This is a genomic window from Nitrosospira sp. Nsp11 (genome assembly GCF_900142705.1).
In the GTDB taxonomy this organism is placed as follows: domain Bacteria; phylum Pseudomonadota; class Gammaproteobacteria; order Burkholderiales; family Nitrosomonadaceae; genus Nitrosospira.
Genome location: NZ_FRBV01000002.1, coordinates 229,966 through 345,308, shown reverse-complemented (window position 1 = coordinate 345,308; position 115,343 = coordinate 229,966). Strand labels below are relative to the sequence as shown.

At 53.2% G+C, this 115,343-nt stretch carries 98 protein-coding genes, 3 tRNA genes and 3 pseudogenes (2 of these 104 only partly in view); 64 read left to right on the top strand and 40 right to left on the bottom strand.

What is annotated here, in order from left to right:
- From BUA28_RS04635 to BUA28_RS04535, 21 genes are all read left to right on the top strand, one after another.
- A protein-coding gene (locus BUA28_RS04635) for a hypothetical protein (protein ID WP_072766937.1) crosses the window boundary here: on the top strand, nucleotides 1–1,022 show its 3' portion. Its footprint begins 25 nt before the window's first position; 1,022 of the gene's 1,047 nt are visible here — the last part of the coding sequence; its start codon lies off the left edge, out of view; the stop codon is at nucleotides 1,020–1,022.
- 1 nt (nucleotide 1,023) lies between these two features.
- Nucleotides 1,024–2,640, top strand: coding sequence for a YqaJ viral recombinase family protein (locus BUA28_RS04630; protein ID WP_072766936.1), 1,617 nt, complete (start codon nucleotides 1,024–1,026; stop codon nucleotides 2,638–2,640).
- Nucleotides 2,640–3,515 (top strand): Gabija anti-defense Gad2 family protein, encoded by an 876-nt coding sequence (locus BUA28_RS04625; RefSeq protein WP_072766935.1) that lies wholly within the window; start codon nucleotides 2,640–2,642, stop codon nucleotides 3,513–3,515. Before BUA28_RS04630 ends, BUA28_RS04625 begins: the two co-directional genes overlap by 1 nt.
- A 20-nt stretch (nucleotides 3,516–3,535) precedes the next feature.
- A complete protein-coding gene (ssb, locus tag BUA28_RS04620; protein WP_072766934.1) occupies nucleotides 3,536–3,970 on the top strand; it encodes a single-stranded DNA-binding protein in 435 nt (144 codons plus the stop codon).
- A gap of 11 nt (nucleotides 3,971–3,981) precedes the next feature.
- Nucleotides 3,982–4,227 carry a hypothetical protein gene (locus tag BUA28_RS04615; RefSeq protein WP_143148435.1) on the top strand — a complete coding sequence of 82 codons (246 nt, stop codon included), beginning with the start codon at nucleotides 3,982–3,984 and terminating at the stop codon, nucleotides 4,225–4,227.
- Complete coding sequence (locus tag BUA28_RS04610; protein WP_072766933.1) at nucleotides 4,224–4,433, top strand: hypothetical protein; 210 nt, start codon at nucleotides 4,224–4,226, stop codon at nucleotides 4,431–4,433. The genes BUA28_RS04615 and BUA28_RS04610 overlap by 4 nt, the downstream gene beginning before the upstream one ends.
- The gene (locus tag BUA28_RS04605; RefSeq protein ID WP_072766932.1) at nucleotides 4,430–4,903 is read left to right on the top strand and encodes a hypothetical protein; all 474 of its coding nucleotides are present in this window, start codon (nucleotides 4,430–4,432) and stop codon (nucleotides 4,901–4,903) included. Before BUA28_RS04610 ends, BUA28_RS04605 begins: the two co-directional genes overlap by 4 nt.
- Nucleotides 4,893–5,231 carry a hypothetical protein gene (locus BUA28_RS04600; RefSeq protein WP_072766931.1) on the top strand — a complete coding sequence of 113 codons (339 nt, stop codon included), beginning with the start codon at nucleotides 4,893–4,895 and terminating at the stop codon, nucleotides 5,229–5,231. Before BUA28_RS04605 ends, BUA28_RS04600 begins: the two co-directional genes overlap by 11 nt.
- On the top strand, nucleotides 5,228–6,193 hold the full coding sequence (locus tag BUA28_RS16055; protein ID WP_218587227.1) for a hypothetical protein: 966 nt from the start codon (nucleotides 5,228–5,230) through the stop codon (nucleotides 6,191–6,193). Before BUA28_RS04600 ends, BUA28_RS16055 begins: the two co-directional genes overlap by 4 nt.
- A complete protein-coding gene (dut, locus tag BUA28_RS04590) occupies nucleotides 6,187–6,606 on the top strand; it encodes a dUTP diphosphatase (protein ID WP_072766930.1) in 420 nt (139 codons plus the stop codon). The genes BUA28_RS16055 and dut overlap by 7 nt, the downstream gene beginning before the upstream one ends.
- Nucleotides 6,587–7,132: a phage protein NinX family protein gene (locus tag BUA28_RS04585; protein WP_178297890.1), complete on the top strand. Its 546-nt coding sequence runs from the start codon at nucleotides 6,587–6,589 to the stop codon at nucleotides 7,130–7,132. Before dut ends, BUA28_RS04585 begins: the two co-directional genes overlap by 20 nt.
- Entirely contained in the window at nucleotides 7,125–7,856 is a 732-nt protein-coding gene (thyX, locus tag BUA28_RS04580; RefSeq protein ID WP_072766928.1) for an FAD-dependent thymidylate synthase, read from the top strand. The genes BUA28_RS04585 and thyX overlap by 8 nt, the downstream gene beginning before the upstream one ends.
- Entirely contained in the window at nucleotides 7,853–8,131 is a 279-nt protein-coding gene (locus BUA28_RS04575) for a hypothetical protein (protein WP_072766927.1), read from the top strand. The genes thyX and BUA28_RS04575 overlap by 4 nt, the downstream gene beginning before the upstream one ends.
- Nucleotides 8,128–8,787 (top strand): hypothetical protein, encoded by a 660-nt coding sequence (locus tag BUA28_RS04570; protein WP_072766926.1) that lies wholly within the window; start codon nucleotides 8,128–8,130, stop codon nucleotides 8,785–8,787. Before BUA28_RS04575 ends, BUA28_RS04570 begins: the two co-directional genes overlap by 4 nt.
- A complete protein-coding gene (locus tag BUA28_RS04565; protein WP_072766925.1) occupies nucleotides 8,784–8,987 on the top strand; it encodes a hypothetical protein in 204 nt (67 codons plus the stop codon). The genes BUA28_RS04570 and BUA28_RS04565 overlap by 4 nt, the downstream gene beginning before the upstream one ends.
- Complete coding sequence (locus BUA28_RS04560) at nucleotides 8,984–9,289, top strand: hypothetical protein (RefSeq protein WP_072766924.1); 306 nt, start codon at nucleotides 8,984–8,986, stop codon at nucleotides 9,287–9,289. The genes BUA28_RS04565 and BUA28_RS04560 overlap by 4 nt, the downstream gene beginning before the upstream one ends.
- 1 nt (nucleotide 9,290) lies before the next feature.
- The gene (locus BUA28_RS16380) at nucleotides 9,291–9,584 is read left to right on the top strand and encodes a helix-turn-helix domain-containing protein (RefSeq protein WP_072766923.1); all 294 of its coding nucleotides are present in this window, start codon (nucleotides 9,291–9,293) and stop codon (nucleotides 9,582–9,584) included.
- On the top strand, nucleotides 9,476–10,432 hold the full coding sequence (locus tag BUA28_RS04550) for a tyrosine-type recombinase/integrase (RefSeq protein WP_083569871.1): 957 nt from the start codon (nucleotides 9,476–9,478) through the stop codon (nucleotides 10,430–10,432). The genes BUA28_RS16380 and BUA28_RS04550 overlap by 109 nt, the downstream gene beginning before the upstream one ends.
- A 101-nt stretch (nucleotides 10,433–10,533) precedes the next feature.
- Nucleotides 10,534–10,622, top strand: a tRNA-Leu gene (locus tag BUA28_RS04545).
- Between the two features lie 151 nt (nucleotides 10,623–10,773).
- Nucleotides 10,774–11,259: a tyrosine-type recombinase/integrase gene (locus tag BUA28_RS04540; protein ID WP_072766921.1), complete on the top strand. Its 486-nt coding sequence runs from the start codon at nucleotides 10,774–10,776 to the stop codon at nucleotides 11,257–11,259.
- A 252-nt stretch (nucleotides 11,260–11,511) separates the two neighbouring features.
- Nucleotides 11,512–11,793 (top strand): DUF768 domain-containing protein, encoded by a 282-nt coding sequence (locus BUA28_RS04535; protein WP_072766920.1) that lies wholly within the window; start codon nucleotides 11,512–11,514, stop codon nucleotides 11,791–11,793.
- Between the two features lie 363 nt (nucleotides 11,794–12,156).
- Here the strand turns inward: BUA28_RS04535 and BUA28_RS04530 are convergent, their stop codons facing one another.
- Nucleotides 12,157–12,402: a recombinase family protein gene (locus tag BUA28_RS04530; protein ID WP_143148433.1), complete on the bottom strand. Its 246-nt coding sequence runs from the start codon at nucleotides 12,400–12,402 to the stop codon at nucleotides 12,157–12,159.
- Between the two features lie 39 nt (nucleotides 12,403–12,441).
- Here BUA28_RS04530 and BUA28_RS04525 point away from each other — a divergent pair, with 39 nt between their 5' ends.
- Complete coding sequence (locus BUA28_RS04525; RefSeq protein ID WP_072766918.1) at nucleotides 12,442–13,248, top strand: GGDEF domain-containing protein; 807 nt, start codon at nucleotides 12,442–12,444, stop codon at nucleotides 13,246–13,248.
- On the opposite strand, the gene BUA28_RS15790 is transcribed toward BUA28_RS04525, so the two are convergent.
- Complete coding sequence (locus BUA28_RS15790; RefSeq protein WP_178297888.1) at nucleotides 13,245–13,712, bottom strand: hypothetical protein; 468 nt, start codon at nucleotides 13,710–13,712, stop codon at nucleotides 13,245–13,247. The two genes, BUA28_RS04525 and BUA28_RS15790, sit on opposite strands and share 4 nt — an antisense overlap.
- A gap of 474 nt (nucleotides 13,713–14,186) precedes the next feature.
- Between BUA28_RS15790 and BUA28_RS04515 the strand changes: the two genes are divergently transcribed.
- From BUA28_RS04515 to BUA28_RS04500, 4 genes are all read left to right on the top strand, one after another.
- Entirely contained in the window at nucleotides 14,187–14,429 is a 243-nt protein-coding gene (locus tag BUA28_RS04515; RefSeq protein ID WP_072766917.1) for a hypothetical protein, read from the top strand.
- 34 nt (nucleotides 14,430–14,463) lie between these two features.
- Nucleotides 14,464–15,606 (top strand): sulfate ABC transporter substrate-binding protein, encoded by a 1,143-nt coding sequence (locus BUA28_RS04510; protein ID WP_083569870.1) that lies wholly within the window; start codon nucleotides 14,464–14,466, stop codon nucleotides 15,604–15,606.
- A gap of 312 nt (nucleotides 15,607–15,918) precedes the next feature.
- The gene (locus BUA28_RS04505) at nucleotides 15,919–17,160 is read left to right on the top strand and encodes an MFS transporter (protein ID WP_083569869.1); all 1,242 of its coding nucleotides are present in this window, start codon (nucleotides 15,919–15,921) and stop codon (nucleotides 17,158–17,160) included.
- A 463-nt stretch (nucleotides 17,161–17,623) separates the two neighbouring features.
- Nucleotides 17,624–18,622 (top strand): PstS family phosphate ABC transporter substrate-binding protein, encoded by a 999-nt coding sequence (locus BUA28_RS04500; protein WP_072766916.1) that lies wholly within the window; start codon nucleotides 17,624–17,626, stop codon nucleotides 18,620–18,622.
- Nucleotides 18,623–18,913: 291 nt separating this feature from the next.
- Here BUA28_RS04500 and BUA28_RS15785 read toward each other — a convergent pair whose 3' ends face one another.
- Complete coding sequence (locus BUA28_RS15785; protein WP_178297886.1) at nucleotides 18,914–19,069, bottom strand: hypothetical protein; 156 nt, start codon at nucleotides 19,067–19,069, stop codon at nucleotides 18,914–18,916.
- Nucleotides 19,070–19,454: 385 nt separating this feature from the next.
- Between BUA28_RS15785 and BUA28_RS04495 the strand changes: the two genes are divergently transcribed.
- Nucleotides 19,455–20,957: an OprO/OprP family phosphate-selective porin gene (locus BUA28_RS04495; protein WP_072766915.1), complete on the top strand. Its 1,503-nt coding sequence runs from the start codon at nucleotides 19,455–19,457 to the stop codon at nucleotides 20,955–20,957.
- A 715-nt stretch (nucleotides 20,958–21,672) separates the two neighbouring features.
- Here BUA28_RS04495 and BUA28_RS04490 read toward each other — a convergent pair.
- Nucleotides 21,673–21,900, bottom strand: a complete 228-nt coding sequence (locus BUA28_RS04490; protein WP_072766914.1) for a hypothetical protein — start codon at nucleotides 21,898–21,900, stop codon at nucleotides 21,673–21,675.
- Between the two features lie 252 nt (nucleotides 21,901–22,152).
- On the opposite strand from BUA28_RS04490, the gene BUA28_RS04480 reads away from it, so the two are divergent.
- The gene (locus BUA28_RS04480; RefSeq protein WP_256598236.1) at nucleotides 22,153–23,661 is read left to right on the top strand and encodes an alkaline phosphatase PhoX; all 1,509 of its coding nucleotides are present in this window, start codon (nucleotides 22,153–22,155) and stop codon (nucleotides 23,659–23,661) included.
- 32 nt (nucleotides 23,662–23,693) lie between these two features.
- Here the strand turns inward: BUA28_RS04480 and BUA28_RS04475 are convergent.
- The 3 genes and pseudogenes from BUA28_RS04475 to BUA28_RS04465 form a co-directional block, all read right to left on the bottom strand.
- Nucleotides 23,694–23,965: pseudogene (locus BUA28_RS04475) on the bottom strand (DUF932 domain-containing protein); the annotation flags it as partial.
- Between the two features lie 111 nt (nucleotides 23,966–24,076).
- A complete protein-coding gene (locus BUA28_RS04470) occupies nucleotides 24,077–24,700 on the bottom strand; it encodes a MarC family protein (RefSeq protein ID WP_178297884.1) in 624 nt (207 codons plus the stop codon).
- A gap of 422 nt (nucleotides 24,701–25,122) precedes the next feature.
- Entirely contained in the window at nucleotides 25,123–25,713 is a 591-nt protein-coding gene (locus BUA28_RS04465; protein ID WP_072766911.1) for a CHRD domain-containing protein, read from the bottom strand.
- Nucleotides 25,714–26,135: 422 nt separating this feature from the next.
- Between BUA28_RS04465 and BUA28_RS04460 the strand changes: the two genes are divergently transcribed.
- The 6 genes from BUA28_RS04460 (at nucleotide 26,136) to BUA28_RS04435 (ending at nucleotide 32,490) form a co-directional block, all read left to right on the top strand.
- On the top strand, nucleotides 26,136–28,049 hold the full coding sequence (locus tag BUA28_RS04460; RefSeq protein WP_072766910.1) for a Tar ligand binding domain-containing protein: 1,914 nt from the start codon (nucleotides 26,136–26,138) through the stop codon (nucleotides 28,047–28,049).
- Complete coding sequence (locus BUA28_RS04455; protein ID WP_072766909.1) at nucleotides 28,046–28,459, top strand: response regulator; 414 nt, start codon at nucleotides 28,046–28,048, stop codon at nucleotides 28,457–28,459. The genes BUA28_RS04460 and BUA28_RS04455 overlap by 4 nt, the downstream gene beginning before the upstream one ends.
- A 51-nt stretch (nucleotides 28,460–28,510) precedes the next feature.
- Nucleotides 28,511–30,193: a hybrid sensor histidine kinase/response regulator gene (locus tag BUA28_RS04450; RefSeq protein ID WP_072766908.1), complete on the top strand. Its 1,683-nt coding sequence runs from the start codon at nucleotides 28,511–28,513 to the stop codon at nucleotides 30,191–30,193.
- A gap of 334 nt (nucleotides 30,194–30,527) precedes the next feature.
- Complete coding sequence (locus tag BUA28_RS04445; RefSeq protein WP_256598235.1) at nucleotides 30,528–31,133, top strand: UdgX family uracil-DNA binding protein; 606 nt, start codon at nucleotides 30,528–30,530, stop codon at nucleotides 31,131–31,133.
- 150 nt (nucleotides 31,134–31,283) lie between these two features.
- Nucleotides 31,284–31,622 (top strand): cupin domain-containing protein, encoded by a 339-nt coding sequence (locus BUA28_RS04440; protein WP_178297911.1) that lies wholly within the window; start codon nucleotides 31,284–31,286, stop codon nucleotides 31,620–31,622.
- Nucleotides 31,623–31,626: 4 nt separating this feature from the next.
- Nucleotides 31,627–32,490, top strand: coding sequence for a DUF72 domain-containing protein (locus BUA28_RS04435; protein ID WP_072766906.1), 864 nt, complete (start codon nucleotides 31,627–31,629; stop codon nucleotides 32,488–32,490).
- 296 nt (nucleotides 32,491–32,786) lie between these two features.
- Here the strand turns inward: BUA28_RS04435 and BUA28_RS04430 are convergent, their stop codons facing one another.
- From BUA28_RS04430 to BUA28_RS15780, 3 genes and pseudogenes are all read right to left on the bottom strand, one after another.
- On the bottom strand, nucleotides 32,787–33,260 hold the full coding sequence (locus BUA28_RS04430) for a KGG domain-containing protein (protein WP_256325426.1): 474 nt from the start codon (nucleotides 33,258–33,260) through the stop codon (nucleotides 32,787–32,789).
- A gap of 1,194 nt (nucleotides 33,261–34,454) precedes the next feature.
- Nucleotides 34,455–34,706: pseudogene (locus BUA28_RS04425) on the bottom strand (chromate transporter); the annotation flags it as partial.
- Nucleotides 34,707–34,728: 22 nt separating this feature from the next.
- On the bottom strand, nucleotides 34,729–34,878 hold the full coding sequence (locus tag BUA28_RS15780) for a hypothetical protein (RefSeq protein WP_178297882.1): 150 nt from the start codon (nucleotides 34,876–34,878) through the stop codon (nucleotides 34,729–34,731).
- Nucleotides 34,879–35,510: 632 nt separating this feature from the next.
- On the opposite strand from BUA28_RS15780, the gene BUA28_RS04415 reads away from it, so the two are divergent.
- A complete protein-coding gene (locus tag BUA28_RS04415) occupies nucleotides 35,511–36,620 on the top strand; it encodes an ADP-ribosylglycohydrolase family protein (protein ID WP_072766903.1) in 1,110 nt (369 codons plus the stop codon).
- 285 nt (nucleotides 36,621–36,905) lie between these two features.
- On the opposite strand, the gene BUA28_RS04410 is transcribed toward BUA28_RS04415, so the two are convergent.
- A complete protein-coding gene (locus BUA28_RS04410) occupies nucleotides 36,906–37,181 on the bottom strand; it encodes a hypothetical protein (protein WP_072766902.1) in 276 nt (91 codons plus the stop codon).
- A gap of 500 nt (nucleotides 37,182–37,681) precedes the next feature.
- Between BUA28_RS04410 and BUA28_RS04405 the strand changes: the two genes are divergently transcribed.
- Complete coding sequence (locus BUA28_RS04405; protein ID WP_072766901.1) at nucleotides 37,682–37,870, top strand: DUF4145 domain-containing protein; 189 nt, start codon at nucleotides 37,682–37,684, stop codon at nucleotides 37,868–37,870.
- 10 nt (nucleotides 37,871–37,880) lie between these two features.
- The gene (locus tag BUA28_RS04400) at nucleotides 37,881–38,093 is read left to right on the top strand and encodes a hypothetical protein (protein ID WP_072766900.1); all 213 of its coding nucleotides are present in this window, start codon (nucleotides 37,881–37,883) and stop codon (nucleotides 38,091–38,093) included.
- 168 nt (nucleotides 38,094–38,261) lie between these two features.
- Here BUA28_RS04400 and BUA28_RS04395 read toward each other — a convergent pair.
- The 6 genes from BUA28_RS04395 to BUA28_RS04370 all read right to left on the bottom strand — a co-directional run bounded on the left by BUA28_RS04395 (nucleotide 38,262) and on the right by BUA28_RS04370 (nucleotide 42,206).
- A tRNA-Cys gene (locus tag BUA28_RS04395) sits at nucleotides 38,262–38,335 on the bottom strand.
- A 137-nt stretch (nucleotides 38,336–38,472) separates the two neighbouring features.
- Nucleotides 38,473–38,547 (bottom strand) — tRNA-Gly (locus BUA28_RS04390).
- Nucleotides 38,548–38,624: 77 nt separating this feature from the next.
- Entirely contained in the window at nucleotides 38,625–39,197 is a 573-nt protein-coding gene (gene pgsA / locus BUA28_RS04385; RefSeq protein WP_025039798.1) for a CDP-diacylglycerol--glycerol-3-phosphate 3-phosphatidyltransferase, read from the bottom strand.
- Between the two features lie 246 nt (nucleotides 39,198–39,443).
- Nucleotides 39,444–41,270 (bottom strand): excinuclease ABC subunit UvrC, encoded by a 1,827-nt coding sequence (gene uvrC / locus BUA28_RS04380; protein WP_072766899.1) that lies wholly within the window; start codon nucleotides 41,268–41,270, stop codon nucleotides 39,444–39,446.
- A gap of 5 nt (nucleotides 41,271–41,275) precedes the next feature.
- Nucleotides 41,276–41,464, bottom strand: a complete 189-nt coding sequence (locus BUA28_RS04375) for a tautomerase family protein (protein WP_025039800.1) — start codon at nucleotides 41,462–41,464, stop codon at nucleotides 41,276–41,278.
- A 7-nt stretch (nucleotides 41,465–41,471) separates the two neighbouring features.
- Nucleotides 41,472–42,206, bottom strand: a complete 735-nt coding sequence (locus BUA28_RS04370) for a uracil-DNA glycosylase (protein ID WP_072766898.1) — start codon at nucleotides 42,204–42,206, stop codon at nucleotides 41,472–41,474.
- A gap of 59 nt (nucleotides 42,207–42,265) precedes the next feature.
- Here BUA28_RS04370 and efp point away from each other — a divergent pair, with 59 nt between their 5' ends.
- On the top strand, nucleotides 42,266–42,832 hold the full coding sequence (efp, locus tag BUA28_RS04365; RefSeq protein WP_072766897.1) for an elongation factor P: 567 nt from the start codon (nucleotides 42,266–42,268) through the stop codon (nucleotides 42,830–42,832).
- 31 nt (nucleotides 42,833–42,863) lie between these two features.
- On the opposite strand, the gene BUA28_RS04360 is transcribed toward efp, so the two are convergent.
- Nucleotides 42,864–44,114 (bottom strand): OprO/OprP family phosphate-selective porin, encoded by a 1,251-nt coding sequence (locus tag BUA28_RS04360; RefSeq protein ID WP_256598234.1) that lies wholly within the window; start codon nucleotides 44,112–44,114, stop codon nucleotides 42,864–42,866.
- 475 nt (nucleotides 44,115–44,589) lie between these two features.
- Between BUA28_RS04360 and BUA28_RS04355 the strand changes: the two genes are divergently transcribed.
- Nucleotides 44,590–44,991: a hypothetical protein gene (locus tag BUA28_RS04355; RefSeq protein ID WP_072766896.1), complete on the top strand. Its 402-nt coding sequence runs from the start codon at nucleotides 44,590–44,592 to the stop codon at nucleotides 44,989–44,991.
- 248 nt (nucleotides 44,992–45,239) lie between these two features.
- A complete protein-coding gene (locus BUA28_RS16050) occupies nucleotides 45,240–45,878 on the top strand; it encodes a Kazal-type serine protease inhibitor family protein (RefSeq protein ID WP_218587224.1) in 639 nt (212 codons plus the stop codon).
- A gap of 205 nt (nucleotides 45,879–46,083) precedes the next feature.
- On the opposite strand, the gene BUA28_RS04345 is transcribed toward BUA28_RS16050, so the two are convergent.
- A complete protein-coding gene (locus BUA28_RS04345) occupies nucleotides 46,084–46,977 on the bottom strand; it encodes a DMT family transporter (RefSeq protein WP_256598233.1) in 894 nt (297 codons plus the stop codon).
- A 241-nt stretch (nucleotides 46,978–47,218) separates the two neighbouring features.
- Here BUA28_RS04345 and BUA28_RS04340 point away from each other — a divergent pair, with 241 nt between their 5' ends.
- The 4 genes from BUA28_RS04340 (at nucleotide 47,219) to BUA28_RS04325 (ending at nucleotide 59,445) form a co-directional block, all read left to right on the top strand.
- Entirely contained in the window at nucleotides 47,219–48,103 is an 885-nt protein-coding gene (locus BUA28_RS04340) for a tetratricopeptide repeat protein (protein WP_072766895.1), read from the top strand.
- Between the two features lie 141 nt (nucleotides 48,104–48,244).
- Nucleotides 48,245–48,823, top strand: a complete 579-nt coding sequence (locus BUA28_RS04335) for a DNA-3-methyladenine glycosylase (RefSeq protein ID WP_072766894.1) — start codon at nucleotides 48,245–48,247, stop codon at nucleotides 48,821–48,823.
- 579 nt (nucleotides 48,824–49,402) lie between these two features.
- Nucleotides 49,403–53,485 (top strand): Tc toxin subunit A-related protein, encoded by a 4,083-nt coding sequence (locus BUA28_RS04330; protein ID WP_072766893.1) that lies wholly within the window; start codon nucleotides 49,403–49,405, stop codon nucleotides 53,483–53,485.
- A 17-nt stretch (nucleotides 53,486–53,502) separates the two neighbouring features.
- On the top strand, nucleotides 53,503–59,445 hold the full coding sequence (locus tag BUA28_RS04325; protein WP_072766892.1) for a toxin TcdB middle/N-terminal domain-containing protein: 5,943 nt from the start codon (nucleotides 53,503–53,505) through the stop codon (nucleotides 59,443–59,445).
- Nucleotides 59,446–59,663: 218 nt separating this feature from the next.
- Here BUA28_RS04325 and BUA28_RS04320 read toward each other — a convergent pair whose 3' ends face one another.
- Nucleotides 59,664–61,046, bottom strand: a complete 1,383-nt coding sequence (locus BUA28_RS04320; protein ID WP_072766891.1) for a sensor domain-containing protein — start codon at nucleotides 61,044–61,046, stop codon at nucleotides 59,664–59,666.
- A 398-nt stretch (nucleotides 61,047–61,444) separates the two neighbouring features.
- Here BUA28_RS04320 and BUA28_RS04315 point away from each other — a divergent pair, with 398 nt between their 5' ends.
- A complete protein-coding gene (locus BUA28_RS04315) occupies nucleotides 61,445–63,277 on the top strand; it encodes a chymotrypsin family serine protease (protein ID WP_072766890.1) in 1,833 nt (610 codons plus the stop codon).
- 17 nt (nucleotides 63,278–63,294) lie between these two features.
- Nucleotides 63,295–65,034: a hypothetical protein gene (locus BUA28_RS04310; protein ID WP_072766889.1), complete on the top strand. Its 1,740-nt coding sequence runs from the start codon at nucleotides 63,295–63,297 to the stop codon at nucleotides 65,032–65,034.
- A gap of 514 nt (nucleotides 65,035–65,548) precedes the next feature.
- Here BUA28_RS04310 and BUA28_RS04305 read toward each other — a convergent pair.
- Nucleotides 65,549–65,875, bottom strand: a complete 327-nt coding sequence (locus tag BUA28_RS04305; protein ID WP_072766888.1) for a hypothetical protein — start codon at nucleotides 65,873–65,875, stop codon at nucleotides 65,549–65,551.
- Nucleotides 65,876–66,541: 666 nt separating this feature from the next.
- Between BUA28_RS04305 and BUA28_RS04295 the strand changes: the two genes are divergently transcribed.
- The 3 genes from BUA28_RS04295 to BUA28_RS04285 all read left to right on the top strand — a co-directional run bounded on the left by BUA28_RS04295 (nucleotide 66,542) and on the right by BUA28_RS04285 (nucleotide 69,048).
- A complete protein-coding gene (locus tag BUA28_RS04295) occupies nucleotides 66,542–68,611 on the top strand; it encodes a carbon starvation CstA family protein (protein WP_072766886.1) in 2,070 nt (689 codons plus the stop codon).
- A 42-nt stretch (nucleotides 68,612–68,653) separates the two neighbouring features.
- Nucleotides 68,654–68,854 (top strand): YbdD/YjiX family protein, encoded by a 201-nt coding sequence (locus BUA28_RS04290; protein ID WP_072766885.1) that lies wholly within the window; start codon nucleotides 68,654–68,656, stop codon nucleotides 68,852–68,854.
- 101 nt (nucleotides 68,855–68,955) lie between these two features.
- Nucleotides 68,956–69,048, top strand: coding sequence for a PEPxxWA-CTERM sorting domain-containing protein (locus BUA28_RS04285; RefSeq protein WP_143148431.1), 93 nt, complete (start codon nucleotides 68,956–68,958; stop codon nucleotides 69,046–69,048).
- Nucleotides 69,049–69,260: 212 nt separating this feature from the next.
- Here BUA28_RS04285 and BUA28_RS04280 read toward each other — a convergent pair whose 3' ends face one another.
- The 12 genes from BUA28_RS04280 to sbnA all read right to left on the bottom strand — a co-directional run bounded on the left by BUA28_RS04280 (nucleotide 69,261) and on the right by sbnA (nucleotide 86,686).
- Nucleotides 69,261–71,816 carry a TonB-dependent siderophore receptor gene (locus tag BUA28_RS04280; RefSeq protein ID WP_256598232.1) on the bottom strand — a complete coding sequence of 852 codons (2,556 nt, stop codon included), beginning with the start codon at nucleotides 71,814–71,816 and terminating at the stop codon, nucleotides 69,261–69,263.
- A gap of 449 nt (nucleotides 71,817–72,265) precedes the next feature.
- Nucleotides 72,266–73,414, bottom strand: a complete 1,149-nt coding sequence (locus BUA28_RS04275) for a PepSY-associated TM helix domain-containing protein (protein WP_072766884.1) — start codon at nucleotides 73,412–73,414, stop codon at nucleotides 72,266–72,268.
- Nucleotides 73,415–73,508: 94 nt separating this feature from the next.
- Entirely contained in the window at nucleotides 73,509–75,614 is a 2,106-nt protein-coding gene (locus BUA28_RS04270; protein WP_072766883.1) for a TonB-dependent siderophore receptor, read from the bottom strand.
- The gene (locus BUA28_RS04265; protein ID WP_083569867.1) at nucleotides 75,604–76,152 is read right to left on the bottom strand and encodes a ParB N-terminal domain-containing protein; all 549 of its coding nucleotides are present in this window, start codon (nucleotides 76,150–76,152) and stop codon (nucleotides 75,604–75,606) included. Before BUA28_RS04265 ends, BUA28_RS04270 begins: the two co-directional genes overlap by 11 nt.
- A 12-nt stretch (nucleotides 76,153–76,164) precedes the next feature.
- Entirely contained in the window at nucleotides 76,165–77,385 is a 1,221-nt protein-coding gene (locus BUA28_RS04260) for a type III PLP-dependent enzyme (RefSeq protein WP_083569866.1), read from the bottom strand.
- Complete coding sequence (locus tag BUA28_RS04255) at nucleotides 77,382–78,143, bottom strand: HpcH/HpaI aldolase family protein (RefSeq protein WP_072766881.1); 762 nt, start codon at nucleotides 78,141–78,143, stop codon at nucleotides 77,382–77,384. The genes BUA28_RS04260 and BUA28_RS04255 overlap by 4 nt, the downstream gene beginning before the upstream one ends.
- Nucleotides 78,134–79,918: an IucA/IucC family protein gene (locus BUA28_RS04250; protein WP_072766880.1), complete on the bottom strand. Its 1,785-nt coding sequence runs from the start codon at nucleotides 79,916–79,918 to the stop codon at nucleotides 78,134–78,136. Before BUA28_RS04250 ends, BUA28_RS04255 begins: the two co-directional genes overlap by 10 nt.
- A complete protein-coding gene (locus BUA28_RS04245) occupies nucleotides 79,915–81,660 on the bottom strand; it encodes an IucA/IucC family protein (RefSeq protein WP_256598231.1) in 1,746 nt (581 codons plus the stop codon). Before BUA28_RS04245 ends, BUA28_RS04250 begins: the two co-directional genes overlap by 4 nt.
- On the bottom strand, nucleotides 81,657–82,841 hold the full coding sequence (locus BUA28_RS04240) for an MFS transporter (protein ID WP_256598230.1): 1,185 nt from the start codon (nucleotides 82,839–82,841) through the stop codon (nucleotides 81,657–81,659). Before BUA28_RS04240 ends, BUA28_RS04245 begins: the two co-directional genes overlap by 4 nt.
- A complete protein-coding gene (locus BUA28_RS04235; protein ID WP_072766878.1) occupies nucleotides 82,834–84,642 on the bottom strand; it encodes an IucA/IucC family protein in 1,809 nt (602 codons plus the stop codon). Before BUA28_RS04235 ends, BUA28_RS04240 begins: the two co-directional genes overlap by 8 nt.
- 5 nt (nucleotides 84,643–84,647) lie before the next feature.
- Complete coding sequence (gene sbnB / locus BUA28_RS04230) at nucleotides 84,648–85,673, bottom strand: 2,3-diaminopropionate biosynthesis protein SbnB (RefSeq protein WP_072766877.1); 1,026 nt, start codon at nucleotides 85,671–85,673, stop codon at nucleotides 84,648–84,650.
- A complete protein-coding gene (gene sbnA, locus BUA28_RS04225; RefSeq protein WP_072766876.1) occupies nucleotides 85,670–86,686 on the bottom strand; it encodes a 2,3-diaminopropionate biosynthesis protein SbnA in 1,017 nt (338 codons plus the stop codon). Before sbnA ends, sbnB begins: the two co-directional genes overlap by 4 nt.
- Before the next feature lie 734 nt (nucleotides 86,687–87,420).
- Between sbnA and BUA28_RS04220 the strand changes: the two genes are divergently transcribed.
- Nucleotides 87,421–89,313 carry a pyruvate kinase gene (locus tag BUA28_RS04220; RefSeq protein ID WP_083569865.1) on the top strand — a complete coding sequence of 631 codons (1,893 nt, stop codon included), beginning with the start codon at nucleotides 87,421–87,423 and terminating at the stop codon, nucleotides 89,311–89,313.
- Nucleotides 89,314–89,443: 130 nt separating this feature from the next.
- Here the strand turns inward: BUA28_RS04220 and BUA28_RS04215 are convergent, their stop codons facing one another.
- From BUA28_RS04215 to BUA28_RS04195, 5 genes are all read right to left on the bottom strand, one after another.
- Complete coding sequence (locus BUA28_RS04215) at nucleotides 89,444–91,093, bottom strand: alkaline phosphatase PhoX (protein ID WP_256598229.1); 1,650 nt, start codon at nucleotides 91,091–91,093, stop codon at nucleotides 89,444–89,446.
- A 485-nt stretch (nucleotides 91,094–91,578) separates the two neighbouring features.
- The gene (locus tag BUA28_RS04210) at nucleotides 91,579–92,376 is read right to left on the bottom strand and encodes a glutathione S-transferase family protein (RefSeq protein WP_176767834.1); all 798 of its coding nucleotides are present in this window, start codon (nucleotides 92,374–92,376) and stop codon (nucleotides 91,579–91,581) included.
- Nucleotides 92,377–92,503: 127 nt separating this feature from the next.
- Nucleotides 92,504–92,938 carry a winged helix-turn-helix transcriptional regulator gene (locus tag BUA28_RS04205; RefSeq protein WP_072766874.1) on the bottom strand — a complete coding sequence of 145 codons (435 nt, stop codon included), beginning with the start codon at nucleotides 92,936–92,938 and terminating at the stop codon, nucleotides 92,504–92,506.
- 136 nt (nucleotides 92,939–93,074) lie between these two features.
- Nucleotides 93,075–93,647, bottom strand: coding sequence for a hypothetical protein (locus BUA28_RS04200; RefSeq protein ID WP_072766873.1), 573 nt, complete (start codon nucleotides 93,645–93,647; stop codon nucleotides 93,075–93,077).
- Between the two features lie 152 nt (nucleotides 93,648–93,799).
- Nucleotides 93,800–94,615, bottom strand: a complete 816-nt coding sequence (locus BUA28_RS04195) for a methane monooxygenase/ammonia monooxygenase subunit C (RefSeq protein WP_072766872.1) — start codon at nucleotides 94,613–94,615, stop codon at nucleotides 93,800–93,802.
- Between the two features lie 462 nt (nucleotides 94,616–95,077).
- Here BUA28_RS04195 and BUA28_RS04190 point away from each other — a divergent pair, with 462 nt between their 5' ends.
- From BUA28_RS04190 to BUA28_RS04125, 14 genes and pseudogenes are all read left to right on the top strand, one after another.
- On the top strand, nucleotides 95,078–95,983 hold the full coding sequence (locus tag BUA28_RS04190) for a LysR family transcriptional regulator (RefSeq protein ID WP_072766871.1): 906 nt from the start codon (nucleotides 95,078–95,080) through the stop codon (nucleotides 95,981–95,983).
- A gap of 169 nt (nucleotides 95,984–96,152) precedes the next feature.
- Entirely contained in the window at nucleotides 96,153–97,811 is a 1,659-nt protein-coding gene (gene gshA, locus BUA28_RS04185) for a glutamate--cysteine ligase (protein WP_072766870.1), read from the top strand.
- Nucleotides 97,812–97,829: 18 nt separating this feature from the next.
- Nucleotides 97,830–98,035: pseudogene (locus BUA28_RS04180) on the top strand (glutathione synthase); the annotation flags it as partial.
- A 38-nt stretch (nucleotides 98,036–98,073) separates the two neighbouring features.
- Nucleotides 98,074–98,997, top strand: coding sequence for an ABC transporter ATP-binding protein (locus BUA28_RS04175; protein WP_072766868.1), 924 nt, complete (start codon nucleotides 98,074–98,076; stop codon nucleotides 98,995–98,997).
- The gene (locus BUA28_RS04170; RefSeq protein WP_072766867.1) at nucleotides 98,994–99,749 is read left to right on the top strand and encodes an ABC transporter permease; all 756 of its coding nucleotides are present in this window, start codon (nucleotides 98,994–98,996) and stop codon (nucleotides 99,747–99,749) included. The genes BUA28_RS04175 and BUA28_RS04170 overlap by 4 nt, the downstream gene beginning before the upstream one ends.
- 364 nt (nucleotides 99,750–100,113) lie before the next feature.
- The gene (locus tag BUA28_RS04165; protein WP_256598228.1) at nucleotides 100,114–100,311 is read left to right on the top strand and encodes a hypothetical protein; all 198 of its coding nucleotides are present in this window, start codon (nucleotides 100,114–100,116) and stop codon (nucleotides 100,309–100,311) included.
- 335 nt (nucleotides 100,312–100,646) lie between these two features.
- Complete coding sequence (locus BUA28_RS15460; protein WP_143148430.1) at nucleotides 100,647–101,087, top strand: hypothetical protein; 441 nt, start codon at nucleotides 100,647–100,649, stop codon at nucleotides 101,085–101,087.
- A gap of 15 nt (nucleotides 101,088–101,102) precedes the next feature.
- On the top strand, nucleotides 101,103–102,080 hold the full coding sequence (locus BUA28_RS04155; protein ID WP_072766865.1) for a tyrosinase family protein: 978 nt from the start codon (nucleotides 101,103–101,105) through the stop codon (nucleotides 102,078–102,080).
- A 368-nt stretch (nucleotides 102,081–102,448) separates the two neighbouring features.
- Nucleotides 102,449–103,780 carry a TolC family protein gene (locus tag BUA28_RS04150; RefSeq protein WP_256598227.1) on the top strand — a complete coding sequence of 444 codons (1,332 nt, stop codon included), beginning with the start codon at nucleotides 102,449–102,451 and terminating at the stop codon, nucleotides 103,778–103,780.
- Nucleotides 103,781–103,849: 69 nt separating this feature from the next.
- Nucleotides 103,850–105,007 carry an efflux RND transporter periplasmic adaptor subunit gene (locus tag BUA28_RS04145; RefSeq protein WP_072766864.1) on the top strand — a complete coding sequence of 386 codons (1,158 nt, stop codon included), beginning with the start codon at nucleotides 103,850–103,852 and terminating at the stop codon, nucleotides 105,005–105,007.
- Complete coding sequence (locus BUA28_RS04140; protein WP_072766863.1) at nucleotides 105,004–108,084, top strand: efflux RND transporter permease subunit; 3,081 nt, start codon at nucleotides 105,004–105,006, stop codon at nucleotides 108,082–108,084. Before BUA28_RS04145 ends, BUA28_RS04140 begins: the two co-directional genes overlap by 4 nt.
- A complete protein-coding gene (locus BUA28_RS04135; RefSeq protein WP_072766862.1) occupies nucleotides 108,081–108,419 on the top strand; it encodes a P-II family nitrogen regulator in 339 nt (112 codons plus the stop codon). The genes BUA28_RS04140 and BUA28_RS04135 overlap by 4 nt, the downstream gene beginning before the upstream one ends.
- A 113-nt stretch (nucleotides 108,420–108,532) precedes the next feature.
- Complete coding sequence (locus tag BUA28_RS04130; protein ID WP_256598226.1) at nucleotides 108,533–109,792, top strand: O-antigen ligase family protein; 1,260 nt, start codon at nucleotides 108,533–108,535, stop codon at nucleotides 109,790–109,792.
- Nucleotides 109,793–109,829: 37 nt separating this feature from the next.
- Nucleotides 109,830–110,828 (top strand): glycosyltransferase family 2 protein, encoded by a 999-nt coding sequence (locus BUA28_RS04125; RefSeq protein WP_072766860.1) that lies wholly within the window; start codon nucleotides 109,830–109,832, stop codon nucleotides 110,826–110,828.
- Nucleotides 110,829–111,172: 344 nt separating this feature from the next.
- On the opposite strand, the gene BUA28_RS04120 is transcribed toward BUA28_RS04125, so the two are convergent.
- Together BUA28_RS04120 and BUA28_RS04115 are read right to left on the bottom strand one after the other, a co-directional pair.
- On the bottom strand, nucleotides 111,173–114,286 hold the full coding sequence (locus tag BUA28_RS04120) for an efflux RND transporter permease subunit (protein WP_072767076.1): 3,114 nt from the start codon (nucleotides 114,284–114,286) through the stop codon (nucleotides 111,173–111,175).
- A gap of 1 nt (nucleotide 114,287) precedes the next feature.
- On the bottom strand, nucleotides 114,288–115,343 hold the 3' portion of the coding sequence (locus BUA28_RS04115) for an efflux RND transporter periplasmic adaptor subunit (protein ID WP_072766859.1). It continues 552 nt past the right edge of the window; the window shows 1,056 of its 1,608 coding nt (coding positions 553–1,608); the start codon falls outside the window, past its right edge — the gene reads right to left on this strand; the stop codon is at nucleotides 114,288–114,290.

Sequence of the window (115,343 nt, the reverse complement as noted above, 5' to 3'; positions counted from 1 at the left end):
AGGAGTTTGGCGGAACAAGTCAAACAATGGCGGTCGTCGAGACAGCATCAACCGCTGTGGCGGCTCAATCCAAGGCAATGATTGAATCACGTTACATCATGGCTATGCGCAACCCGCGCAATTGGGATCAGGTGCGGACAGACCTCATCAAAGAATGCCGCCGACCTTCGTTTGCCAATAACAAGAGCGCCTACTACATCAAGCCTATCGGTAACGGTGTGGAGGGGCTGGGTATCCGCTTTGTTGAGGTCGCTCTTCGCTGCATGAAGAACGTTCTGGTTGAAACGACCATGATCTTCGAGGATGAGGTTAAAGAGGTTCACCGCGTATCAGTTACCGACCTTGAGGCAAACATCACCTACCCGCTGGACGTACGGGTTTCCAAGACCGTCGAGCGCGCAAAGCCGAACAGCGACGGCTCGTATATCAGCGTACGCAAGAACAGCTACGGCAAGGATACGTTCACCATTCTCGGAACCGATGACGACCTGCTCAACAAGCGCGGCGCCCTGATTTCGAAAGCCATCCGCACCATTGGGCTGCGCATTATCCCAGGCGATCTGTGCGACGAGGCAGAGGAAATCATCAAGCGCATTCGCCTGGATGATGCAGCCAAGGACCCCGATGCAGAGCGCCGGAAGATCGTTGATGCGTTCGCGGCAATTGGCGTGACCGCTACCGACCTGACCGGTTACCTGGGGCATGGTCTGGAAAAATGCTCTCCTGCGCAGATCGTGACACTCCGCGGCATCTACGGCGCGATCAAGGACGGAGAGGCAAGTTGGCAGAGCGTTATGCAGAACAAGGCTGAGCAAGGAGATTCCCCGGCAGGTAATGGCGGCGGAAAGCCTGTATGTACCGCAGATAGTTTCGAGAAGCGGAAAGAAGGCTGGAAAGCAGTCATCCAGTCCGGCAAGAAAGCTGTGAACGCCCTTATCGCGACCATACAAACCAAGGAAACGCTGACAGATGAGCAGAAGGTAGAAATAGCATCTTGGGCGCCAGCACAGGAGGGTAAATAACATGCAAGTTCATGACTTAGAGCAAGGCTCGCCCGAGTGGCATGCTCACCGCCGCACACACTGGAACGCCTCCGATGCCCCGGCGATGATGGGTGTGTCGAAATACAAGACTCGCTCAGAATTTCTTCATGAATTACATACAGGCATTGCGCCAGAGGTTGATTCGCACACACAGCGTCGGTTCGACGAGGGGCATAGATTCGAGAATCTTGCGCGTTCGCTGGCAGAAGAAATAGTCGGCGAGTCGCTGTATCCAGTCACAGGAACAGAGGCCAAACATTCAGCGAGCTTCGATGGCTTAACGATGCTCGAGCATATTGCTTATGAGCACAAACGCCTGAATGACGCTATTCGCGCCGCGCAAACTGTAGCTGATCTGGATGAAATGTATCACATCCAAATGGAGCAACAGTGCCTTGTGTCCGGCGCGGAGAAGGTTCTATTTCTTGCATCCAATTGGGATGACCAAGGAAACCTGCTGGAAGCAAAGCACTTCTGGTATGAGCCAGACATGGAGTTAAGGGAGCGCATCATTCAGGGCTGGCATCAATTCGCCCGCGACCTCGCAGATTACATCCCGGCAGTTCGGCCCGAGAAGCCCGAAGCCGAAGCCGTAATGCAACTACCCTCCCTGAGCATCCAGACTTCCGGCCAGATCAGCATTATTTCCAATCTTGATCTGTTCGGCCAAAAACTGAATGAGTTCGTGGATGGCCTCGATCTTGAGCCGACTGACGATCAGGGGTTCGCGAACGCTGAAGCCGCTGTAAAGACGCTCCAGAAGGCACAGGATGCGCTTGAGGCAGCTGAAGCCAGCGCACTCGCGCAAGCCGCTGACGTTGACGAGATGCGCCGTACTGTTGCTCTGTATGCGGATACGGCACGTAAGACTCGGTTGATGCTGGAGAGGATGGTAAAGGCGCGTAAGGAGCAGATTAAGGAAGACATTATCAGGAAGGCGAAGACGGCATTTGCGGATCACATCGCCACCCTTGATGCAGAGATTCATCCTATCCGCCTTGTTGTTCAACAACCCGACCTTATTGCCGCCGCAAGGAACAAGCGAACTTTGGCCAGTTTGCATGATTCGGTAAATACCGCGATTGCAAACGCCAAAATAGCGGCTGACTCGGTCGCGAAGGACGTTCGTGCGAAGTTGGCCTGGCACAAGGAAAACTCTAAGGGTTACGAACTCCTTTTTCCGGACCTCCAGCAGATTATCCAAAAGCCCGAAGACGACTTCCAAATGCTGGTTAAAAATCGCATCGATCAGCATAAGGCCGACGAAGCGAAGAAGTTGGAAGAAGAGCGTGCGAGCATCCGGGCTGAAGAGCAAAAAAAAGCTGAAGAAAAGGTGCGTGCTGAGCAAGCGTCAGCAATTAAGCCAGTTGATGCGCCGAAGCCCGTAGAGTCACTAATAAGGCCGATACCAGTAAAGGCATGCGCCAGCTCGCCATCCGGTCCGTCCGGCAACTCCGCTCTCGTTGCCCTCGCCCGCCATGAACTTGTGTGTTTCCGTAAGAAATTCGCGCCCATCACGGAACTCTCGGCGGTCATGAGGGAGATTGATTCATACCTTGATGTTACCCAATCGCCAGCAGAAGCAAGGAGAGCGTAATGAGAGCAAAGACAATTAAAGCGGTGCTCAACAAGGAAATTGGCCGTTGGCTTGACTCTATCGAGGACGAGAAAGTAAAGGCTCTGGCCGGAGCGAATACGATTGTTACCGGAGGCGCAATTGCATCAATGCTTCTGAATGAGCCGGTAAATGATTTTGACATTTACTTCAGAACAAAAGAGGCCGCTTGGGCGGTTGCTAATTACTACGTTGGCAAGTTCAACGATGCCAACAACGCAGGGATTAAGGCTCAAGAAGAGGACGATGGGCGCATCCGGATAGTCGTTGAGTCTGGGCGTCGAGGCGAAACAGCCGGAGAAGCTCGCACGCTACAAGATACCGGGGAAATAGAGGACACGTACAACGATGCTGAGCAGGCGGCGCTATCGGCCGTTGACGATGACGCCCCAAAGTATCGGCCTGTATTCCTCTCCACAAACGCGATAACCCTATCCCACAAGATGCAAATAGTTTTGCGGTTCTACGGTGAACCGAACGAGATCCACGAGAACTACGATTTCGTCCATTGCACCAACTACTGGTCTATCTGGGATGGCAATCTGGCCCTAAGACCCCTGGCCCTTGAGGCTTTGTTGGCAAAAGAATTGGTTTACGTTGGCAGCAAATATCCCGTCTGCTCGGTTATGCGCCTGCGTAAATTCATAAAGCGCGGATGGGTTATCAATGCCGGGCAAGTGCTGAAAATGATGATGCAAATAAGCGAGCTTGACCTGACAAACCCAGCGGTTTTAGAGGATCAGTTGACTGGCGTTGACTCTGCATACTTTATACAGATTATCGATGACGTGAAAGCGAAAGACCCGGCAAAAGTAAACGCCGCCTATCTGGTCGAGATCATCGACCGCATGTTTTAGCCAGTAAAAGGACAACTTAAATGGCATCAGTAAACAAGGTAATACTCATTGGCAATTTGGGCAAGGATCCTGAGACGCGTTACATGCCAAATGGCGACGCGGTGACCAATATCACTTTGGCAACCACGGAAAATTGGAAGGATAAAAACGGCGAAAAACAGGAAAAAACCGAATGGCATCGCGTCACCTTTTATCGCAAGCTCGCTGAAATCGCCGGCGAGTACCTGAAAAAAGGTCGCCCGGTATACGTAGAGGGGCGGCTTGAGACTCGCAAATGGACTGATAAGGCGGGCGTTGAGCGCTATACCACGGACATCATCGCCAGCGATATGAAGATGATGGGTGATAAACCAAGCGGCGAATCACGGCAATCTGAGCCGCGCCAGCAGAGTAAGCCTTCGGGTGACGCGCCAAAGGGTGATTTTTCCGATATGGATGACGACACACCTTTTTGAAGGGGATCGATATGAGCATAGAAAATAACGGCGGCGCAGCATTTCCGGGAATGGAAGAGGTTGGTAATTCAGGAGATTACACGACCGCATATAACCCTGGCATGACACTCAGGGATTATTTCGCAGCGAAGGCGATGCAGACGCTACTTGCCGCATCGTTTGGAGATAGGTCAATAACCTTCGCAGATAAGTTAGAGGCGGTGGCTGTAGATGCATACAGGCAAGCGGATGCATTACTGGAGGCCCGGAAGAAATGAAGAACACCGACATGAAAAACTTCAGGGCCCGCCCCAAGATCAACAAAGATCGCGCTGCGTCTTTCGTGCTGGCTATCTTGCTAGTTATCGCCCTGTCCGTTCGGTTTGAACCGGCCAGCGCAGAGCCTCAGTTATCCGTCGTAACGTACGACTGCGCTCCGACTATCGAACTCGATATGCCGATTAAGCAAGGAATGCAGCTATGAGCGAATCAACGCAAATAGTCCGGCGCTTGCAAAGGGGTGAGTTTATCCCGGCAGGCTCATGGGACGGGCTGTTAGTTTCGCCACGTATTATCGACAAGCAGCCTGTATGCGAACGCAATCATGATTTGATCCGCTTGATGGTTGCAGATCGCAAATCCAGCGCAGAAATAGCTGACCTCATCGGATGCTCGGTAGTTTGGTTAAACCAATATATCGGGAAAATCCCCGAGCTAAAAGCCGCGAGACTGAAGTTTAAATCCCAAAGAAAAACGGTAGAGACCTCCGCTTGGGATAGGTATCAAGAGAAGCGGCATTGGGTCAAAAAGGCTCTGAAAACACGTAGCCTGGACGCGGTGGCTAAGAAGCTTGGGTTCAGCTTTCGTACGTTGCAATGGTATCTGGCTAAAGATGAAATCGAAGAACTCAGGGCTGAAGTTAAGCGGCTGAAGGAGGTTGAAAATGGGAAATAGAGAGTTCGAGAAGCGGGTGGATAACGACGTAATCAACAACCTCGCTCTGCACAAAGGGATTTTTAAAACGGAGATCGGGCGGCTAACGGATGAAAACGTCGCGCTCAAGGCCGAAGTGGAGCGCGTTTCTATTCTATTCCACGAGAAATGCGATGTAGCAGCGAATAGCAGATGTGGGATTGAGCGGTTGCAGAAAGATTCGGAGCGGCTCAAATGGCTAATTGATGGCGGAATATATGCTTTAGAAGCCAGGGTCGATGAGGCTTATGGATTTGAGGTCAATCTATCCGTGCAAACAATCGACGCCGCAATGAAGGAGACGAAATGAAAATAGTCAAAATTAATGTACAGGACGGACTAGGACAAATCGAAGTCGCGCTTTACGGCCATGAGGCGTCCCGACTTACTAGCTTTCTGAATAAAGCTTCCGTGGCACTCGCAGCCGCCCCGACGCCGCCAGTGGCAATGCAATTAGCTGTTGAACGGTTCCCTGCGATGCGAGATTCCGGCATGCCGCTCGAAGAGCGCATTGAGACTGCGATAGAGCGGATAAAAAGCGGTTATGCCGCAATGCGAATTCCTGTCGAGGCAACCGATCCTGATGTTGTGCTGCAAGACTGCTTAATCGAGTTGACAAGGCTGCGCTCGACACCGCCAGCGCAGGAGGTTGAGCCAGTTGCTACGCGCGTCCATTCCTACGGCGGCTCGACTGGGATAAATGATTATCTGATGAGTGACGGCAGCATTAAGGCCATGCGCCCGGAAGATGTTACATGGACACCGCCAGCGCCAGAGGTTGAGCCGGTAGCATTCCAGTATCGCGTGCAGCCATGGATGATGGCGTGCTTCGGCGAGAAAATCTCCGCTGATAAGGTGGAACGAAATCACAGATTTCTGGAAGAGGCATTGGAGCTTGTGCAGGCGTGCGCATGCTCGCAGGACGAGGCGCATCAGTTAGTTGATTATGTTTACGGCAGACCAGTGGGCATGATCCACCAAGAGATTGGCGGGGTAATGGTGACACTAGCAGCGCTCTGTCTTTCGCATGGACTGGACATGCACAAATCCGGAGATGTCGAGCTTGCAAGGATTTGGCAGAAGGTTGAGCAGATTCGAGCAAAGCAAGCGGCAAAACCGAAACATTCCCCTCTGCCTGTCGCGTCGCCAAACACCCCCGCCGACAACGGACTGAGGAAGGCGGCGGAAGCATTAAGGATTCTTGATCTGCTTGGCTCTGGACCAACTGCCGATAACCTCCGCGCCGAACTGAACAAGGATAAATCATGCTGAAAATTAAATTGCTTCATCCCGACGCTAAGGTTCCGACTCGGGCGAATGCGACCGACGCGGGACTGGATTTGTATGCTCTGGACGATTGTATTGTGTTGCCGAATCAGATCGCGATGGTTAAGACAGGAGTAGCGATGGCGATCCCGACGGGATACGCAGGCGTTATTCATCCGCGTTCTGGACTGGCGATAAGGCATGGAGTTGATCGACTTGCAGGGCTGATCGATAGCGATTATCGCGGTGAATTGATAGTGGCGCTCACAACCGTAAAGCGCTGGCAATTCGAAATAAAGGCTGGCGACCGCATAGCCCAGCTCGTCATCCAGAAAGTCGAACTCTGGAATCCGGTAGTCGTTGACGAACTGGATGAGACTGAGCGCGGGGAGAATGGGTTTGGGAGTAGCGGATCGTGACGGACAGAGAGGCGGCGATACATCGCGCCAGAGTTTATCTACAGGAGGCACGTCGGCGAGCGGGGATACAAACTCAAAGAGGGTTCTGCTTCACCTTGTTGGAATGGGCGGCGAGCGCTCGCAAGAAGGCATTCGCCGTGCCGGCACAAATGGATTTATGGGGGAAGTCATGAGCAAGATCAAGGTATCAGCGCTATCCGGCGAAGCGCTAAACGATCAAGTGGCCCTAGCTCTCGGCTGGCAGCAGCGGATGTGGGGCGCCATCCCGGTCTGGTTCGATCCTGCCAACGAGAATCGGTATAGATGTCATGTGGCGCAGTGGAAGCCTTCGGAGAATTGGGCGCAAGGTGGCCCGCTCATGGAGCAGGCGAAGATAAGTACCATACCGCGAATAAACGGCGCATGGTATGCAGAGATTCCAATGGAAATAAAAAAAGATGGAGTCTTTCAGTTTGGCCATACGCAACTAATCGCTGCAATGCGATGCTTCGTCGATAGCGAAAGTGAGGGGAAAGTAGATGAATAAGCTCCCCGTACTCGATCATGGCTTTGTTCTGTTGAGGAACATGTCTGGACCAACCAGACGCCCCGATGCAGCATTTGACGCCGACGATACCGACCCTGCCAACGCAGCTCGCTTCTCATTCGAGGGACAGGATAAGGATCGTGCGAGAGAGGAAGATTTACGCCTCGATAGCTACCTTATGAAGAACTGGCATACCGGTCCCTTCGAGCAAGTTGTGGTGTGGCTAGAAATGAAGCTCCCTATCTTCGTCGCGCGCCAGTTTGTTCGTCACAGAACGGCGCGATTGAACGAAGCGTCTGCTCGGTACGTTCAATTGCCCAAGGAATGGTATATCCCGACTCTGGATGAAGTCGTCTTACAAACAACTGATAAGAAGCAGGGCGGGCGACCTGTCGATGTCTTTAATCCGGGGGAAGTGGGGAAGGCAAGGGCTTTCCAAATATCGTTGGACGACGCCTGCCGCGACAGCTACGCGAGGTATGAAGCGGCCATCGAAAACGGCATAGCCATGGAGCAAGCGCGCCTATTCCTACACGTCAACCACTACACCCATTGGATATGGCAATGTGATCTGCATAATCTCATGAACGTTCTGGCACGGCGGGATCATGGCCATGCTCAGGGCCCCACTCAAAAATATGCTGAAGCAGTCGACCAACTTGTTCGAAAGCATTTGCCGCACAGCATGGAGTTGTACGATAAATACCGGAGATTTGCGATATGAAATCATCCCAAGACTTCCTGAAAGCGGCTGTACGCATCCAGGACGAGCGCGCCAGGGATTACGACAAGCCGGAAGGTGAGCGCAGCATGGCGGCGACTGTTCAGGCTTTTAACGCCATTACCGGCCAGAGTCTTACCGAAGCTCATGGCTGGCTGCTACTCGAGACGCTCAAGAATGTCCGGCTGTTCACGGCGGCAGGATTCCACTTCGACAGCGCGCTTGACGGCGTTTCGTACTCATCATTGAAAGCTGAAGCGAAGGCGAGGGAATCATGAAAGAACGCCCAATTTTATTTAGTGCACCGATGGTTCAAGCGTTGCTTGATGGCCGCAAGACGCAGACGAGGCGGGTTGTGAAACTGCGCGGAAAAGATGGGGTGCAGGCAACCCATGATTGCTGGCGCTATCTAGAAACTGATTCACTTACCGGAAATCAGGCTGACCGTAGAAACGGCGGAATGCATTTGTGGCAGCACCGAACCGACATAGCTCGGTTGATTGAGGAACGCTGTCCCTACGGCCAACCCGGCGACAGGCTATGGGTGCGGGAGACTCATCTGCGCGCAACAGCGGACGAGATACATTTTCGCGCTGACGGAGATTTTCCAGAGGGCGCTGCAAAGATGCTCGGCGGCTGGCGCCCTTCTATTTTCATGCCACGCAAGTTTAGCCGCATCCTGCTCGAAATTACCGCCGTTCGCGCCGAACGCTTGCAGGATATAAGCGAGGCTGACTGCTATGCCGAAGGGGTAGAGCATGACCACTCGGAAATCGATCACATTTATTGGGTGGGCGACTATTTTGGCGAAATCCAGACACTTGAGTCCGCCGTCGCTTGCTACAAAATCCTATGGGAAACCATCAACGGCGCGGGTAGTTGGGACGCCAATCCTTTCGTTTGGGCAATTGAATTCAAAAGGATTGGGCAATGAGATACCACGCTGCGCCGCCCGGAGAATGGCTACATCCAGACGATTCGACTCCGCCGAAGGGATCGAAGATACTCATGCTCAACGCTGGCGGGATCGCGACTATAGGCCTCTGGCAGATCGGTATGGCCGCATGGATGCCGCTGCCGAAGGTTGGTCCCGAGTTGAAGGATAGGCTTAGGGATGAGGGACGGTTGAAGTGAGCGCTCTACTCGACAAACAAACCATCATAGACGGTTGCACAGCTCGGGCGAAAGAGTTGCTGCAAGGCGCTGGTAACTTGCCGAGGAATGATCTGGAATATCTCGCTCAATCTATCTCGAAGATGAAAGATCAGCGGCTTATCTCGTGCGTTGCTGAGTTGATGAAATGGGGCGACGACGAGCGAGCGGAGTTGGAAACCATGATGGCGATCGGCATTGAGGCCATGAAACTATGCACGCCAAGCAAGTTGAGGGATGCGGCAAGAAGGGTTGAGTTGCGGTATCACTTGAGGGAAGGTTGAAGTGACACGGCTTTTAACAATTCCGCAAGCAGCAGAGCGGTTATCAATCTCCCGGCGAACGCTCGAGCGGGAAATCAACGACGGCGAAATAGCTGTCTGCCGGGTTCGAGGCAGGGTTCTAATTGCGGAATCTGACTTAAACGCTTATATTTCCCGGCTGCGCACATATACGGAGAAAACGGAAATATGCCCCGGAAACGTGGCGACATTTGGTATGCCCGCCTACAAATCAAAGGTCGGGGCGTTGAAGTCTCTCTTGGACGGGGAGCGACGCGCCAAGACGCGCTTCAGCTAGAAGCGAAGATCAGAAAGGATGCTGTAGCGGGCCGTCTCGGGCATGCCCCAAAAAGAACTATTGAAGAGGCGTTGGTAAAGTGGTTGACCGGAGAGGCGAAGATACTCAAAAGTTACCAGAATTTACTCTGCAAAGTGTCGGCCATTGAACCATACTGTTCTGGCGTCCCTCTGCATGAAATCGTCAAGGTTGCAGAAACGATAAAAGCAGATGGCATAAAGTCCGGATTAAAACCTGCCACCATAAACCGCCGCCTTGCCATCCTGCGCCGCGTAGCGAATCTAGCCCACGATCAGTGGGGATGGCTAGACCAAAGTTTAGGACAGCGAATCAAACTTCTGTCCGGCGAAGCGCGCCGCGACATTTACCTTACTCCCGAACAAGCATCAAACCTTGCTGCGGTATGCGAGCACCCAAGGGTGGCTGATGCAATCCTGCTGGCGTGCATGTCGGGATTACGGGAAACCGAATTGCTGAACCTTATGCCTGACCATATCCGCGATGGCTGCATCTTCATAAAAGTAGCGAAGTCGGGCAAGCCCCGGCTTGTGCCTATACCAGATGAAGCGCTGGCCATTCCCTTACCATTGGATATTACTTACTCAACTCTCCGGACATATTTTGAAAAGGCGCGCGCAACCGCTGGGCTGGATCACGTTCGCTTCCATGACCTGCGGCACACATACGCAAGTTGGTTCTTGCAATCAGGCGGAAATCTGGTAGCCTTGCGCGACTTGTTAGGACACTCTACCATTGCGATCACGGCTGACCTGTACTCTCATCTTGAGACAAGTCACCTTAAGCAAGGCGTTGCTGCAATGGGTAAGATGCTGCGCAGGGAGAAATAGCATTATGCTTTTATCATTGCCCAGTTTTTGTACCAACCTTGCTGGTAAAACATGGGCAAAACTGACGTAACCTGACGTAAAAAAGTTATTGAAATCAACGTGCCCGGATGGTGAAATTGGTAGACACAAGGGACTTAAAATCCCTCGGGCTTAATCGCCCATGCCGGTTCGATTCCGGCTCCGGGCACCAAAGCGTAGTCCAAAGCAGTCCTAATAAGTCCAAAAGTCGTTAATAAACAAGAATATTTTGTTAATTAGCGTCCAGAGACATCCTCTTGCCTCCGTTGACTTCCGGGTAAAAAGACGGGTAAATAATTTACCCGGAGAATATTTTACCCGTCATGGCCTCAGAGCTCCTATCCGCAATTGAAGTACGCAACGCAAAGCCAGGGGACAAGCCGCGCAAGTTACGCGATGGAAAAGGCCTGAACCTGCTGTTGCACCCCAACGGCTCCAAATACTTCCAGCATCGTTACACGCTTCACGGCAAGGAAAAAACGCTGCAACTGGGCGTTTATCCCACGATGGGCCTAGCCGATGCCAGGGCAGCAGCGAAGGCTGCATGCCAACTGGTGGCTGATGGCATAGATCCGGTCCAAAACAAGCGAATACAGAATGCGAAAAAAGCCACTTCCGCGACCAATACCTTCAGGTGCGTCGCCGAGCAGTGGCTCAATATCAAGCAGCGCACGCTGGCGCCGTCGACCCATAGAAAAATAGAAGAAACATTCAGTGTCAACGTATACGCGCGTTTCGGCAACCTTTCGATCAAGGATGTGAGTGCCCTCGTGGTGCGGTGGAACGCGGATCCTCACTGCCAGCAGTAAAACTCATATTTTCGTTGATGAAGTCAACCGATACTCCCCGGTCATTCATTTCCCTAACAAGCCTGAGCATGTCCTCGACGTTAACTCATGTGCAATGTATTATCGATAAAAGGTTATCAATAATCACACGATCGAAAAATCCCGGAAAATTACTACTAGCTTTTACCCTTGATAACCTATTTTATCATGGGTAAAATGCTCCCATGAGGGGCGACCGGCGCCAAACTCAACGCAAAAGATGGGTGGGCAGTCATGAGCAATCGCTTCCTGAGGTGGGTCGACACATGGATCGAGGAAAACATCCCTCCAGGCGCCAATTCCGACATAGAGAGTCATGAAGTAAAGGCAAAGCGGCTGTCGGAGAAACTGTTCGCCGAGGCAGCTGCGGCCAACTTCACAAACTTCGAAACCGAGGAGGAGCGCGAGCGCGTTACGCCCCTGGTACTGGCCGCGGTCTCGGACAGCAGAGACTTTGACATCGATGCCTATCATCTCAAGTCGCAACTTGCGCGGGAGAATGAAGATGGCGACTGAGCTCGCCACTAAGTTCGCCGTTGAAATATGCGAATCCAGGCACGACACGGAGTCCTAGCTCTTCGGGAAGACTTCGATCAACATTTCCTTTGTTAGGCCTTCATACATTGCGTCGATTGTTGGGCCATGGGTCAGTTCTTCCCCATCAAGCTTTGCGCGTTTCGCATCTGTGAACGCTTTCAGAAGATCAGCAGCAGTCTTAATCACTAGCAGAACCACTCGTTAGTAATACTATCCAGCGTTTACACCAAGGCCTCCGCTAATGCCAGAAAGAACGACTATGGAATCTGCCATTGCTCCAGGAGTGCAGCAACACAGTATGGCCATTGCTATGGGTGACGGATTTATGTCGCGGCACCAATGCTACCTCTGCAATCGAATGTACTGGTAAAGAGTCTCCCTGCTTATGCCAAACTTCTTTGCCAGTTTTGTCCGGTTAGCCCCAGTTGCAGCCTGCTCGCGTAGCTGAGCAATCCTCTCTGTATTGAGCGCTGGTTTCCTCCCCTTGTAGACTGTTCCTTTGGCTTTTGCCAGGGCGATGCCTTCACGCTGCCTCTCCTTGATGAGAGATCGCTCAAACTGTGTGAAGGCACTTAGCATGGTAAACATCAGGGTTGAACGTGGGTCCTCACTGCCAGCAGTAAAGATATGAAGGCAGGCATTACTCTGCGGCAGCGAAAAAAAGCACTAGTACAAAGCGAACGCGTGGAAAATCAGGTGCAGGACTGCGCTATCAAGCTTGATGAAGTCAATAAAACCCTGGAACAAGAAATTGACTACCACAACAAGCGCGACTCCAAACTTAGGGAAATTACGGAAAAGCTGACTGTAGCGGAACGCACCTTGTCCGATACTGAAGACATATTGGCGCGCGCGAATCAGGCAATGGAGAAAGCAAAACAACGTTCGTTACCCGATGCCGCGACAGGTATACCCAATCGGGAGTTATTCAACGTTCGCATTGAGCAGGCAATTGCTCTGGCTAGACGGAACGATTGGGTTTTGGCGGTGATGTTTATCGATCTCGATCGCTTCAAGCTGATTAACGACACCTACGGGCATGTCATCGGTGACGAAGTACTACAGGCAGTAGCGCAACGTATGCAAGGGCGCGTCCGTCTTGAGGATACTCTTTGCCGCTATGGCGGCGATGAGTTTCTTTATCTGTTGGTCAATCCGCAAGACCTTGAGAGTATTCAAAAAGTTGCAGAAGAGATGTTCGAGCGTGTTGCGCAACCCGTAATAATTGGTGATCTGACGCTAATTGTGGAACCGAGCATCGGTATTGCTCTATATCCAAATGATGGAGAGACCAGCTTGGAATTGGTGGCGAACGCTGATGCTGCCATGTATCGCGCAAAAAACACAAAGGCGGGTTATACCTTGTTCGATCGTGTTAAAGATCAATCAAATCAGGTCAAAAGCCAGCAGGGGAACGCTACCGTTTCTGTTTAGGTCTCGAATGTGATACACCGAACAGTATCAGCCATTAAAAGAGATTGATCTGATTTCCAATGCTGTTTCAGTAGCAACTGGTAACGGCGATTCAGACGTAAGCTTTTAACCGGAGATCGATCATGAATAAAGATCAAGTGAAAGGAACCGCGAAAGACATCGCAGGAAAAGTCCGGGAAGAGGCCGGCAGGGCGTAGGAAGTAAAGAGCATGAAGCCAAAGGCCTCGGCAAACAAGTTTCCGGCAAAGCCCAAAAGAAATATGGAGACGCCAAGGACGCGGTAAAGGACGCAGCGGACGGGCTTTAAGCTCCGCAGCCCAGCATTCCTGCTCTAACCCGCTTCGGCGGGTTTTTTTGTTATTGCCGCGCTTCTTATCGGTCGCAGCAATGATGCCCTTGGTAAACCGGCTGTGCTCGTACTCCCGTGCATCATGGAATAAGCGGTCAAACTCCTTCTTTACCACACCATAGCACTCGCAAACGCCTTCCTACAAGCTAATTCATCAAATCGAATGTTGGTAGTACATGTAAAGGGCCATAGTTTTTAAGCTAATTTAATGCTCGTGTTCTATCCCGGCGTATCCAATTTTCATTTTCAATTTCTCTCCGAAACTCGATTTTGCGTTCGCTTTCCGAGAGTTAATTTCAAGAGATAGTTTCAGGAGATGTTTTCAGCCAGAAATGGATCTAGCCGATCCGTTTTTCACGCTCACCGAAAAACGGTCATTTTATGGAGATTTGTAACAGGGGGAAAAGCAGAAAGTACTATTTGTACAACGGTCATATATTACTTGACCTTTATTTTGTGCTTTTTGCTGTCCTCTTGCAGATCCCCTCCTCTTGTGAGTAGCCCCCCAAAGCCGTGGATAGTCCCCTTAAAAATACTGTAACAAACCCACAGTAAGATGCGCAAACCGAATCTTATTAAGGGAGTGACCATGTTTGAATACGCGGTGTATGTACGGACTCAAGAGGGCTATATCGAGCGCATGAATAACGTTATTTCCAACCTGCCATACGATCCGCAAGGAACCTATGGTTCTTTATCCCCCTATGTGCACGAGGAAGAGCTTGTCGGTTTTCCTGAATCGGTAGTGCTCTGGAAAAATAGTACAGGGCCCAGCGTCGGGATAGCCCCCATTAACGCTGATCGCAACTCCCCCACCTTATTGGTTGCTTAGAGCAAGGCTGGTGGGCAACTGGAGGAAATGAAAGATGAGTCTCAATACTTCTCATTTTGCTGTTGGTATATTTATAGTGCTGGTGAGCCTGGGCGCTGCCTACGCCACCCTGAATAATTTTCCCGGTCGTCCTGCACCCGGCCCCGCAGGGCGGTTACATGAGGATTTGAATGTTGCGTTCGCCTCTCATTGGAAAACCCGAACGGGCCTGGATATCGAGGTTGAGCAGGCGCGGAGCAAGTCGGGGAAGCCGGTGCATATTACGGTCGATGGACTTGATATTCCAGCCCTCGCGCTGTTCTACGATGAAGACAAGCTGGATGATAAGGAACGACTTATTGCACCAGGCCCCCGCGGGCTTTTAGCGCAGGATTTTCAGACTGGCCCTTATCCTTCAGCCTATACCTCAACCATCGTGTTTCTCGTACGGAAAGGCAACCCAAAGGAACTGCAGGACTGGAGCGATCTCGTGCGCCCTGATATAAAAGTAGTTAGCCCGAACCCAAAGCGCTCTGAAAGCGGCCGCTGGAATTATCTGGCGGCCTGGGGATATGCAATCAGGCAATCAGGCGGCAGTGAACAAACCGCCCGTGAGTTTGTCAGCCAATTGTTTGCCAACGCCAGGGCGGTGGATTATAAGGATGAAAAGCCGGAAAGCTCCACTACTGCCTTTGTCTTGCTCAACATAGGCGATGTACTCCTCACATGGGAAAATGAAGCGCACCGGATCGTTCAGAATAACGGAAACGATAAGTTTGAAATCGTTACCCCGTCTAGGTCAATAGTTGCTGAACCCGTTATTAGCGTAGTGGACCCGGTTGCACATGGGGTCGCACATGGGAAAGGCGCGCGCGGTCTAGCGGCTTCATACATCGAATATCTATATACACCCCAGGCACAGCATATCGCCGCCAAGCACTATTACCGTCCCCGCGATCGGTCCGTGGCCGCCAGGTACGAAGACCGTTTTCCCCACCTTGAGCTGTTTACTGTTGACGAGGTGTCCGGCGGCTGGCAGAAGGCCCAGAAAATACATTTTGCCAAGGGCGGTGTTTTTGACCAGATCACCGGTGATGTTTCGGATTCTGTCGCTATGAATGGCGCTATCGATGCCGCTTCACAGATAAGCGCGATGGATAATTTACTCGTCCTCCAAAATAATTGGGGACTTAATTAGCGGCAATTCCCCGATCCACAACCACATAAGCATCAGGTCGAGCGTCACCGAATAGCGAATGTGCCCACCTCATTGTAAGCGGTCCACATCACGTCAGGCTTCGGTGTACCCCCAGCCGAATACATCTATTCAGATGATCATATTATCGATTGCAATAAAGGGTTTTCGCACGCCAGGGTGTTGAGTATCAGCATCAGCTGGCAAAACCATTAAAAAGGAAAAGGCATTTGATGCACAATGTAACGCCGAATAATCCTCAGTGACAAAATCGGCATTACCTTATAGATAGATCACAGATGGAGGAGCAAATTAGTGAAAGCGGGCGTGGGGCACAGGATACTTACCCGTTTGCTCATGCCCGCGGGAGTAGCTGAAACAGCTTTTCCATTACTGGCAGCTCGCGCGCTGCGCGCCTTTGGCGATGGCTATGTTGCTGTCCTTTTGCCCGCTTATCTGCTGGCGTTGGGATTTGATCAGCTGGACGTAGGCTTTTTAAATACAGCAACGTTAGCCGGATCAGCTTTGGCGATGCTGGGGCTCGGTGCGATTGGCTACAGATGGACAACTCGTTGGCTGCTGCTGTTCGCTGCCTTGTTAATGGCAATTACCGGCTTTAGCTTCGCGAGCGTTTCATCGTTTTGGCCTCTATTTGTTGTCGCATTCGTAGGAACCCTTAATCCGGGTTCAGCCGATGTAAGCGTATTTTTGCCGTTGGAGCATGCCCGCCTGGCGCAGGCGGCTAGCGGCAACGCAAGAACCACGCTGTTCGCTCGTTATTCGCTTATTGGCTCACTGAGCGCCGCTGTTGGCGCGTTAGCCGCCGGCATCCCATCCTGGCTCGCGCCATGGTCCGGCCTTTCCTTAATTGATGGCCTGCGCGCAATGTTCGTGCTGTATGGTCTACTCGGCGGATCAGTCTGGCTGCTCTATCGAACTCTCCCGGCGATCGAGATCCAGACTGCCCCGCTACAACAGCCGCTGGGGCCATCACGCAGCATTGTGTTCAAGCTTGCCATGTTATTCAGCATTGATGCGTTTGCTGGGGGATTGTTGGGAAACTCGCTGCTGACGCTTTGGCTCTTTGCGCGGTTTGGATTGTCGCTCGGACAGGCCGGTACATTCTTCTTCTGCGCCGGGCTCTTGTCTGCCGGATCCCAGCTTGCTGCACCAGTCATCGCGCGCAGGATCGGGCTGCTCAACACGATGGTCTTCACTCACATCCCTGCTAACGTGTGCCTCATTTTTGCTGCAATTGCCCCCAATCTCGAGGTCGCACTCGCTCTGCTGCTCGTACGGAGTGCATTATCGCAGATGGATGTGCCGACACGTACTGCCTATGTAATGGCTGTTGTTACCCCGGCTGAGCGCACCGCCGCTGCAAGCTTCACCGCGGTATCCCGCAGCCTTGCTTCGATCGCGAGCCCAACCTTGACCGGCGCTTTGCTGGCCAGCGGGCTGCTGAGTGCACCTTTGATTGCTTGTGGAGCTTTGAAGATCGCCTATGATCTGGCCTTGCTAATATCCTTCAGGCGCCTGAATGTTCCGCCGGATTGAGAATAGAAAAATCGGTTTTCGATCACGGTAAGGGCAAGTCTGTCCTTCAGTTCAGGAGATAGGAACAAAACCACAAGTTATCAAGACCCATCATCACCTTTCATTGCCTCTGCATCTTCGGCCGTGCCGGCTTGAACTCTCCTGTGATCGCCTCCATCACTCCGCCTCTCGTTTATAGCCAATCCGCAGCGTCATAAAACAGACACAAAACCGAAATGATATCGACATGACCGGACAGTACTCTCCCAATTGTCTTCCCTTAAAGAAGACGAGAATAACCAGATGAAAATATCAGAGTTGCGTTAAACCCTCTTCTATTTTCGTAATGGTCCAAAAGCACCAAGGCAAAAATACTTATACCAATAAATTAATGCAGGGGCGCTGACCTGGTTACCAACGGGGCTTGAGTTAATAGCCAGGGATGTCACGAAAGCGGTTCCTGATCCATCTTGCGGAGAATGAAATGCTGAAATTGCGGGATATTGAGATAGTAGTAGTGGTATTGGGTGCGCTGCTTGGAGGTGTCAGTATTGTGAATGCTGATCCAATTGTAAAAATTGACGGTTCCAGCACTGTTTATCCCATTACCGAAGCAGTGGCGGAAGATTTTCAGATAGCAAAGAATGGTGCCGTTAAAGTCACAGTTGGTATTTCAGGCACGGGTGGTGGCTTCAAGAAATTTTGCCGCGGTGAAATAGATATCGCCAACGCTTCGCGCCCCATCTCGAAAAAAGAAATGGACAATTGTAAAGCTGCCGGGGTGCAATACGTTGAAATGCCAGTGGCGTACGATGCGTTGACGGTTGTGGTGAATCCAAGAAATGATTGGGTTAAAGTTATTACCGTCGCAGAATTAAAGAAGATTTGGGAGCCCGACGCGCAGGGAAAAATAACCAAATGGAATCAAGTAAACCCGGCATGGCCTGATGAGCCAATAAAGCTTTACGGTCCAGGAGCGGACTCTGGTACCTTTGACTACTTTACTGAAGCCATCGTCGGAAAGGCCAAATCGAGTCGGGGCGATTTCACCGCTTCCGAAGATGACAACGTGCTGGTACAGGGGGTGGCGAGCGATAAAAACGGGCTGGGGTTTTTTGGCTTCGCTTACTACTTCGAAAATCAGAAAAAGGTTAAAGCGCTCGCTGTTGATGGAGATAAAGGCGGTATTACCCCATCCATAAAAACGGTGGAGGATGGAAGCTACCAACCATTATCACGCCCGATTTTTATTTACGTGAATATCAAGGCGGCGGAAAAACCCGGAGTCAAGGAGTTTGTGGAGTTCTATATGAAAAAAGGACCGGCTTTGGTAAGCGAAGTTAAATACTTTCCGCTGCCAGCACAAGCTTACGCCACTAATCTAGAGCACCTGAACAAGAAGAAGCTTGGCACGGTATTTAACGGCCAATCGGAAGTGGGGCTCAAGATCGATGAATTGCTCAAGCGTGAGGCCAGCCTGTAATACGACGAAAATGATGAGGTGGCAGACTGCCAATAACCACTGCTATTTAAACCTTTAAATCTCGGGGGGAAGATAGCGCAGACTCGGAATTGTTGGTAGTTGGTTAAGTACAAGCGGTCAAGCAGGTAGGCTAGGCCGTTCTCCACCTCGAACAGGTCAGCTCTCAGCTGCCGGCATTCTATCCAAAAAGTACTGCCTGCATCTTCTGCGCTTTCCACCCCAATAGTTCCACCCATCATTTTCACAAGTTTTTATCACGGACGGCCCATTCCCCTCTTCGGGCCCCTCCCCCTACCCCAGGCAATGATAAGACTGGAATAACTGATCTATTTTCTCTGCCAGCAATGCCAACGCATGCATCCGATGCTGATCCGAGTCCGGCCGGGGAGATTTTTTCTCACTGGATGGCAACTTTGCCTCCGGGCGGCGTGTACTTGATATTGTCATTCTCTCACAACATGGAATAACGGCAGGAATTCCATGTGCAAGAAGTCTTGTTCAGGCTTCTTCACAGTGATCTTCCGGAGCGCATCCGAAAGCGGGACGGGGCCAGGCGTTCCTCCGTCCATCCCGTAACAACCAATCGGCAAACGTCCAGTAGCTTGGCAGTCCGTGGGGAGACTATTCCTTCATTTACTCCATGCATGGCGGTTTCGAGGCCATTGTAGAAAGCCATCCCATATTCGGATCGAGTCATCATCGTTCAACGCTGCCCTTGGTACTGTCATAGAACTGTTACCAAAGGTTAATAAGGCGGTCATCTCTTTCCCCTATTCTTGCCCCGGTTTTACAAATAAACATAACCATAAACTTCACAACTGGGAGCATAGCTTTGAAGATTTCTAAACTTATATTGGCAGCGGCAGCCGTCTTGGGAGCAAGCACATCGTCCGGAGCTTTTGCGATTGACCTTTATATTGATACCAAAACCAAGCAAATATATGGAGAGCCTGGATCTGACCGGCAACCTATAGGTAATTTTGAGAGAGCCGAACGTGCTCCATCGAACAATACAACGCCAGCGTCGGAAGCAGAGAGAACCGGCCAGTCAACGTCGGGCGACAGAAGCGCGAGACTAAAAGAAAAGGCGGAGCGGGCACAGCTCGTCGGCAAGATTGAATCCATTGAGGAGCGTGTCAAAGAAAGCGAAAAGCAACTCAAACTGGATAAAAACGGCTTGCAATTCGAAACAGCAGACAAGAATTTCAAGTTCAAGATCGGGGGCCGGATCCACACGGATTACACCCATAGCAGCAATGATAATTTCTTCTTTAGGAACGGCACCCCAATTCAAGCCAATGATGGTGCAGAGTTGCGCAGGGGGCGCCTGGAGTTTGCGGGTACTTTCTTTAAAGATTGGGATTTCAAGAGCCAGATCGACTTCGCTGATAACAGTGTCGGCGTCAAGGACATGTTTATCTCATATAGAGGGCTGGATTTTGCAAAGGTCAACGTCGGCCATCAGAAACAGCCTTTCAGCCGTGAGTTACAGGAAAGCTCCAACGACCTCATGTTTATGGAAAGATCATTAATGAATGTGCTTAACGCACCGCTCGTAGATCGTGCCATTGGCTTAAATGTGTCACACAGTGGTAAAAACTGGACTGGACAGGTCGGACTTTTTGGCGAGTCAATCGACCCTAATAACAACAGCATTGATGAAAGCTGGGGAACCAGTTCACGTGTCACTTTTGCACCCATTAACGAAAAGACAAAGGTTGTCCATTTAGGTGTGGCGGGAAACTATCGCAAACCGAGCGGCAGCGGCCAGCTATTCGGTCCCGCTAATGGCGTGAGATTCAGGCATGAAACATCGCATCTGACTAACCTGTTTCCGATTGATTCGAGCACCATAGGAAATATCGAGGACATCAAGATGCTCGGCCTGGAGGCCAGCGGCGTATATGGTCCGTTCAGTGCGGGAGGCGAATATACCCATAGCTGGATTGGCCGCAGCAATGGTCTGGATTCACTAAGCTTCGATGGCTGGTACGGAGAAGCGGCGTGGACGCTCACCGGGGAATCGCGCAACTACAAAGAAGGAAAGTTTCACAGAGTGGAGCCAACCCAGAACTTCAGTTTTTCCAAGGGAGGATGGGGCGCATGGGAGTTGGCAGCACGTGTCGCCGGAGTAGATATGAACGATGGCGCCTTCAGGGCAGGTGAGATGAAAAACTTTACCGCTGCCGTGAACTGGTACGTGAACAGCAACATTCGCTTCATGTTTAACTATGACAAAATCCTGGAAATCAAGGATTCGCCGCTAGTGACGGCAAGCGGTGGAAAGCCGTCTGGCCTGAACACTTTCATGTTCCGGAGTCAAATAGCGTTCTAATGCCGATTCACTTGAGGATTTGCGTGAAATCACGGATCAGTGGGTTCAGATTGCGACCAAGAACGGCCCGAATAGTCCATTTGGTACCTGAACCCCCTCCCCCGCCGATTTTATTTCGAGTTGTCAAGTAATGCGGAAGGGTCTGGTCGCATGGGATTTGATAGGTGCGGTACCGAACATATTCCTCACCTAAAGATTGTAAAAATGCGGCCACACCTGAACGAGGATTTTTTGCTGCTATGTTTTTCCATCCCAAAGAAATGTTATGAAGAAACGAAGATACATTGATCTGTACGGTTATACATCGGATGAGTTTGACCACTTGCTGGAAAGAGGTATTAACAAAAAGCTTCGCTCTGCCGGAAAGTCCAAGTCGGCGTTAGACATGCGCACGGTCTTTGCGGCTTATAAAGATGAAACTCGCACGCTCCCTCGCCGTAGGCTCCGTGAAATGCGCATTACCGCAAGATCTCCAACTTCTCAAGGCACAAACATTTGAGCAGGCTCGCTGCCTGGTTTCGATCTGCCTGATCCATTGTGTGTAAGGGACCCGTCCCAGTTCCGGATACAGGGAACAAGCTTGCTCATGCAAAATCTTCAGAAAAGATTCTTTTGACGAAAGCGTAAAGCAGATGTTGCGGCGCCCATTCCAGTAATGAGCATGTTGTTTTTTTTGTGAACGCAAGCGTTTTTATCTGAACTTTTATCAAGTAGCTTATTCCAGCTCACTTTGATCCGGTTGGTTGTGCATGTCCGAGCACAGCGCAAAGCCCACGCTAGGGCCTTCACGGTTTATCCAGAATACAGTTTTCTCGGGAAAGCCGGTAAGCGATGCTTCATGAAAATGGAGCTTTAAAAGATCGTAGGGATAATTGGTAGAAAGATTTCTTGCGCGTACGACATGTTCCGCGTGGGTTCTCGTATAGACGACGTAGTTAGGCATGGCTTCCTGGTTGTGTATTGGAGCATCTATGTTAACGAAAGCGTGTTGCAGTATTTATGCAAAATAATGAAGCTTTATACCCGCAGTGCGCGGGCTTTTTTTTGCCTTCGAAAATCAAGCTGCTTTCCTTCGCATCCGCAGTTACCTATACCGTAATGCTTCCAGCAGCGCTGTCATCGTTAGGTCATATCCGGAAGGTATATTGCGGAATTGTTCTAAGGATGAGTCTGAGAGCACCTGTGCTTTTCAGCAGTGCTGCTGTTCAATTTCGGAGCTTCCATGTTTAAGCATAAAATACTGAGCGTTATTTTTGTATTGGTACTTCTGGTAATGACTAAAACGGCACAAGCTACAGTTGCCGATACGCATTTCGCCAAATTCCATCCCGTCTCGGGCAGCGTTGCTGCCGGCTCCCTCCCGGAGAGTTCTCCATTTACGTTCTCTTCCACGAGTTTCTCGCAGGTTCGGATCGCAGATCGCATAAGTCAACTCAAGCTTGGAGAGCCCAACTCTGGTGGCTGGGATATGATCACCGCTAATGAGACTGGCTTCGATGCAGGCCGCTACCTGTTTATCCCTTTTGAAACTTTGGAAGCAGGAGTACAGCGTATAGATTTAAAAACAGGACTAACCAAAACCCTCGTTAAGCCAGGCACACAAGGCTTCACCAAGGGGGATGCCTCTCGCTGGACACCTTGGAACAGCTACCTGACCGCAGAGGAATTTTGGGAAAAGGGGAGTACTAAAGGACGTTTATTTGAGCTGACCAACCCCACAACTGCTACTGGCGGCGGCGACTCCAATTTCGTCCATCGGTCAATCGTGCCGCGCGTAGCGCATGAAGGACTAGCCTTTGATAAAGAGAATAACCTGTATTTCATTGATGAGTTTAATGGCGGCAGCATTTATAAATATGTGCCGGCCAGCCACGCTGCCACTACGGGTAACGAGTATTTCTTCGCCGGCCAAACCTTCGTCCTACAGGTCAACGGAGGTGACAATGCGAACGTAGTAGGGTCTTTTGTATGGATTCCGATTACTAATACAACGGGGGGCCCCATTGATGGGATATCGGTGATGAATGCCGATGGAACCATCGATGGCCGCGAGACGGCGAAAATGGTGAAAGGTACCGGTTACCAGCGCCCTGAGGATATAGAGATCAAAACCTTGGTAAACGGAGATGAAATGTTGTTTGTGGCCACCACGTCGACCCACGAGGTGTACTCCATTAATCTTGATTCCAACGAAGTAAATCTCTTTGTAAGCCGTAACACCGTAGACAAGTCGACGGGCGTATCGGTGGGCACCTCGTTGGCCAATCCGGATAATTTGGCGATCGATGCGGCTGGGAATATTTATATTGTCGAGGACCAACCCGCCGGGATGGCTGACATCTGGTTTGCCCGGGATACCGACAATGATGGCGTGGCTGACTCGGTCGCGCGCTGGGCATCTCTATCCACTATAGGGGCCGAGGCTACCGGCCTTTATTTTGACAAGTTTGATGCCAATGTCGCCTATGTGAATGTGCAACATCCGGATAGTCTCGTGGACAGTACGATCATGATCTCCGCAATTCCAGAACCGAATCTGGCCTCTGCAATTCCGGAATCAAATTTGCCCTCCGAATTGCCGGGATCGAATCTAAGCTCCGCAATGCCGGAATCGATGGCTTTGTCCGTGTTGCTGTCTGGTATGGGCTTGATGGGCTTGATGGGCTTTATTGTTCATCGCAGGTCCGTAAATAGTATTTCCTGAACAGGATTCGTATGTCTATGTTATTCGTTTTTTCTGGAGGCACCGGCCAGCATCTGGTAAAAGCTGGTGCCCATCATGGCTGTTGAGCAAAATAATCTCGTTGGCTTCCCTGCCGATGATTTGATTGGCGTGACGCAGCGGATCAAGTGTTTGGCGTACTCGCGCCGGCTATCGTCGCGTCACGCGTCTGGCACACCATGAACGGCTGAAAATCTTTATTGCGCAACCCCTTCAGCACATCGCTGGTAGGAATATAAGCGTATCGCTCCGAGCGGCTTTGATGCTTGCCTTCGGCAAAGATCGCTGTTCTGCCTAAGGGGTCATAACCGAATATGGGTCATCCATTTTTCGGCAATAGTAAATACGTTCTCGACACTTCCAGGTCATCCAATCTTATCCAATAAGAATTTTGACACTACGCTGGAGCAAGCATCGGAAACAGTCCACGTAATCCTGTGGCCATCATCTCTACGGCCATCGCCGCAAGGATAAATCCTCCCACGCGCTGTACTACATCCAAAGTAGATTGACGAATCTTCTTTTCCGCCTGACAAGCCATATAAAAAGTTATCCAGCACACGATACCTACGATAAGGATAGGCACCACCACATGAATCAGATCGACAGAGGTATGCCATGCACTATTTCCCATGACATAGCTGAATGCCGCCGGACCGGCTAGCAGTGGCACAGCCAGAGGAACGATTGCGGCTTCCCGAACTCCCTCTTCATTAGCAATACCGGGCGACCCCTTAAAGGTTGATTCCTTCCCAAGAACCATTGCTATTGCCAGCAACAAGACAATGACTCCTCCGCCAACCTGCATCGCCCCCAGCGATACGCCGAGCAATCCTAAAATAGGCATCCCCAGAAATGTTGCCACCAGCAATGCCACCGTAACGCTCAACCCAATAGTCCTGGCAAAGCGGCCCTTGCTGGGTAGATCAAAACCCTCCGTAGCGGCGAGAAAAACCGGGATCATGGAAACAGGTCCCATCAGCACGAACAGCGTGATGGTTTTTTTGATGGTTAGAGCCAAAATTGAAAGCATTATCTAGCGGGGATGGGTGAAATATGTGCGTCCATACAGGCGCAGACTGGGTGGTTTATTCTTTAAAGCGGGCGCTCAATGTTTGATATTCGGGTACGAGCGGGATTCTCTGTTTAGCCTCTGTTCTCCGTTTTATCGTATTGCGCGTTTCCGCTGCCCCAGAGATTTTACAGAACTCAACAATACTGGATAGGTCCCGAGGCACACCACAGGATCGGTATGGGTGTATGGTATAACAAAGCGGCTTCGGCAATCGAGGTGATGCAACGAGATAATGGAATTAGTCGAATTGGCATAAACCACCCGGCGAGAACCAATATCGTAGACGAGCATGGAGTCAGGCTTGATAGTACAAAAAAAAGGGGGCACGAAGGCCCCCTGTTGATATGCAGTTTAAGTGCAAAGTTGGGTCAAGCACGCCGCCGTCGTGCGACCGCACTTATCATGGCGAGACCGGCAAGCAGCATTGCATAAGTCTCGGGTTCGGGTATGGGCGCGAGGAAACCGCGTATCTCGCCCATTGGAAACATGACGCTATGAATATTTGAATAGGCGCTGCCAGTATTCAACCCCGTCAGCAGCGCATTGAATGCGCCATCAACGTTATTTCCATTGGCCGCGATGAAAGCAGGGTTATAATTCGATGCATTCTTCATATCAAAAGTATGGTCATAGACGCCCTCCCTTACGCCGGACGGAAAATCTGGAAATGTAGGGATTGCGGTTGCCACGCCTGCGGTGCCGTTGTTGGGCGCAGTAGTGCAACAATGGATATGTGAAACTGTAGTATCCGCCATAAGCCCGCTAAAACTTTCATGGATGTGCATTGTGCGAAGATCGGAGTCTATGCTGACCGTTGCCATACCGGTACCGGGAGAAATATTAGGTGGAGCCTCGCTGGGGCCATCAAGCTTGGTTTGGTAAAATGTCTGATCAGCGGCGGCGGGAACGGCTACTGCCGCCGCCAAAAGACCTCCCACAAATAAGGCGTTGAGTTTCATGACTGTTACCTCCTTTAAGACGATTGGACTGCGAGGCGTTACGGATACCGCAATAATAAGGGCGAACGTTTACGAAGACGTGTATCGAGGTACGAAAAGCTAATGAAATTGTACATATCGGCAATCGTCGTTCAATAGGCCATGTGGTGGGGTCGCGGCTGACAAGCCGCTACAGCATGAGTCAATGCAACCCGATTAGTGAGTTATTTAAGGATATTGGAGATTTGGAGACTGATTCCGCTTTTCTTTATTGAAATAATAATTTTGGCTCTGCTCAGCCCTGTCGAAACCACTGAACGATGCGGAGTTGTTAAATTAAATCAAAAGATGTTTTTCACTTTCGGCTCATACGGGTAATATCAAAGGCTTTGGTACAAGACGAAAAGAAAAGATGTTTTCCATTTTGAGTAATCCGAGCCAATATGTTTAAGAACCTGACTATCAAATCGCGCTTGATCTTCATTCTTTCCTTCCTGCTGATTTTTGTGTTAGGGATTCAAGTGGTTGGGTTGTTTGGTATGAGCAGCGCGATAGGCGGCCTGAAAACCGTTTATCTTGACAGATCCATCCCTCTGAGCCAGGTGACGCATATCGAGTCGCTTCTGCTGCACAACCGGCTTGCCATCACCTCTGCTTTGGTTATGCCGACGCGCGAGATCATCGAGAACAAGACGGCAACTGTCGAGAAAAATATTGAGACAATTATCAGAACCTGGGAAGCTTACATTGCGACAAACCTAACCCCGATGGAAAGTAAGCTGGCCAATAAATTCGCTTTAGACCACAGGAAATATATCTCCGAAGGCGTGTTGCCGGCAGTAGCCGCTTTGCGGGCAAATAAAATCGGCGAAGCAAACCGGATTCTGGTCGAAAAGATTCGTCCTCTCTATCCAGCTGTTAGCGAAACCATTGACGCACTTGTCTTGCTGCAAATTGATGAGACCAAGATAAAATATACGGAGGAACAAAAACGCTACCAGACCATTCGCAATATCCTTATTGCGTCGATAGTCCTGGCCCTGGTGTTGGCTGCGTTGTTCAGCCTCATTTTCATTCGCTCCATTTTCCGGCCGCTGGAAGATGTAGTGAACATTGCCCGGAGTGTTGCCGCGGGCAACTTAAGGCAGGAAATCCAGGTCCGGTCGAAAAATGAAATCGGCCAGCTCATGCAAGCGCTGAAGGAAATGCGGGACAGTCTGGTGGATACCATCGGCCGGGTCCGCGACAGTGAAGCGCATACACGCGCTTTATTGAACAACCTGATCGTCGGCGTTACATCGGTTGACGAACAGGGCGCAATCAGATCCTTCAATCCCGCTGCCGAAAGAATTTTTGATTACCCGGAGAGCGAGATTATCGGGCAAAATATCGGTCTGCTATTCCCGCCCCAGGGTCAGGGTCAGGACCAGCATATCGATTATCTTGAAAATTACTTGAAAACGGGCTCTAAAGCGTTTGGAGTGACGACTGAAGTGGCAGGGCTGCGCAAGAATGGCGCAACGTTTCCACTGGACATTGCCGTAGTCGAGATGCATGGCGGCGAGCGCCGCATGTTCGTGGTCATTTTGCGTGACATTAGCGAACGCAAGCTCGTGGAGGAGCAGAAAGCCAGCTTAATGGCCGACCTGGAAAGCGCCAATGAGGAACTGAAAAGCTTCGCCTATGTGGCCTCTCACGATCTAAAGGCGCCGCTGCGAGCCATCGGCGCACTGGCGGATTGGCTTTCCACCGATTACGCGGACAAATTCGATGACGAAGGCCGGGAGCATATGCGCCTTCTTGTCAGTCGGGTACACCGCATGGGAAACTTGATCGATGGCATTTTGCAATATTCTCGCGTAGGCCGGGTAAGAGAGACACCAGTCGCGGTAGACGTCGGCGAGGTAGTGGAAGATGTGATTGAGCTTCTTGCCCCCCCGCCGAATATTAACATTACTGTAGAAAATCACTTGCCGACTGTCATCATAGAGCCAACCCGTATACAGCAAATACTTCAGAACCTGATTTCGAATGCCATTAAATACATGGATAAGCCTCGGGGCGAGATTCGCATCACGTGTATCGCTGAAGGCGAGCAGTGGAAATTCAGCGTCGTCGACAACGGGCCCGGCATCGAGTCACGCCATTTCGAAAGGATCTTTCAACTATTCCAGACGCTCGCACCTCGGGACCGCATAGAAAGCACCGGCGTCGGCTTGGCCCTGGTGAAAAAGATCGTGGAAATGTATGGCGGCAGCGTCGGGTTGGAGTCCACAATTGGTAAGGGCAGCACATTTTTCTTCACCTTACCCAAAACGTCATTAATTGATAACTCAACTAAAGGAACAGCAGCGTGAAAGTAACTAACAAACCCATTCTCCTGGTGGAAGACGATCAAGTGGATACCATGACGGTTATACGCGCGCTCAAGGAAATCCACGTAACGAATCGGCTCGTGCATCTGGAGAATGGGGAGGAAGCGGTAAGCTATCTTCGAGATCCGGAAAGCGAAAAACCATGCATCATCCTGCTTGACCTGAACATGCCCATCATGAACGGGATTGAGTTTCTGCAGGTGGTGAAACGCGACGACCATCTAAAGCGTATTCCGGTAGTGGTATTGACCACATCGGAGGAACAACAGGATAAAGTGAACAGCTTCAACATGGGGGTCGCCGGCTATATGACCAAGCCGGTCGATTATCGGCAATTCGTCGAAGTCATGCGTTCGATCGATGCCTACTGGACCATAAGCGAAATGCCATGATGAGGACTTCGGTGAAACACTTTTGGATTTTTACCATCAGCTGATTATTCTATGATCAAACCGCTGATTCGCGTACTCCTCGTCGAAGACGACGCCGTGGATCGCATGGCTTGCCGCCGCGCGCTCGCGCGAAACCCGGACTATGATTTCGTGCTTTCAGAAGCCGAATCAGGCCACGAGGGGCTGCAACTCGCTCACGAGCAAAAGCCGGATTGCGTTTTGCTTGACTACCACTTGCCGGACCTGAATGGTCTGGAATTTCTGGCTGCCCTGACCGACGAGGCAGGAGATGTCGCCATACCCGTCATGATGCTTACCGGCACGGACAATGCCGCTATCGCGGTGGAGGCCATGAAACGCGGCGCCAGGGATTATCTTATCAAGGATATGGATCACCAGTACCTGGAATTGTTGCCCGCCATCATTCAGCGCGTATTGAGCGAGCGGCGGATGAGGATGGAAAAGAAGCTGGCGGAAGACAAGCTGGCCCAAGCGGAAGCCAAATATCGTTCGCTGGTGGAGACAATTCCGGCAATAGTATATATCGCTGCGCTGGACGGCACTAATCGCTTTCTTTACGTCAGCTCCCGGATTAAAACACTGGGATTTCCTGCTGAGGAATGGTTGAACGACCCGGATATACTTCTTGCCCGAACTTACGCCGAAGATCGGAGGCATATGCTCGAGGAACGCGCAAAAAGTCGTGCGACCGGCGCACCCTTGCGCTGCGAATACCGTTTGCTTTCCCGTGAGGGATCAGTTTTATGGTTTCGCGATGAAGCGAGCGTGGTTCGGGATGAGTCGGGACGTTCGTTATTCCTACAGGGTATTCTCGTCGATATTACAGAGAGCAAACTGGCGGAAGCTGAGTTGCGGCAACATCGTTATCGTCTCGAAGAATTGGTGGCGAAGCGCACAGATGAATTAGCAAAGGTTAACGAAGAATTGCGCCGTGATATTGCTGAACGGAAGCTGATAGAAACGGAACTGACCAAAGCCAAGACTGATGCGGAAAAGGCCAATCTCGCCAAATCCGACTTCCTTTCCAGCATGAGTCATGAGTTGCGATCTCCGCTCAATGTCATGCTTGGCTTCGCGCAGTTGATGGAATCCAGTTCGCCACCGCCGACGTTCACCCAGATGACCATGCTCAAGGAGATCAATGCCGCAGGGTGGTACTTGCTGGAGCTGATCAATAAAATCCTCGATCTGGCCACAATTGAATCCGGCAAACTCGTGGTTTCCCAAGAACCCATGTGTATGGGGGATGTCATGGTGGAATGCCGGACCATGGTGGAACCGCAAGCGCAGGAGCGTAATATTCAACTGATATTTCCGCCGGCGGATATGCATTTCTTTGTGAGAGCCGATCGAACGCGGGTGAAACAGGTGCTGATTAATCTTCTATCCAACGCGATCAAATATAACCGCGAAGGTGGAACAGTTGAAGTAAATTGCAATGCGACCGCACCGCACCGTATCCGTATCAGCGTCACGGATACCGGCGCCGGATTGCCGCCTGAAAAGCTGACGCAACTTTTCCAGCAGTTCAATCGACTTGGCCAGGAAGACGGTTCGGTTGAGGGTACGGGCATAGGCCTCGTCGTGACCAAGCAATTGATCGAGCTGATGGGAGGTGAAATCGGCGTGGAAAGTACGGTCGGTGAAGGCAGCGTGTTCTGGTTCGAACTGACTGCGGACGATGTCCCCAAAAACTTGCAAGGAACGCTGTAAAAACAGGGGCTGCGAGCTTGAACAACGCTTGCGCCTGTTAGTTCGGCATGGTTATCTGTAACGACACTGGCTAGGCTTGTAATATTTTTTCTCCAGTCCCATCCGTCTCTTATCGGTCCGGCCTTGCATCTTAGTCCCGGCACCATATTTTGCCTATCGGCAATGCCAGCAGCAGTGGCTGGTACTGTACCGCTTAATCCAGTTCGCTTTTTTTTATTGTCCTTCTCCAAAATCTCCAAGCTTTTCAGGTTTATTTGACCTATAAATTTATTTCCTGGCAAATAAATTTATAAGCCGCGGGCCCTGCTATATGAAGGCTACTTCAGGAAATTCGTTGCATCCCGCAGAGCGGGCGGGTGACACGATCGAAGCCCTGCGTAAAGCGGCAATGGACTGTCGAGCTTGCCCACTGTGGGAGCATGCAACCCAAACCGTTTTCGGCGAAGGTCCTTCGCATGCATCGATCATGCTCGTAGGCGAGCAGCCTGGCGACCGGGAAGATCTGGCAGGCCACCCGTTCGTGGGTCCAGCCGGCCAACTTCTGGCACGGGCGTTGGCAACGGTCGAGATACCACAAGAAGATGTTTATATTACCAACGCCGTCAAGCACTTCAAATTCGAAGTCCGCGGGAAACGTCGTATGCACAAAAAACCTGCCGACGCAGAAATTGCCGCGTGTCACGACTGGCTTCGGCGCGAAATCGAACTGGTCGCCCCTCGCCTTCTTATCGCCCTGGGTGCGACAGCTACCCGCTCACTGCTGGGCCGCGCGACACCGATTACAGCTAATCGGGGAAAACTTCGTGAATATGCATCAGGTATATCGTTGCTGATTACGGTTCATCCCTCGTTCTTGTTGCGAGTGCCCGATCGAGACAGGGATGAGGAATATGACCGCTTTGTCGACGATCTCAAACTGGCAAGGCCTTTTCTGCGCTGATAATCCCGCCAGAAACAGGCGCAGCTTGTTTGATCTAACATAATGGTGAGTGTGCCGCACGCGATCCTCTCAACAACGCGCGAAACCGTGTCACTTTCGGGCTGTCCAATTTTTTTCTTTATTTCTTTGATGCAGGAGGCGCAAGTGAAAATGAAGAACCTGGCGTTCGAAAGTGGATTTCGCGTAGTCCTTGGCAACGAGAGTTCTCAGGCAGCGGAGATGGTTCTTCCGCACGGTGATACGGAAGGTGGACCGGAAAATCGTCATCGTGGCGCTGATCAATGGCTGTACGTACTGTCTGGAACCGGGATTGCGACAGTGAACGGCAAGCGCTACGATCTGCACCAAGACGTGCTCATGCTCATTGAACGCGGCGATGAGCATGAAATCCGCAATACCGGTGACGACTTGCTCCGGACGCTCAATTTCTACGTGCCGCCGGCTTATACGATCAGTGGTGAAGAACTGCCGCGTGGGCGGGACTCCTAGTACGGTGAGCGGGACATTTGTAGGGATTTCCGGCTGGCGCTACCCGCCATGGCGAGGGGTTTTTTATCCTTCTGGCCTTCCTCAGGATCGAGAGCTCGAATACGCTTCCAGGGCACTGCCGACCATAGAGATAAATGGAACGTTTTACTCGTTACAGAAACCGGAGAGCTTCCAGCATTGGTATGAGGCCACCCCTCCGGGCTTCATTTTCAGCGTCAAGGGACCCCGCTACATTACTCATGTACGACGCCTGCGCGATGTTCATGGCCCGCTCGCCAACTTCTTTGCGTCCGGATTATTCAACCTTCGAGAAAAACTTGGGCCTATCCTCTGGCAGTTCCCGCCAAGTTTTCGCTATGAACCGGAAAGAATGAAGCTTTTTTTTGAGCTTTTGCCGCACGATACCCAACAGGCGCTGAGCCTTGCTCGCCGTCGTGAGCACCGCATGACAGGGCGTGCGCGACTGGCCGTGGATGCCACGCGCACCGTTCGGCATGCTATCGAGATCCGGAACGAGAGTTTCATTGACGAAACTTTTGTCCAAATGCTGCGCGAGCACAACATTGCGTTCGTCGTTGCCGACACTGCCGGAAAATGGCCCTACCGGGAAGACGTAACCGCGGATTTTCTTTATCTCCGCTTGCATGGCGACAAGAAACTGTATGCGAGCGGATACACCGATGAGGCGCTGGCGCGCTGGGCAGCGAGGATTCGCGCCTGGCGCGCCGGGTCCCAGCCAGAGGACGCGCACCTCATCTCGGCGCAGTCCCCGTTACAACTTCATATGCGTGATGTCTATTGCTATTTTGATAATGATATCAAAGTCAGGGCGCCGTTTGATGCCAAGGCCTTGATAGCGAAACTGTAAAGAATGAAGCCACAGCTGGCGCGCGGTTCATGATTTGATCGTACAAATTCAACCGATGGAATTCCAGGCCGGAGTCAACCTACGGTGTAACTGTGCCGGGTGGTCCGAAAAAATAGAAGAAGAGAAGAAAATTCTCCAAATTCGAAAAATGGTTCTCAAGGAAATTGCTTTGAAATGGCCGGACGCGAAGAAAACGCCGGGGAACGATAATGATGTGTAGCAGCCGCAGCCGAGACTACTACACATCATTAAAAGTAATGGTGAGCAATACAACTCCCCCTCATCACTCTGGGTCACTATTTATTTTTATGGCTTTGGCTACCGGCTTTGGCATGTTGCTCTGATGTTCCACCTCGAGTTGAATGAGAGGAACTCTTGCTGTCCGAGCTACCTTTTTCACGATCGTCCGAACTTCCTTTTCCACGCGATTCTCCGCCTTTTCGGCCAGCTTCGCGAGCTTCCTTCGAATCAAACTCGTGGGCGGTACCCTTGTCATGAGCTGCCTTGCCACCTTTGCTGCCGGCTTCACGAGCTTCCTCCGAATCAAACTCGTGTGCGGTGCCCTTCTCATGAGCCGCTTTGCCACCCTTCCTGCCAGCCTCGCGAGCTTCTTCCGAATCAAACTCGTGTGCGGTACCCTTTTCATGAGCGGCTTTACCACCCTGACTGGCTATTTCGCGTTGCTTATCTTCATCCATGGAAGCAAAACCGCGTTTGCTTTCGCGGCCGCTGCTCCGGTCATCACTTTTTTCTTTATCTGAAGCCATCATGAATCTCCTATTATCGATACCTCAAAAGTTTCCCTCCGACATATAATTCCTCAAACCCAATGTCTTCGGGGTTCTTGTCTCTGTTAATCGAGTTAAACACAACAGAGAGTGACTGCATCCTAATAGGGAAAATCGCTTCACTCTGTTCGGAAGCATACATAACCTGAGCTGTTGACCAAGAAGGTATCAGATGAGATATGGTTAATTCGGAAGCCTTAAGTGCCAGGAGTTGCGGCGCGCCGACGGGCCAGACAGTTGATCAGCCAACAGCCGCTGCTATCTCTGCTGAGCTGTTTTTTGCCGCCCTCACTGCCATCCTTTTTGCGGCTTGGCTATACTCATGATTCATGGGGGTGGCACTGGGGCCGTCAACCTACGGTTTTACGGGAGTACGGGGAGTATCAGGAGATATCCAAGGTTTGCCTGAAGAGTTTGTGTGAGAGTTTGCTTTGGACGATTCTGCTGAGGGTCTGCCTTAGGGCGGTTGCCCCAAGACTCGAGGGAGCCTGTATCAAGGGCGAGTCGCTAGCTACATACCTAAAAAAGAAGCCGGTGCGCCGGACAAGCGTCGCATGAGCACCGGCTGGTTGAGCATTAGCCCTGAATTCAGATGACGTTTCTTTTCAGTAGCTCTACTCAAGTATCTAATCGGTTTTATTCTTTCCGTCCACCATCCTTGGTCATAAAGAACCAAAGAGCAACGGCACCTACACCTATTACGAGAATTGCCATTTCCATGATAACCTCCTTTAAGAATTGAGATGATTCAAGAGTTGACAACTTGACGACCGAGTACCACAGTGCACTTCTCCCGATTTTCGCCAGCAAGCACCTTCAGAAACATCCCTCTATTTAAAGAACCTTACCTGCGGATGAAACTCGTCGTTCCACCCGCTAACCTTCGACCCTAGTGCAAATAAAAAGTTCTGGCTTCAAGCATTAAGGCCTCTCTGAAGCCGTAATAATCCTACTTCCTTTGTGGGTAAAAGATATGTGCGGTTTCGCACACTCGGAGACCCTCTGTGCTTATTTATTCAGGATCAAGGTAACTGCTTCCACTAACTCATCATATTATTTTCTCGAACCCGGCTATCTTTCAGTCTGGCTTGCGTTTTCAGAAGGTGATACTTGACAGCCACCCGCCCAGGCCGCTGCATAGGACGGCTAGCCAAGGCGGAAGTTTCGGAAGTTTCATGATGGTAAAGTGAAGGCTGTCCACGCCGCAAGTGCGCCGATCATTCCAGCGTGAGCGAGACCGATTGCCATGCCGACCTGGCTGCTGGCCGGACCGGGCAGAAATTGGCAGAAAGCAACCAGGTCTGCATAACTGCGCTCGCCAAGCCACCCGCGGCGCATGACGAATTCGTCGTGAAAGTATCCCAGTTGCGCGATAGGTCCACCGAACGAGGTCAAACCCAAACGTAGGAAGACAAAAAAACCGTCCAGGTTCTGCCCTGGTTTTTTGCCTTCATATCATTTCCTGCTGATAATTGATAAGTCCGTTGATCGCAAAGACAGTAACCTGATACATGAAGGAAATTGGGCCGGTGAATCTTTTGCCTTTCTGTCCCGGTAGTGCTGCATTCAAATCCAGAAAACCATTTTGAAGAAGAGACATTTTCAACCTCTGGAATCGTACTGAAATATTTACTATACGTTGGCTTGCTCTGTCGTAGTTCGACATAGGCAATCTTGCGTTTTTTAATGCCGCGGGCTATAAAAAGCTTGATGCTGCCATATAACGTTCAGTTCAAGATATAAGCAGGCTCAAAAATTTCTATAGCTGATCAGTTGGATCGTGCTTTTTTACATCGACCCACTGCGTGAATAAATGGGTTTGGATGCTTTGAGGAAAAAGCTGCCGAAGAATAATTCAGGCATTCTCATTTTGTACCAGGTCCTGGGGTATATTGGGAGCGTAAGCACCTCGCTATTTCGGGCGCGAACATCAAGCGAGCCTACTTGAGGTAAACCCGGCCAGTGGTATCGCACATGACGTAAGATGGATTGAAGCCAACCTGCGGTGAAATCCTGCAGCGTCCGGGGCATTCATAGCTTTCAATGCCTGAGTTGCGGTGCCGCAGCGTTGTGTCTCTAAAATTAACCCTTCTTTTTAGCAGACCAATTGCCCGCGGTGAACGCACGCGCTTGATCAACAACTTCTTCTTCCGGCAAAGCTTATGGAATAACCGCTCGTATCAGATTACCTGCCGGTGGGATAATGAGGTTAACCAAGAGGAGGATCAGAACATGTCCGACCCTGCAATACAGGACCGCGCCGCCGGCGCAATTATGGGCGCCTTTATCGGAGATGCCTTAGGCCTTGGCCCGCACTGGTATTACGATCTGGCGGTACTCCGCCGCGACTACGGCGACTGGATCACGACCTATGCCGACCCCAAGGCCGGCCGCTACCATAGCGATCTCAAGGCCGGCCAACTTTCCCAGAGCGGCATTATTCTCCAGTTCATGCTGCGTTCACTCGTCGAGCGCGGAGGCTATGATGAAGCGGATTTCTGCCGGCGGATGGATGAGGAAATCTTCACGTTGCTCAACGGGATGCCGGTGAACGGCCCGGGCGGATATACCCAGCAGTCTATCCGCGACGCCTGGCGCAAGCGTGTGCAGCAAAATCTGCCGTGGGGGCAAACGGGAGGCTTGGCCGATACCACCGAGGCGGTAGCCCGCGCCCTCGCGCTGGCGGTTCGCTATGCCTTCCAACCGCAGGAACTGGCAGCCGCCATCTCCAGCAATACGCGGCTTACCCAGATCGACGATACCGTGGTTACCCTGACTGTCGCGTATGGGGCAGTGCTGGGTCTCCTGGTGCAGGGCCACAAGCTCAACAGGAGCCTCTCCGGCAAGCTCATGCGATTGGCAAGGGCGGGAAAACTGCCTTTCCATTCGATGGCGCATACCGACCTGCAGCCGCCTCAGGCGGACTTTCCGTGCGAAAGTGGATATTTCGTCTCTCCGGACGCTCTGCTCACGCCCTCGTATGTGGCCGCGGCCGCGATGGACCCGGATATCCGCATAGAGCCCGCATGGAAAGTCTCCATCGTTTATGGCATGACCTGCGCCATTTATCACCAACTTCCCGCAGCCTATCATCTCACCGCACGCTTTCCGGACGATTTTGAATCGGCTGTGCTCCACGCCGTGAACGGCGGCGGCGAAAACCAGGCGCGTGCCATGTTGACCGGCGCGCTGGTCGGCGCCCAAGTCGGGCTATCGGGAATACCCCGGCGCTTCCTCGATGGCCTGGACGAAGCCGAAACGCTCCAGCGGCTTGCAATGGATCTGGCCTCTAAAGTCGGCGCTTCAACCGCAGCGTCCCTTGGTGGCGTGCAGGCAACGTAGAGCAAATGGCGCTAGTCTCATAAAACTCTGCAAGTCCACATCATCGCCAACCGTCGCGATGCTCCTGCAAAGAGATGATCTCGTCGTCGCAGGCCACCACGGCAACGGCACGGAACTCCAGCCCTTGAGAATTTATCGTGGAATCGACACCACTTGTCTCTCGGAAGGGGTAAAGATCTCGGCGGGGGCACGACGCTTGATGAGGGATTCTACGAGGGGACGGGCACCGGGTGTTCGGTAGGTTCTCGCGATGTCCCAGTGCAGCGTCAGCGATAGAAACACCTTCTACATCTCCGGCGGCTCGAGACTCAGGCCCGACATTACCATGATCTCCAGTGGCGCAAGATGGCTCAGGTTGGACGCTCTTGCCATCACGTCCTGTTCCTGCAAAAGCTGGTACTGAAACACTTCCTCGTACATATCTTGGATCAGAAGATTCACGACCCTTTTTGGCCACCCCATCATCCACCGGTTTGCGATCTCGATTCCGATTTTCCCTGATTGAATTATCATTTCTCGGACTTGATCCGGGTATATGTCGGGGTTGTACAATAATTGCATTTTTGTTCTCCTGATTCGTTTCAGGTGTTTGAACGGGTCGCTTTCTCGCAAATGGGGCAGGATGCCTATTCGAAGTATCTCAAAACGGGCAGGCTTGAGAGCGGGACAAATAAATGCTTATGTTTGGCAGATTATGGTAATACTGCTGTTAAGTTTATTGGAACGTTTTAAAGAACCAAGTTTTAGGACACGCTATACATTATTTGTGCTTTTTTCCATCTATTTAAGTTAGATACGATGACTACTACCATGATTCCCGCTGTGCCGAAGGGCAAAGCGCATTGCAATACTTGCGGTGGAGACCGAAACCACGATGTTCTTCACACAGAGCAAACGAGCTGGCACGACGATGAGCAAGAGATTTATGGCAGCGATCGGTATGAGACACTCAAGTGTTGCGGATGCGAGGGCATCAAGCTTCGGCATATATCCCACTTCTTTGAATATGATGAACCGAAAGTCTATTATTTTCCACCAGCGATTTTTCGCCAAATCCCCGAATGGTTCACTGGTTTGAGATTGAACTTAAACCCGAAGATAAGTTTGTTGAAGAGTTTTTGAACGAAATCTACGTCGCACTTCAAAACAATCTTCCCCGGCTTGCAACTATGGGTGTCCGCGCTCTGCTTGAGAAAATCATGATCTCAAAAGTAGGCGACCAAGGAACTTTTTGGGAAGCACATCGCTGAATTCGAAAAGTTGGGTCATATTTCCAAGCTTCAACGCCAGTGGCTCGAAACCATTTTGGATGCGGGTTACGCGGCTATTCACCGCGCATATGCGCACGAGGTGAGAGATGTTGTCACGTTGCTGGACATTACAGAACACATCATCGAATCAGTGTTTCTTCATGAACGTAAGATTGAACAACTGAAGAAGAAGGTTCCCGCTAAAGTAAAAAAGCAACCGTAATTTCCGCTCAGGAAAGAACTTCTTAGTAAATTTCTTACCACTAAAATTACCACGATTATAGCTCGGACTCAAGAGGATGTTACTGGATAAACTCGGACTACAAATAAGAGAAAAATCCTATAAATACGGGGGCTACCTGACGTTATAGGACTGGTTCGGATATAAAAATGGAGGCGGGGGTCGGAATCGAACCGGCGTCCACGGCTTTGCAGGCCGCTGCATGACCACTCTGCCACCCCGCCATTGCTGCGTTACGCAAACTGGTTACGTTGCACCGTTGCAGTGCGATAGGGAAAACTAAAAAGGGAAAACGGATTTCAGCAAGGGCGCAGAATATGCAAACGATGCCTCATGCAGATGAATCCATTTTCCCACTGACTGGAGCGGGAAACGAGGCTCGAACTCGCGACCCCAACCTTGGCAAGGTTGTGCTCTACCACTGAGCTATTCCCGCAAAAAAACAATCTGGCATTATAAGGATGCTGCTGTCTTTGTCAAGAAAAGGCGATGCAAGAGCAGGATTGGGACGTTTCAGCCATGCTTCAACGCCTGGGGTATTGCGACTTTAAGATAGTAGGCCATTGACCATAATGTCAGTACTGCCGCCAGATAGATCAGCCATGTGCCCACTTCCTGCGGGTTGAAATTTTCACCTATTTTTTCGTGATACAACAGCAGCGGAATGGCCGCCATTTGCGAGGTAGTTTTCAGTTTTCCCAAAAAGGAAACCGCCAGATTTTTTCCTTTGCCAATTTGCGCCATCCACTCGCGCAGCGCTGAAATGGTAATTTCACGGCCGATAATGATGAAGGCGATAAGTGCGTCAAGCCTGCTCAGGTAGACCAGAACGATCAACGCCGCCGCCACCATCAACTTATCCGCCACCGGGTCAAGAAATGCCCCAAAAGCCGAAGTCTGGCGGAGTACTCTCGCAAGGTAGCCATCCAGCCAATCGGTGATGGCGGCCACGGTAAAGATAATGGTGGAAATCAGGTTCTGCTCGGACGGGGACAACCATGTCGAGGGAAAGTAGAATATGCCCACGAATAGCGGAATCGCCAAGATGCGCATCCACGTCAGCACGTTGGGCAGGTTAAGAGGCATAAGGATCAGTATATGCCATTAAGGTGCTGCTTTGATGAACCCGGTTGCGAACCTTCGATTCAAATTGTATTGTTACCCTGCCTCGTCGCGACACTGCTTTTTGCTCAAATAAATATTCCCTCTCATATCAGTCTATGGGGGTCAACATTTTTGGATACGCCTCAGCGGCAATATGCTGTCCCAAGTTCGGGACGTCTATATGGCTGGAACTGGAATAGGCTCTTTGCAATCAGTGCACCTCTGCAATCAGTGCAATTCCCTGTAAATTTTTTCTGCCAGCGCACGGCTGATACCATCCGCCTGCTGCAATTCTTCAATGCTTGCGGTCTGCACGCCTTTCAGCCCGCCAAACCGCGCCAGCAAGCTTTGACGGCGCTTGGCGCCGACGCCATCAATTTTCTGTAAACTTGAGCTGGTGCGGGATTTACCAAGTTTGGCGCGGTGGCCGTAAATTGCAAAACGGTGAGCTTCATCCCGAATCTGCTGAATCAGATGCAACCCGGGATGGTCCCTTGGCAATTGTAGCGGCTTTTCCGCTCCCGGGAAAATCAATTGTTCCAATCCGGGCTTGCGCGCTTCACCTTTGGATACGCCCAAAAGATTGGCGTCATTCAGCCCAAGCTCGACCAGTACATCTCGCGCAACGCTGACCTGGCCTCTGCCGCCATCGATCAGAATCAGATCAGGAAGACTCCCCTCGCCTTCGGCAACTTTTTGATAGCGCCGGGAAAGGACATCGCGCATAGCGGCGTAATCATCTCCCGGCGTTATGCCGGTAATATTGTAGCGGCGATATTCGCTGTTGCGCATGGCGAAATTGTCGTAAACCACGCAGGATGCGATAGTCGCTTCACCCAGCGTATGACTGATGTCAAAACACTCGATGCGGCCAAGACCCGAACCCGACATATCCAGAGCCTGTTGCAAGGCTTGCAGACGCTCCTCCTGGCTGGCCTGCCGGCTCAGCATCTGCTCCAGCGCCAGTCGCGCGTTTTCCGCGGCCATATCCAGCCACATGCGCCGTTCGCCGATCGGATTACAGTTGATAACTACCTTATGGCCAGACTGCTCGGCGAGCGCAGCTTGAAGTATGTCCCGCTGAACTTTCTCGCCGACGATGATAAGATTTGGCACGCTCCGGTTGAAATAATGCTGGGTCAAAAAAGCCTCCACCATTTCGGGCGGGTCGTACCCTTCCGCATTTTGTGGAAAAAAACTCTTGTCTCCCAAATGGCGCCCTCCCCTTACCATGGCAAGATTGACGCACGCCCTTCCCCCACCGTTGGCCTCGGCAACACAGGCAACCACATCGGCATCCAGCGCCTTGCCGCTATCGACGAACTGTTTTTCCCGAATTTTTCGCAGTGACTGAATCTGGTCGCGAAACAATGCAGCCTGCTCATACTCCTGGGAATCCGCGGCTTCCCGCATTTTTCTGGCGATGCTTTCCAGAACCTCGGTCTGTTTGCCCTGCAAGAAAAGCTCCGCGTCTCTGGCATCCTCTTTATATGCTTGGGCTGTGATCAGATCGACGCAAGGCCCGCTGCAGCGCTTGATCTGATAGAGAAGACAAGGGCGGGTGCGGTTGCTGAATACGCTATCCTCGCAAGTACGAATCCGGAATACTTTTTGCAGAAGCTGTATGCTCTCTCTCACCATCCCCGCATTCGGAAACGGGCCAAAGTAACGATGGTTCTTATCCAGTGCGCCGCGGTGAAACCCAAGCCGGGGAAAACGATGGCCGCTCAATATCACGTACGGATATGATTTATCATCTCTAAACAGGATGTTAAATCGAGGAGTTAAATTTTTTATTAAGTTGTTTTCGAGCAGCAGCGCTTCCGCTTCCGAGCGGGTCACCGTGGTTTCTATTCCGGCGATTTGGGAAACCATCAGTTGCATGCGGGGCCCCAAGCCGCTTTTCTGAAAATACGAGGAAACGCGTTTTCTGAGATCGATAGCCTTGCCGACATACACCACCTGCCCTGCCGCATTCATCATGCGGTAGACTCCCGGCTGCGATGGCAGGCTCGAATAAAATGCTTTGGCGTCGAAAGTAGATTCTACCGCCAAGGCAATCAGTCCCCCTCACCCAGCAGTTTTCCCCCGATGGCCCAACTTTCGTGAGGCAATTCATCGAAAGCAATATAGGTGTAGGATTTCGGTTTGTGTGCGACTCGCTCGAGCGTATCGGTTATCTCCTGGGCAATCTGTTTCTTCTGCTCGCGGCTGAGCGTGCCGGCAATGCGTATGTTGACGTAGGGCATGGGTTAGTTAGTCTCCAGTTTGCTGATGAAAAGCCAGGTCGCTGCAAATTTTCGCAAATACCTGTTCGAACATCTCTGCGGTCAGACGCCGGGTCTGGGTATTGTAACGGCTGCAATGGTAGCTGTCATATAGTGTCAAGCTGTTGGGTTTCAAGCTGTTGGGTTTCAAGCTGTTGGGTTTCAAGCTGTTGGGTTTCAAGCTATCGGATGCCACGCAGGCAGTTAATTCATGTGTAGCGCCATGGCCGAAAGGAAAAGCTTTTCGCTTGAGCCCCAGTGCCATGAGCGTTGCCTGATGAGCAACCCCGCCAAGAGCGAGCAGCGCGGTGCCGCCGTCTTTTGCGAAATCAGCAATCTCGGCTGCGAGGTATCCATTACATTGTCTGATCTCGCCTGGCTCGGGTTTGTTTTCGGGAGGAAGACATTTGACTGCGTTAGTAATGCGGCAATGCGTGAGCTGCAAGTTATCTTCCACCGAAGCCGAACCTTCATGGTTGGCGAAGCCGAATTTATATAAGGTCCGGTATAACAAAATCCCCGCAAAATCACCCGTAAAGGGCCGGCCGGTGCGATTTGCTCCATGCATTCCGGGAGCCAGGCCAATAATGAGGAGCTTGGGCACCACATCTCCAAAAGCCGGCACAGGGCGGGCGTAATAATCCGGATAACGAATTTTTACTTCGTCCAGAAATCGGGACAACCGGTGACATTGGCGGCAATCCGCCGAGAACGTTGATTGCATGGGGTTATCGAGAGCTTTTTATAGTAAGATGCGCGTTTTCTTGATTCACTGGAACAATAATGGCTAAAGTTCTTGCAACGGAAATCCGTGTCGGTAACCTGATCGAGTGGGACAAGCGCATCTGGCGCGTCCTGAAATGTTACCACGTTCATGTTGGAGGCCGAGGGGGGGCATTCATGCAGGTAGAGATGAAGGATATCGAAGCAGGCACTAAAACCAACCAGCGCATCCGAACTGACGACAAAGTGGAACGCGCTTTTGTCGAGCCGCGCGACATGACTTTTCTCTACCAGGAAGGTGACAATTATATTTTCATGGATAAGGAAAACTACGAGCAATTGGGCCTGTCGCAGGAATTTCTTGAGGGTCAGTATGAATACCTGCTGCCGAATACAGACGTGCAAGTCAATTTCCACCACGATCGCGCAATCGGCGTACAGCTTCCCTCCAGCGTAGTGTTGACTATTACGGACACCGAACCCAACTTGAAAGGAGCGACCGCCACCAGTTCCTACAAGCCCGCTAAAATGGAGACCGGGCTTGTTGTCATGGTTCCGCCATTCGTCCTCCAGGGCGAAAAGATCAAAATCAATACGGACAGCGGCGAATATATCGAACGGATGTAACAAGACAGATCATCCCCGCTTCTCGCCCTCATCAAAAACTTAGCTGGGTACGGAAGGAAATAACGGAAGGACTGTCCCTACGGTTTGGTGTGCCGGCGCCGGCGTTTCCGAGTTCTGCTTCGGTAAGATAATAATTGAGCATTAATCTTACCCCTTCCCGAACATACCAGTTCACTCCCAGCGTGAGTATCTGGACCTGGCATCTGGTTGTGCCCGTGCCACACGGATTCTCAACCAGACTTTGATCCTTGTTCTCGACAGCATCATACCGCGCAGCAAGTTCAATCGCTCCCCATTTCCTGCTCGGCTTGGGCTTGCCGAAAGCGCCGCGCTCTTTCCGGTAGACCGTCCTTTCACCGGTTACAAACCAGCTCGCCTGTACGTAATATGCCCGAACGTGAGAGTCCTTCTGCGCCCCCTCTAATAGATGAGTATTGTCGAGTTTTACGGCTGCGTATTCTCCTTGCAAATTGACAGGCCCAATCGCATAAGCTGCTTCCAGTGCCCACGTGGTCTCGCTATGATTATCAGATAAACCCGCCGCGGCACCGGCGGAGCCAAAGGATTGACTGAAACCGCGACGCCCACCATAAATATCAACGACTCTCGCCGAAAGTGACCCGGCATCTTCTGTATCGACGCTGTAAGAGAAGCCAAAATGAAGGGTATCGCCTTCTTGCGAGCGGGGCACCCAGAATAGTCTGCCGCCATAGCTTGAGCCCTTGATAGGCATACCGAGGTTCGTCAGGCTCATGATATTCATAGCATAACCGAGCTGGTCCGCAAAAATACCCTTGTAGCCGACGCCCATCAGCCACTGCCGCCCCGCATAAATGCCGGTGGACGAGGTTGAAGGGCGCTCCATCATCGTAATTTCATTTGAGCTGGTCAGTTCTTCCATGCCACGATAAGCCTTGAACTGGCCGACCGTGAGTTGACCCGGTCCCATTTTGGCGGCGACCCAGGCTTCCCGAAGGCTGCCAGGAAACGTTCCGGCCGCAAAATCGTTCTGAAATTTGAAGCTGAGGTCATAAAATCGGGCGGTTACATCGGTATAGCCGCGGCGAAAATTGAAACCGCTGCGAGGCTGACCATCGGGTACCTGGCTTCCGAAAGCGGGATAAGCGGGATCAGCTTTGTCGTTGTTGAACGAGTGCACGTCGAGATGAGCGCGAGCACCGAAAACCATTTCAAAATTGCCATCATCCGTCCTGATTTTAGGGCTACCTTTAGTGTCAATGACAAACGCATGAGCCGAGCCAATGTTTGCGCCTATTGACACAACCAGAGCGCAACATTTCAAGATTTTATTTATCGTTTCGGCTGTGAATTTAATTGGAGGGCCCCGGTTTGCTTTGTCTCTTTGTCTTTGTGGTGCGGAATCGCATAATTCGTATGTACATAGGTGAACCCTGCCTTGGAGCGCCTGCCTGCCACAGGCCCATCATGTCGTTGGATGTGAGTGTAATAGAGCGCTGAACGATGGCGCATTGAACATTTGAGATGCGCCGTCCAATATCACCCTGACCCATACTGAGCTTGGTACAGGAACAGTTCACTCAACTTTTTTCAATATTATCAGTAAAAACATCGGCATTGAATTGGCATGCAGACTTCCTGGCCAGCGAGTATCGCGTGATGCCCGGTTATCCTGGAATGGAAAGCGTATTTGGTGTGGTACCGCACTGAAGAGTTGCGAGACGGCACGTAATCTTTCAAACACAGCAATATTGCTGGTTAGACAAGAAGGAACAGCCATGAAATTATTCTCTACATCATCTTTTTTAGCTTTGGCCAGCACGGCGGTATTCAGCGTTGCAGGCATAGCGCAGGCCCAATACGGCGGCAGCACATCCGGTCAGGGAAGTTCAGCCGGCCAAAGCGGCTCTACCAGCAGTAGTTCTACCGATAGTAGCAGCGCTTCCGGCCAGGGTAATTCCCAACCCACTTCAGGTGGAACTGCCAAGCCTTATGACGCTACTGGCGCTACTGGCGGAGTGGACACAGGATATGTGGATCAGCAAAAAAGAGATGAACGGAACAGAGATGCTGCGTCGCCGAGCAAAGATTCACACGTACCCGACTTCCCTGTGGATAAAGAAGGAAAACCGAAAAAAGATCCCAAGTATGAGCAAGGGGGACCTATCGGTCCAAACTAATCCGATATAACAAAAATTGCCTCGGATTTCAGACGTGAACATCCTGATTGCTGCGGCCGGGCCAATTGGGGCCGCAGCGCCATTCCGCAGGCTATGCTGTTGCCCGGTATAGGGCGCCGCCCTTGAGGTCTTCTTGAGATCCAAAGGTTTACCGGGTGCTGATCATTAGGTGGGTGGTAAGGTCTGGAGTGTTAGGCGCGCGTCGCCGGCCTGCTTATCCCTGCGTCCTCGCTAGTCAGTAAAGAAAATTGAAAAAATTAATTTATATTTTGGCAGGGTTCAGCCTTCTTTCAAATGCATCTTCGTTTGCCGAGGATGGTAATACGGCCGGTGCCGTTATTATCCGCGTTGGCAGCACCAACGACAATGTGGATCCTGCATCGCTGGAATTGGTAAAAAAAGCGGTCGGCAATGCCATTGCCTCTGATACCGTCGATACCTTCGATGTTTATTATCCCAGAGCGGATGGACCGACATCAACCAAGGTTGGCTTATCCGCTTGCGCGGAAGCAGGCCTTAGCTCAACACCGCGTGAATTTCGCAATTTCGTCGAGCAACTGCGTTCTATTCGTCCCAAACCCGGAACCTTTGTCAAGGTGGAATTAACGGATCGTTGCAAGGAAATCGAACCCATCGAGCCATTAGACTGTGGCGGACTTCTGGGAACGTTATGTCCCGATGCGCAATACTGCGAGGTCGGTGCCGGGCAATGCAAAATTCGCGATGCGCAGGGAACGTGCAAGGCCATCCCCAGCACCTGTACCAAGGAGCACAGGCCTGTTTGCGGTTGCGACGGCAAGACCTACGGAAACGCATGTGAAGCGGCACGCGCAGGCGTCTCCGTGGAGCATCACCAGAAATGCGAGCTCGAAGAATTGGTGCGATGACATACAAAGAGCAGATGCGGTCAATCTAAAGACAAGAGGTGAAGGCAGCAACTCGTTTATAAGTATTTGCTGCTCTTAGCCGGTTTATGTTTCTGTTGGTGCACCGCAAGCCATTGCGTCCTCTAGCCCTGACTCGAATGATTTGATAGTGGCTGGGTCAAGGGACCCCGGCAAAGTGCCAGTGCTCCATCGTGCTGGCTGTCATTCACAGTCCATCGCATTTGCTAATTTGCCTGGAAGCGCCGGCAGACTGGCGTAATCTCGCAGCCATGATACCCGCGGCTACGATCAAGCCCATGCCGAGCAGCGCAATTCCTGTCACCGGGTCGCTGAATAGCAGCACGCCATATACGTAGGACCATGCAATACTCAGGTACTGGAGGCTGGCATTGACGAGTATGCGGCCAGTAGCGTAGGCCCGCGTCATCAGCAATTGTGCGAGGGTTGCCAGCAAACCGACAGCGAGCAACATGCCGAGACCTTTGAGAGTATGGGCGTGCCAACCGCTGGCCAGGGGCACGACCGCCGCGCCCGCGCAGATACTGCACAACGAGAAATAAAATACGACACGTGCCTCCGGCTCGCCGGCCCTGCCAAGAGCAACTACCTGCAGGTAGGCCAGCGCGGTAAGCAGGCCCGACAGCAGGCCCATCAGGCCTCCGCTTAACTGATTCCCTTCCATGGCGGGCTGGAGGATGCAGATTACACCGGCGAAACCGGCAAGCACTGTACATGCCAAACGAATATCAACCTTGCCGCCTCCACTGAGAACGGACCTGACGAGTAGCAGCAGCGTCATCCAGATTGGGGACATGTAGTTCAATGTCACCGCAGTGGAAAGCGGCAAAGCGCTGATCGCATAAAACCAGAGACCGAGTGCGCATACGCCGGTCAGGCTCCTCCAGAAGTGCATTGCCGGCATACGGGTGCGAAGCGTTTGGCCATGTGCGCGCGTAAGCAATATCATGGCGGCTGTCCCAATGACGCCACGGTAGAACACGATTTCGGCTGTACTATAGTCCGCGGAAGCGAACTTCACACACATACCCATCGTTGCGAAAAGCAAAGTTGCGGCAATCATCAGCATGGGTGGCGACATTCTTCCTTCCTTTTCGAAGATGCGCGTTTTGGCGCTTGCCGCCTCGCCGACGCGGTGAGCTAACCTGTAAGATATTACAGCTATTCATGTCCGCTAATCCCGAGTTAAATTGCCGTCATTGTGGAAAACCGTTCACAAGCTGTAATCATTGTGGAGGTATAGTGAAGGCGGATAAGCAAGGGAACCCGCTGTGCGCCACCATGGCCCCAAGGAATTCTCTGCAGAATGCGGAGGAATCCTTGTGACGCATCATCCTGGGCCGGTCACCGCGCAGAACAATCCAGTGGTGATGCGTTATGTGGAAAAGAAACCTGCTGAAGCCGAAACACTTCTGGAAGAAGCGCTACTGCTGTCGAAGCAGCGAAGGGAAGGCCTGCGCGATCTCGATGTAGCAGTCAGCCTGAGCAATACGGCTGAGAATCATCACGCGCGGGGAAACCTGGAGTTGGCTGCGCCGCTTTTTCTGCGTGCGTTGAACATTCGGGAAAAATCCCTCGGGCCGAATCATCCCGAGGTTGCTGTGAACCTGCATAACCTGGCTACGCTCTACCGCGATCAAAAGCGCTATGCGCAAGCCGAGCATCTCCTTCAGCGGGCGCTGGAGATTTCGGAAAACAGGTTCGGGCCGGATAATCCGATTGTAGCGATATGCCTGAACAACCTGGCTGAGATGCAGCGCGAATTGGGGCAGTTTCAAAACGCAGCAATCCTGCTTGCGCGAGCATTGCAGATAGGCGAGAAAACGTTAGGCCCGCACCATCCCGATGTTGCTACGAATTTAAATAACCTTGCATTGCTTCATCTCGCGCAACGGCAGTATGCACAGGCCGAGCCACTTCTTAAGCGGGCGCTGAAGATTTCAAAAAAAACCTTGGGTCCGCATCACCCCGATGTTGCCACCACCCTGCACAATCGGGGTGCGCTGTATGCGGGCCAGGCTCGATATACGCAAGCGGAACGGCTTTATAAGCGGGCATTGAGGATAAATGAAAGGAGCCTCGGCCCAAACCATTTGAGTGTAGCCATAACGCTAAAGAGTCTGGCCATGCTATATCGGCTTACACATCAGCCAGAAAAAGCGGAGTCTTTCGAAAAGCGGGCATTGGCTATTTCATCGATAGGCTGATAGCCGTTTAAACAATGGCGCGAATCCTTTCATAAACCGGAAATTCCGCCTAACCCGGTTTTTTTCTAGAACGGCCAAAAAACGTCCAACACGTCCAGGAGACGGTTTCGGTTCTCAGGCTATCGGTATAAAATTGCTGGCATGAATGTAATCTCACCATCATTTATTGACTTTTTTTCCGCTTCCTCCGTTGACGTGGCTCGGTCCGTGATAGGTGCAACCTTATTTCTCGATGGGGTCGGGGGACGCATTGTAGAGGTGGAAGCATATGATCACGAAGATCCTGCGTCGCACAGTTTTGGCGGGCCCACCAAGCGTAACATTGTAATGTTCGGCCCGCCCTGTCGAGCCTATGTCTATCGGTCCTACGGAATCCACTGGTGCCTCAATTTCGTTTGCCGTACGGAAGGACATGGCGCAGGTGTCCTGATTCGCGCAATCGAACCGCTCGCTGGACTGGAGACCATGCGGACGCGGCGCGGTCTTAACGATGTGCGTCTCCTTTGCTCCGGCCCGGGGCGTGTCTGCCAGGCGCTCGGTATAACGAGTGAACATAGCGGTATGCCCATTGACGCACTACCATTTCAACTCACACTCCCCCATTCAGAGGAACAGATTTCAATCGTGACGGGCCCGCGCATCGGTATTTCAAAAGCCGCGGATGTGCCTTGGCGATTCGGTCTTACCGGGTCTCGTTTCCTGAGCCGCCCGTTTCGTTGACCTTGGATTACTTATCTACCTCCCTCTCCCAATCTCGGGTCATGGAAAACTCATCGCCAGAAATCCGCTTTTAATCGCAGCTTTCTTCTAATTGCTGACGCTTTGGCTTAAATACTTCCCAGTTTTCTGGCAGCCTATATCCCTGCTTTGATCGTTCAGAAACCGTCGTCGCTCGAGCTCGGCGGGCGCGCCCATAATGTGAAAAACCAGTTTTCCGCTTGGGGTCGTGAACCTGCGCTGATAATCGCGGACTGAACAGAACCCGCCTAATCGTGTCCTTGTCAGCCTTTTTGGCCCAATGATAGCGATCCGTTTCTCACGTTTACGCATGTCGATACCGCCTCGATTCCGTTACCGGCAATTTGGGGCAACCTATCCTCTTGGGACACTCCTTCGGTTACTTTTTTATTGAGGCAACGCAGACACTACTTGCTTGCTATTTTAATTCTGTGATCTATAAAACAAAGGAAGGATGTTTTATCCCTTTGAAAATATAAATATGCAGTCGAAGCGCGCTTGCCCGCTTGCCCCCTATAGTAAAAGTAAATTTTAAAAACGCCGATCAACGAGGAATCAGCTATGGCAACCAAGTACCTCAGTAATTATTACAGTTACAAAGTCGTCCCGCAGGTTTTCGGCTTCCAGGTTGCCGAAGTTGATCCGAAGTTGGCGCTGGAAAAACAGGTACAGGGGCATCTCGCGAACGGGCATCGTTATTTTTTCCAGGACGAGTTCCAGAACGCCCTGAGTGAGTATCAGACAGCCTACTCCCTGCTGCACAAGTTCCTTCATCCCTATTTCCCGGTCAATGTCACCGCTATCGCTACCTCGGTGCTCCAGCAGATGCAACTGACGGACGTGATGGTTACCGCTGCCGCTCAGGTTGCGAAGTACCGCTCTGCCGTCGCAGACCGTCCGATAGTAGCGCCCGGTAATCCCCCGCAGGAAATCTCATCCATCGTGCAGAAGTTCGGTGGCACGGGGAGCGCTGTTGCGGCATCGCCTGCGTCCGTCCTTTATGAACAAGCTTCGACGTATCTTCAGGCTGGAGCTACCGCCGAAGCCCGGCCCATCATTCAGCAGGCGCTCGAACTCAATGGGGGACGTGACCGCGAACTGGAGTCGAATCTCATGGTCGCGTCCGGCATAGCGGCCGTGCAGCAAAGTGAATTTGATAACGCTCGCGACAGTTTCGCGAAAGCATTCCAGCTTGCGCAGCGCACAGGCGCGGGTATTGAGCCGGCGAACATACCTGGCATGCCCGGCGCGGTGGTCGCACCCGGAACGCCCGGCGCAGCTGCCGCTGCAGCGGCCGGGCAAGCGCCGCAAACTCCGGGACTCGGGGCAATCAGCAACAATCTCGGTGTCGTGGCGGCCTTGGCCGGGGATGCGCGTAGTTCCGGCGTTGCTTTCCAGGCAGCGGGAGACTCCGTCCCCTTGTCGTTTGGGCGCACGCTTTCGCAACCGCTCAACCCCGGTACAGCTACCGCAATGCAGAGGCCGATGGGCAGTGAGGGACTCGGCCTCATCCTTAATTCTCCATCCGGGTCCAACCAATATTTGGACGTATCGCCGGCAGTTTCCCTCACCAGCGGCGCTCAGCAATTTGGGGTCTTCAAAGGCGATCAGATTATCAGCGTCGATCTTCAAAGCAACGCGGCCGCAAACCTGACTGCAAGCATCTACCAACCTCGAATCAGCGCAAGCACGCTCGCGGCACTTGCCACTTTCGAAATCATCGAAACCAATTTCATCGCTTATATCCCGCACACCTACGGCTTCACCATTCCGTTGAGTCTTGGCGATTGCCATCTGGAACTGGGCGATTATGAAGAAGCGATCACCTGGTACGAAAAGGCTCGCGACTATCAATACCTGAACCAGGCCATTGAAGCGCCGATGGTCTGGTTGAAACTGGCCAATGCATACACCAGGTGGGGTAATTTTCTGTTTGAATCCGGTAAGAAGGCCGAAGCCAGAACGAAATACGAACAGATCGTCCGTCTGACCAACCCCATCCTGGATCCGGCCTCGGCGCTCTACAAGTCGCCGGTGTTCGACGGATTGACGGCACAGGTACAAGCCATTCTCGCTGCGCCGCAGCCTTTGGATGCCGAAGTGCACAACCCGTCCATCGCAGCGGTGGTATTGCTTGCCAAACTCAACATTCAGAACATCGAGGATGGGATCGACTTTCCATTGCTCAGCCTGGCCCGCGAGCAAGTCCCTGTATTTCGCTTCGACTACTTGCAAAATACCGCGCGTTATTTCGCCGAGCATGCGATTCAGGCGGAGCGGACTTACATCAATTTCAAGACCAGTGCCGAGCAGGAGGAATTCCAGCGCTCCATGCTGCAAAACGCGGTCGATTTGGAGGCGGCGAACGAACAACTCGAGATCAAGAAAGTTGAAATTGCGCAAGAACAGAAGGAAGCAATCGAGGCGAACCAGGCCTACGCGAATACGCAACTCGAAAACGCCAGGGATCTAAAAACGGAATATGCGGACGTGAGTCTCGAAGAGATGGCTTTAGACTCCGAGATCACGTATGTCGGTGCCCCTACGACCGAGTACGATTTCTCGGGCTATGAGGGATATGGAATCTCGAACGGGACCCACCGTGTCGATGAAGTGCTCCGTACGCTGACACAGCGTCGGAGCGAAATCTCGCGCGAGTTCGAGCTCAATAACATGGATCGCCGGATCAGCGAGCTGGAGGCTGCGAAGAAAGTCGCGGATGAGCAGGTGGACATCGCGACCAAGCAGAAAGAGGCCGCCGATATCCAGAAGAATATCGCCACGCTGCGCAAGCAGCAGGCCGAGCAGCAACTCGCGCTGTTCGACTCGCAGGAGTTTACGCCTGACCTCTGGAATCGCCTGGCGAACGAGATTCGCCAGATCTCCCAGTCATACCTCAGCCAGGCTATCGTGATAGCACGGCTGATGGAACAGGCTTACGAGTATGAGGTGGGCAAAGCAGTGAATATCATCAAACCCTCGTACAACCGGAACGACCTGGCCGGTCTTCTGGGTGGCGATTTTCTGCTTCAGGACATCGATTCGTTTACCTTCATGCGGATTATCCTGGGCGAGAAAAAACAGCCGATGAAGGAAATCATCTCCCTGGCGGATCGCTACCCGGTTCAGTTCCTGCGTGATTTTCAGCGGACAGGGACCATGGGTTTCCGTACCGAGCTGAGCGACTTTGACCGGAACTACCCCGGCGCCTACCTGCAGCGCATCAAGCGCGCCGAGGTGATTGTCGAAGGGTTGATCGGCCGTGGCGGAATACACGCGAGTCTGACCAACACCGGACTATGCCTGTCACGCATGCGCAATGGGGGCATCAAGATGCGGTTGCTACAACCGGAAACGCTGCTGGTGTCGCAATATCGTATCGCTGCGGACGCCGTGATATTCACGCCGGATGTCGAGATGTTGGGCATTTTCGAACACAGCCCGGTCTCAACTTCATGGATCTTCGAGCTCAATCCAGCGGCAAACGACATCATTCTGAATTACATTACCGACATAAAGCTCGTGCTTTATTACGAGTCGTTTTTTGATCCGAACCTGAAGCCGATGGTACTGGAAGAGCTCGCGGTCGAGCAGACGAATGCCGGACGCCGCACCGTCGCACTCCGGTACGAGCTTTTCGACGAGTTCTTCGCGTTCCAGGATACCGGCGAGGTGACGTTCACACTTCGATCGACCATGCTTCCTTTCTATCATACCGATCCACGCGTACGCGAACTCACCTTCCTGATCGAAACGGACGAGGGCGTAGAGCCGGGGAACCTCATTGTCAAGGTATCCACAGCGGATGGCACTGCGGCCACCCAAACCACGACTGCGGACGGCGCGCTTTCGACGGGTGGATCGAACCCGCTTAACGCGTTCATCGGCAAACCGTGGTTGCAGGAGTGGAAGATTTCGATTCCGATGGCGGAGAACCAGGCCCGGTTCGATGCCGGCTTTGCATGGTCGCAGGTGCAAAACATCGTAATGACGACCGAGTACGAATTCACTCCTCGCCGCATTCCCGGTCAGCCCTACCTGTTGCTGCTGGATCGTTTCGATGCGGACACGCTTGCGGATTTTGATGTTATCGATGATCCGCAAGCCACGGAGTCGGCGCCCTCGGAGTGGATCTTCAATGCTGAGGCGCATCGCATTGATCAGCTGTCGGATATCCATGGAGGTGCGTTTGAAGCCGGGGCGACAGGACCTGACAAGCCCGGTACCTATCTCCTTCGGAAAACAACAGCCACACTGCCAACAATCCAGAATTGCATCGTGGCTGTCGATGTCAGCTCTGAAGACAACGACGGTATCGGCGTGGTATTTCGCTGGCAGGACGCCGACAACTTCTACTACTTCCTGATGGATCAGGAGCGCAACTATCGGCGGATGGGCAAGAAGGTGGCTGGCGTATTCCAGGAACTCGATACCGCCGCGCTCGACGCGACTCGCGGATACGACGCCGGTACAAGCTATGCGTTGAAGGTACGCATCAGTGGAACCCAGTTGAATGCGTACTTGAATGACGAACTCGTATTGTCGGGGCAGGATGCGTCGCTACCCAATGCAGGGCGCGCCGGGCTTTTCTGCTGGGGCAGCGCAGGAGCACACTTCGACAACTTCCGCATCGTCGATCTCTGAAACGAAGAGGATAGCCCGTGGCCAACAAATCGCCTGTCAATCGTCAATCTGCATCCAATCCGGCCGGCGGCGGCGACGTTCGCGGTCTCGGCGAGACGTTTCAGCCGGACCTGAATTCCGGTGTCGGCAACTATCGGGTTCCGCTCGACCTGCTGCCGGGCATCCGGAATTTTCAGCCCAGCCTGGCTCTCGGCTATAGTACCGGCGCCGGGAACGGTGCCTGGGGCTTGGGTTGGTCCCTGCCTTTTGCCGCCATCAGTCGCCGTACGTTTCGCGGCACACCCTCTTATACGGACGACGATACCTTCCTGTTCGCCGGACAAACGGAACTCCTCCCCATAGGCTCTGGCAATTTCAGGGCGTCAATCGAGAATGGATTCGAGCAGTTCAGTCGCACGGCCTCCGGGTGGCAGGTTACGGAGAAGTCCGGCATGCGCCATACCTTCGGGACTACGGCCGAGAGCAGGATCGAATTCGACGATAACGGGACGATTCGGGAGTTCGCATGGCTTATCGAACGCACAGAGGACACCGCTGGCAACACCATTACCTACCGGTATCGAACGGAACAAGGCCAGCGATATATCGATGAGATACGCTACGCCGTCTATGTGATCCGGTTCGAATATGAGGCCCGCCCGGACCTGTTCTCGGATTTTCGCAGCAGTTTTGAGTTGCGCACTGCCCTTCGCTGCTCACGTATCACGCTTCACGTCGATCCGCTGGGTCCGGTTGCTGTTCGGACGTGGGCGCTGGCGTACGATACGGAGCCTTTCTCGGGTTTGTCGCTTCTTCGGTCAGTCACTTTTTCGGGGCATGATCCGGAAACGGGGGAGTCGGCGTCACTTCCACCACTCGAGTTTTCCTATACGGAATTTGCGCCTTCCAGCCGCCGTTTGAGAAAGTTCGTGGCTGGAGCGGGCGCCGCGCCGCCCGGCCTTGACCAGCCGAACCTGGAACTGATCGATCTGGACGGCCGCGGTCTGCCCGGTATTTTGTCGATTGAAACCGGCATGGCGCGATACTGGTCCAATACGGGTGGACTCAGGTGGGGACCACCCCGTTCCTTGCCGCAGTTTCCCGCTGTTTTTTCCACTGCTGAAGATCGCGTGCAATTCGCCGATATGGACGGAAACGGCGCGGCGGATGTTCTCGTCGGCAGCGGAATGCTGAGCGGCTACTACCGCAATGAAGGAACCGGCGCTTTCGCCGATTTCAACCAGTACGTGCGGCAACCGCAGCTCGCTTTTGAAACCGGTGGTCTGCAGTTGATGGATGTCAATGGCGATGGTCTCGTTGACGCGGTGCACGACGGTAGCACCGGTCTTCAGGTATACGACAATCTGGGGTCCGCAGGGTGGAAACCTCCGAGACTGGTGCCAAAGGACGACCTGCCGACGCCGGTTCCTAATCTATCTTCCGGCGACCCCCGCATCCGGGTTGCCGACATCAATGGTGACGGACTAGCGGATGTGGTGTTATTCAGCAGCGGGTATTTCGAATACTGGCCCTCGCGCGGCGGAGGCCACTTCTCCGAGTCGCGCAAGATGACCGCCGCGCCGAGATTCCCATATCCGTTCGATCCGGCGCGAGTGTTCATTGTCGATATCGATGGGGATGGCCTGGCCGATGTCGTTTTTGTAGGTTATGACGAGGTAACGTACTGGATCAATCAGTCGGGGAACTCGTTCAGCGCTCCGCAGACGATTCGCTACACCCCGCCAACCTCGCGCGCCGACACCTTGCGAATCGCCGACATGAGCGGAACCGGAACGGCGGGGATCTTGTGGACGAGTCCGTATCCGGACTATCGCTACCTTGACTTCACCGGCGATGTGAAGCCCGGCCTGCTTTCGCGCATTGATAACGGACTTGGCCGCATCACGGCCATCGAATACACCACCTCGACAGGAGAAGCGACGCGTGACCGCGAGCTGGGGGAACCATGGACGTCATTTCTTCCGTTTCCTGTGCAGGTGGTCTCCGCCGTCACGGTCGAGGATTCGATCAGCGGCCTGCACAACGTGACCCGCTACCGTTATCACGAAGGCCACTACGACGGGCATCGGCGTGAATTCGATGGGTTCGGCCGATCCGAGCAGATTGAAGAAGGCGATGACTCGATTCCTTCGTGTCGCACTGTCTTTCATTACCACACTGAAGCCTCGGGGCGGCCAACCGTTCCCGATCCCGAGCTTCGGCGTAGCCTGAAGCGCAAACTTTTTCGGGTAGAGGTATTCGGAGAAGACGGCGGTCCGCTGGCAGCGTCCCCATACCGGGTGGAGGAGAGCCGATGGACCGTACGTGTCGAGCAGACGCTGCCGGATAGCCGGCGAGTTCTGTTCCCGTTCATTGAGGAGACGATCACGTCGACGTTCGAGCGCACGCCCGACGCCCGCATCGAGCGGCGTCTGCTCACGTTCGACATAACCGGAAATGTAACAAGCGAAGAGCGTCGTGGGGAAGGAGGAGCAGGCGCACCTGTCGCTATCGTTGTAACGACCCACGCCGAGTACGCGCTGGACCCGGCAGGGCGCGTTCGCGACCGCGTCTCCCGCATTGTCCAGCGTGATGGCGACGGCAATTTACTCAACGAAGTGCGCCAATACTATGACGGCGTCGCATTCCAGGGCCTGGCGCTCGGCCAGGTCACGAATGGGCTGCTTACCCGCACCGAAAAGGTTGCGCTGCACAAGGATGCGGCTGCATCCACATATGGCGCCCATGAGCCTGACTTTTCCTCGTTGGAGTATCACGACGGAGAGGATCAGGATGGCAAGCCTGCCTGGCTGTACGATCATAGACGGGTCAGCCTTGATGAGCGCGGCAACGTTCTGGTCAGCCGGGATGCACGCGGGAACGACACGATCTACACCTTCGACGAGTTCGGTCTATTTGCCACGTCGATCACTGATGCAAAAGGTTTTGTTGCGACGGTCGAGCATGATCTCCGGGTAGCGAGGCCCCGGCGGATGGTGAATCCTAACGGCGGCGTGACCGAGTCGCGCTACGACCCCTTGGCCCGTATCGCGGTGGTAGCGGCGCCGGGCGATACGCTCGCAATCCCCACCGTCACCTATTCATACGAGACCACGACGCTGCCCGCGCTTCGCGCTGCCCACTATCGCGTCCTTACGGGTGATACTCGTACCATCTCCGTCAACGAGTATCTCGATGGAGTCGGAGCCCTGTTCCAGCGCCGGACCGAGCATGACGGCAATATGGTATCCGTCAGCGGCCAGGTCGTTCCCAATGCCCGGGGTAAAACAGCCGAAAAATTTGAATCCTTCTATGCCGAAGGAATGGAGTTCGAGCCGTATTCAGCCGATCCTTCCGCGCCTCGGCGCAGCTTTTTCTTCGACCCATTAGGCCGCGCCATCCGCACATTGCATCCGGATGGCGGCCAATCCGGCGCGGAATATGGAACATTCGACACGCTGTTTTCGGATGCAGGGGATAACGACCCTGGCATGGCAGGGTCGTTCGGGACGCCGCGTCGCGAGATCTACGACGCCTGGTACCGCCTGATGGGTGTGGAAGAGCGTGACCAGACCTCGGTCCGCGCGAGCAGCTACGAGCTTGATGCCACCGGCCGTTTGCGGCAGATTACCGATCCTCGCGGGGTGGTCCTTAGCCGCATCACTCGCGATCTTACGGGGCAGGAGATCTCGATCGATCACGTGGATGCGGGCCGGCGCCTGCTGGCTTATGATGCTGGCGGCAACCTCGCGCTACAGCTGGATGGGGCTGGCGAGCCGATCAATCGCAGCTACGATGAACTGAATCGCATCATCGGGACGGCTTATGGGGGAGCCGAGCCGGAAACGTACTTCTACGACGCCGGGGCGGGCGCAAACCTGACGGGCCGGCTGGCACGCTCGATCGACCCCGCCGGCGAGACCACCTACAGCTACGATTCCCGCGGCAATGTCATCGAGCGCTCGCGCATGGCGCCAGGCCAGACCGAAGCACTGACGCTGACCTATTCATTCGACCGCATCGGCCGCATGACCCGGTTGACCTATCCCGATGAAGCCGCTATTGATTTCGAGTATTACTCGGGATTTCTGCTTTGGCGCATTCCGGGATGTGTGAACGCAATCGAATACACAGCCGCTGGCGTGCGGACGGGAATGGATTATCAGAACGGGGTCCGGACTGAATACGGCTATGATCCGGCTTCTCTTCGGCTGCGGGAAATCCGAACGTTCCGGCCCGATACCGGAGCCGTATACTTTCATACCCGTTACGATATCAGTACGGTCGGCAATGTTGCGTCAATCGAGGATCTGCGGCCCGGTACCCCGGGATTTGTGCGGACGCAGAGCTTCGGATACGATGCGTTCCAGAATCTGCTGGAGGCTTCCAGTCCCGATCCGGCGGCAGGATACTCGCATATCTACGAGTATGACGCGGCGGCGAATTTTATTCGCAATCCGCTGATCAGTGCCAACCCGCTCTTGTATGAAAACAATGGCAACAGCAACCGGCTGAGCGGCTACGTAGACAGCGACGGCATTACTCCCGTTAATCTGTTCGGGTACGACCTGAACGGCAACGTCGAGTCCATGCCCGGGCGCACCCTGACGTTTGACACGAAGCAACAACTCGCGCGGGTGCAACTGGATAGCGGTGCTGATGTCGCTTTTTTCTACGACCATAAAGGGGTGCTAAGCCGGCGCGAAGCGACGGAAGCCGGTTCGACGGAAGTGACGCATTACGTTGACAACCTGTTCGAGTCGCGTGATGGTTCGGACATGCGCTGGGTAATGGCGGGAGACCTGCCGGTCGCCCGTGTCTCCGGCGGAACGACGGTATTCATACACAACGATCATCTGGGCAGTGCGGTCATCTATACCGATGCGGATGGTAACCTTCTGACCGAAACCGCATTCCACCCGTTCGGAAGCGTGCTCATCGCGCCGTCCGGTACACTGCCCCCCGCGTTCGCGACGAAAAGGCTGGATGCGGATATCGGCTTGTACTACTTCAACGCGCGCTGGTACTCGCCGACGATGGGACGCTTCATTTCCCCCGACCCGCTCTACCTGTACCAGCCGGAACAGGGGCTCCAGGAACCGAAGCGCCTGAACCCCTACGCGTATGCCGGCAATAATCCGGTGCGCTATGTCGACCCGAGCGGACTCGGCTTCTGGGATGTGCTGGGCGCGATTGTCATCGCCATTGCCGTGGTGGTGGCGGTCGTTGCAGTTTCGGTGCTGACCTTCGGAGTCGGGACCGCGATCGGGTTTGGCACGCTCCTGGCTTATGCGGCCGTTGCGGGGCTTGCAGGCGCTGCAATTGGCGCTGTCGTCGGCGGCATTGCCTATGGCAGTTGGGAAGGCGCGCTGCGCGGCGCCCTGATCGGATTTACCGCCGGAGCCAATGCCATGATCGGCGGCATGATCTTCGGGCCGATTATCGGCGCCGCGCTTGGCGTTATCACCTTCCTGTCGGTCATCCCGCCAGTGGCCAAGAGCGATGTCTACCAGGGCATACTCGGCTGGACCAGTTACCTGATGCCGATGAGCTGGCCTGGCCACGCGATTGGTCTTACCTTGTTCGCCCTGAATGTCGTCGGTTACCTGGTCACGTTCGGGCAAGTGGATGCGCTACGGATTCGGGATATGCAGGTCGACTGGAAAACGGGAAACATTTTCACAGTGGGGGGATGGGTCGGCCAGTTGGATGGGAGAGCATTCAACTTCGGCGCATTCAGTTTCGTGAACACATCACGCTACGTCGGCGGAGAAATTATCCCCGCTACGTTCGAGCATGAGTCGGGTCATATGCTTAGCAATGCGGCATTTGGTTTCTTCCAGGCAACGCGCGTGTTCGAGGGAAACGGACTGGACAGCTACTGGGAGCGCATTGCCGAAAGCAATGTGCCTCCAGGTTTGCGGGGCACCGATCCCGTGACGCCAGAACCCGATCGTCCCAAGATCCCGCAATGGGGTTGATGTGCGATAGGCGGGGAAGTCTGCCGGTTCTTCCCGAGGCCAAGTGGGAAATGGGAAATTTTCTTTGAAAACCTTTTCGAGGGGTCCGGGCTGTGCGCTACGCGCGAGCGCAGTTGTCCTGGGTCGGAGTCAGATGCTAATTCTTGGCTCTGACGGGCGAAGTTTCAGCGTCAGCTCTTGTCGTACCAACGCGGATAGCTCACTGATAAGCCCCTCATTCAGGATGCCGATTCCATGCGGACTCCGTCATAAGCGCGAGTTGCAAAGAGGTTATCACTGTTCTTTTTCTCAAAATACATGGCCTCGTCAGCATATCTGAGAAGTTGCTGCGCCTCCTCACCATGATCAGGGTAGAGTGCAATCCCGATGCTCGGCATTATGCAGAGGCTGCGGCCCTCTAATTTTATGGGTTGACTGACAGCACTGCGGATTTTTTTGGCCACATTCGAGGCGTGCTCGGGCAACTCGATGTTTTCCAGCAGCACCACGAACTCATCGCCCCCCATGCGCGCGACAGTATCCAATTGGCGTACGCACCGCTTCAGGCGATTGGCAACCTCCTGCAACAACTCATCCCCTGTAACATGGCCCAAAGAGTCGTTGACTTGTTTGAAATTGTTCAAGTCCAGGTAGAGCAGCGACATTTGTCCTTGTTCACGTCGTGTTCTTGCCAGCGCCATTTTCAGGCGATCATATAAAAGTCCCCGGTTGGGCAACCCGGTCAACCCGTCGTATTGCGCCATGTGCTTCAGTCGGGCGTGTAACTGTTTGCGCTCGATAGCGGTCGCAACCTGAGTGGAAACAAATTGCAGCAGTTCCTTGTCCTTTTCAGTGTAGCGTGCACCGTCGGAGTTGCCTTTCAAAACCAGGGCACCGATAGTACCCTTGTGCGAGTTTAGGGGAACAATCAGCCAGCATAAATTGCTGTCGTTGACAGCTCGTAATTCCTGGGGACGGCTAGCCAGCGACCCGGGCTCCAGCAACAGGGACTTCCTGGTGCGAATGACTTCTGCGCAGAGCGTACTTACGGTTGTTTGCTGTAGCTCGGACGCCTCGTCGTGGTCACCGGTGTAATAGGGAAAGCTCAGCTGATCATTGCTCTCATCGTACATTGCCACGGAAAAATGAGTCGCTGACAGCAGCCTGCCGATTATTTGATGAATTAGCTGAAACAAAGAGAGTAGATCCTCTGCAGTATGCGCGGCCTCGGAAATGGCGTAGAGCGCTGTCTGCATTGATTCAGCCTGCTTGCGCTCGGTGATGTCTCGTGCAACGGCAATCCTCAACTGATCGGCTTCGGACCAGCGGGCCGACCACATAATGTGCACCACTTGTCCATCCTTGCGTATATAGCGGTTCTCAAAATCAAGTGTGGGATGCCCTGCTATGATTTCATTGGCCGCCTGCAGAGTTCTCGCTCTATCCTCGGGCACCACCATCTCCAACATAACCTTGCCGATCATTTCTTCCGGTGTATAGCCAAAAATGCGCTCGCATGCTGCACTGACAAAGATAAAACGCCCCTCTCCATCAACAACGCAAATAGCGTCGAGCAGTTGATCTATAAATCCAGCCAAAGGTGCGTAAGTTTTTGCATGCATATATAAAGGTACTACCTGGGATTTGACCAGCCTGGTCTTTTGTAGCCAACTCCAGAGTTGAAAAGGGAATCGAATGGATCGACGGAGAACAGGAACTCAGGTTATCGGCTTCCTGTTTGAAGCTCTCGCGCGCTTTCTCCCGCTCAACGTATTGCTGGATAGCTCGTGCATGCTCCAACGCGCCGATCGCTGTCGCGCGCCTAGTTTGCTATTTCGATGATATGAGCTATAAAAAAAAGTAGGCAATGTTATATCACGTCGCACCAAATATTTAATGTTCTTTTATCACCTTAATGCTTCTCTCAATCCAACTATGACATTTCCTGATCGCCATTGATATTGAATCACCATGAACAAGTGGGCTAGCGTTAGTCCATTCATCATCAGGGGGAATAAACATGCAAGCATATCGTGGCCGCTGGCAGATTACCGTCATAGGTAAGGATTCAGCCTGGGATCAACGTATTTCGATTACCGGGGCTTCAAGCGGGGGCGGCATCATCGCGGGCGTCCTGGGCTCGACTCAGGTCGTGGACGGTGCTCTTTGGAACCTGACGATCGAACATAATGACGGCACCCACGGGTGGCAGGAGAACGCTGCCGTTCTCCCCGATCCGTTACAGAAGAACGGCGCACACCTCTCGCAAGTCGTTCGTTCCAAGGATGTCTTTACCCCTTCCGATACCGACCCGAATGACCTGGTGATCCGAGTAGACAAGATCGGTCCGATGTTTGATATTACCCTTCGCCCCTTCTCGATCGATGGCCAATCCTTATTAATGTTCGCCGATGGTGTTTTTCTCGGCGTCAACGGAATGCAGTACATGGGTGTCGAAATTAAAAACACCTGGGGAGAAGCGTTCCAGGACGAACTCCTGTTTGATATCTCCAACGTTGGGCGGGCTACGCTCGCATCGTTCGGAATCATGGTCGTTGACACGTGGACTGCCGCCGACCTGGCGGCTACCCAGCAGATGGTACAGGGGCGTGCAATCCGTATACCTCCTTTGCAGATCGGGGAAAAGACCACGGTCTATTTTCTGGTGGATGCGAGCGGCGCGCGACGCGGCAAGCCGCCCGTCGAGTTTGTTTTGCATAACCTGGGGGGCGACCCGGATCCGGACGATACGATGCGACACAATGCCAGAACTATCTTCATCGCTGAACTCGACTATGATCCCAGCACAGGGACATCCGTGGTTTATATACCAGAAGGCAAGGTTTCGCTGACACTCAAGTCTCTGGCGGTTGACCCGGTCGCGCTGCAGCAACTTTGTAAGAACGTGCTCAAGCCGGGAAGTGGATCAAACGGATCGAGAGTGGGCGACGACATTACTCGCCTGATGCGCGGGATGCACGGAGGCAATTGCAACCCGAAAATACTGCGCGAGTTGATTACGCTACTGTGCAGATGCCTCGTCGGTGCGGATTGCCACGGCAATGACGGCGGGGGTGGTGGTGGCGGTGGTTCCGGTGGATGGCAGCGGGTATGCCTGCCGGGCGGCATGTGGTTACCGCTTGCCTTCGATTACAGCGTCGAAATCAAAGGCGGCTTTGTCGGTCAACACGGCCCGCTGGCCTTTCAAGACCCATGGTGGAAGATCGTGTTGCTGATCATCGCGCTTATCGCCTGGTTGGTCGGACTCGTGGAATCCATCGTCGCCGACAAAACCGGATGGGGGAATGTTGGCGACCACCCTCGCAAAATCGGCACGGTGGGTGTCTCCAACCGGACCACTACCGATGCCTGCCTGATAGAGTTGGATAACAGCAGGCCGTTCGTGCAGCAAGTCCTCGACGCCATCACGGGTGAGCCGAATGCAAATTTCATCGTCGGCACAGATACCTTGATCTCAATCGACCCTCAGGTTGCGTTCCCCAGCCTGGCGGCGGCAGATGTGGTTGGGAAGAAGGTGTACAAATCGGGCTCCCGCACCGGCCTGACGCACGGCATCGTCAGCAGCATTGCACCCTTTACGCAGACCAGAGGCAATGATTCGACGCCCGACCCGAATCACCCGGATCTGGTTTTTCAGCGGAACCAATTTACCATTGGCGCGGATCCCGCATTTGGGGAGGAGTTATTCGACGACCATGGAGATTCGGGTTCCCTTGTTCTTTCCCGAGAGCCTGCAACAATGAACCAGGTTGTTGGATTACTCCATTCCGGGAACGGGGGGACTTCGCCCATCCAAGACGTGCTGGCCGCACTCAACCTCAAGCTACGCTGATAGCAGGAGCAGGAAAAATGTCTGACTTGAATCCGCTTGACCCCAGCTCATTCGCTGAACTCGAAGCCATGATTGCCAGGATCGCTCCGCAGTGGATGGCAAACCCAAACATCGTTGCTATCGTTCCCGCGCTTAAAACCAAGGGTGGATATGTCCAACCCCAGAAACTCGTTCTGGGCTTCTACGTCCGCGAGAAAGTCGCGCCTGCGCTATTGCAGGATCGCGGCTACTCTTTAATACCCAGTGAAATCGAGGGCATATCCACTGATGTGATTCCTGCAGTCCGAAAGCCGCTGGGTTCCGTAGATACAAAAGAGACGCGCAGCCAGATGTTCGATACGCTCGCGGGCGGCATGGCGGTGGGCAATGCGAATATGAACGCATACGGTACGCTAGCCATGATCCTGTTTGCCCAGGATGATGGTCGCCCCGTCGGGCTGACTAACGAGCACGTGTTGGTGTTCGATGGAGACGGTCACATGGGAGACGAAGTGCAGCAGCCGCGCTTCTATCTGAACAGTGAAGTCTCTATCGACAGTGCGACCTGTTGCCCCAACGGTCAACTTCACTATCGACCTGTCGATAATCCCATTGTGGATGCAGCGGCCGGAGTTTTTGCCGCTGCCGCCGTCGCAGCAGCGTTGTCGGATCAGATTGACCCTCATCGCCGTGGTCAGGACGCAACGGTGCCCGACCTTACTGCGCGTACCCTGCGTGAGACCGTTTCGGTTGAGATGCAGTATCCGGAGATACCGCTACCAGGGTATCCGTATAACCTCGACGTGAAATGGAAATACCAACGGGTAACAGATAGGCGCACACTGGAATACTCGGCCTCGGAGACCAAGCCGAACCTGCACGTCGTGCAAACGCAGGAATTGCTCACCGACCGGCCTGTCTACCAGCGCGGTAACCAAGTGGTGTTTTTCGCCCTGCTGGGAGCGGAACTCAATCGAGAGACCTGCCAAAATTACTTTGTGACAGCAGCAGCGATGTCCCCGAGCCATCGTCGGGCCTATAAAATCATCCTTAAACCCTGGGAGATCGATAATGCGCCGAGAATTGACAACCCTAACCATAGCCTGGTGGGTGGCCAAGCTGTACGGCGTTGCATATCCTTCAATGACCAAAAATCCGGCGATTGTTTTCGGCATCCGCGCAGTATCAGTGGAATAATTTTTGACCCTGAGGACCACACCGCATGCTTTGTGCAACGGGGCGCGACCGAACCACCCGCGCTGGTTTTTCCGCCTGCCGGCTTGACCATACGATTTTCAACCCCGGTACAGGAGGTGTTTGGCAGTGTCGTGTTCAACGCATCGGTGACCATGACGGCATTCAACGGGGCCTCAGAAGTGGGAACCGCAACGACGTCAGGCACATCTCCCGCAAGCCTGCATCTCACCGCTCCAGGCATAACTCATGTCGTTTTTCATGGCAATGATGAATCGCCGAAACTGCTGGAAATGTGCACCGTAAAGCACCTGCAGAAATACTGTGCCTATCGGGGTGAATTTACCTTGCTGCCAGACGAGGAAATCGGCATGTGGTCGACCTATCTGTTCGCGCAGACGCGCAACGATGTGCCGTTAGGAGCCGACCCGCTTATCGCCGCGACAACCATAGGCGGCCTGCCTGTGACCAGCAATTTTGTCGACGCAGGCGGCTCTGACAACATCACCTATGGCCACTCGTGCCTGGTGGATATTGTGCCGAACGGTCAATTTGAGGTTACGCCGGCAGTGGTAATCGGTTAACCGCACGCGGGTAGCGGAGTAAGCTTATTTCGCATAATGTCAGGGTATGCCGTATTGTTCCGGGCGCCTGTCTCTACCCTTGGCCGCCGGCCTTATCCATTTTTTCAATGAACAAATGCACCTGGTTGGTCATCAGCACATAGGCGTGCATGTCATGAGTCAACACATTTAAAGTTAAAATCACCGTCGAAACGCGGTGGTTTTAACCATTTTATTTAAATAAAAGAAAGAATTAGGAGTAACGCCGCAGTTGAACGAGAGCAATTTCTTGCTGCAGTGCACGGACAGCTGCGGCGCAAATATAGGCGGAATATTCGCAAGGCTTTTTCAGTACCTGATACCGGTACTTCGTTATGGACAAAGCGGTACTCAATTTGAAAAACTGAGTGACTGGTATCCGTAACCATATGCCACATCTCCCTCCGTGCAGCATATTGTCGCAGCTAAAGCTGACTGGCTAAAGCCGATTTAAACCTTGGAATGGAAAATCAATCGAATCTGACCCTGTTGATTTTTAATCGACTTTTTCCGATTTTATCTTGATGAGCTTGCCATCTTCGCCAACCTTGATCTCAATCTCCTTGCCGTCTGGTTTCTCTACCTCGGCTTCATAAACGGTAACAATTTTGTCGTTGTCGAAATGAAGAGCTCGAGCGTGCTGTATTTTCGTTTCCTTCTCAATTTCTTCGATTTTTCCGCCACCTGCGTGATCGGTTATCGTTTTCTGAACGGCAGGCGGTACATCCGTCCACTGAATTCTCTCCTGATCTCCGGCAAAAGCCGAGGTTGCGAATACCATCGCCGCGGGCAGGACAACTGACATGAATAATTTCTTTTCCATGTGGGACCTCCTATTTCATTTAAAGAAACATACTCCTCAAAAAATTTTATTTTTTGGAATAATGGGCACGAATCAAAAAGCGGTCTGTGCGGTATCGCTCTTAAACCACTATGTAAAAAAGGTTAAAGGATGTGCTCGGGATGTGCGCGCACGTTGCTCTTAGCAGCAAATAAAATTGCCAGTATTGCAGCACAAGACGGTCAATCGATGAAAAAACCAATAGGTAGAGTAGAGAAAAGACTTCCGCCTGCCCTCCCTCCTAAAACCGTGTATGCGGTTTTCCCGCATACGGCTTTCTGATGTTCTTTTGACTCGGGAATCGGCCTAACCCGGTTCCATGATCCCTATCTTGCGAAAATATATAGGGTCAGCTGTAACCATGCTACTCACGGCTAACCACAATTATTTATCTATATAAAAACCCATAATCCACCTCTACACAAAAAATCGCATCCAATTATTGCCACGTAAAATCATGTGCTGCGGTTACCATTCTGATCTTTTGCATTACTTTATTTATAATTCCAGTGTGCGCTCGCTTAATAAGATAATAATTGGCAGGTTGAACACTGGGCTTGTCGAAACAGCCTTGCTTTAACCTGAAGCGCTGAACGTTTCTGACCAATTTCAGACAATGAATCATCCCATCACCCCCTGGAACAGATAATGAATCATCTCATCACTAAGATCGGCTGGTGGGCGTTTGCCGCTCTTGGCGCGTTTGCATTCGCTTTCATCGCGCTGCACCATGGCGAATCGATAGGCGCCATCTGGATTGTTATTGCCACCGTCTGCGTCTACACCATCGCCTATCGCTTCTACAGCCAGTTCATTGCCAGCCGGGTGCTGAGGCTGGACCCTACTCGCATGACGCCGGCTTACAAATTCAATGACGGCCTGGATTATGTGCCAACCAACAAATACGTATTGTTCGGGCATCATTTCGCCGCGATTGCCGGCGCCGGTCCGCTCGTCGGCCCAATATTGGCAGCGCAGATGGGTTATATGCCGGGCATGTTGTGGCTGCTGGCGGGAGTCGTCTTTGCCGGTGCGGTACAGGATTTTGTTGTGCTATTCATTTCCACGCGCCGCGATGGCCGCTCGCTGGGCGACCTGATCAAGTCGGAACTGGGGCAGATACCCGGCATGATCGCCCTCTTCGGCACTTTTTTCATCATGCTGATCCTGCTGGCGGTGCTGGCGCTGATCGTGGTCAAAGCACTGGCGGAATCGCCATGGGGCACCTTCACGGTAGCGGCTACCATGCCCATTGCCTTGTTCATGGGCGTGTATGCGCGTTATATCCGCCCCGGCGCGATCGGGGAAGTGTCATTGATCGGCTTCGTCTTGTTGATGCTGTCGATCATCGGCGGGCAATACGTGCAGGAAATTCCCGCGCTGGCGGTCATGTTCACCCTGACCGGTGAGCAGTTGACCTGGATACTGATCGCCTACGGCTTCATCGCTTCCGTACTGCCGGTCTGGCTCTTGCTGGCGCCGCGCGACTATCTGTCCACCTTCCTCAAGATCGGTACGATTGTCGGCCTGGCCATCGGCGTCATCTTCATTTCACCAACACTCAAGATGCCGGCATTCACGCAGTTCGTGGATGGCTCCGGCCCGGTCTGGTCGGGCAGCCTGTTCCCCTTCCTGTTCATTACCATCGCCTGTGGCGCGGTATCCGGTTTTCACTCGCTCATCTCGTCCGGCACCACCCCGAAGATGATCCGAAACGAGACCGATGCCCGCTTCATCGGCTACGGGGCGATGCTGATGGAATCGTTTGTCGCCATCATGGCGCTTATTGCCGCCTCAACGCTTGAGCCCGGGGTGTATTTCGCCATGAATAGCCCGGCCGCAATCATCGGCACCACAGCGGAATCGGCTGCGCAAACCATATCGCAATGGGGTTTTTATCTCACGCCCGAGATGGTCACGCAGACCGCGCGGGACGTTGGGGAACATACCATTATTTCGCGTACCGGCGGCGCCCCGACGCTGGCTGTGGGCATGGCGCAAATCCTGTCGGAATTTGCCGGCGGCAAGGCAATGATGGCGTTCTGGTACCACTTCGCGATCCTGTTCGAGGCGCTGTTCATCCTGACCGCGGTCGATGCGGGAACCCGCGCCGGACGCTTCATGCTGCAGGATTTGCTGGGCACCTTCATCCCGTCGATGAAACGCACGGATTCATTGATTGCCAGCCTGATCGCGACCGGTATCTGCGTTGCCGGCTGGGGATATTTCCTGTACCAGGGGGTGGTTGATCCGTTGGGCGGGATCAATACGCTGTGGCCGCTGTTCGGGATTTCCAATCAGATGCTCGCCGGCATTGCGCTGATTCTCTGTACCGGCGTGTTGTTCAAGATGAAGCTTGACCGGTTCGCCTGGGTGACGATCATACCCGCCACATGGGTGCTGGTTTGCACGCTGACCGCTGCCTGGCAGAAGATATTCGATGCGAATCCGCGCATCGGTTTTCTGGCGCACGCCGGTAAATACAAGGACGCTGTCGCGGACGGCGTGCTTCTTGCGCCAGCCAAATCACTAGAGCAGATGCAACAGGTGATTTTTAACGACTATGTGAATGCATCGCTAGCGGGATTGTTCATGCTGGTACTGATCAACATCCTGTTTTTTGGTATCCGGACAGTACTACGCGCACGCGCCACAGGCAGACCTACCGCTAAAGAAGCACCATTCGAATTGCTGCCGGTCGAGGCGGCAAGAACGTGAGGGGCGGCAAAACCATAAGGGGCAAGAACTAAGGGTTCATTTATGCTAAATAAAGTAAGCAGAACGGTTCAGTACCTGGGACAGAGCATGCGGCTCATGGTTGGCGTGCCCGAATACAGTACTTATGTCGACCACATGAAAAATGCGCATCCGGACAAGTCGATCATGTCTTACCAGGAATTCTTCCGGGAGCGCCAGGAGGCGCGTTATGGCAGCAATGGTAAAGTTACGCGGTGTTGCTAAGCAGCCGCCCAAAGCTTAAGAAGATGCCGCATGCGCGATAAGGATCGCGTAAGGATACTGATGGTTGGAATACGACGACGGCACACTCTCCAGTCAGTTCGGTGCCGGAACCCGAATCCTATGCGATGTTGCTGGCTGGCCTAGGGCTGATGGGCGCAATGGTCCGGCGACGGGGCAATAACAGGAACGCCTGAATTTCCAGTCAACCTCAGGAATCGGTCTTCAAAGGATAAGAGGATTATCCAAGCCTCCTTCGGGAGGCTTTTTTGTGTTAACTCGAAAACAAAAACCTGAGGTTCGGGGCATTTATCGCGTTGGACCAATGCGTGGTTTTTACATAGCCATCCCATTCATGAAGTCCGGTTTCAGATGCTCATGACCCCTATGCTCATGATTCATAACCAATCTAAAAGTTGGCAACGACCGTCAAGCGAAAAATGCGGGGCGCACCGGGTGTTATGTTGTTATTGCTGTTGGCTGACGCAACATAGTTGACATTGGCTATGTTTTCGATATTTGCCTGGACCCGCAGGGTTTTGTTGAGGCGGACGAACATGGCCGCATCCAGTCGAGTGAAGCCGGGCAGGAGCACGGTATTGTCTACTGCAGCATACATGCTGCTGCGATGGATCACGCCCAAACCCAGCCCGATAAACGGTGTGAAATCGTAGCGGTTCCACATGGAAACCGTGTGCTTGGGAACTTGTGCCACAACCGAACCGGCCGGAGTAGTGCTCCCTGTGCTGGTGACTAACGCCTTGCTAATCTCCGCATCGGTATAGGCATATCCCCCCATTACGCTCCACTGCGGAGTGATGCGGCCCATCAAGCCTATCTCCGCCCCTCGGGAACGCTGGCCATCGACCAGGTTTGTCCGGCTGAGATCGCTGGGATCCTGAGTAATTACATTGCTGCGGTCCAGTTGATACAGCGCCGTGGTCAATGCAAGATCAGGGCGGATATCCCACTTGGCGCCCAGTTCCAGGTTCATGAAACTTTCAGGCTTGAGCGCCGCGTTGCTCAGCGTTAACGAACTGAGCTGATCGCCCGCACGCGGTACATAAGCCAGACTGTAGTTGCCATAAATGGATACTTCTTCGATCGGTTTATATATCAATCCGACCCGAGGCGAAACCAGTCCATCATTGGTATGTATCCGCTGCCCGTTGCGATTATTGACAAAATTCGCATCGAAATTATCGTAGCGTATGCCCAGAACAGCCTTCAATTGGGGGAGAAGCGTGATCTGATCCTGTAAATAGATTCCCACCACCTCTACCACACCGTGATTATCGGCATCAGTGGGGCTCTGTGAGAAGGAGACCGGGCCCAGAAAAGTGGGGTTAAGAAAGGATACTCGATTAGGCGTACTGAAAAAACCGCTATTGCGGAAGTTGTCCGAAACTTGGCGGCCATACTCCACGCCCGTCATGAACTCATGCTTCACACCCCAAGTTTCGAGGTTGTACAGAAAGTCTGTCTGAGTGAAAAGATTCTGGCGCTGGGTTGCATTGTTGTAGGCCGAAATCGCCACTGTTCCCGTAGCATCTTCGGCCGAAGCAGCACTGCCGGCAAATACGTTCTGGTAGAACTTGTCGTAACTGGCATAACGGGTACGGTTACGGACTTTAAGATTGTTATCGAACCTGTGCTCGATGAGCGAATTCAGCGACCAGGCGTCGACATTCGTCGGGCTGTTTTCCGCATTGCCGAAGAAGGTCGAGCGATCCGTATTGGCTGGGCGCCCCATGAAAGAAGGAATGCCGCGGTCTGCGGTACGCCGATCGAAGAAGTATTCCCCGCTCAGCACGACCTTGGTTTGAGCAGTCGGCTTAAATGTAAACGTGGGATTGACCCCGCCTCGCTCAAGGTCGACGCCGTTACGATAGCTGTTCGAGTGTTCGTACATCGCGTTGAGCCGGAAAGCCGCGACGTCGTTGATGGGTTGGCCGATATCGACCGCAATCCGCTTATGGCTGAAGGATCCATACTGCGCCGAAATTTCACGAATGGGTGTCCAACCGGCCTCCTTGATGACGCGATTGATCACGCCACCCGCCCCGCCCCGCCCGAAAATCATCCCGTTGGATCCTTTCAGGACCTCGACCCGGTCTACATTGTAGAGATCGCGGAAATACTGAACGTCATCGCGCAACCCATCGACATAAAAGTCTCCTGTCGAGCTGCTACCACGAAAAATCACGGTATCGCGATTACCCTCCCCTTGTGATGTGTTGACACCCGGCACATAACGCACCACGTCGCCGATGCCCTGCATGGTCTGATCCTTGATCATCTCCTGCGTTACAACAGTGATGGATTGGGGTACATCGCGCAGCGGGGTATCGGTTCGGGTGGCGCTAAAACTTTTTGTGGCCATATAACCATCGGTCGGGCTGGTTATAGTGCTTGCAGAAACTTTTATTGGCGGTAGCGCCGCAGGTTGATCTGCCCCTATCGCGGGTAGTTTCCTTACAATGTACCCATTAGCCTGCGGTACCGCCTCGAGGCCGCTTCCAGTCAGAAGACGGTTCAATCCGCCTTGCACTGAAAAATTGCCGTTTAGCCCTTGCGTCTTGACATCTTTAACATCGGCGACAGCGAAGGAAAGCTTGACGCGTGTCTGCCTTGCAAAATGATTGAGAGCATCTTCCAGCGGGCCAGCAGAAATATTGTATGGCTGCGCATGGGTGCTGTTGCCAACGCCTGACTCGGCAAAGGCCGCATGAGGCAAGGCTATGGCAGCAGCGCCAAGAAAAAGTAGCGCACCCTGTACTGCCGCTGCAAGGGAAGATCGGTATAAACTGGATTTTGCTTTCCTGCCATTGCGCTTTCGTGCCACGTTGTGGTTTTCGGAGCGAATCGCACAGACGGGCATCTCCATGAGCTCATCAGCGTTAGCCAAACAGGTGGTAAGCCGGGACGCAACAATGTTCGCGCTGCTTTTATATTTATTTTTCACAGCCAATAATCTCCAGTAGATTAGATAGAATTGGCTGGCTTACGGGGATGCTTAGCTGGCTATAAGAATGCCGCTGGTTTAGGCGCTACTTCTCCTATCCCAGCGGCAGTGAAATCATTTCTCGGCTTTGCAGCCGGTTCTCAATACCGTATCGCCTCGGAATGACGCCTTCCATATCTCATTCTGATGAATGAGATTGCGGTTGTCGCCTAGTTCGATACGCCGGGATACGGCATGAGATTTAGAGTAATTCTTCTTTATCTTAAGAAATGATAACGGTTCTCATTATATTTCAACGAGACCCCAAAGGCAATAATATTAATGGGGTTTTAGGCTTTTCCGTCGCAGCTTTGCGGCTGATGGATAACCTGACCGGCATGGATGTCATGAACATCGGTTTTGGGCCTTGGTAATAGGAGTAGGATGGGCTTGAGCGCATCAGGGAAACTCTACTTATCATGTCGTAGTAAGGCAGAGTTGGGAGCCGGATTTTTAGAAGCCTCTTTATATGCTTTCGCTTTCGTTCGATTCCTCCACATGAGATAGCCGGTAACAAATAGCACAAGAGGTGAAAATCCTGTGATCACCTGCAAAATTCGGGTGAACGTTCCCCCTGCCACGCCGATATGGAGAGGATAAAAAAAGTTATAAATCCGGGTTCCTGAAGGCGCTGCCAGAGCATTTTCAGTACGCAGCACGCCTCCGGTGTATTGATCGAAATAGATGAAGCTCCTCCCGTTGGGATGAAACTCCTCAGGCATCTTTTTGCGCACAACCAAAGGCGCCACAGGCGTTTGCGGAAGGTTGATCCAGGTAGTAGGCCCGGAGAGGATGAGGTCGGCCTGATGCAGCAGGTCGTCTAGCGGAAGAATTGCTCCTCCGGCGCCAAGAGGATCGGAATGAGGCGGGGCGGCTCTTGGCACACTCGCCGTCAGAAAATTGGTGAGCTCAACTACAACCTTATTGAAAACGAGGGAGACACCGGTGAAGGCAATAATCAGGAGAAAAACGATAGTGTAGACGCCTGACGCACGGTGCAGATCAAAAAGAACTTTTTTCCATGGGGCAGACCAACCGACCTTGAAGCCCCGCGCAAGCTTTCCTATTCCCTTTCCATTAGGCGGCCACCAAAGGAAGAAACCGGTGACGCTCATGCAAATCAGCAGTAAGGCGCTAACGCCGAGAATGGTTTCACCAGCCTCGCCAATCAGAAGTTCGGTATGCACCAAGGCTACCCAACCCATGAAAGTGTCTTCCTGCCGATGGGCGCCAAGCAACTTACCGCTGTAAGGATCCGCATAAACGAATAAGCCATGCGGCTCGTTCATTTTCAGCAGGTAAGTCTGCTGCGGCGTGCGCGGCATGCGAACAGAGAAAATCGTGTCGTCAGGATATGCCTCCCTGGCCGCATTCAGCGCAGTTTGTAGAGGAACCCGCTCGCCGCTCACCGCGGTTTCCATCAATTTGGGATGTAAAAGCGCTTCGATCTCCTCTCGGAACACGATCATGCTACCGGTCAAGCCGCTCAGTACCAGGAACAACCCAGCCGCCAACCCGATATAAAGATGAACATTGAAGACGATTCTTCGTATTTTCATGACGAATACTTCATCTGGATATTTAGGTACCCCAAGAGGGTGCGTTTTTGCTTCACGAGTTCAGCTTCCCGAATACCCTTTTGGAACCCGGCAATCAGAATTCGACCCGAGATGCAATTTTGAACATGATGGGCGCGCCGACGCCCAGCAATCCATTACCTGCGGTACTCCAATAATTGCTGTTGGTCGCGTTATCCACGACTGCCTGGAGCATGGTGCGCTTGCCCGCAATACGGGTCGCGTAGCGTGCGCCCAGGGAGAGTATCGCGTAATCATCCACGAAGGCCTGGTTGGCGCTGTTCACGGGCCGCCTTCCCACGTAATGCACGCCGCTGCTGAGCGCCAGTCCAGGTATGCTGGTCAGGCGGTACTCGGCAAAGAGGCTGGCCGTGCGCTGCGGCGTGTTATCCGGTATCTTGCCGAAAGTCTCGGCATTGGCTCTGTTCAATTGTTCCGCCTCCATGAATAGGGCCGAGCCGATGAGCGATAACTGCTTCGTCACCTCACCCGAGGCCGACAACTCGAAGCCGCTATACCGGGCCATGCCGTTGAGAACAAAACGATTGGTGGGCACGTCAACCGTGGTCGAGGCGCGCTTGATGTCGAAGTACGCTACTTGAAGCAATATGCCCTGCGCGACAAGCGCCTTGACGCCCACTTCCTTTTGCTTCGACACCGCCGGCGCCAGGATCTCCCCATTATTGGCGCGATTGGCGGGCGCCTGCCCGCTTTCCTCGACCCCTTCAATGTAGCTAGCATATATCGACACGTTGGGAATGGGCTTATACATCAAGGACAACGAGGGGTTGACCCTATCGGCCTTATAATGGGTGGTCGCAGCGACACTTTCATAAAAACTGCTGCGTACCCCCAACATGACTTGCAACCTGCCCCCAATCAAGATTCGATCGGATATATACAAGCCCAGATCCGTTATTTTTGATCGGTTTGCGCTAAATGGCATAGTGGGAGACTGCCGCGCAATATCAATGGGGTTATACAGATTCTGGGTAGTATCGAATGTGGATGAGGTGCGGGGGTCCTGGCTGCGCTCGTTGCCGGTAAAACCCACGGATACCTCATGGGTAATGGCCTGGCCCGGAAAGCGTCCGAATACTTCGGCGCGAATATTTTGATTATCCCAATGCTGGCCCCGATTGAAGAAAGTGCGCAAGGTTCCCTCGCCGGTGCCAAGGTTGTAATTCTGGAATTGGGAGAAATTGCGGTCCCGCCTGGTTTGCGCTTTACCGATCTCGAATAGCACTCCCCAATTGTCGCTTATTGCATAATCAGCGCGCAGCAGCAGGTTGGTTGCCTCGGCGTCATACTTCTGCCATTCCCCAGCAAGATTACGACGGGCATTCGGAATAGGGGGTAATGTGATCACGCCATTGACCGCTGGAAGGGCCTGTATCGCCGCTTGCTCGGAAACCTCCTTACGGTAATGCTCCACATCAAACTTGACGGAAAGTTTATCGGTGATACGCCAGTCAAAGGCGCCCGACATCAAAGCACGGTGCCCGGAGAAATTGTGAATGCCGATATCCTCGCGCCCGGCGAGAAGATTAATGCGCGCCCCGAACTGCTGCTCGCTGCCGAAGCGCCGCCCCAGATCGATATGCGTGTTGGCGCCACCATACATATTTGCCATCAACGAAACATTTGTAACGGGATCCTTGCCCGCACGTTTGGTTACCAGGTTGACAATGCCGGATGGCGGCACGAAACCATAATATAGCGATGAGGCGCCTTTGAGCACCTCGACGCGCTCCTTGTTCTCCATCGGGATATCGATCAGGTTGATGATCGGCAGAGATCCGTTGAGGCGATAATTGCTGCGGTTTTCCACGAGAATACCGCGAATCGCAATATTGTCGTAAGTCGAACCGTTCAATTGCGAACGCGTAACACCCGCCGTATTGCGCAAGGCGCCAAATACACCGGTTATGGCCTGTGCATCTAGCACTTCCCGTGTGACTACATTACTTGTCTGTGGCACATCGATTGGCGCCATATCCCGGAATGTTCCGACCTGAACGGAATCGGAGTTGAAACTCCCTGTGCGCTCGCCGGTCACGATTACGGCCGGCAGCTTTTTCCCTGCGTCGGATTGACCACTGGACGGGGTCTCGGCTTCTGCCTGCTGAATCCAGGAAGTCAATGACAGTGCAACGATTGCCGGGTACAAATTAATTTTCATGATGCCGGCTGCCTCTCGATGAACCTGAATTTACGCCCCACGATAAATCCGTGACCGAATGTTGCTCATCCGTCGCCGCCATCATGCTGGTTTCATAGCGAGACATGAAACGCGTGGATACAGGTAAAGAAGATATGACAGCCGGATCCTGTAGCAACGGCACCGAAATGTTGCAAATGGGAAACGGCGATGAAAACCGGTGGTGGGTAGTTTTAGGGGGGTATAACTCCCCGGTTCTGGCACGACGGACGATCTCATGCGGATTGACCAGGTAGCCCTGGCGTGTCGCATCCACCTTCACGCAGTCATAGTCGAGCAGCAGGCAGGGGATATACTTCAGCCTGAGCTGGCGCGCGGCCTCCAGGCGGTGGTGACCATCCATGACAGCCAGACTGGTGCGTTCCACAGCGATGGGGATGCGCCAGAGCTGTTCGCGCAAAATGGTATCCGCCAGGGTCACCGCGTGATTGGAATAGTGGCACTCATTCGGGCGAACCCGCTTGACGTGTACAAAATGAATAGGGAGGGAACAGAGCATCGCGAGTCCTTTTTAACAATTGTCCAGAAACACACGTTCGGGATGAGGGTGGCTTAAAAAATCGTGATGGGAGATATGCCAGCCATAGGCTCCGGCCAGCAGGAAGGCGACACAATCCCCGGCTCGAAGCTGTTTGACATGGACATCGCGTGCAAGGGTGTCCTTCGGCGTGCATAGCTCGCCGCAAAGCGTGACAGGTGCATCGCGAACCGAAGGGCGCGAAAAAGGGTAATGCCAGCTTTCGCGCTCCAATATCATGAAAGGATGGTTGTGCTGCCATGAAACCGGCAGCCGGAAGTGGTGGGAGCCCCCGCGGAGGATGGCGAAGTGTTTGCCGTAGGCGGTTTTCACGTCAATGACTTCGCTCATGTAACAACCGCAGTCAGCGGCGAGAAAACGTCCGCACTCGAATACAACCTTAAACCCCGGCTGGCGCGTGGCGATGAGCGCCGAAAGGCCTGCGCAGAAGCTTTCCCAATCGAAAGACAAATCCGGATCGGCATAATTGACCCCAATGCCGCCGCCGACATTCAACCAGTCGAACTTCAGCCCATAGTGGCGCTGCCACGCCTCCGCCAGGTCAAAGTAATGTTCCATCAGGGCGAGGTGGGTATCCGGATTCAGGTTGTTGGAAATGGCATGAATGTGCAGACCCTTGAGCCGAATGCCCGGCAGGGTGCGGATGAGCTCAAGCAGCGCGGGGATTTGCGCCTCTTCAATGCCAAACTGGGTTGCCTGCCCGCCCATGCGCAATGTTGCCTCTTGCGGCACATGGGCCGGATTCACGCGAAGCAGAATATCCGCTACTTCGTGACGGCATCGCGCGATCCAGTCGAGTCGCCGCAACTGATGCTCACTTTCCACATGGATCAGCATGACTCGGTGATGGAGTGCACCCTCCAGTTCTGCGTCACTTTTGCCGGGGCCGCCGAATACGACGGGAACGGCATCATCGATGGCGCGCACACGCTGGATTTCGCCCAGTGATGCCACTTCGAAGCCGTCGGTGTGGTTGAGCAGCGCCTTCAATACCGGCTCGTCGCTATTAGCTTTGATGGCGTAAAAGAGCTGGCACGGTGAAGGCAGGCTGCGGCGCAGCATGTCGGCACGCCGGCGCAAATGCGCCAGATCATAAATATAGGCGCATATGGGCTTAAGATCCGGCTGCCAGTGGGGCTGTAACTCGGATCGCGCTCGGCTATGCAGATAGTCGTGCAAGCGTTGCGGGTTCATTGGTAAAGCACCGTGGCCTGGTGCTTTACCAGATGCGAGGCCATGGCGCGCCGCGCAATACCGCGATCATCGCCAAGAATGAACATGCGAACCGAGCTGCGATAATCGGATTCGAAGTCCCCCGGTATCCGAGGCAGGGCGCAAAACATCTTATTGTGGTGTTCAGCCGCGGCACGAACAAGTGATACCGCTTCACGTACGTCCGGATGACTGGTTTGCCAGGGCAGGCCCAGCGATTGCGAGAGATCCGCCGCACCCGCCAGCAATACGTCCACCCCTTCCACCGCCGCAATTTCATTGACATTGTCCATCCCTTCGCGATCTTCGATCATCGCTACCATCAGGGTGCATTCTCGTGCGGTACTCGTGAACCCGGCGAGGTCATCGCGGCCGTAACGGGTATGCAAGGTAGCGTTCAAGCCACGCTCCCCGAGTGGAGCGAAATGGCAAAGGCGCACCGCATCCCGTGCTTCCTGCGCCGAGCGGATATGCGGAAATACAACGCCTTCCGCGCCGGCATCCAGTACCTGAAGAATCTGATGAGGCGACGCTACCCGGACCAGCGCCGCAATGCTGTTGGCGCGGGCTGCCAGCAGCATTGCGGCGAGTTGCCCTGAGCTGATCAGTGTATGTTCCAGATCGATCACAACGAAGTCATAGCCGGCCGCTGCGATTATTTCCACGCTCAGCGCGGCGGGGGTGGAACAGAACAAGCCATAGACGATATCGTCCGCTTCCAGGCGCTTCTTCAGACGCATGACGGTTCCTCGACTTTTGCAAGGGGGTTTTGCGTTGACCGCGTACGTAACCGGATCTCGGACTGGAAGCGCCGGCTGGCAAGTAACTCGACACCCACCTCATCGGCAAAACAGTCGAACAGCGAATAACGCGCCTCACTCTGGGGATGGCGTTTCTGGTGCGCCTGCAACACTTCGCAGGTAATTTGCCAGAACTGTTTTTCCGCTATACCGTAGTGGCGCAGGAACAGCCAGGCCAGTTCCGCCAGATTGACGAAAAAAAGCGCATCGAAGGTGAAATCCCGTAATTCCTCGGCGTTTTCGCTTTCAAGAAAGGAATTTGGATTGATCTGCACATGCTCGGGCGGCGGTGCGGTAAGCACGGGCGCAGGCGCGGATAATAGCGCTCTGCTGAAGCGTACCCCATCGTGGAAGTCCTTGAGTGCTACGCGCGCCGGTAGCCCCTCTTCCACCAGCAGGACCATATTCTGGGCATGCGACTCCAATGCGGTCCCATGTTCCCAAAGCAGATGCAGTACCGGCAAGTATGCCCGCTCCACCAGTCGCTTTAGCCATTGCTCGGGCCCATGGCGCCGAACCCAGGGATCAATGAAGGGCCTTCCGTCGATATCGATATGCATGACGGCGGTCATCGGCACCGCTCTTTCACCCGGACGCAAATAGTTATGCACGCTTTCGCGCCAGATGCACGATAACGCGCCGTACTGGCCGTGAGCCATGGCCACCGGCGTGAAACTCACGCCAGCGACCTCTTTCAACAGCACGGGGCACGCCAGGGGCAATGACCAGTCGGTTCGCTCCGCCAACCCATGCAACCAGTCGCTGATGACAGGTGCATTCTGCACGGTGTGCGGCGCCAGTACCCGCGAGGTGGACGTATTGACGAGGCTCATCGAAAGCTTGAGCGACAAACGGTTGCGGTCGCTCAAATTACTTAAGGTACGGATCGATTGCTGAGGCAGATACCGGTCAGGCAGCACGCCGAGCGCAAGCAGTTCGCCTCGCGCCAAGGCCTGGTGATAGCCGGGTAGAACAACTTCGTCCCATTGCCATGGATGAACCGGTAGCGGCAGATAATCGTCAGGCTGCAACGAGCGCCGGGATAATTGATCGCAAAAGTACTGCCAGCCGGGCTCACCCAGTAGCACAACCCCCCTTTCCGCATCATTATTCAGCGTTTTACTAACCGCCCAGCGGCAACGATCACGGCGTACGGCGAGCAGCAGCGGCGCTACCGAGGTCGCGATTTCGGGTGCGTACATTTTATTTTCATCAAGTGTGAAGCCTATCCGCGACTTGTAGACCGGATGATATAGATGCCCATCGGTCAGCCTTGCTTCCAGCGTGTCATAGTCCGCATCGCGCAACGGCTTGCCGTTGTGTGCGGATAATGTTTGTGCATCCTTGATCTGCGTAGCCAGCAGTTCGGATGCGAATTGGCTCAGCCGTAGTTCGTCGGCAACCAGCCAGGGGGCAATTTCCGCCAGGAACAGCGCGGGGTCGCAGGCTTCATGGGTAACGCCGCTATCGATGCGCAGTAGTGGCGTGGTGATGCGTACGCGGCCAAAGCTCATGGTTTGGCGGGCCTGGCATTGATATCTGACGGGAACGTTATCCGCACGGAGCCCCGGCAAATTCAGTGTTTCGCCATCCCAGGTGCAATGCGGTACAGCACGCTCAAACAGCAGCGCCTCCAGCAGTTGGCGTAATACGCGTCGGCTCGCCTGGCGGTAAGCCGGACTATTAATCAGGTTTTCATAGTCGAGTGAATTCATTGGTTTACTTTTGTAATCAGCGGATTGGGTATCTCAACCCATGATGGGCATTCCCCATGCTGGTGGAAACTGCTGAGCATGTTGGCTTTTGCCGGCAAGGTCGGCTGTGTGAGCAATCGGCGTATCAATGGGTCGTCGATCGAGCTCAACATCAATGCGGTGTCGCGCCACAATGCCGGCTCGGTAGTCAGCCCGGTGCGAGCCAGACAGGCAGCCACATGGCCTATATGATTAACCAGCACGTAATACTGGAAGCGGTGCCAGGCCTGCTCCTCCGCGTAGAGAACCGGGCTGTCGCCAGGCAGGCGATCGAGGAATTGGAAACGTGCGCGGCTGATGCTCACGCCCTCCATATCTCGCGCATAGCCACAAGACGGCCAGCCATCGTGGAAGGCGATCAGGGTATTCTGCAGGTGGGCTTCAAGGCTGATGCCATGCTCCAGAAAGAGATGCAGCAACGGCAACAGGGTGACATCCAGGTAGCATTTCCACCACATGCGTATCAATCCCTCGCTGGGCGGCTTTCCTCTGGCAGACAGCCGCAACAAGGCGAGCATCGGAATTTCTCCATCGGCAGGCTCTTCCAGTACCGCCACGATTGTCCGGACGTGCTCCGCCTCGCTTGCTGGCATCGCCTGCCGGTATATCACCGCACAAGCCGCGCGCAAGGTCTCATCCGGCAGCCTCAGCGTCTGGCTCGCCAATTCGGGAAGAATGCGAAATGCCGATTGTTCGAAGATATGACGCGGTAGTAACGACAGAGCGAGGCTGGCATCCAGCGCCCGCCTGACCTGCTCGGATGGGTTGTTGCGTATGAAGTTGGTGATACGGATATTGAGCGACAGCTTGAGAAACAAATTTTGGCGGGGTAGCCAGACGGTACGCACCGAAGATGTGGGCCACGCCACTTCACCCATCGGGCCGAGCGAAATCAGCATTCCTTGATTTATCAGCGCGCTGATGTCGGGCAGACCCAGCAAATAATTGGCTTGCCAGGGATGGCAAGGCAAGAACTGGTAATCGCCGTGCGCAAGCAGATCGCGGACGAACGATGTAACTTCCGGATCGACTGCGGGCTGCTTCCCATCGATAACACGGGTCTCCAGCATGCCGGCCGCGACCGCAAAGTAGTGCAGGCGAAATGATGCGCCCAGTTCAGGCGCGTAGCGTTGCATGTCTTCCTCGCTGAAACCTTCCGCGGCCTTGGAAGTAACATGAAAAATGTGACCAAAGCGCAGTCCCTGCTCGGCAGAGAGGAAAGGCGAGCATTCCCTGGCGGGTTTATGCAAATGGAAGCGGCGGACCTGGGCTATGCTGTTTCGCATCAGCGTTTTTAACCGACGTCGGCTGTGATCGGCCGTTTCCGCAGGCTGATCGGCGGCTGCAGCGAGCGCGTCGGCGATCAGATCAGCCAGCAACGCCGCATCTGTTGTCAGGGGTTGCCAATTACCGCGCCGTCCAATCCAGGCAAATGGCGCCAAGCGGTGGTAGCCAACTGGCGAAAAGTAGGTAAACGCCCCCGCTAGCTGGTACTCTGTTTTTGCAAGCGAAACCAGATACGGCGCTGAGCCAGCGGCGCGCCAGGCCTCAATATGCGAATGAAGTTCGGCGGGCCCAGCGTCATCCGCTGCGAGACGTGGATCGAAAAAGCCTGTTTCCCGGCAATAGGTGTTGACATACTGCTCCACCAGGCGCCGCTCTATCGGCGCCATTTCCAGCAGATGTGAAGGCATCGGAATCATTTTTTTAACTCCGCAAATGAAAAGCGAGCTGTACGATCGCTAAAAACCAGTAACCCGCCCGCGAAGAACAGCACGGCAACAGGCCAGATAAGATCGATGGGGGAAAGAAACGGCAGCAGGAATAAAATGAGTAACGGGCCCACCAGTTGGCCGACGACCATGAAGCTCCTGCTTAATCCCGTCACATAACCGTATGCCGAGATGGGTAGCTGGCGGCTGCAAGCCAGTAACACCGACTGCATCAACGCCGCGTAACAGGCGCCCTGGGTTATACGCAACAGCGCGACGATCCAGATCTGATCGATAAGGATCAGTAAACCGCTCGATAGTGCGCACCCCATGGCAGCGAACGCGAAGTAGCGTCGCGGTTCACCGCGATCGTTCAGGCGGCCCCACAACGGAGCGGCCAGCATGGTCGCAAGCCAGCCCAGCGCGTGCAGGAACCCGATCTTGCTGGCCATTGCCTCGGCAGCAGGGAAACGCGCCGTCAGATAGAGTGCGAAGACATTGACAAAGGCGAATGCAGCCGCCTGAATAAAGCATGCTGCAAGCATCCAGTTGCGCAGGTTGCTGTCGCCCAGCACGGTACGCAACCCGGAAAAGGGCAAGGCGGAAATTCCTGCGACTTTTCGCGGCTCGCTGAGTTGGGTCCACAGTAGTCCGCCAGCTACACCCGTAAATACGGCACTCGTCAGAAGCAACGGCTTGAGCGACCAATAGTCCAGCATCATCCCGCCCAATAACGGCCCTGCCAGCGCCCCGCACGCAATGGCGCTTTCCTGCAAACCCAGCGAGCGCCCCCGTGAAGTTTCATCGCTGACATAGCCAATGAAGGCGGTGAGCACCACGCCTATGGTACTTATGCCTTGCAGCAAACGGCCCAGCATGAAGCCGTGCACACCCGGGCTCAGCGCCATCAGCAGCATGCTGGCGGTGAATACGGCCAACGATGCCAGCAGCATTCGCTTGTAGCCGAAACGATCGCAGCACGTGCCCACGTAAGGAGCGAAGCACAGCGTACCAACGGCGGGCGCCGCCAGTGCAAGGCTGCTCCAGTGCGCGGCCCCCGCGGCATCCATCTGTTCCAGCGTTGCAATATACAACGGCATGATGGGTACGAAGACCATCAGCCCAAGCGTGGTAACGGCCTGGCAGACCAATAGCAACGTGAGATTATTCATGCCTGTTATCATGGTGCCTGTCTGTCATCTTCGGCCACGACGGACTGCCGGCCAACAAGGGATTAGGCAGACGCCCCATGGCGCTGGGCATGCCCGTGCCGAAACTTGTGATATTGAATAGCGGAGCAAGCAATTGCTTGAAGGGCCACTCCGCCTCCTCCAGCAACATTTTTCTTGTCTCGCCGGCGATTTCAACCGGCAGCGGAACGCGTGCCAGACAGGTTTCGAGCGCTTGGCGGACAATACCCCAGCCATGCGCTTCGTCCCGTCCATAATAGGTGGCCAGCGCAGCGAGAATCGCATACAGATTGACCTCGATCGCCAGGGTTTGCAGATAAGCCAGCAGTTCCCGCGGTGTATGCAGTTCCAGTGTATTAGGCGTGCTGCGATCGATTACGTAGTCCGGGATCGTGACACCCTGGGCCTGCATCAATGGGCAGCACACGCGCAAAGTGTCATGGTCACGCAGCATCAGCGCGGCAACTTGCTGGCCCTCGAAGGCCAGCAATACATTCTGCCCATGCAATTCCGGCATGACGCCGCGTGCAAAACAGCGCAGTCCCAGCTCGAGTAAAGCCCCGGCAATGTCGCCGAACAGGCGCCAGGCGGCTTCTTCCGGCGCTGAGGAACCGATCAAGTGATCAAATGCCAGCAACTTGCCGTCAGCCAATACCGCCGGCAGCGCCGCCATCGGGATCAGTGTGGCGCCGGGGAGTGTTGGATAGCGGCGAATCATGCAAGCCAGTTCGCCCGATTCGGATTCGAGCGCGTCGCATTGGCTCAATGCCCACCATTGATCCTCATCGCACAGCAACAGGTGAGCCGCCAGCCAGTCGTCGCGTCGACGCAAGGATTCCAGGCAAGCACTGGCAAGTGTGCCGTTATGTAGATACCGTGGCGGCAGGGCGCGAGTTGCTCCCAGCGTACGAACAGAGAGTGCGAGCTTCAGATGCGTGCCGGGGTTTCCTGTGACGGCAAGCGAACGCAACGACGCAGTGGGAGTCGCCGTACCAGGCCCGATACTCAGATAAATGCACTCGCTGAGCTTCAGGGGAATCGATCGGTTGAGCCAGGCCCACTGCCATGGATGAACCGGCATCCATAGCCAGTTCTCGCCATCGGCATGGGAGGCGCGAGCGGCCTGAGTCAGCCTGTCGCGTTGGCCAGGATCGAGCAGGCGCTCCGCCAGAGGCTGACCGGCGAGTGGAGCCGCCGGTCCGCTTACTATTTGATCTCGCGGTACCGCAACCCAGTGAAGCGGAAGCGCTGCCATTGTTTCCGTGGCATAGCCATAGCCATGGTCACCATTCCAATCCTTGGCACGGGCCAGGGGATGAAACGGCCGGTCTTTAAGGCAGCTCAACGCTTCCCAGGGCAGCAAGTCTTCGGGCGCAGCCATGAGACTTTCCAGGATATTTTGCTCATGCACTGCCGCAAACGCGGCCTGGTCATAGGCAAGTGTGAAGAACCGCGAAAAACGGCCTGTCCCGTCACTCCACCAGTCTGCGGTCTGCAAGACCTCGACAATCCTGCTGAGCTCGAGGTTGGTCGCCGTATTCGTATTTGTATGCAAAACCGCGTTGGAACCCTGCACCCGAAACGGGCGCAAACCATTTGCCTTTTGCCCCTGCCAGCGTAACGACCGCGTTTCGTCAAGCGCAATTTCCATAACTGCTTTTCCATCGGCCTCCGGATGCAGGATGCAATGCCCGCGAAAATCGTAAAGGTTTTCCAGCCAGAGCGCATCGAACAAGTCCTGAGCCAGCCGATTCGCATACGGATGAGGTGGGATGATCTGCATGCGGTTCAGCCGTATAGCGGCAGTCGAGTACCGGTTCCACGCTCATGCGCAAGGCGATAAAAGTGACGCGCGCAAATGATGTCGTCGATGGCCATGCCCATGGGGTTAAGCAAAATGATTTCGTCTTCATCCTCCCGACCCGGCCTGTCCCCGATAACAATCTCCCCAAGCTCTGCATGCAACTGTTCACGGCTGAAGCGCCCTTCCAGCACCAACTGATTGATGATCTTCTTTTCGCGATTTGACTGGTCCCAATCATCCACCACCACCTTGTCGACCCTCTCATAGACATCCTTGTGAACGTCCATGATGGATATATTGCTGATAAAAGCACCGGGTTTAAGCCAATCGAAGGCCAGGTAGGGGGTACTGGTTACGGTACAGGTCACAACCACGTCAGCCGCTCTCACGGCGGATTCGGCCGAGTCCGTACAGAGAAAATCCACATCCGGATTACTTTCCGCCAATATGGCCCCCAGCGATTTGGCCGCCTCAGGGGATAAATCAAACAGATGAATACGCTGGATCCTCCGAAACTGCTCCAGCAGCGTCTGCATCTGCATACGCGCGATCGGTCCGCATCCGATACAGCCAACATCGGTAAAGCCCCCACGTGCCAGATAGCGGGTACCCACGGCAGTAATGGCTGCCGTGCGCATGCCGCTGATCAGTCCGCCTTCGAGGATTGCAATCGGATAATTGGTCTCCGCATCATTCAGCACAATGACCGCGCTGGCACGCTCAAGACCAAATTGAACCGGATTGTGCTGGCGGCTACCGACCCATTTCAGTCCGGCGACCGGCTGCTCGCCGCCCAGATAACAAGGCATGGCAATAATACGGTCGGCGATGTGATCGGCGCCTGGCCAGCGCAGATAAGGTTTTAGCGGTTGTACATAGTCGCCCCGCGCATGCGCCGCCAACCCATCCACTATTGCATCTACATAAGGTTGGGAGTGGCTGCCGCCTAATGAGCTAAGATCACTGCGACTAAGATAGAGCAAATCAGGTGAAGTATCCGGTATGCTCATGCTGTTTGTCCCAGAGGCGTGCCGGCAGGAGTGCCGGTAAATCCTTTAGTCATGCGTGCAAAATGGCGTTCCCTCATGCGCAACAGCCACTGGTCGTTGTATACCGTGTCCAGATAGCGCTCGCCCCGATCGGGCAAAATGGTCAGGATGCGTGCCGGTTGCAGCAGGCGGGCGGAAAGCCGCTGGATAGCGGCAATTACGGAGCCGGATGATCCCCCGGCAAAGATTCCCTCCCGCTTTACCAATTGCCGGCACGCCACGGCGGATTCATAGTCGTCGATCTGGATCACCTCACCGAGCTCATCGCGCTTCAATAATTCGGGTACGCGGCTTGCGCCAAGCCCGGGTAATTCACGAAGCGCCGGTGAAGTACCGAACAGTACCGAGCCGAATGCATCTACGGGGATGACCTTCAGGGCAGGCCAGGCCTCGCGCAGACGCCGCGTAATGCCGTGGATGGTTCCAGAGGTGCTGACACCCAATACCAGATAATCCACAGGGCGGTCCAGATCCCGCAGGATTTCCTCGCCCTCGCCGTGGTAATGGCTTTGCCAATTACGCTCGTTGGCATATTGATTCGTCCATACCGCATCGGGTTGCTCGCGCAGCATCTGCTTGACCCGATCGATGCGGGTTTCGAGATAACCGCCCTGGCGATCCTTCTCGGTGACAAGTTCGATATTGCCGCCGTAACATTGAATGATCTGGCGGTTCGCAGGCGAGAGCTTCGGGTCCACCACCGCCGTGAAACGTAGCCCGTGCATGCGGCAAACCATAGCAAGCGCAATGGCAAAATTCCCGGAGGAGCTTTCGATGATATGCGAATTGGAACTTATGGAACCGTCCGCCAGTCCCCGCTCTACAATATAGTGCGCTGGCCTGTCTTTAATGCTGCCACATGGATTGAACATCTCCAGCTTTGCCAGCACTTCACACCGCGAATCGTTGAACAAACGAGAGAGGTTGACTATTGGCGTCTTCCCTATGCCATCGAGAATACTGTGAAGGATCATTTGGTATTTTCCATTAGATAATAATAATGATTAAGTAAATAAGAACAATAACGAGAGTAATAATCATTAATTAACGATGCAGAGGCCTGAATCGGCCTTCTCTGCTTTGTTCTACTTTTAGAGCTTGATTTCGATCAGAAACCGGCCTTGGCAAGGCCCAACCAAGCGATGTGATCCAGTCCGGGCTAGTTGTCCCGGCTATGTTGGCTTCGGCCGAATTCCTGCGGTCACCTGATTAGAAGTTATGATGTGGCGCTGATTACGTCGAAGGCAGTCCAGGCGAAGCAACGCGCGAAGCACTATTGTTGATATTTCCATAGCCAATATTCCCGGTAGATAGGGTTAAAAAATTGGCTGGCTTGCCCAGGACGGGCTGGCGAGCTATAGAACTGTCAGCGTAGAAGAATGGGTGAAAAATTATTCAGGATGAGTAACAGTGATTTCTTGGCCGGCTTTCTCCATTCCCTGATGAAGCACAAATGTGGTGCATTTCCTCATATGGATCGGCTTTGTACTGTCCCTCTTTTCATGAATTTGCACCTACGACCGAATGTCGAAACATCGGCTGGAGATGTACTACTATTACATTTAACGGTTTCTATGTTTGTAAACGGGAATGATTCTTATTATATTTAATCACAACTGAAAAGCAAGTCTTTTTATCGAACATTTTCACATAAACATAACAATAATGCCGTATCAACGTTTCAGTGACTCATAGACCCACGCCAATCATGAGCCCATTTCGCAAGGGCATTGGAATTTCTCCAACCAGATTTGGCAAGAAAAGCGCTTATACGGATTTGCTGCAGGAATTGAGGAAACTGCAGCAGGATCTCTTAATGCTTGAAGCCGAATCCGCCGAAATCTTGCAAAGGGTGGATCCGCGTCATCGCGCCAGCGCGGCTAATCTCGTTCATTATCTCGCCTTGCGACGGCGCGATATGCGCCCCCTGCAGGAGAAGCTCGCCACCGTCGGATTATCTTCCATGGGACGCGCGGAATCACACGTGCTGAGCAATTTACATGCCATTATCATTCTGCTGCAGCACGCGCTAAGAAAAAAGGCGCAGCAAACGCCTGCCTCTTTCATTGCGTCTTCCGCCCCAGGCGCGGATCTGCTGGAAATCAATACGGATCGCCTGCTTGGCAAGCCTCCGGCAAACAGGCGTGTACGTATTATGGTTACATTGTCGTGCGACGCTGCGGATGACTACACATTGGTCAAGCAGATGCTTCTGCAAGGCATGGACTGTGCCCGCATCAATTGTGCGCATGACAACATAGATGTCTGGAAGCGCATGATCAAGCAAATAAAACGCGCTCGCAGCAAAACGGGTCGCAGCTGTCGCATCCTTATGGATCTGGGCGGTCCCAAACTGCGCACCGGAGAGATCGCGCCGGGCTTGCCGGTGCTTAAATGGCAACCGCAGCGCGACATGTACGGCAAAATGACAGCCCCCGCCCGAATCTGGATATGCTCGCAGAACGATAGTTTCACTTGTCCGGCGCATGCCTGCGCTTGCCTTCCCGTAAAAGGAGAGTGGCTGGCGCAGGTGAAGCCACTGGACAGGCTTGAATTCCGCGACGCCAGAGGCGCACTGCGCAGCCTGCAACTGCTGGAAAAGGGGGATAAAGGCTACTGGGCGGAGTCTACGCAAACTACCTATGTCAAGCCTGGCCTGAAGCTTTACTTATTACGGACGACCCGCTCCGGCGTAGTACGAAGAGCTGGTCATGCAGGTGAGATAGGCGCGCTACCCGAGATGCAAGGAACAATCCGGCTGCATCGAGGAGATAACCTGATCGTGACGCGTGAACCAATTCCCGGGCGCCCCGCCCAGTTCGGTGAAGATGGGCAACTGTTGTGTGCTGCGAGCATTGCCTGTTCGTTACCGGAAATCTTTACCAGCGTGCATCCCGGTGAGCGGATACTGATCGATGACGGCCGCATCGGCGGCGTGATACGCAACGTCAATATCGGGGAAATCCTGGTTGAGATCACACAGGCCCGCGATAGCGGAGAAAAATTATTGGCTGACAAGGGCATCAACCTGCCTGATAGCCATCTTGATCTGGACGGGGTGACGGCCACGGATATCGAGCACCTCGAATTTGTTGTCCGTCATGCGGACATGATTGGGCTTTCCTTCGTGCGAAGGGCCGCCGACGTCGCGCTGCTGCAGGCGCATCTAAAGCGCCTCGATGCCGCTAAACTGGGAGTCATAATCAAGATCGAGACACGTGCCGCTTTCGAGCAATTGCCAGATTTGATGTTTACACTGCTACGCTCGCCGATTGTGGGAGTCATGATTGCACGCGGCGACCTGGCCGTGGAATGCGGTTACGAAAGGCTGGCGGAATTGCAGGAAGAAATCCTGTGGCTGGCAGAAGCGGCGCATATCCCGGTAATCTGGGCTACCCAAGTGCTGGAAGGATTAGCCAAGACCGGTAAACCGAGCCGGGCCGAAGTGACCGATGCGGCCATGGGCGCACGGGCCGAGTGCGTCATGCTGAACAAGGGTCCCTACGTCGTCAAGGCCATTCAGATGCTGGACAACATCCTTCAACGCATGCAGGGACACCAGCAGAAAAAACGCGCTTTATTGCGCCGTCTGCATTGGTAGCGCCCAAATACTGCAATTCATCTCGTAGAGTTATGCCATCAAGATACGGACTGAACAGAAGAGGGCAACGCGAAAGTGCGACCTCTGCCCTCTCCGTTGTTGCCATATGCGTCTGGAGATCCTCCCCGATTTAACCGCCAGAGGGGAATTTTCTACGGCGAACCACCGCTCCCATCAACACAAGACCCGCGAGCATCATGGCATGGGTCTTCGCTTCAGGCACGGCGGAAATCTGGATCATGCGGTCCACATCGCTTCCAGCATGCTGGATGTTCACATATGCAATGTTGTGGTTGAACTTGTCGAAATACAGGCCCGTAGGCTCGGCATCGGTAGTTGACATCGATGCCCAGCGGCCAATTGATTCAGCCACGCCGTCACGGTCCGCATCCTTCGCAAACCAGATGTCCGCCTGTCCGCCCGGCTGGTCTTCAACTATGTATATATTACCTTGTGCGTCAATGGCGAGATTGTCCGGAGAGTTGAATGCGTCCCCGACGGGTGCATGGGTTACCTGATCAAAGGTAGCCTGGGACGCAAAAAGTTTTGCGGTATTGGTATCCAGGTTGAAAGAATACACTTCGTCAGTTGAGGTGGTTGCGGCATAGATTACTTGGTGGCCGTTGGCAAGGGTCTGGATTTCCAGGTCCTCCGGACGCTGATACTGGGTTCCCGGAACGTTATTGGCTGATGCACGACCGTCGATCTCGCCATCTGCGGCAAGAACCGATACACCTGCCAGCGCCGCTCCGTTGATATCCGTTATTGCGGCCCAGGCGATGGGGCCTGTGGCGTTTGCGTTATTGCCGCCAGCGACTTGCATGGCAAAGGTTTGGCCGGCCGCAAAATAGCCGTCGCCGTTCGATGCCTTCGGATTGGCAGGGACGTACTTGTAAATGCTGCCGCCGTTAAATTCATCAATGAAATATAGATTGTTGTTTTTGTCAAAAGCCAGACCTTCGTGGGATACGTGCGGCACGACGTTGCGCTGTATGAAATTTGAAGTTGCCGGGCCAGTGGTTGTGGTCGGATTGGTGAGTTCGAACAGGCGGCCCTTGGCGCTGCCCTGGCCCCAGGACTCTTCGGCTGTCAGGTAGCTCCCCCAAGGGGTCCAGCGCGAGGCATCTCCGGAAACAAAATCTTGTGTTCCGTTCGCCACAACGGTCAGGGACGTATTGGTCAGCCGGTCGAAACGCTTCACGCCAGACATATTGTTTTCAAAAGGGCTGAACAGGTAGCGGCCGGCATCGACACCTGTTTCGTTGGCGGTAATCATATCCCAGTTATCGCCGCGGCGTCCGGCACCCGGTGTATTGGCATCGAGTGTACGCTGGGTAAACAGCGGGCTGGAGAGCTGGAAGGGACTCGCTTCCGGGAGAGAACCGCCCGCAACACTGCCGGGCAAAGCGGCGAAGTTGTCGAAATTAGTGCTTGCAGCGATAGCGTCGGTAAAGCCAGCCAGGACAATGAATGTACCGGGAACTAAAAAACTCAATTTTGTTTGTTTAAACATACCGTTCTCCCAAGAAATTGATAGGACGTCGATTACGAAGTACTGCTGATCCTGTTGTATACGATCGGCTTTCCCCGAGTTTTCCGATTTCTTCCGGATCAGGTGGGTGCGCCCAGCCGTGCAGCACAATGAAAATATAACGCGTAAATATGACAGGCTTGCGTCCAGCCTGTAATCACTTGTGACACGCTTCAGGCAGTCGATTTTGGGCGGCATGATATACAGCAGAGGCAACAGAACCGATATGACGGCCGCTGGCGGTGTCATTCGGAACCTCATTTTTTTGTCCTTCGTGCGGGGGGACCAGCAACTGCATGGGGGGTAGCGGAGTTCCGGTAACTACAGGCCCCGGTTCGCATTTGAACCTGGCGACTCCGGCTTTTGGCGCATTCGCATTACGACAAATGCCAACGAACAACTAATTCAGGTAAATCGCGGCTTGCGCCGGCGACTGGGAACGCAGACAACCCGCCGGCCGAAAAAAACGCATATGGCGACAGCCCTTGATCAGCCCATCTACGAACCGTTGATTGGCGCCCTGCTTGCTTTGTGTCTTGCCCTCGCTCTTGGCATTCTCTAGAGCGATTCCCCCGGACTTGGCTTCAATATCTGGCGAGGGTACTTCGCTTTCCTCGTTTTTATTCCTTATTTGGGCCTTCTACAGACCTGATCCTTAAAAGTTGCGCCTGCAATCCCAGGCGCAACTGGCGCGACATTAATGTTGCCAAACGATCAGCCGCAGTATGTATGGATCAGACTTCACGCCCGAATAACCCTCCAAGGATTCTTCTGTCGATATGGTTATTAAGATAGGCTGCTCCAAACCCCCCGAAGAGTTCCTTCTTCGTAACATCCAGTTCTGATTCTTTAGCCGCCAGTATTTCACGGGTAGAGGGACGCTCGCACATTGCATCGTAAAACGTCTGTAATGCAGGATCGTCCCGAAACAGATGCATCTCCGGTATTTCGAACAGTTCAGAAAACATTTGGCTAAGCTCGAGCGTGTAGAACAATTGAAAATCTGGCAGAAAAGGCTCTTTGCCAAGCAGGAACGGTTCCATTCTCGAGCCATTAACTAGTCTGGGTAACCACATTTTGCTTAACAAGACAGAACAAAGATTATAGATATGTGCTTCTTTTTCAACTTTGAGTTTCCATGCTTTTGGAAAATATGCGCTGACAACAAACCAGTTGAAGAATGGACCCGCAATGGAGAAAGTGATGAAGTCATTCTTGGCATCGACCTGTGCACAGAGTATTGGATCATCAATAGGATAAAACTTTCGAGCTTCTGGGTAGATTCTCGCGAGATAACGACAGATCGCGTGACTTTCCGCAATATCAACACCATTGACATCCCTGAGAGTGGGAATTTTCCCAAGAGGATTCCGTTCCATGTGCTCTGGCGTGAGCGTGCTCCCCTGAAACGGAGACACTCGCTCATAGCGATAAGTTAGACCGGTTTCCGAGAGCATGTGGGCAACCTGACTCATATAAGGTGAGAGCCAGAATCCGTACAGCGTACGCTCGACATTTAATTGATTAGACATAGAATATTCCTTCTGCATTGCAGTTCAATTTTAAGTAGATGCCTTATTAGGGGCGGGGGACTGGTGTGCCGGTAGTAGTGCCAAGGACGTTCCAGTAATTCGGTTAAAAATTAATCATCAAATCCCTCTATTCTTTATTCGCTTCATTCTCTTTACGTAGGGATTGTCGTATTTCCGCCATGAATTCCATCGGATCCTGTTCGAATCGTTGAACCAGATTCTCGTGCACGTCACTTTCAGGAACATATTTTGCACCCCAACGTAATAGCTCCATGATTGGCGGCACCAGATCCAGGCATTTTTCAGTAGGCATATAAATAACCTTGCGCGCATTAGCCGGATCACGGTATCGCAAAAGGATACGGCCTTCCTCCAGCTTTTTAAGCCGGTCAGAAAGGATATTGGTCGCGATTTTTTCCGGGGAATTCTGAAAATCCCCGAAATATCGCTTACGGAAGAAAATGAGATCACGAACGACAAGCAGCGTCCATTTATCGCCCAATATGTCCAGGGCGCAGCTGACTGGACAGGAGGAGCGGCTGATCTGGTTTGATTTCGTCATAACTTTGCGCTTGCCTGCATCTCGACTTGCTTTTTGCAATCCAGGATTAGACTTGCATTTTGTAATGAATGTAGGTAATGAGTGTAAAAAAGTAAAAAAAACGCTCTCCCCACGTTTGCGGGTTCTCGATCCAGCATTATCTCAGGCGCCTTGAAGCTCGCCAATTCTGTGCCTGCTGCGATTTCATAAGCTTGTAACCAAGCAGGGTAAGCAGCAGCAATGCAATCAGCGGCCCCATAGCAGCACGAAAAACATTTGCATAATTGATCATCTGTACGCGCAACGGGTACCGATAATGAACCGGAGGTACAGCCTCTCCAGTAATAAATACCGTATATAGCCCCTTATCCAGACTGGTCTCTCCCCTCATTACCCCATCGGGATGATAACTCGGACGCAGGTATGTCACCGTTTCATCATCAACCTCGCTGGTTCCCCGTACTATGCGTATCCCCACTGGGATGTTGCGCAAAGCCTGATCCACAAGGTCTATTACCAATAAAGTATTCCCTTCCCTGGGTATTTCTGTGCAATATTGATCGCTGGGTTCATGTTGAGGCTGGTAGGCACTCATATGCACCATGCTGTCATCATCAAGCCGGCGAGTGCACGTATCTTCCTCAATCGACACTTTCCCATGCGCGCTGGCTATGCCACAGTAAAGCGCTGCGGTGATAATAATAGTGAGCTGTATCACTTTCTTGATCATTTGATTGCTCCTTGAGTACGGTTCAGCTGCGTATTCGTATATCCTCTGCATGCTGTTTACTATGACTTATTGCAAATCGCCCCCTCCCCTGTGATGCGGGAGCGGAGCGATTTAGGCAGGTAGACCACTGCTCAGATTCCTCAATTAACTCTTTACGGCACGATCCGATTGTTGAGGATGACTTTGCTTTGTCCATTCCAGACGACGTCGGTCAGGTTGGAGTAGCGCGTGACGATCTGTGCCACAACGCCGCCTGCAAACAGGCCGGACCAGCCCAGTACCACAAAGCCCCAGTGCAGCGGGGCGCTAAAGAGCTCTTCCATGAACCAGAAAGCATGGCCCCATTCGTTCAAGCCTACGTTCGGCAGGATCATGAGCGGACCGGCAATAGCCATCACCAACGGGAACGAAGTCCCCCGCGAGTACAGCGGCAGACGCGTCATGGCATACAGATAGGTTGCCACTCCGCAGACGATGTACATCGGGAAGGAGCCATAGAACACTACCACGTGACTCGGGGTGAAGCTGGTGTCGCGGATGATGACCTGGTGCCAGGAGGCGTCCTGCTCGGTGAAGAAGCTGCCACCCCAGTAAACCCCAAATAGGTAGACGCCCAGCCACATCATAAAATAGAAGTAGCGCTTTATCTCAAACTTGGGATCAAGATTGTCCAGCTGCTCCTTCGTGTCCCTGGTCTTGCAGATCCAGCCCCAGGTGATCAGGGCAAATATTGGCATGGCAATCATGTGGACGCGCCATAGTCCCATCCAGACTTTCTCAAATTCAGGCTCCATCGAGTCCATGCCGTGCGAGTAGGCATAGGTGCGTTGATACCACACCCAGAATATCGCTACCGCCAGCATTGTGATAAGCCCGAATTTGTACCACTTCGAGTCATACCACTGCGACATGTCGTAGTCCCGACCTCCCGACTTAGCTTGGCCCGACGTTTCTAGCGTTGTTGCCATATCATTACTCCTTTAGATTAACTACCCGCTACTGTTTGAGCGGATTTGACTTAATTCTCCATAAATATCAAAATGGGAATAAGTCCGTTTACATCATTCACCCTTGCAAAATACTTCGCCTGTCAGGCAAAGATTTGAAACCCATTCCAGAATAGTGCTATTCCAAGCAGACCTAGCAGGCCACACTTATACATCTTTGATTCGTGCAAAGACGGCATGCTGGAAGCACGAACACCTGCTTGCGGATAGCTGCGCAACCTTCGATGTTTTGTTGCCATTTCAGTACTCCTTTTAGTTAACTGACTACCACTTCTTCCTGTAGGGAATTTCTTGCTAACGCAACTAGCAAGTATTTTTCTTGCAATTAGCAAGTGGTTAGAGTGTAGGCTTGAAGATGGGCAGGTGTGTAGTCTGCTAAATCAGTTATCAGAGTTCTATTTTTGAAACGATGAGTGGCCCCTTATGCAAGACCTGAATGACCTCTACTATTATGTCCAGGCCGTGGATCATGGCGGCTTTGCTCCGGCAGGCCGAGTCCTGGGCATGCCGAAATCGAAACTTAGCCGCCGCATCGCCAAGCTGGAAGAGCGCCTGGGAGTGCGCCTGATCCAGCGCTCGACACGTCACTTTGCAGTGACCGATGCCGGCGAGACTTATTACATGCATTGCAAGGCGATGCTGGTGGAAGCTGAGGGGGCCCAGGAAGCAATAGACACGCTAACAGCCGAACCCCGGGGTGTAATCCGGATGACATGCCCCATACCGCTGGTGAATGCTTACGTGGGAGTGATGCTGGCGGATTTCATGGCGCGCTATCCGCACGTCACAGTGCAGATGGAGGCGACCAACCGGCGTGTCGATCTGGTCAGTGAGTCGGTCGACGTCGCCCTTCGTGTGCGACCACCGCCCCTGCAGGACAGTAACCTCGTCATGCGTGTTTTGGCTGAGCGAGGCCAGTATCTGGTAGGCAGCCCTGTCCTTGTCCAGCGGCTCGGTTTTCCTGCTGCGCCAACTGCTTTGAGCAACTGGCCCAGCCTGGGCCTTGGGGTCCTGCAACAAATCCACACCTGGGTGCTGCATGGGCCAGATGACACACACACAACACTTCATCACACGCCACGCTTCGTGACGACGGATTTGATTGCACTTAGAGATGCCGCTGTGGCCGGTGTCGGTGTGGTGCAACTGCCGGCGGTCATGGCACGAGACCAATTGGCGGCTGGCTCATTGGTCAGGCTGGTGCCGGACTGGGCGCCGCGCCCCGAAATCATTCATGCGGTGTTTCCGTCACGGCGCGGTCTTCTGCCATCTGTGCGGGCGTTAATTGATTTTCTCGCACAGCATTTCGAGATGCTGCATGAGGACTAGGTAACTTAAGAGCGTTACCTGAGCTCGCGCAACGAGTCCATCTCTGCCACTGCGCCACTCATAGTTTCAAAAACAGGACTCTGATAACTGATTTTGCAGGCTACACACCTGCCCGTCTCCCAGTCTATACTCTGACCACTTGCTAATTGCAATCATTATCGGAGGATAAATGTCAAGACAATCATCTTGTAGCAAGCGCACAACGCCCATCAACCAATCTCTTCAGCCGTTATTGATTCATGGTTTGAAAGGCATCGAAAAAGAAAGCCTCCGAATTAACGGGGAGGGATCAATATCATTGTCACCTCATCCGGTTCAGCTTGGAGCCGCGTTGACTCATCCGAATATAACAACCGATTATTCTGAAGCGTTACTTGAGCTGATCACGCCAGCATTATCGGATGGAACGGAAGTGCTGGACTCCTTAACGGATTTGCATAAATACGTCTGCGCAAATATCAACGACGAATTATTGCTGGCGGCAAGTATGCCTGTCGGCGATTTGCGGGACCCGTCAATTCCCATCGCTGAATATGGTTTATCCAATCTCGGGAGGATGAAACACATCTACCGGCAGGGTTTAAGCTATCGCTACGGCCGCTGCATGCAGGTCATTGCCGGAATTCATTTCAACTACTCGCTTCCTGAGCCATTCTGGCCGGAATACCAGCAGTTCATGAAACATACGGGTGATCTGCAATCGTTCACTACCAGCGCTTATATGGGAATGATCAGAAACCTGCAGCGTTATGGCTGGCTTATCCTGTATTTATTCGGCTCGTCCCCGGCAGTAAGCAAAAGCTTCATCGATAGCCGCAATTCTGTTTATTCCGATACATTGCAGAAATTTGACGAGACTTCCTACTACAAGCCCTTTGCCACCTCTTTGAGGATGAGCGAAATAGGCTATTTGAATCCCGTTCAATCGATGTTTCATATTTCCTTTAACAGCATCGAAGAATATATACAGGACCTGGGCAGGGCAACAACGATACCTTATCTCGGATATGAAAGGATCGGGGCAAAGGTAGGCGACCAGTACCGGCAGTTGAACACCCATTTCCTGCAAATCGAGAACGAGTATTACACGCCGGTGCGTCCAAAACAGCCAGCGAAGTCCGGCGAGAGGCCGCTGCAGGCACTGGTAAGCCGGGGGATTCAATATATTGAAATACGATCCGTGGATGTGGATGTATTTGAACCAACGGGAATTTCGATCGAAACCACGCGCTTTCTTGAAGCGCTGAGTCTTTTCTGTCTATTCCAGCCCAATGCGGGGCATGACTTGAAGCAGCATGACGAGATCAGCAATAACGCACTGGCGGTGGCCAATCGCGGCAGGGATCCGAGACTGAAGCTGCGTGAAAACGGGCATGAAATTCCGCTACGGCAGTGGGCGTTGACGCTGTGTAAGCAGATGCGGGAGGTCTGTGAGATCCTGGATAACGGCAATGCAGATCTCCCCTACACCCGCGCATTGCACCAGCAGATCGAAACCATTCGCCATCCCGAGTTGACGGCTTCAGCAAGGATGCTGTCGGCCATGCGCACGCAAAAGATGTCAATTACCGAACTGGTATTGCAGAAGTCCCGTGAATACACTCGTTATTTCCAGAATGCCGCGCTGGATGTCGCGGTAAAAACGAATTTTGATTTCCAGGTCAAGACATCGCTGGCGCAACAGAAACAGCTCGATGCCACAGATAAGATCCCTTTCGATAAATACCTGAGCAACTATTTCTCGCAAGGCGCCTCAGCCAGCGTCATTCATTCCGAGGACTTGCCTCAAAACTTGCCTGTCTCTTTGGCCGAAACTGCTACTCGATGAATACACTCATGAAACGACTTGTCATGGAAGGGTGCGCAAACCGTGGGATTTGCGCGTGGTTGGAATTGACCGGCAAGGCGGATGACGTTGGACGACACCGCTGGTACCGGACAAGGGAGCCGGAGGAAATCCCGCTGCGGGAATTCGATGCTGTTTTGACGCGTAAGGACCCGCCATTCAATATGGAACATGTCTATACCACTTATCTGCTGGAATTGGCGGAAACCCCCGTCACTCCTCCGTTTGAAGCAGGGCTTTACCCATGACTCCGGCAATCGAAGTCAGGCAGGTGTACAAGCGTTTCGGTGCATTGCATGCCTTGCACGGTATTGATCTCGAAATCAATACCGGCGAATTCTTCGCTTTGCTTGGTCCCAATGGAGCGGGAAAGACGACGCTGATCAATATTATCGCGGGTCTTACCCTTGCCAGCAGCGGCAGTGCCAGGGTAAAGGGGCATGATGTCGTCGCCGAGTACCGTGAAGCACGCCGCATGTTAGGCGTGGTGCCGCAGGAGTTGGTATTTGATCCGTTCTTTACCGTCCGGGAAACGCTTTTGTTTCAATCCGGCTATTACGGCATAAAGAAGAATAACGGCTGGATAGACGAGATAATCCACCATCTCGACCTTGCCGACAAGGCCGATACCAACATGCGTTCGTTGTCCGGCGGCATGAAGCGGCGCGTGCTGGTAGCGCAGGCATTGGTCCACAAACCCCCGGTAATCATTTTGGATGAACCCACCGCAGGCGTAGATGTGGAGTTGCGCCAGGCCCTTTGGCGTTTCATCAAGCAATTAAACCGCAACGGTCATACCATTGTGCTCACTACGCATTATCTCGAAGAAGCAGAGGCTTTATGCAATCGCGTGGCAATGCTAAAAAATGGCAGTATAGTTGTGCTTGAAAGCGTCAGAAATCTCATCAGCAACATTTCCGGACACCGGATACGGCTGCGGTTATCTCCCGATACGCTGCCGACGGCGTTACAGCTACTGGCAATCAGCCACGACCAAGGCTACCACGTTCTGGCGATCGAGGAATGCTGCCAGCTTGAAAACGTGATGGCAGCATTACGCGCCGCCCAGACCCAAATCCTGGAACTGCAGATATTGCAACCTGATCTGGAAGAAGTGTTCGTAAAGATCATGCACAGTGCAGAGAATCTGAAACCTGTATCGGTATGAATGGATTTCTTACGCTGCTCTACAAGGAATTGCTACGATTCTGGAAAGTCGGGTTCCAGACCGTATTTGCACCCATGCTGTCTACCTTGCTCTATCTTTTGATTTTTTCTCACATGCTGGAAGAACGGGTCCAGGCATATCCCGGTGTAACCTACACCGTTTTTCTGATTCCGGGACTGGTGATAATGGCTATGTTGCAGAACGCTTTCGCCAACTCCTCATCGAGCCTGATACAGTCGATAGTCTCGGGCAATCACATCTTTATGCTGTTATCGCCGCTTTCTTACCAGGAAATATTCACTGCCTATGTACTGGCATCGGTAGTTCGTGGTCTGGCGGTAGGACTGGGTATCTATCTGATAACGCTGGGATTTTTTGAAATTCCCCTGTACTCGTTCGCATGGGTATTTGTATTTGCCTTGATGGGCACCGCATTGCTGGGTGCCTTAGGCATCATTGCGGGAATCTGGGCGGAAAAATTTGAGCACCTTTCTGCGTTGCAAAACTTTATCATCCTGCCACTGACGTTTTTATCGGGCGTTTTCTATACGATCTCCTCGTTACCTCCATTTTGGCGAGGATTATCGTATCTTAATCCGTTTTTCTACATGGTTGACGGATTTCGCTACGGCTTCTTTCGCACCTCCGATGTTTCACCCTACCTTAGCCTCGGAGCTCTGGCGGCATGTTTCCTGGCCGTATCATGGCTGACATTGCAAATGCTGAAAACAGGGTACAAAATTCGAAGATGATCCATAACCTGCCAGCGACTCTCCTCAAAATTGAAGCTTCGATGGCTACTAAAACCAGCCGACAAGATAATGACTTTGCATGGATTCGCGGTCATTGGCTTGAACGTCGAGCCAATCTATATTTTCAAAATAGGGCGAATAGATGCCGGTGCATATGGGCTAATATAGCCCGCCTATAAGGCTAGGGTTTCCAAATAAGATTTTATTCCCATTTCACGAACACATTTAAAAAGGCTGATGATGAGTCAGAAGATGTGTCATGGCAACGAAGAAAATACGCTCGCTACAGTGATCATAAACGCATACCAAGCCTCAAGAAAACAAGCTCCTGGTTTATCAAATACTCGCTTTTTCCAGCTTCGTCGTGTTCGCACTTTTTCTCTGGCAGGGGCATAAAGGGTTCTGGCTATGGGATGAGGGCTTTCTTTGGTATGGTGCTCAACGTGTGATGCTGGGTGAGGTACCTATCCGCGACTTCATGTCTTACGAACCCGGCCGGTACTACTGGTCCGCAGCGCTCATGAGCTTGTGGGGAGACAATGGCATCATGGCCTTGCGCTGATAACCACAGACCGAACAGAACTCGTCCAGGATCTTGCCCTTGTCAGCGCACCTGGCCCGGGATAGCGTTTGCGTATTGCCTCAAGATAGACCCGTTTCTCATGCTTGCCCATATCGATAACCCTCCGTTCGTTCGGTTACCAACAATTTGAGGCAACGTATCCTCTTGATGCACTCCTTCGGTTACTTTTTTATTAAGGCAATTCGCATGCGCTACTACTGCTTGCTTTTTCAACATCCTGATCTATATTAAAGAATCCGTTGAACAATTCCAGTTTATAGTACTGATACAAGCGGTATCGATGCGAGCGTCGAGTGCCAAACAGGAGATGAGCCATGCCAAGCCAGAATCAAGTTAGCCGGCCGACTATGAAGTCAATAAGCTCCTACGTCAAAAAGCATGCCCCTCAGGTGGAGGAAGCCCAGAGGCACCAGCACGAGGCATCTGAAACTGTCCGCGAAGCGGACTATGAAGGCCATCATATCGTTGTTCGCACAACTTATCAGATAGAAGTCGATGGGGTACCTGTTACCGGACATCTCGGGGTGACCGACGACGGGCAAGTCCATTATCACCCCATACCGAACATGAGCTTCGCTTCCGCCCTGGACGTGGTCAGGCAGTTGATCGATGTCTTTCCTGATGACTTCGCTGGCAAGGGGGGTATGCCCGCAGAACATGGTGGACATGAGAGCCATGGCGCCCGGAGCCGGCCTCGCGCCAAATCCGCGCCGAAGACCCGTCGCGTCAGGAAAACCCATACTGATCACGAATAGACGCCGGAGAACGCCATGGCCATAAGAGAAAATATTTTGACTAGCGCGGCCGCGCGCGACAAGTATATCCAGGGTGTAAAGTTACTGAAGAATGAGTTCCCGGGGCCAACCACAGCAAGCCTCGGCATCGAAGGGCTCTCCCAGCCGGTCAGCACCTATGACCTGTTTGTGGTTTGGCATCATGTTGCGATGACAACGTTCACTCCGCCTACGCAGAGTGACAGAAACGCCGCTCATCGCGGCCCTGTCTTTCTTCCATGGCATAGATTCATGCTGATGCAACTGGAAATGAATCTCCAGCGCGTGCTTGGCGATGACTTGACCTTTGGACTGCCATACTGGGACTGGGCGCAAGATGGCCAATTGTCGCCGGCACGTCAGAAAAGAGCCTCCGTCTGGGCCAGCAACTGCATGGGGGGTAGCGGAGTTCCAGTAACTACAGGCCCATTCGCATTCGAACCCGGCGATTCAGGCGCTTGGCGCGTTCACATCACAACAAATGTCAACGGACAATTGGTTCAGGTAAATCGCGGCTTGCGCCGGCGACTGGGAACGCAGACAACCCGTCTGCCGAAAAAAACGCATACGGCGACCACCCTTGATCAGCCCATCTATGACACTGCTCCATGGAACACCACTTCAGCCGGTTTTCGCAACCTCGTCGAAGGCTGGCAAGACCAGCCGCAAATTCCACCCCCGAGTCTGCACAACCGTGTCCATGTATTCGTTGGAGGAGACATGTCGCCCTCCACATCACCCAACGACCCGGTGTTTTATCTCAACCACTGCAATGTGGACCGCATTTGGGAAAGCTGGATGCAACCGGCACCGAAAGGTCATGGCCGCGCTTATGTCCCGGCGCAATCGGCATCCGCCAGCTTAAAGGGCCACCGCCTCAACGACACCTTGAGCTCCCTTTTGTCCGGGACCACTACCCCTGCGGACATGCTGGATATCAGTGAACTGTATACCTACGACTCGCTGAATGTGTGAAAGGACAAAATGTCTCAATGCTCGCCTGGCCGTTGCAGCTTATCGGACTTAAAGGAAATCGGCTGCGGAAGTAGTGGTGGGAGTGATCAAGGCTATTTTGATACTTTAACAAGAAAACATGTCATTGATCAGCCATTCCTTCATTATTAAGTTCCTGCAATTGCCAGTCCCCTTGCGCTTGAGCCAGAGCGTGGGCTTGATATACGTATATCATGAAGCCGGGTAGCGTAACCTTATACTCAAACAGGCGCTGCCGTCGTAGGCCAGTCGCCAGGTCATTTCCTTGAAGTAATCAAAATATTCGACAAGAGTTCATCCATAACGCACGAGCTTGTTACTTAGCGGACATCATTGATGTGCTCAGCATCTTGAACGCTGCATCAAAATCAGCTATTTTTTTTGGCCTGCTGCTCGCTTCATGCGCAATGACGCTACAGGCGCAAACGATGTCTGCTGTGGTGGAGGGGGCACTGGCCATTACTGAACAGCAGGCCATTGCGTTGTTCTATCAACGCAATCTTGGTTTGATCGCGGCAAACCTCAACATTGACAAGGCTCGGGCTCAAGAAATCATTGCCGGGGCGATTCCAAATCCTGTTTTCAGTTTCACCGCTCAAGAACTGAACCTCAAGATGTTCCGCCCGGAAAATCGCGACGTTGCTGTGCCGGCGCTGGTGCCGCAGATTCAACAGCTCATCGAAACCGCGGGAAAACGCCGTTTGCGGATAGAAAGCAGCGAACTTGCTACCGAAGCAGTGAACTTCGATGTGCAAGACGTTGCGCGCGTGCTTACCAACGCGGTGCGGCGCAGTTTTTACAACCTCATACTGGCGCAAAAAACAATCAAGGTTGCGAGCGACAATCTCGAACACTATCGTGAGATCCTGCGCGTCAATGAAATCAGGCTTAAAGTGGGAGATGTGGCTGCGGTCGATTTTATCCGCATCGAGGTTGAAAGCCTGAAGGCTCAGGGTGATCAGGATCAGGCACGGACTGCACTGGATCAGGCGCGAGCCGAGTTGCTGCTGCTGCTGGGCTGGCCCGAAAACAGCCTGGAGATCAGTGCGGTCGAAAGCTGGCCCGAAGCAGCGCCCGAGATTGCGCTGGCAGGACAGGACCAGCTGATCGGGCGCGCGCTGGAGCGGCGGCCGGATATGCAAGCTGCAAGAACTCGCATTGCGCAAGCGGCCAAGACGCTTACACTGGCACGACGGAAAATCATTCCGGATGTGACAATAAGTGCTTTTTACGATCATGATGCGGGTAACTACTTCGCACACAGCGGCGGCGTCGGCATCAGTGTGCCGATACCCGTGTTTTACCAGCAAAAAGGTGAGATTTCTCAAGCTCGTGCCGGTCTAACCTCTGCCGAACTGGCGTTAAGGCGGGCTGAACAGGAAATTCGGGCAGAGGTCATGAAAGCCACAGCCTCCTGGCAAAGCGCTGACGCGATAGCCCGCCGCTTCGAGACGTCGGTGGTCGATCGGATCGAAACGTTGCGTAAAGCACAGGAAATCGCTTACCAGAAAGGCGCAGTGGGTGTTCTGGATCTGATCGATGCAGAGCGGAGCTATAAAGCAATCATGCTGGATTATTACATCGCCCTGGCAAATCGCAGCAAAGCCTGGGCAGATCTGTTAATGGCGTATGGCGGAGAAATTAGAAATTCGTCACGTCATTCAGAGGATAGAGATGGCTGATTCGATGATGGTAGTTTCGCGGCGCGTTTACAGGCTGAATAAACGGATAGGCGGAGATCGGGTAAGTCCATGAGTGCCAGATCTTTTTATACGACTCAGCTAGCCGTCGTATTGTTAGGTGCGTTTTTGTCGGGCTGTCAGTCGCGAAATCATGAACCGCCGCCATCCGTTATCGCCCACCCCAAGGATGAAGTCGTACTCAGCCCCAAATCGCCCAAGCGCGAGTATATTAAAGACGAAATCATTGAATTAGTTCAGCGGCCGCTGATGGACCCCGTCACGGGCAAGATTGCTTACAACGAAGCCCGTACTGCTCGTGTTTCATCTCCGATTGCCGGGCGAGTGATCGGCGCCATTGCTGCATTAGGCGCACACATTCGCGCAGGTGATGCGCTGGTGGAAATCGATAGTCCCGAACTGGGCCAGGCGCAATCGGCATACGCTGATGCAATGTCCGATTTGAACCTGGCAAACCGGAGCTTCGAGCGCATCAAGGAGTTGTATGATAACGGCATTGCTCCCCGGAAGGAACAGGAACAGTCGGAAGATAATCTGATCCGTGCGCATAGCGAGGCAGAGCGGGCACGCCTCAAGCTAATTAACCTGGGTGTGCGCAACAGGCGTCCGGACAACCGCTTCATTTTGCATTCACCCGTTTCCGGAACGATTACCGAGCGTAATATCAATCCCGGCATGGAAGTCAGGCCCGACCTGGCGGCACCCTTGTTCGTCGTTTCCGATCTGAATGAATTATGGGTACAGATGGATATTTTCGAGAAAGATATCGGACTGATTCATATCGGCGCCACGGTGCTGCTGCAAGTGCCGGCTTATCCAGGCGAGGACTTTACAGCAACGGTCAGTTATATAGGCCAGGTAGTGGATGAGGCCACGCGTACGGTAAAAGTGCGATGCATTTTGCCCAATTTGGACAAACGGCTCTTTCCCGCCATGTTCGCCAGTATTGCAGTGCAAAGCGATCCCGACGATCTCTCGGTTGTTGTTCCGTTGAACGCAATATTTGCCCAGGATGAATCCGATTGGGTATATGTGAACATAGGCGATTATCATTATCAGAGGCGCCCCGTTACAGTGGGACTGCGTCTTAAAGACCGGGCAGTGATTCTTTCCGGTTTGAAGCCCGGCGAGCGCATCGTTGTACAGGGAGCACTGCTGTTGCGCACCGAACAGGATACGGAGCAGCAAACCGGGGAAGGCACGCGATGATTCATAAAATCATTGCATTTTGCTTGCAGCAGCGCTTGCTGATCATTAGCACGTCAGTGTTACTGGTCGTCATTGGCGTGCTGTCGTTTGAACATTTGCCTGTACAGGCGTTCCCGGATGTACAGAACGTCTTCGTACAGGTCGTGACTCAGTACCCTGGCCAAGCCCCCGAAGAAGTGGAAAAACTGATCAGTCTGCCGATCGAAAAGGAAATGAGCGGCTTGCCGCATATGATCAACATGCGCTCGGTAGCCATTTTCGGGTTGTCCGTCGTGACGATGACGTTTGACGATAATGCAGAGGATTATTTTTCACGGCAACAGGTGCTGGAGCGGTTGAAAACCGCCAACTTGCCAGCGGAAGTAAAGCCGAAACTAGGTCCATTGACGACCGGCATAGGTGAAATTTTCCGCTACCGGATAGAGGCACCCCTCGTTCCCCTGGTGGAACAGCGCGCGTTGCAGGATTGGCTGATCGAGCGCACTCTTCGCTCTGTTCAGGGCGTAGCCGACGTGGTGAGCTTCGGAGGGGGTATCAAACAATATCAGGTCGAGGTCGACCCCAACAAACTGAGGAATTACCACCTGGCGCTGCCAGAGATCCATCAGGCTATCGCCGCCAACAATGCCAATACCGGCGGAGGTTATATTGATCACGGCCATGAGGCATTGGTAGTACGTGGCACAGGTTTATTGAAGTCGGGCGGCGAAATCGGGAACATCGTCGTTGCCGATCGCGATGGCGTTCCCATTTTTGTCAAAAACATTGCCGATGTCGTCGTGGGGCCACAACCGCGCAACGGAATCGCGGCCTATAACAACGAAGACGATGTAGTCGAGGGTATCGTTCTGCTTATCAAGGGGATGAATGCCATTGAAGTATTGAACGGCGTGAAGGAAAAAATTGAGTATCTCAACAATTTTGGTTTGCCTCGCGGCGTTCAGATCATCCCCATTTACGACCGTACCGAACTGATACAGCACACTGTGCGCACGGTTGAGCGAAACATGCTTGAAGGTGCGGTACTGATTCTGGTAATCCTGATCATTTTTCTTCGTCGAATATGGGCTTCAGCAGTCGTTATCGTCGTTATCCCGCTGTCGTTGTTGTTTGCCTTTATCCTGATAGATACGCTGCATATTTCCGCCAACCTTATTTCTCTCGGGGCTATCGATTTCGGCATTATCGTGGACAGCGCCGTAGTCCTGGTCGAGGCCATCATGGTCAAGGTGACGTTGGATATGCGCCAGCAGGCAAGTGCTGCACACATGCGTCAATCCATGCTCATCACCGCGACAGAGATGGCGCGGCCCATCCTGTTTTCGAAAGCTATCCTCATTATCGCCTTCATACCCATATTCACTTTCCAGCGCGTCGAGGAAAAGATTTTTTCTCCGATGGCATTCACGCTCACTTTTGCGTTGCTGGGTTCACTGATCATCAGTTTAACGCTGGTGCCGGTTCTGTTAAGTTATTTGCTTGGACCGCGGCTCACCGAGCCCCACAATCCGCTCGTCCACAGGATGGAGCAAGGCTATTTAAAACTGCTGGAGGCCGTACTGCGCCATCCTCGCAAGCTATTCGCCGGTGCAGGCTTGATGCTTGCCTTATCCCTGGTTTCGTCGCCGCTGATCGGGACCGAGTTCATGCCCAAACTGGATGAAGGCAATGTCTGGTTGACAGTTACGCTCCCAACACCAGTCTCACTGAATAAGGCCAAAGAACTGGAAACGGATGTGCGTACACGTCTGCTCGAATTCAGCGAAGCGAAATCGATACTTACGCAACTCGGCCGTCCCGAAGACGGCACAGATCCAAAAGGTTTCAACAATCTTGAAGTTCTTATCGACCTCAAGCCTAAGGAGACATGGCGTTATGACAGCAAGGACGAATTGGTCGAGGCCATGCAGAAGCGCCTGGCGGTATTCCCGGGCCTGCAGTTCAATTTCTCTCAGGTAATCCAGGATAATGTGGAAGAAGCGATTTCCGGCGTCAAAGGCGAAATCGCCATCAAGATTTTTGGTGAGGATCTCAACACTCTTCAGAATAAAGCCAATCAGATTACCGGCATTCTGCGCTCTATCGAAGGCGCTACCGACGTCGCTGCCGAGCAGCAATCCGGGTTGGCCCAATTGGTCATTTCCATTGACCGGGAAAAAATTGCGCGCTACGGCATCAATGTCGCCGATGTTGAAGACGTGATCGCAATGGCAGTTGGAGGGAAACCCGCTACACAGATGCTGGAGGGTGAGCGACGATTTGATGTGACAGTGCGGCTGGCGAGTTTCGCACGCGACTCGGTAGGGGCAATAGAAGATATAGTCGTGCTGACACCCAGCGGCAGCCGTATTCCATTGGGTGAATTGGCTGAGATCAAGGTCAGTCAAGGCGCATCTCGTATCAGCCGCGAGGATCACATGCGCCGTATTGCCATCAAATGCAACTTGATCGGGCGCGATATGGGGAGCTTCGTTGCTGAAGCACAGCGGAAGATCGCTCGACAGGTACACCTGGAGCCGGGATACCGTATGGTTTGGAGCGGCCAGTTCGAGAATCAGCAGCGCGCAATGAAGCGGCTTTCCTATATTGTGCCTGTTAGTTTCACTCTGATCTTCGTACTGTTATTCTGGGCTTTCCGCTCGGTAAAGAATGCTTCCCTGATTGTAATGAACGTGCCGTTCTCGCTGATCGGCGGACTGGTGGCATTGATGCTGACCGGTATCCACCTGAGTGTATCGGCAGCGGTTGGGTTCATTGCGCTGTTCGGCATCGCCGTACAAAATGGCGTAATCCTGTTATCGCAGATCAATCTGCTCAGGCGCGAAGGGGTGCCAATTCATGATGCTATCTTGCAAGGTTCCGTCAGTCGATTGCGTCCAGTGGTGATGACTGCATTGATGGCCATGCTGGGATTGTTGCCGGCTGCGCTCTCCACGAGCGTGGGCTCGGAAACTGTCAAACCTTTTGCCGTGGTTATCATTGGCGGCTTGATCACGGCAACGCTACTCACATTGACCATGCTTCCCGCGCTCTATCGCAGCTTTGAAGAATGGCGTGAACCCAAGGTGATTTCATGAAAGAAATTCGCGCTTACATTCAACCATTCATGTTATCCAAGGTCACCCAGGCGCTGCTTGAAATACCAGGGTTCCCGGGTATGAGCGTATCCGATTGCGAAGGATTCGATGGGGATACAGTCATAGACGGGGATTTCACACCGTTCATACCAAAAAAGCGCATTGAAGTATTTGCGCCTGATGAACTGGTGGAAATCATCTTTGATACCCTGATGCTGACAGCAAATACGCATCAGCATGGTGCGGGGAAAGTTTACGTCATCGACGTGAGCAAAAGTGGAAAGATAAATACCGGGAGGAACAAGGACGAACGGCTCCCCGAGACATCCAAATAGGCATGGTGGGAGGCGCGACACTTTCCCACGCATGACAGAAGACTTAATGGTTAAGGCTATTCATCAGCTCATACGGTTAAAATAGCCGGTCTATAACGGACATATTCCAACGCGTGCCGACATCTACCAGTCCGCCCCGCCTCATGCAAAGCGCCCTCACCTCGCGCGATATGCTGGCGAAGTTCGCCCTCCTCTTTTTCGGTGTCGCCCTGTGGTACAAGGGGCTGAGTTTTTATGCCTACTATCTCTTGCCCGTTGCTTGGGTACTGGATGGAGGCCTGCGCCGTTTTAAAGAGATAGTTTACGAACCGTTGATCGGCGCCCTGCTTGTTTTGTGTCTTGTCCTCGCTCTTGGCATTCTTTGGAGCGATTTTCCCGGACTTGGTTTCAAAGTCTGGCGACGGTACTTCGCTTTCCTCGTTTTTATTCCTTATTTGGGCCTTCTGAATAAGGCGCGGTTACGGTGGGCGATCAGCGGCTTGCTCATCGGTTACCTGGTGGCGCTGGCCATTGGGGTTTACCAATGGGCGGTTCTGGGAGTTCAAGGCATTCCGCCTCTTGGCATGCCTTACTTGCATTTTTCTTCGATGTTGGGGATAGGGGCCATACTGACGCTCTACTTTGCCGGTATAAACAAAAACAAAAAAGCAAAAACAATCTTGTGGTGTTTTACAGTTTTTTTACTCTTTCTTCAGTTCAATCAGAATGCGCGGGGAATTCTTGCAGCCACGCTCATCTCATCCGCATTTTTGCTTCTGCTGCTTCATAAAAAAGAAATCCGGACGCTTTTCGCACTGATGGCTTCGTTAACGATTATCCTTGGTGTTTTTGCATCCAGCAGTACCAGCTTTCAGGAAAGGCTGGTTCAAGCCCGGCATGACATCGAATTGTCCACGCAGGGACGATATGACACCAGCCTGGGATATCGCATCGCAATGTGGGATGTTGGCCTGCACGGTATCGCCGAAAGACCTTTTTTCGGCCATGGCACGGGGATGGCTGCGAGCTATTTCGACCAAACTATCGGGACATATAAGGGCGGCCTCTACAAGGAATTGCCAAAATTCATTCCAACCACCTATCATTTTCATAATGACTGGATTGAGATCGGCATGCATATCGGTGCATTAGGTCTAATGGCTTATGCGTATTTCCTGTGGAGTTGGTTTCAAACATTTAAGGCACATCAGTTGAGGATCCTGGGTACCGCCCTGGTGTTTTTTGTCTTTTTATCGGGCCTGACAGACAACCTCGTTTTCTTTAGGCAAACCTTTTACCTGCTTCTCATCATTACCGCGATAGGTATCGGTTGGCATAAGGGGCACACAGCGGGCGTACAAAGCCGCTTTACTCAAGCCAAAGAACATCGGTAAGCGAGCGGCAGGGTTTTCTGGGATAATTGCCTTCAAAATGACACATCCGTCATGTCGCACCTTCGATGGCAGCAACGTGAAGACACAACTCTCATTATCTGTTGCGCTGGCAAGCTATAATGGCGAGCGCTATATTGGGGAGCAGCTCGACAGCATCGCGCGCCAAACCCGGCTACCCGATGAATTGATTATCTCGGATGATGCCTCCCGCGACGCAACAACAGGAATCGCGCTGGATTTCGCCCGGCGAGCACCATTTCCCGTAAGAATCCTTCAAAATAGCGCGCGCGCGGGTTCCACCCGTAATTTCGAGATCGCCATCAGAGCGTGTAAGGGCGACATTATCTTTCTATGTGACCAGGATGATGTTTGGTATCCAAATAAAATCAGCCTCGTCGAAGAGCGTTTCATAAATAACCCGGACGTAGGCGCTGTATTCACCGACGCCGATGTTGTCGACGAGAATTTGCATCCGCTCGGGCGACGGCTATGGCAAATCTATAAATTCGGTCCCGAAAAACAGGCGCGTTTTGTGGCCAATGATGCGCTCGGAGTGCTGCTCAAGCAGCCCGTGGTGACGGGCGCCACCATGGCCTTTCGCTCCAGCTATCGTGATCTCGTGCTGCCCATACCGCAGACCTGGCATGATGCATGGATCGCGTTGCTGATTGGCGCAACATCGCGCCTGGAAGCGCTACCGGCGCAGTTGATTGCCTATCGCCAGCATGGCGATAATCAACTGGGCATTCCACGCGCCGGGCGAAACCGCGGCAAAAGCTGTGCCGCAATCTATGGGCCGCGTGTTTTGCTCTATGAGGCTATTCGCAAGCGTCTTGAGGAGTTCGAAGAGCGTTTTCGCGTTAGCAAGCAGACGATTCACCGCCTTGATGAAAAACTGGCTTTTTTGCAAGCTCGCGCAGCGCTGCCCCAGCCCCGCTGGCGACGCTTGCCCGTTGCCCTGCATGAACTCATGGCGTTACGCTATCATAGCTACGCTCATGGATTGACCACCTTTTGCAAGGATCTGTTGCGCTAGGCAGCGTGGGTAAAATGTCATAACCGGCAGGAAATTCATTGTTGATCTTCGCTTCGGCTCGTTCCTGTTACCTCATGTCCATTGGGGTTGATTGCCGTCGGATTATCCCTCAGTTTCATACCGTCGTTCCGTTCCGCGAGACCCTTGCAGTGCTTGCCTGCTGAGCTATTTTTTTGATGGATTACGCTTCTCTTCATCCACACTATTTACAGTAGTGTGTATATATATCATTATTTTCATTTGATTACATATTAAAGTTAAAGAACATTTTCCATGTGAAACGCCCGGTAAAATGGGTTCAATTATCCCTTGTGAAAGCAGCGTAAGTTAAATGTCATATTCATTTATTTGCGCAAGCTCCATTCCTTGACAATTGCATAAATGGCGGGAATTACGATCAAGGTAAGCAGCGTAGACGAAACCATGCCACCGATCATGGGCGCGGCAATGCGCCGCATCACTTCTGAACCGGTACCGGTGCCCCACATGATCGGCAACAGACCTGCCATGATAGCCACCACAGTCATGATCTTTGGCCGCACCCGCTCCACCGCACCTTCCATTACTGCTGCATAGAGATCGGTGACCGTCGGCTTGTCGCCCGTGAATGCGCGTTTCGCCTTTATTGCATCCCAGGCATGGTCGAGATAGATCAGCATCACGACCCCCGTCTCTGCGGCAACGCCGGCGAGCGCAATGAAACCCACTGCTACCGCAACGCTGAGATTGTAGCCAAGCAGCCATATCAACCATATACCGCCCACCAATGAAAAGGGAACCGACAGCATGACGATGAGGGTTTCGGTGAACCGCCGGAAATTAAGGTAGAGAAGCAGCAAAATAATCGCCAGAGTAAGCGGCACGACCACTTTCAGCTTCTGCTTGGCGCGTTCCATGTATTCGTACTGTCCGCTCCAGGTTGCGTAGTAGCCGGGCGGGAATTTCACCTGTTCACGCACCGCCTTTTGTGCCTCGGCGACGTAACTGCCGATATCGCGGTTGCGAATATCGACAAAGATGTACGCCGACAGCAGCGCGTTTTCGGTACGAATGCTGGGTGGCCCCTTGATTGTCTTGACGCTTGCCACCTGCCCCAATGGGATCATGCCACCGTTCGGGAGGGGCACCAGGACCTGAGTGGCGATGGCCAAGGGATCTTGCCGCAATTCGCGCGGATAGCGTACGGTAACACCGAAACGCTCGCGGCCCTCGACCGTGGTCGTCAGCATCTCGCCGCCGAGCGCTACCGAAATCACTTCCAGCAGGTCGCCGACCGCTAACCCATATCTGGCGGCCTCGATACGGTCGGGTTCGATATCGAGGTAGTACCCGCCGATCGTACGTTCCGCGTAGGCACTGGTCGTTCCGGGCACCGTTTTGATAACGGTCTCGATCTGCTTGGCGAGTTCCTCCATTTCGCCTAAGTCCTTGCCGAATACCTTGACGCCGATCGGCGTGCGGATGCCGGTGGCAAGCATGTCGATCCTGTTCTTGATCGGCATGGTCCAGGCATTGCTGACCCCAGGTATTTGCAATGCCTGGTCCAGTTCTGCTATCAGGGTATCTATAGTCACGCCGGCACGCCATTCACTTTCCGGTTTCAGGTTGATGACCGTCTCCGCCATTTCGAGCGGAGCCGGGTCGGTGGCGGTATTGGCGCGCCCCGCCTTGCCGAACACCGACCCGACCTCGGGGAACGTCTTGATGATCTTGTCCTGGGTTTGCAATAGCTCGGCGGATTTGGTGACCGACAATGCCGGCAAGGTGATGGGCATAAACAACAAGCTTCCCTCGTTCAGCGTGGGCATGAATTCACTGCCCAGTTTCATCGCCGGAAATACCGAGAGCGCAAGCGCAATCACGGCTAAGGTAATGGTGAGTTTCTTCCAGCGCATGACCCAGGCGATGACGGGGCGGTAAATCCATATCAGAAAGCGGTTAAGCGGATTTTTCTGTTCGGGCATGATCTTGCCGCGGATGAACAGAAACATCAGCACCGGCACCAGCGTGATAGACAGTAGTGCGGCGCCCGCCATCGCAAAGGTTTTGGTGTAGGCGAGCGGCGCGAACATCCGCCCTTCCTGCGCTTCCAGCGTGAATACCGGCAGGAAGGAAACGGTGATGATGAGCAGGCTGAAGAACAATGCGGGCCCAACTTCCCGACAGGCATCAATCACTATCTGAAGACGTGGCGAATCGGGCGGCGCGCGCTCAAGATGCTTATGGGCATTCTCGATCATGACGATTGCCGCATCCACCATGGCGCCAATGGCAATGGCGATACCGCCCAGGCTCATGATGTTGGAATTAAGCCCCAGCATGTGCATGGCGGTGAGCGCGATGAGCACGCCGATGGGCAGCATTATGATGGCCACGAGCGCGCTTCTCGCGTGCATGAGAAATACAATGCAGACCACTCCCACAATGATACTTTCCTCGATCAGGACCCGTTTCAGATTGTCGATGGCGCGGTGGATCAGGTCTGAACGGTCATAAACAGCGTGTAGCGACACACCTTCCGGCAAACCACTGGAGATTTCCTTAATCTTCGTTTTAAGGTTGTCAATGACGTCAAGCGCATTTTGGCCGTAACGCGCCACGACAATGCCGGCGACTACTTCACCTTCACCGTTCAGCTCCGCGATTCCGCGCCGTTCGTCCGGTGCCAACTCGACTCGTGCCACGTCGCGGATCAGCACCGGTGTGCCTTCCGTAGCCTTGACCACGAGATTTTCGATGTCGGAAATACCGCGCAGGTACCCTCGGCCACGCACCACATATTCGGTCTCAGCCATCTCGATCACCCGCCCGCCTACGTCACGGTTGCTGGCGCGTATCACTGCTGCGATCTGGTTGAGAGGAATCCCATAGGCCTGCAGCTTGCGCGGCTCCACGGTCACCTGATAGGTTTTGACGAACCCGCCCACGCTCGCCACCTCGGCCACGCCCTGGGCTTTGGTGAGTTGATAACGCACGAACCAATCCTGTATGGTGCGCAATTCCGCAAGCGTATGCTGGGCAGCAACCACAACATATTGGTATACCCAGCCTACGCCGGTGGCGTCCGGCCCCAAGGTCGGGGTGACACCGCGCGGCATGCGTCCCGACGCGAAATTAAGGTATTCGAGTACTCGTGTGCGCGCCCAGTAGATGTCGGTGTGATCCTCGAAAATGACATAGATAAAGGATGCGCCGAACACTGACAGGCCCCGCACCACTTTGGATTTGGGCACCGCCAGCATCGCCGTGCTCAAGGGATAGGTAATCTGGTCTTCGACCACCTGCGGTGCCTGCCCTGGGTATTCCGTATAGATGATGACCTGAACGTCCGAGAGATCCGGTATCGCGTCCAGAGGCATGCGGATAACGGCATGGATGCCCAGGCCGATCACGAACGCGGTTCCCAGCAACACCAGGAACACGTTACGCGCGGACCATTCGATAATTCGGCCCAGCATGTCAGTGCCCCCGCTGATCGCTGGCAGTCGGGCTTTCATTCGGCGGTTGGATGCGAACGATGACATATTCGCCCGCCGACTCCTCGGCTATCTCGAAACTCACTTTCTGGCCGGGCTTCAGTGGCCGCAGCAGTGCCGGGTCCCTGACACGGAAATCCATGGTCATCGCCAGCCAGTTGAGGCTCGCAATTGCATCATGTGCAATCGTTACCGTCGCATGGGTCCAATCCATTTCTGTAATATTGCCTATGCCATGATGACTTGCCGGCCCTGGTGCGGCCCCCAGTGTCGTCATGGATGCGCCGGACGTGGTCTGTCCGTTCTCGCCAGATGTAGAACCTGGATGGTGGCCGAAGCCGCCTAGCGCCGCCTTGAGGTTACTCTCTGCATCGATCAGAAAGTTCGCGCTGACCACAACCGTTTCTCCGGCTTTCAACCCCCCCAGCACTTCAGCATAGCCATCGGCGCGTATGCCCAGTTTTAGGGGGCGTGGCTCGAACCGGCCTTCGCCCAAATCAACCAGCACCAGCCGCCGTATGCCGGTGTCGAGCACAGCCGAATCAGGCACGGCAAGCACCTTGTTTTTACTGCGGGATGAGGCGAACTCCACCCTGCCGTACATGGCAGGCTTGAGCAATCCCTGAGCGTTGGGAAGTTCGATGCGTATTTTTGCGGTACGGGTTTCGGGCGTCACCGTCGGATAGATGAACGTGACCTTGCCGTTGAATACTTTCTCCGGATACGCATCCAACGTGATGGTGACGCCCTGGCCCCGCTGCACTAAGCCAAGATCCTGCTCAAACACATCTGCCAGCATCCATACCTTGGAGAGATCGGTGATCTGGTACAGTACTTCTCCGGGCGTAAAGCGGTTTCCCTGAATTGCGGATTTTTCGATAACCGCCCCGCTGGCGGGGGAGCGCAAGGTGATAAACCGTTTGATCCGGCCTTCTTCCTGCAGCGTTTGCAGGTCAGAGTCAGATATGTCCCAGTTGCGGAGTCTCTGCAAGGCATTCTCTGACAGCCGCAGCATGCCTGCCCGAACCTCGGGCCCGCT

Coding starts and splice junctions, on each gene's coding strand:
- BUA28_RS04535 (WP_072766920.1), top strand. CDS start 11,512: ATGAGCAATCGCTTCCTGAGGTGGGTCGACACATGGATCGAGGAAAAC.
- BUA28_RS04370 (WP_072766898.1), bottom strand. CDS start 42,206: ATGCAATCAACGTTCTCGGCGGATTGCCGCCAATGTCACCGGTTGTCC.
- BUA28_RS04550 (WP_083569871.1), top strand. CDS start 9,476: ATGCCCCGGAAACGTGGCGACATTTGGTATGCCCGCCTACAAATCAAA.
- BUA28_RS04315 (WP_072766890.1), top strand. CDS start 61,445: ATGCAAGCATATCGTGGCCGCTGGCAGATTACCGTCATAGGTAAGGAT.
- BUA28_RS04575 (WP_072766927.1), top strand. CDS start 7,853: ATGAAATCATCCCAAGACTTCCTGAAAGCGGCTGTACGCATCCAGGAC.
- BUA28_RS04170 (WP_072766867.1), top strand. CDS start 98,994: ATGAATGGATTTCTTACGCTGCTCTACAAGGAATTGCTACGATTCTGG.
- BUA28_RS04375 (WP_025039800.1), bottom strand. CDS start 41,464: ATGCCCTACGTCAACATACGCATTGCCGGCACGCTCAGCCGCGAGCAG.
- BUA28_RS04625 (WP_072766935.1), top strand. CDS start 2,640: ATGAGAGCAAAGACAATTAAAGCGGTGCTCAACAAGGAAATTGGCCGT.
- dut (WP_072766930.1), top strand. CDS start 6,187: ATGCTGAAAATTAAATTGCTTCATCCCGACGCTAAGGTTCCGACTCGG.
- BUA28_RS04140 (WP_072766863.1), top strand. CDS start 105,004: ATGATTCATAAAATCATTGCATTTTGCTTGCAGCAGCGCTTGCTGATC.
- BUA28_RS04200 (WP_072766873.1), bottom strand. CDS start 93,647: ATGATCAAGAAAGTGATACAGCTCACTATTATTATCACCGCAGCGCTT.
- BUA28_RS04190 (WP_072766871.1), top strand. CDS start 95,078: ATGCAAGACCTGAATGACCTCTACTATTATGTCCAGGCCGTGGATCAT.
- BUA28_RS04215 (WP_256598229.1), bottom strand. CDS start 91,093: ATGACACCGCCAGCGGCCGTCATATCGGTTCTGTTGCCTCTGCTGTAT.
- BUA28_RS04570 (WP_072766926.1), top strand. CDS start 8,128: ATGAAAGAACGCCCAATTTTATTTAGTGCACCGATGGTTCAAGCGTTG.
- BUA28_RS04450 (WP_072766908.1), top strand. CDS start 28,511: ATGATCAAACCGCTGATTCGCGTACTCCTCGTCGAAGACGACGCCGTG.
- BUA28_RS04525 (WP_072766918.1), top strand. CDS start 12,442: ATGAAGGCAGGCATTACTCTGCGGCAGCGAAAAAAAGCACTAGTACAA.
- BUA28_RS04245 (WP_256598231.1), bottom strand. CDS start 81,660: ATGATTCCGATGCCTTCACATCTGCTGGAAATGGCGCCGATAGAGCGG.
- BUA28_RS04530 (WP_143148433.1), bottom strand. CDS start 12,402: ATGTTTACCATGCTAAGTGCCTTCACACAGTTTGAGCGATCTCTCATC.
- BUA28_RS04335 (WP_072766894.1), top strand. CDS start 48,245: ATGAATGTAATCTCACCATCATTTATTGACTTTTTTTCCGCTTCCTCC.
- BUA28_RS04610 (WP_072766933.1), top strand. CDS start 4,224: ATGAAGAACACCGACATGAAAAACTTCAGGGCCCGCCCCAAGATCAAC.
- BUA28_RS04175 (WP_072766868.1), top strand. CDS start 98,074: ATGACTCCGGCAATCGAAGTCAGGCAGGTGTACAAGCGTTTCGGTGCA.
- BUA28_RS04310 (WP_072766889.1), top strand. CDS start 63,295: ATGTCTGACTTGAATCCGCTTGACCCCAGCTCATTCGCTGAACTCGAA.
- pgsA (WP_025039798.1), bottom strand. CDS start 39,197: ATGCCTCTTAACCTGCCCAACGTGCTGACGTGGATGCGCATCTTGGCG.
- BUA28_RS15780 (WP_178297882.1), bottom strand. CDS start 34,878: ATGTCTCTTCTTCAAAATGGTTTTCTGGATTTGAATGCAGCACTACCG.
- BUA28_RS04605 (WP_072766932.1), top strand. CDS start 4,430: ATGAGCGAATCAACGCAAATAGTCCGGCGCTTGCAAAGGGGTGAGTTT.
- BUA28_RS04205 (WP_072766874.1), bottom strand. CDS start 92,938: ATGACGAAATCAAACCAGATCAGCCGCTCCTCCTGTCCAGTCAGCTGC.
- BUA28_RS04235 (WP_072766878.1), bottom strand. CDS start 84,642: ATGCAGATCATCCCACCTCATCCGTATGCGAATCGGCTGGCTCAGGAC.
- BUA28_RS04330 (WP_072766893.1), top strand. CDS start 49,403: ATGGCAACCAAGTACCTCAGTAATTATTACAGTTACAAAGTCGTCCCG.
- BUA28_RS15460 (WP_143148430.1), top strand. CDS start 100,647: ATGCCAAGCCAGAATCAAGTTAGCCGGCCGACTATGAAGTCAATAAGC.
- BUA28_RS04615 (WP_143148435.1), top strand. CDS start 3,982: ATGAGCATAGAAAATAACGGCGGCGCAGCATTTCCGGGAATGGAAGAG.
- BUA28_RS04265 (WP_083569867.1), bottom strand. CDS start 76,152: ATGCTCTGTTCCCTCCCTATTCATTTTGTACACGTCAAGCGGGTTCGC.
- BUA28_RS04490 (WP_072766914.1), bottom strand. CDS start 21,900: ATGCCTAACTACGTCGTCTATACGAGAACCCACGCGGAACATGTCGTA.
- BUA28_RS04220 (WP_083569865.1), top strand. CDS start 87,421: ATGAGCCCATTTCGCAAGGGCATTGGAATTTCTCCAACCAGATTTGGC.
- BUA28_RS04500 (WP_072766916.1), top strand. CDS start 17,624: ATGCTGAAATTGCGGGATATTGAGATAGTAGTAGTGGTATTGGGTGCG.
- BUA28_RS04120 (WP_072767076.1), bottom strand. CDS start 114,286: ATGCTGGGCCGAATTATCGAATGGTCCGCGCGTAACGTGTTCCTGGTG.
- BUA28_RS04270 (WP_072766883.1), bottom strand. CDS start 75,614: ATGAAAATTAATTTGTACCCGGCAATCGTTGCACTGTCATTGACTTCC.
- ssb (WP_072766934.1), top strand. CDS start 3,536: ATGGCATCAGTAAACAAGGTAATACTCATTGGCAATTTGGGCAAGGAT.
- BUA28_RS04145 (WP_072766864.1), top strand. CDS start 103,850: ATGAGTGCCAGATCTTTTTATACGACTCAGCTAGCCGTCGTATTGTTA.
- BUA28_RS04345 (WP_256598233.1), bottom strand. CDS start 46,977: ATGTCGCCACCCATGCTGATGATTGCCGCAACTTTGCTTTTCGCAACG.
- BUA28_RS04355 (WP_072766896.1), top strand. CDS start 44,590: ATGAAATTATTCTCTACATCATCTTTTTTAGCTTTGGCCAGCACGGCG.
- BUA28_RS04510 (WP_083569870.1), top strand. CDS start 14,464: ATGAGTCTCAATACTTCTCATTTTGCTGTTGGTATATTTATAGTGCTG.
- BUA28_RS15785 (WP_178297886.1), bottom strand. CDS start 19,069: ATGACAATATCAAGTACACGCCGCCCGGAGGCAAAGTTGCCATCCAGT.
- BUA28_RS04430 (WP_256325426.1), bottom strand. CDS start 33,260: ATGATGGCTTCAGATAAAGAAAAAAGTGATGACCGGAGCAGCGGCCGC.
- BUA28_RS04405 (WP_072766901.1), top strand. CDS start 37,682: ATGGTTCACTGGTTTGAGATTGAACTTAAACCCGAAGATAAGTTTGTT.
- BUA28_RS04415 (WP_072766903.1), top strand. CDS start 35,511: ATGTCCGACCCTGCAATACAGGACCGCGCCGCCGGCGCAATTATGGGC.
- BUA28_RS04465 (WP_072766911.1), bottom strand. CDS start 25,713: ATGAAACTCAACGCCTTATTTGTGGGAGGTCTTTTGGCGGCGGCAGTA.
- BUA28_RS04135 (WP_072766862.1), top strand. CDS start 108,081: ATGAAAGAAATTCGCGCTTACATTCAACCATTCATGTTATCCAAGGTC.
- BUA28_RS04275 (WP_072766884.1), bottom strand. CDS start 73,414: ATGAAAATACGAAGAATCGTCTTCAATGTTCATCTTTATATCGGGTTG.
- BUA28_RS04600 (WP_072766931.1), top strand. CDS start 4,893: ATGGGAAATAGAGAGTTCGAGAAGCGGGTGGATAACGACGTAATCAAC.
- BUA28_RS04305 (WP_072766888.1), bottom strand. CDS start 65,875: ATGGAAAAGAAATTATTCATGTCAGTTGTCCTGCCCGCGGCGATGGTA.
- gshA (WP_072766870.1), top strand. CDS start 96,153: ATGTCAAGACAATCATCTTGTAGCAAGCGCACAACGCCCATCAACCAA.
- BUA28_RS04410 (WP_072766902.1), bottom strand. CDS start 37,181: ATGCAATTATTGTACAACCCCGACATATACCCGGATCAAGTCCGAGAA.
- BUA28_RS04250 (WP_072766880.1), bottom strand. CDS start 79,918: ATGAATTCACTCGACTATGAAAACCTGATTAATAGTCCGGCTTACCGC.
- thyX (WP_072766928.1), top strand. CDS start 7,125: ATGAATAAGCTCCCCGTACTCGATCATGGCTTTGTTCTGTTGAGGAAC.
- BUA28_RS16055 (WP_218587227.1), top strand. CDS start 5,228: ATGAAAATAGTCAAAATTAATGTACAGGACGGACTAGGACAAATCGAA.
- BUA28_RS04460 (WP_072766910.1), top strand. CDS start 26,136: ATGTTTAAGAACCTGACTATCAAATCGCGCTTGATCTTCATTCTTTCC.
- BUA28_RS04320 (WP_072766891.1), bottom strand. CDS start 61,046: ATGCATGCAAAAACTTACGCACCTTTGGCTGGATTTATAGATCAACTG.
- BUA28_RS04195 (WP_072766872.1), bottom strand. CDS start 94,615: ATGGCAACAACGCTAGAAACGTCGGGCCAAGCTAAGTCGGGAGGTCGG.
- BUA28_RS04440 (WP_178297911.1), top strand. CDS start 31,284: ATGAAGAACCTGGCGTTCGAAAGTGGATTTCGCGTAGTCCTTGGCAAC.
- BUA28_RS04515 (WP_072766917.1), top strand. CDS start 14,187: ATGTTTGAATACGCGGTGTATGTACGGACTCAAGAGGGCTATATCGAG.
- BUA28_RS04255 (WP_072766881.1), bottom strand. CDS start 78,143: ATGCGTCTGAAGAAGCGCCTGGAAGCGGACGATATCGTCTATGGCTTG.
- BUA28_RS04260 (WP_083569866.1), bottom strand. CDS start 77,385: ATGAACCCGCAACGCTTGCACGACTATCTGCATAGCCGAGCGCGATCC.
- BUA28_RS04540 (WP_072766921.1), top strand. CDS start 10,774: ATGGCCTCAGAGCTCCTATCCGCAATTGAAGTACGCAACGCAAAGCCA.
- sbnB (WP_072766877.1), bottom strand. CDS start 85,673: ATGAGCATACCGGATACTTCACCTGATTTGCTCTATCTTAGTCGCAGT.
- BUA28_RS04125 (WP_072766860.1), top strand. CDS start 109,830: ATGACACATCCGTCATGTCGCACCTTCGATGGCAGCAACGTGAAGACA.
- BUA28_RS04240 (WP_256598230.1), bottom strand. CDS start 82,841: ATGAATAATCTCACGTTGCTATTGGTCTGCCAGGCCGTTACCACGCTT.
- BUA28_RS04630 (WP_072766936.1), top strand. CDS start 1,024: ATGCAAGTTCATGACTTAGAGCAAGGCTCGCCCGAGTGGCATGCTCAC.
- efp (WP_072766897.1), top strand. CDS start 42,266: ATGGCTAAAGTTCTTGCAACGGAAATCCGTGTCGGTAACCTGATCGAG.
- sbnA (WP_072766876.1), bottom strand. CDS start 86,686: ATGATCCTTCACAGTATTCTCGATGGCATAGGGAAGACGCCAATAGTC.
- BUA28_RS04295 (WP_072766886.1), top strand. CDS start 66,542: ATGAATCATCTCATCACTAAGATCGGCTGGTGGGCGTTTGCCGCTCTT.
- BUA28_RS04210 (WP_176767834.1), bottom strand. CDS start 92,376: ATGTCTAATCAATTAAATGTCGAGCGTACGCTGTACGGATTCTGGCTC.
- BUA28_RS04155 (WP_072766865.1), top strand. CDS start 101,103: ATGGCCATAAGAGAAAATATTTTGACTAGCGCGGCCGCGCGCGACAAG.
- BUA28_RS04290 (WP_072766885.1), top strand. CDS start 68,654: ATGCTAAATAAAGTAAGCAGAACGGTTCAGTACCTGGGACAGAGCATG.
- BUA28_RS04565 (WP_072766925.1), top strand. CDS start 8,784: ATGAGATACCACGCTGCGCCGCCCGGAGAATGGCTACATCCAGACGAT.